This is a genomic window from Chitinophaga sp. H8 (genome assembly GCF_040567655.1).
GTDB classification, from domain to species: Bacteria; Bacteroidota; Bacteroidia; order Chitinophagales; family Chitinophagaceae; genus Chitinophaga; species Chitinophaga defluvii.
This window is the reverse complement of the sequence record NZ_JBEXAC010000002.1, coordinates 2,688,577-2,803,919: the sequence shown is the minus strand read 5'-3', so window position 1 is coordinate 2,803,919 and position 115,343 is coordinate 2,688,577. Positions and strand designations below refer to the sequence as shown.

The window sequence follows — 115,343 nt, the reverse complement described above, 5'->3', positions numbered from 1 at the left end:
ACGGTTCATTGACAGCTCCCCCCTGGAACGCACACCAGTTGTGGAGTTAGTACAACGATCCGGACTGACTGAAAACCTATTGACAAAAGGCTTTAAAAGTGTATTCAAAGAAACACTTTACAATTATCAGCTTCGGCTATGTATGGAGGAAGCAGCTATATTACTGCACAAAGGACTATCCATAAAAGAGGTGGCCTTCGCCTGTGGTTATAAAGCACAAGGAAACTTCACCAGGGCTTTTTTTAAGATCAAGAAGGTTACCCCTTCGCAATATCAAAGTGAAAAAATATCGCAGTAAGTCTACGGTTTCGGATAAGAGATTTCGGTTTTGGATAAGAGAATTTTGTTTGTGGTTTGAATTAAGCGGTGTAATTTGCTTACAGAAACAGCCACCACGATAGTTAGTTGATTACCTTATTTGAATGTAACCTTTAGCCCTGGAGTTATTCTTAGCCAATTAAGACACCAATACCCTCAGACCGGTATGATCATGAGTATTTCTATTTCCGCGTGACTGCGTTTTTGCTTTTTTCATAATGGTTGTAATGACATATTTAAAGGTTTTACTTCAACTGAATTTTAGCCTTTATGTTGGGAATGCTCTGTACTAATAGAGCTGTATTTTAAAATACTGTGTAGGGTAATTCCTTTAAGTTGTCATTGCCTGATCCCTTCTTGTAAGATTGAACTAATACATAAGCAATCCTTATCGTATCATTTCGCTCAATTTAAATGCAGGTCTATAACACCAAGTGAAAAAGCGACTATTAATAAATTAATCGCTTGTATTCGGCGTGTTTTTTATAGTACAATTTTTAATTCTAAAAGACTTAACGTGAAAAGATCAACTCTCATTGACATCATTTGTTACGTTTTTTTCCTTCTGTTTGTTTATACCAGTTTGAGTAAATGGTTTAATTACCCATTATACATTAAAGACTTACATAGATCACCACTCTTGGGGCCATTTGCTGGCTTGATATCCATAATAATTCCCTTATCCGAGCTTATAATTGCCGGAATGTTATTATTCGCTAGAACGCGGAAATGGGGATTATATGGGGCACTTACTTTAATGGTTCTATTCACTGGATATGTAGGTTATGTTTTAGGAATGACAACAGAACGCCCCTGTAGCTGTGGTGGAATCATACGATTGCTTACCTGGCCACAGCATATGGTATTTAACATATTATTGACTGTGCTGTCAATTATGGGAATTATAATTGAAACTAATACTGAAAACGATACAAGAAGTAATAACTCAAATATAAACCTCAAGACAGGTACATGATAGCTTTCATTTTTATCAAAATCATTAATGATTTAAAAAAGATTAACATGAGCAAGATTAAAATTACATGGACTATTCTATTAATGACTATTTCCGCTCTCAGCGCATACGCATCAATTCAAAGGGATTTTACATTTGTGTATTACATAAATGCAAACGAAACAGGTCCCACAGGTGATATTACTATATCAAGTCCGTGCTCAAATCTTGGTAGAGGTTGTATACATCCTATTCCAGCCCTTGGAAATCAATATCGTCAGTTGTTTATTGAACAAGACGGAGTTTTGATTCCAATTAGAGATTAAATTATAAATCCTTTCATAAAAGGGGAAGCCGAAAACCTTTTTCCAGAGTAGGCATTATATTCATTCATAAAATCCTAATAACATGAAAAAGACTAAAATCTTTCTGACTGCCGCATTATTTGTTGCTGCGATCGCTGGCGCTTATGCTTCTAGCCAAAGATCATTCACTTACACTTACTATGTTAGTGCTAGTGAAACCGGCACAACTGGTCAAGTAACCATTAATGATGCTTGTCCTAATTTAGAAAGAGGTTGCATCAAACCTATTCCAGCATTGGGCAACCAGCTTCGTCAGCTGTTCATTGAACAAGACGGAGTTTTGGTACCTGTAAAACCATGAGTTGAATGGGAGCCTTAAAAAAGGCTCCTATTTCTCCCTGTCGCCTTTCCTCTAATCTTCCAAACCCAAATCATAATGAAAAATATAATTACACTAGTATGGTATTATTCCGATATCTATTGATTGTTTAAGTTTTATTAAATTAAAAGTGATGAAACGTCTTTTGTCTGTCTTTATCCTTTTCTCCATCTCTGCCCTTTCTGCCTATTCTTCAGCAAATCGAGGGTTCGTGTATTTGTTTTACCTAAATCCGAATGAAATTGGTTCAACACATTCAATTGAAGTTATTGATCCGTGTTATGAAATTGGTAGGGGGTGCATTAAAAGCATTCCGGAATTAGCTGGCGCTCAACGCCAACTATTTATAGTGGATAGCTATGGGGACATGTATCCAGTCAAACCTTAATAAACGCAGGCTTTAAAATACAAGTTTAAATTATGAATTTGTCAACAGCATTAATTCCAATACTCCTAATTACCGCAGCTTTTTCGGCATTTTTACCAGTTAATAATTTTACATACTACTATTATGTAAATCCTGATGAAACTGGTCCAATCAGAGATACAGTTATAGAATCAGGATGTGCTAATTATGGAAGAGGATGTGAAATTTTTGTTAAGGATATTGGCAGACGACAGTTGTTCATAAAGACAGATGGAATCTTGATTCCTGTAACGGATCGATAACCATCTGTCATTAATCTATAAATCTTTATTTTCTGTCAGAAACTACTATTGCATTGATAAAATCTTCTGCTGGAACAAGATCTAGCCCGAAATTATTTAGAGATTTTCGTACAGAATTCAGATCATACATATTAGCATGCAAATTTAAATCGATATTGAAATTGATACCTGTAGCATTTATTATGATTGGCGTGTAATGATTTGATTGATCGATTGACCTAATTGGTAAGAGTAACAAAGAATTTATCACAATTTGATCAATAGAATAATTTGTTAGTCTATAACCTTCTCCATCGGTAATACCTTTCAGTAACATTTCGGATTGCCCCCCTTTAGAACGAAGATTCTTCGAGAGATTGCTATCAATTATGACCAGTTTCCAGACTTTGACTTTACGTTTTTCAATTTTTGTTTCAATATTGAAATATCCTTCCACATCCTTAAGCATGGATTGTCTTAATTGAGCTTTAGTGGTGCCAGGATTTTTATTGATAATACTATAGCTGAACATGTTAACACCGATTATTTTCCTCTTTTTATTATAATCGATACCTGCTGTATCAATTTGTAAATATTTTCCGTCGAGTAGATTCCTTCGGTTTGTCTCATTGATAACATCCTGAGATAATTGCACGTACAAAGAATCGCCGGGTCCCCAACTAGGCTTACCAGTGTACGCTATTCGGAGCAACCCTCCAAGATCAAAACCTAAGGCTTCAGCTCTACCTTTAAATAAAGCCTTTTTAGAATCATCAAAACCATGACAATTGGCCTCACTAGTATTTTCATTCCAAATAGCCAACAATGACCTAAAAACAAAATTTGTATCTAAATCGCCATTTGCCTGTATTCCGTTGGTCATTAATGGCAACTTATAATTGTATCCTTTTGCAACATGATCAGCACTTGACAATTTATACGTGACTTTTTCTCCCTTAATAATATTTGATAAGGTGAGAGAATCCATTTTATATCCCTTCGTCCTAACCACCCCGGATGGATCTATAACGAAAATAACCGGAACCAAATGATTATTCATATTCATCTGCTTTGCGAATAGACTATCAAATTCAAAAGCGACTGTTAAGTTGTGAGACTTTGACTGTAACTCAAATAATCTCAGATGACTGGCCAAACTACCTTTTCTGATAGGATTAACGTTTGCAGCCATAATAACCTGAACCTGGCCTTTGAATTGTTGTTGCAATTTATCCATAACTGGAAAACCTTGAATACAGCCAGAACAATTCATTGACCAAAAATCTATCACGAGCCATTTACCCCTAAAATCTGAAATAGACTTCACATTATTTGGAAAGTTTCTTACTTCCTTAAAAGAATGGTTCTGGATCGTGTCTCCAACTTTTGGAGTATTGTCTTTATAGTCCTGCGCATTTGCAGTAATCACTGTTATAGATAGTTGAAAAACTATGATTAAAGTGTGTATGAAAAACCTGTTTATTAACAGTATTTTAGAAATGGATCTCATAATTTTAATACCCTGGGTTTTGTTTTAAATTAGGATTATTTAGGATTTCAGTTTGGGGAAATGGCCATAATTGTTGTGCCGTATGCCATGTGCTCCCTTTAATAATTGAATATCCGATCATGACTTGATCAATTTTACCACTCCTTTTAAGATCTAGCCATCGATGTCCTTGTTCGGTAAAAAGCTCAACTTGTCTTTCTTTTAAGATGGCATTCATTAATTCCTCATTACTAATATTGGGATTTAAAATACTGATTGGTGTAAGTCCGGCACGTTTTCGAATAACATCCAGGTCGTCAACCGCGCCAGCTCTGTTACCATTTTTAAGCCTACATTCAGCCCTAATAAGATATTGTTCCCCGACCCTCATTATCATTGAATACTCTGATAAGTCCGATCCGTTCTTTACCTTATATTTATATGGGAAATAGTAATCTACATTAGGCGTTACTGTGATGTCTGTAAATTTGCCTATCCAAGTTTGCTTCCTTAAGTCCCCTGTTTCAAAGGCACTCATTAAACCTGATCCAATTGTTGTACTATTATTAAAATCGCCTGTTGGTTTTGTGGTTAAAATATAACCTCGACCTTCATATGTGTTTATGTTCTGGTTGTTGGGATTTGGCTTCATCATTTGCCAGATGGCTTCTTTACTATTTTTAAGAAATACTTGATTTAGTGGTACTATATCATACATATCCTTTTTGGCAAGAACAGCATCGGCAGCTTTCTCCCCCGCCATGTAATCTTGCTTAAAGAGATAAACTCTTGACATTAATGCGGTAACTGCTGCTTTATTCGGTCGGATTCGTTCCAATGAAGTTGTTACCACATCCGGCCCCACATAATTGTCAGATAATAAATTTTGAGCTGCCTTTAAATCACTAACAATTTGTTCATAAATCAAACTTTTGTTTGAGCGTTGCAATGTGGAATTTTTTGTATAATCTGTAGTTAAAACCAATGGAATATCACCATACAGATTAACCAAGTAGAAATGCCAATACGCTCGAATGAACAATGCCTCGCCTGTCAACGTATTCTTTACGACGGAAGATAAAGTAGAGGATTCCTGACAGCCTTCGATAATTGCATTGGCTTGATAGATACAATTATATGCAAGGCTATAATATGAGTTAGTTATAGCACTGATTGGTTCAAGTACATTATTATACAACTGCCGATATCCAATTTGGTTTGAATAGTTTTTTAATTCATCACCGGACAATCCTGTGTATACCGAAACCCGATATGGATTTCCTCCCTGATCTTCCATCATCCTTATATAGATATTGATCATAGCCGAATTGGCGGTTTCATTATTTTGAAAGACACTTTTTGCAATTGATAAATTTTGCGGAGGACCTATCTCTACAAACTTTTTGCAACTAATTAAAGAAGTAACAATAGTAAATATGAGGAGGTAATGTTTGGTTGTTTTCATAAAATTAGGATTAAGGTTTAATCAAGAGAATCGATGCACAAATGCAGTTCCCTTGTAAAATTTACAACGTCATGTTATTGGATTATAACCATATTATAAATGTTTGTACTCATTTAATAAATTTCAATTGTTAATCGTGATTTGCTAAGATGAAACGAAAGGTATTTTACAATTTCCTTTATAAATTAATATTTAAAAACTGACTAAAGGCTTAACTGCAACCCTACAGTAAATACCCTTAAAGGTGGTAATGTTGGATTTATTCCTATTCTTTGAGTTTCGGGATCAAGTCCTTTAAATCTTGTAATTGTAAATAGGTTTTGTCCTTGAAAATATACCTTTGCGTTATTTGCCCTAATTTTTTGCATCCATTTTTTGGGTATTGACCAGCTTAATTGAACATTCTTTAATCTGATAAATGATGCGTCAGTGATTCTTGCGTTACTTGAATTATATCTATCATTAGAATTATAGGGTTCATCAATTAGAGTACTATATCGTTGATATTTCGCATTATCACCAGATGATTTCCATGAATCTAATAATTCCGTTTGTTGGTTTCCGTTAAAATAGCCGGGAAGCAAGCCCCATGTTAAAAAGTTATACCCGTTTTGCTTTACAAACTGAAAGAATATATCTAATGACAATCCTTTGTAATAAAAAGTATTGCTTACTCCTCCAAAATATTTTTGCCCCACAAAGTATGGCCTTTGATCAGTTGGTGAGTTTATAGACCCATCGTTATTTAAATCTTCAAATGTATAGAGTCCTGTTTTATTATCTATACCGGTACTAGTGTACAAATAATATATAGATAATGGCATTCCGATTACATAACGATTTTTGTAGGCTGAGCCTTCTAAATTCGGATATGAAACAAGTTTATTTTGCGGTATTGTTAAATTTATGGAACTCGTCCAAATCAAATTACCCCTATCAATATTGGTTGTGGTAAGTGCAAATTCCCAGCCCTTATTTTGAATTACTGCTGGTAAATTCGCGATGATATTATCAAACCCGGTTGAAAAAGGTAATGAATATCCTACTAATTGATTGCTTGTCCGGTTTCTATACCAACTTACATCCAACTGTATCCTGTTCTTCAAAAAACCTAACTCTGTGGCAACTTCAATTTTGTTAATCGTCTCCCAACCAAAATTTGGATTCGTTAACTTCGTAGGATTTAAAGCGGAAACTCCGAAATAGGAGGCTGATGAAGGTGTATAGGTACTCAAAAACTTGTAATCTCCTAATTGATCATTACCGGTTTTGCCAATGCTTGCACGTAGTTTTCCCCGAGAGAGAAAGGGTAATGAATTTTCTATAAAATCTTCTTTGTTAAATATCCAAGCTGCACCAATTGCTCCGAAATTCCCGAACTGCTTCCCAGGTCCGAATCTACTGCTACCATCACGTCTTCCAGTTAAATTTAACACGTACTTATCCAAATAATTGTAACCAATACGGGCATAAATAGCATTGTAACGATATAAAGTATTTATGGTTTTTGTATTGCTGAATGTTGTTGCGGCTGAAATATTATTAATTAAGGCATCATTTGAAAATCCACTTGCTGTTTGATTAAAGCCGTTTTGCCTAGTTTGTTGAAATGTAGTCCCTAGCAATGATTCAATATGATGATTTTTAAACGATAAAGAATAGGTAATCTGAGGTTCTATAATCCAGGATTTTATCTGATTGTTTGCATAAATATGAACTCTGTTACTTGCTGGATCAGGCGTGGCAGGATCAATCGAACTAAATGGGTAGATATTGTTTTCGTCAATCCGATTGCTGTTATATCCTAAGTTTGTTTTTATTTGAAGATTTTTCATTACGTTATAACTCAGAATCACATTGCCAATTAAATTTTCTGATATAGCTGTTGAACTTTGCTTCAATTGCCCAAATGGATTATCAAAAGTTGAATTTTCCCAATTCACACTTCCATCAGGATTATATATTTTGGGCGTATTAGGTGCAAGGAAAATATATGAGGTAAAATCTGTTTGAGGTAAACGGTTATTATTATTTGAAAAATTTATACTCGCTTCAGCATTAAATTTATTATTTTCTGAACTATGACGAACATTCAGATTAGCTGATCCGATCTCATTATTGTAATCCCCTGGGAAGACTGATGTTTCTCTTCTGTAACTGCTTCCCAATAAAAATTGCGTTTGCGCACTCCCTCCTGATAATGTTGCTGTTGCATTGGTGAAATTTGCAGTACCACCTATCATTTCCTTTTGCCAGTCGGTAAAACGGTTGGAATCCCACGTTGTTAGATCGTAATTACTAAAATCTGCGGGGGTAGAACTTGTTGGCACTGGTAGTCCATCATTTATATAAGCCTGTCTTCGCATGTTCAAATATTGATCAGTATTCATCAAATCAAGTCTGCGTGTGACCTTTCCAATTCCATGATTTAGATTAATATCTACTTTAGTTTTACCAACAGAGCCTTTTTTGGTTGTGATAAGTATAACACCATTTGCACCACGAGAACCATATATTGCGGTCGCATCAGCATCTTTTAAAACGTCAATACTTTCAATATCTTCAGGTCGGATACTTGCAAGCGGGCTAAGATTTGCTAGCGCTGCATTCTTATTTTGGGAAAGGTTATTGGAATTAAATGGGATACCATCCACCACGTAAAATGGACCGTTGCCATTATTAATACTGTTTTGTCCTCTAAGCATTACCGATATCCCTGCACCGGTAATCCCGGAAGTCTGAGCAACATATAAACCTGGAATTCGACCTTCCAACGCCATAAGAGGATCACTCACTGGTTGTTTCGCGATATCATCTGCCTTTATTGAACTGACACTTCCAGTATTCAGAATCTTAGTGGTGTTATAATATCCTTTAACGACGGTTTCATCCAGTTGACTTTGAAATTCAACTAGTTTTGCATTGACTGTAACCTGATTCTTGACTGGTATTTCAAGGGTAACATAGCCAATGTAACTAAATACGAGTATATCAGTTGGGTCTAATGAAATTGAATAATGGCCCTCATTGTTAGTAATTGTACCAATAGTTTTTCCCTTAACCCTGACATTTACACCTATTAATGGTTCGTTTTTACTATCCGTAACCGTTCCTTGAACAGTTTTTTGTTCCATGTCACGGAAAGACAACGGTGCAGGTGTCAGTTCTTTTTTTTTATCTGCCTTTGGCTTGATGGTAATGAATTTATTGTCGATGCTGTACGTGAGATTTTGCGTTTCAAAGATTTTCTTTAAGGCGTCCTCCACCGAATACAGATGTAGAGTAATGGTGACCGGCTTTGCTTCTTTCAGCACCGAGGAGCCGAGCAGAAAGCCGTAGCCGCTCTGTTTTTTGATGCTCCGCAATACACTGCGTAAAGATTCTTCCTTTGCATTTAGGGAAATTTGCTGGGAGAAAACCTTCGCTGAAAGGTGAAAACTCAGGGCCAGAAGTAATAAAAATAGTTTCATGGCAACTATATATTTGAAACGGTTTTTCCATTTGACCGGCCTGGATTCCTTTAAATAAGGACATAGGCCGTCATTGGTATGAATAATTTTATCCATATCTTTGGTTGTGTTAAGTTTAGTAAAATGTTGATTCGATCGGCATTGCACAAGCCTAACAATGACCGGGAGTGTTAGAGGCACTTCCGGTTTCGTTCTTTAAGGCTTATGGGTTGTGTGGTTAATGGTTAACTGGGGTTTACTTGATCCTGATCCTCCTTCCTTCTATGACAATCTTAATATTGCTTGTTTCCTGTATCTTTTGTAACAGTTCTGGTAGCTTAACGCTTCGAGGAAAATCACCATCAAAATATTCATCCGGTAAATTGCTGTAATCTACATCAACATCGTACCATCGGCTAATCTGCTGTAACACTTGCCTGATTGGGGTTTGGTCAAAAACGAATGAGCCATCTTTCCATGCGATGAAATCTTCAGGGTTAACCTCATTTACGCGGATACCATCTTTACTTAGGATAGTCTGTTGTCCTGGTTTAAGCTTTTGGGTTTTCTTTGTGCCCGGTTGAAATACCTGGACACTGCCTTCAGCGAGAGTAGTGATTTGCGGTTCATTTAAATAACAGCTCACATGAAAATGTGTGCCGGTTACCGTAATAATTTGATCTGTACTTTTAACAATAAAGGGGTGCATTTTATCTTTTGCCACCTCGAAATAGGCTTCGCCGCCCAAAACAACTTCCCGCGTCCCACGCCCCGTGAAGGATACAGGATAGGTTAATTTTGTGGCGGCATTGAGCCAAACTTTCGTACCATCGGGAAGTACCACCTGATATTGTCCCCCCCGTGGCGTGGTAATTGTATTAAGAGCATTCGTTAATTCATTAGCTGCCCCGGACTTTCTGCTGTACCGGATTGTCCCGTCCTGCGTTTTTTCAATGGTCATTTCTCCTTCCTGCCGCATTGAACCTGCCACCAGATCATCAAGCCTAATGGCCGTGCCATTACTCAACGTCAGGATAGCCTTATTGCCTCCCGGTAAAATCTGGGCACTCTCGTTCATCTGCATCGGCCTACGGATCAAAAGATAATAATAGGCCGCGGAGGACACACTTAAAAGCGCTAAAACGGCAGCGGCAATCGCCCAGGTTTTAATAGAATAGCCACTCCTTTTCCGACTGAGCCTATTCATAATCCGCTGGCTGGCTTCGGGAAAATCGGCAAGGGTACTATAGTCAACCTCCTCAGCATCCTCCAAATACCACCTTTGCACACGCTGCTTTTCCTCCTCCGAACAAGTACCTTGCTCAAAGCGTTCCAATAAATCTTTCAATTCTTGCGTAGTCATCGCCATAGTCCAATTTGGGTAATAATGATGCTAATACCCGCAAGTCCTGCTTTGGTGGTAGACCGAAACTGCTTTTTTTGAAAATATTTTATAAATGGCCTCAATTTATCATTTTAGGGAGGTTCTGACCATGAAAGCTGGTTAAAAAGCGGGCAAACCCTTAATTAATCATGGGGGGGGGTGACAGCTTAAAGGGGTTAAGGTTCCACTATATGGTTTTTTAAAATTGATTTTGATAGAGTAAAATCAAGGAATATGGTTGGATCGCCGTAATTTAGTTTTTAAAAAATGTACATGGAAAAAATGCTGCTCTGGAAAGGAATAGGTGTCGTTGCTGACAACACCCCCGAAGAAGAGGGAACCTTTTATGCCTATTCGGAGGATTTGCTGAAAAAGAACGTCCTTCTTAAATTCTATAGCTGCGAGCTGGCAGAGGATGAAATTGAAACCGTTGTACACGCTTTGGCTCTTTACAAAGGGGTAGCTTATACCTTTTACCTTTACCATCATTTAGATGGCCTACCTCCTTTTCCAATTCAGCTATTTAGGATCATTACCGACCTGGTTGAATACCTTACCTTTTGCCAGGCCAATACCCTAATTGATGATCTAAATGCCCTATGTTCAGCCAATATTTCCTCTGACGACAAGGATATGGAGCCTGATTATAGATTGAGTTATGAAAATGAAGAAGACGAATTTGTGCGTATTTTGGGACTGATCGAGCAGAAAAGATTAAATCTCTCCTAAATTTATCCTTCTTGTATCAAGGTAATTAGAATAAACAGGTAATCAATATTAATACCGCTTGCAAAAAGACAGATCATTTCTTATCTTTAAATGAGAGTCACTTTCGGGGTTGGATCGTTATGGTCCAGCCTCGTCTTTTTTACACCCTGTGACAATTATTATCCATCCTTTTAAGGGAATTGTTTTATCATAGCTTTTAGTGTAAAGAATGTATCTAGCAAAAACTATTGGCTTACCATTCGATATATTTCACACAACCCTTTGGTAATATTATGATATTTTCTATATTTGGATAGAGAGCGTTAATTTCGGGGCTGGACCAGTAGGTTTAGCCCCGATTCTTTTTAGCACTGGTCATCCTGCAGAACGACAAACTCAAAATCACCCTCATTTATTTTGATTAGCCTTGATACTGGCCTCGTGCTTTTAGACCTTTCAATATGCCGGAAAAGGGCGCCTATAAAATACAGGTAACCACCTATCCTGGTATTGCTATCATGTAAAGCAATTTCTAACTGTATATCTCCATCCGGATGAACCACGCCCTCCTCAAAACCTAAAAATGTGGCGTTCTTAAAGTAACCAATCTTAAAATAAACCGTCGAAGCATCCCGGTTGCCCCCATGATCTGGAAGGCTGGCGATACGGTATACGTAATGAAAACCCTTTTCCAAATCCGTCATTACCATCCCCCCATACCACTGGTGATCTCTGGCCAGATAACGAATAAAGTTGGAAAAACTTAACCGCTGTATAGTATGAATGCTTTCGGTTAGATTTTCACAAACCACATAATTCAATAATTTGGAATTTTTATCTTTTTCTTCCAATGACCATTCGGGTGAAAAGGACTGGAAAAGTTCCACAAATTCTCGTGATTTTTTAATGAAGGCGTGCCGCTCTTTGTTCTTACTGGAAAATGGCAGTGATTTTCGATTAACCTGCTTTGGATTATATATAAGTCCTAAAGCCGGAAATCTTTCGTTTGATACGATCATAGTTGCTTTTTCTATATGAAGTTATTGATAGGCTTACTGCATGACTTGCCAGTGAGCTTCATTACGGATATACCAAATGAAACTTAAGGAGTCAAAAGGCCGTTGAGGTAGCCGCTAGTGATTCACCAGGAATAGTAAAATGAAAATGGTAGTCAGTCTTGTTCTCAACACATGTAAAGCATAATAGATCTGCTTTTTCACCGTTCCCTCTGTCGTTCCGGTTTGCCTGGAAATTTCTTTGTGACTCATCTGATGCTTCCGGCTGAGTTCAAAAGTATGTCGCATTTTCTCCGGTAATAATTGTAATTCATGCTCCAGCCATTCCTGGAGTTGTTTTTCAATCAGCTTTTCATCCGGCGGGGGATAATCCGTCATATGGCATTGCAGCCGTTTAAGGTGGTTACCGCGCACTTTATCATTTCTGATGGCGTTGATCACCCTATTGACTACGCAGGAAAACAAGTACCTGTCAATGGGTCTTTGCGGATCTACCTGATCCACATTTTTCCAGATCGCATAAAATACCTCCTGGACAATATCCATTCCCAGATCAACATCCCTGGTCATTCTATAGGCATGGCAACACAGTATCTTCTGATAGCGGTTGTAGATTTCAGAAAACGCCTTACGATCCTGGGTGACCAGTCGTTCGCTTAATTCTGCATCGGTCATTTCTTGATACCTCATGCCTGATGGTGTTGAATGCACTGGAAATAATTTACCCCTTTTTCCCCTTACCTGGAATGTTCACTTACCGTTGATCCGGATTTCAGGCGAATAGTAACGTCCAAAATTCCGATATGCACCATCATGGCCGGTTAACAGATCGTTAAGTATGCCTGCTTAACCAAAGAATAACATTTAAGGCAATCAGCGAGGTCATCCCGGTGACCTTTCCACGGATTAATTTCAAGGCGTAAAAGATCTGTTTTTTCACCGTGCCCTCGCTGGTGCCCAGTTGCTCAGAGATTTCCCTATGGCTCAACTGCTGCTTACGGCTTAATATAAAAATCTCCCTCATCTTTGCAGGCATCCGGTCTATGTGCCAGTCTATCAGCGCCGACAGCTCTCTTTCTAAAACCAGCGAATCGGTTGAAGCGCTCGCCTGGGGTAGTGCCCTGGCCATTTCTTCCAGATACCGGCCCTTAACCTTTTCGTTGCGAAACAGGTTTAAAATGCGGTTACTTACCGAGCGGTATAAATACGCGCTGATGGTATCCTGCAACTGGAAAGTCTCCTTTTTCTCTAGTAATGCCGCAAAGGTATCGTGTACCACATCTTCTGCCTGTTGCTGGTCCCTCAGCATTCCACGGGCGTGCAGGTAAAGCTTAAAAGCATAACGCGCATAAAGCTCCTCAAAGGCTTTTGGGGTGCCCTTGTTAAATTCATCGGCAAGTTCTGCATCAGATAATGCAGCATAAGGGGTTTTCATTGTATTCACTCTATTTAATCATGCTCTTCCATGCAGTTTGGGGCGTGCTTGTCAGGGGTTGATGGTCATTCGAGCTAACGTAAATATACCGAATAATTCTTATACGTAGGTAGCCATTACAATCAAATGTTTTCACATTTCGTCATATACCAGTCTCACCGCCCCTTTTGTAAAAGATTCCTCCCAGGCATATTTGCGCACCTTCAGTTTAAATTTTGCTGCCCTGGTGAGCCAAACAATGGCCACAACTTTGCATTGGTCATCCGCACGTACTGCAAAAATTCCGTACTCAGTTCCCTACGCAGCCGGCACAGATCAGATTCCCATAAGTGAACACCCTTTGCATTCTTTAAGCAATAAAAATCGCAATGGCTGGGTAGCCTGGCAATAAAGCCGTATGCACTTTCCATATCCTCAAAGTCCCTAACGGTTACATCCAGGGTGTTCTTAATGTTTTCAAGCTTTTCTTTTTCAACAGGATCTACGATCTCGTTAATTTTTGTGATTCCTACACGCACTGCAATAGTGCCATAATCATAATAATGGACAAAGTACATACAGATCAAATTAAGTTGTAACCAATTCAAGGACGGCTGTAGACACAGCCACCCGTCATATCATCCGATAAGCAGGTAGACCCCTCTATCTGATTGTCGGATGAATCGCATGAGATCATGCGCAAAAATTAGTTTTTATTTTTGTTTTTGTACAGCTTTGAAAGTAAGACCGCGACAGATCTTGCGGCTAGGCAAAAGATAAGATATTTAATACCAAAAAAATAATGTGTGGTGAAAAATTAAACGTTCTTCAACAATAAATAACTTCTGTTATTCATTTTTTAATAATCTTGCGCAAACCTTCAGCAATGGCCGATCCGCAGGCAGTAGATTAAATAACAAAGCACTTCATCTAAAAAATTTTCTTTGCTTCGCATACCCCGCCGGCTCCCTTTTTCTGTTTTAAGGTTGTTCGATAGAATGTAATTTGATCTGATGTACTTTAAAATTATTCAACATGATTCCTTTTTATGAAAAAGGTTGCCGAAGGCGTATTGTAGCCAACTGGTCACAGTTAACTTATCTTAATCCAAAATTTAAAATTTCTGTATTCTAAAATTTGATCCTGTATAAGGTGGTCACTTCGCTAAGCCTGTAGCGGAGTTTCGCCATTTACGCAAACCCATTTTTAATGCGATTTGTACTTTTTTCAGCACTGCTGTGGGGCGTTGCGTGCCCTGCCTTTTCCCAAATTTCAGGCATAGTGGTCGATTGGAAGACCAGAAAGCCCGTTATTCATGCACAACTGTACCTGGACGACGGCGTTTATCGTACCAGGGAGGAAGTAACAGATAGCTTAGGTCAATTTGTTTTTACCTGGCCTGCATCCACAGCATATGAGCTTACACTGAAACATATCGGTTATGAAGACAAAAAAATCTTTTTCAAGGTTCCTCAGTCGTATAAAATTCATCTGGATACCATCTATATGTTTCCAGTGCCTACTCTGCTACAAAAAGTCGGATTGGCTAATAAAACAATTGACCTTCCACCGGTGATCGTAAAAGCCTTTAAACCCACGATTTCCCTGCGTGGGGACACACTGGAATTTAATGCCGCAAATTTTCACACCACAGAAAATGCTTCTATATTAAATCTCTTTCAAAAGCTGCCGGGCCTGTCCATGGATGTGGATGGAAATTTTTATTTTCAGGGTGTACCTATCCATGAGCTGTACATTGATGGTCGCCCTGTTTTCCAAAATGCAAATGACGAAATTGTAGATTTTAAAATGATCTCCAGGTTGTTGCCGGCCAGTATAGTGGATAAGGTCCAGGTGACCAGCAAAAAACAAATGACCGGTATCCGGCCACCTGACCCGGTAAAAATCATCAACATTACCACCAAAGCTAAAATCAGAAAACGCATCAACGGTGAAGTCGGCGCCGGATATGCCACTCAAAACGGTTATAAGGTTGCCGCAACGGCCTCACGTTTCGCCGATCATAGTCAGCTCATGGCCACCTCCACCTTCGACAATGTAAGCAGCATGACCCCGCCCTCTTCCACAGATGAAAGCATGGACATGAACACCCGCTTTCCAGGAACCACCCGTGACGGGAAAGTTGCCCTCAGCGCAGGATTCGATGCCGGAAAAAAAGCCAAGTTCAACTTCACCTATACCAGGATGGAAAGGGAGGGCGACTTACAGGAACAACAGCTCCGTCAAAACTTTCTACCCGACAGCAGCTATTTTTATAAAGCCCTTAGCCGCAAGAAAAACTACATACGCACAGGAATGTTGGGCAGCAATTTTAAATATAATTTTAATGAAAAAAATACCCTCTCCTTCCGGGCTGATTTCTTTCAGACCCAATCCGATATCAGCAGTGGCAACCAGTATTATACCTTTCCAGGGAATAAACCCGATACACTCTCTTTTGGTAATTTCTCCAACCAGGACCATCGGGACAACCAGCGTTTATTCTTGAATACCGAATATAACCACCAATTTATATCCGGCGGAGAATTACGCCTGAACATCAATTATGATTTTGACCACACCAATTCCCGTCAGCATAACTATTCGATGAATTTTATTCCCGGTGCCCCACTTCAGGATACCATCAACCAGATGATCCGTCCGGTTTCTTCTAACTACAACCTGGCTTTTGGCGTTCAGTTGTTTAAGCCTGTGGGTAAACAGTTTTACTTTCAACTAGCTTATAACTACTACAGCAGCCATATCGGTAATAACCAACTGACCTGTAATTTCAATCAGCCGACCGGCAAGTATGAACTTGTAGATACCTCACTGACTTACCGCTTCCATAACCGTTCCTTACAGCAGACATTTAACGCCTCGCTGAACTACCACCTGGGAAAATTCAGCGCTTCAATGGGTGCTACCTACGGATTAAATAGTTTTGAAAGTTCAGGAACCTTTTCCACCTTTAATATCAGTCAGCAATATCATTTCCTTTCACCGGTGCTCAATATGAGCTGGACGTTTACACCAATGTCCAATCTCCGAGCAGACTTGTCTACCTCTCCGCTGATGCCCATCAATGATTATCTCCTTCCGGTAATTTCCCTCCAAAACCCTTTGCTGGTCCAACTGGGCAATCCCGCTGTAAAACCAGGTTACAGCCGAAGGTTTTCGCTGGACTATTTTTTCAGCGATACAACAGGCACCACCTTTTCAGTCGGGAGCTTTGCCAATTTTGAATACAATAGTGTTTCCACATCTGTATATACTGAATCTGTCGGCAGACAAATTTCCAAACCGATTAACGTAGATGGTACCCGTTCACTGTCTCCGACGCTCAGCTTCGGCAAGAGATTTTCCAAAATTGGGCTGACCTTGAACTACCGAGCCTTTGCAGATCTGCGCCGGACATTATCCTTGACAGAAGGCTTGAAAAACATCAACCATAGCTTTTTTTTAAATCACGACCTCACCTTGTCGTGGAACTATAAAAAATGGTTAGAACTCAGTGCGGCAGCACAGCTCAATTTAAGGGGCAATAAATATAGTTTGCAAAATAATGCGTTTTATAATTTCACTAACAACAGGATATTTTTAAAAGCGGCTGTTTTCTTACCCGCCGGGCTTGAAGTAGGGACTGCCGGTATGTATACGCGCAATAGCGGTGTACCGGGATCTATGACCCTGGTCAATGGCTGGATCAGTAAATTGCTGTCTAAAGAAAAAAAATGGTTGATCAAATGGTATGGGTTTGACCTTTTGAACCAAAGTAAAACGCAGATGGCAGTTGCAACACCCAACTTTGTAGACCGGACACAAAGCAATTCCCAGCAGCAATATTTTATGTGTAGCCTGACACGCTACTTTAAATAACCTGCCACAGGAAAATTTACCCATCAGGAAGATAGGTTTATTAATTTTGGTGTATTGAGGCCGGACCTTTCCAGGTCCGGTATATTCTAAAACAATTTGATAGATATTTGCTGCCGCCCGGCATCCCTCCGGGATAGTTAGCCTAAACTTTGGATATGTGCCCAACACCGATTAACGAAGATCATTTAAAATTCCTGGTCAGAAAAGTCCTTCATAAGTGGGCATATGAGTCCTCAGAGGAACTCACGACCAAAGAACTTTGCACAATGGTCAAACAAGAAATTGCCCTTAGCGGCGCCCATCCCTATGACCTGGATACAAAGGTTACCAAAATTTTTCACAGCATAGCTACCCTAAATGGCAATCATCCGGATTCCTTTGATCCGCAGATCGGGCCAATTATTAAAGGCAAAGTTCAATCTACCCCCAAAGACTGGGGAAGACCACTAAACCATAAAACTTAAAACAGATCCCCTTATGCACTGGATTAATACAGAAAAACTAGTTACTGAAAGTTCCATCATCCGTGTAGAACGCGATTTTAAGATCAATTTTCCAATTGCTTTTAAGTCCCTGATCAGACAACACAATCACGGGGCACCGCTTCCAAACCTGCTGCATACCCCTGATCAACAGCCCATCTTATTTGGCCGACTGCTAAATTTTAACCTCAACCGCAAAAACGATGTTCTGGAGCATTATGCTTTTATTCAATACAGGATTCCTCCCGGAGTTTTTCCAATTGCGGTAAACCCAGCGGTAGACTACCTTTGTTTTGATTTTCGTCATCAAGACACCGCACCTTCCATAATTATTCTACCTCATCTCACCCAGGGACCTCAAAAGGCACCAGTATGGATGCCCTTAGCCAGTGATCTGAACGAACTCTTAAACCTTTTAAAAACAAGGCCCCAAATGCAGCCATAAAAAGCATATTTCTTATGCGATTTCATGTTGTTCAATATGCCACCATAAATGAACAAAAAAAGCGTGCCCGTAGGAATTATATTTTCTAATTAGAGTAAGTTGTTTTTATTTTCAGGAAAGTTTTACCTATCTTGTCTAAACAGCACCCGCGTACACCCCTAATGTACCTAAGCGGCTGCCGGTTTTCCTGGCCTTGTTCTTTTCCGTTACTAAGCATGATCCCTACATGCTGCTCTATCTTTTGCCGCTTGCTTTCCGGTTTAATTTTTCATTTACCCTTTGACGCTCGCCCCATGAACTCACCCTTCTCACTTCAATTTCCGCCCGGTACTATGATCCGGGAAATTTCACCCGAAAATGTCAAAAAACAAATTCCTGCCCCGGTGGTATACGCGCCAGGCCGCATTTATGAAAATCAGGATTTTACCATCTATCAGCAATATTATCATAACCTTTTGACCTATATTGAATTCTATCATGGCCAGGTGAAGGACGATCACCTGCAAGTATGTCTATCCTGCCCCAATGATACCCTGTTCTTTATCTACCTGTTGGAAGGCTCTGTTGTAATGAAGGACCACAAAGGAGAAAATGTTATCGAAGCTACCCAAGGGCAGTATTATGCACATTATATTCCCCAAGGTCAATACAATGTGATATTGCCCAGCGGCAGATATAGCCTGTTTTACTTTGTGCTCCGGGTAGAATGGTTCGCCGGAACTATGGAAGATTCCATGATCTATTCTCAGGTTCAGGGATGCCTGAAACAGTATCCAGGTCAACATTGCCCCTTGCCCGTTGCCGATATCACCACCGAGGTTAAACGCCTGCTGCTCCGCCTGAAACAATGTCATCCAGTCCTGTCTATGAAGCTGGATATTCAGGTGCTGCTGATCCTGGAAAAACTGTTAAGTCTGTACGACCGTCACCTTCGTCATGGCAGAAATCTGCCCAAATCCCAACAAGTACTTGCCAATATTTTACGTATGTACATTCACCAGGGTATTTTAAGCGGAAGACCACTCAACATTGCCGAACTTGCTGACCAGTTATTTACGACACCCAAAACCTTGCAGCGCTACTTTAAACTCGCTTTTGATCTCAGCCCGCAGGCATACATCACCCAGCAAAAAATGGAAAAGGCCCATGACCTGATTTTAAATACAGGACATACCCTACAGGAGATTTCTGATATGTTAGGGTATAATCTCTATTCCTCCTTTAGCCGGAAGTTTTCCTCCCATTTTGGACATTCCCCTGAACAGTTGAGGACGGGTTCGGTTACTGACCAGAAAGCTTGACCTCCCGGATCTTATGGGCTTTCAACCAGATCACAAAACTTTCAACATCGTCTGGCTGAAACCGGGGCATCTGACCATTTTTTAGCGAAAGAATATAAATCGTTTCAACGCCCAGCATATAGGCGGAAATTTCATTTGCCGCATACGGCAAACCAGGGAAGGTTTCTAAAGGTTGTTTCATTCGAGCGTGTTTAAAACCTGCGGGAACAGGCGGTTAACTTTAAATCTTAAGGGTTAAGTACAGCATCAAAGATAGGAGTTTCTTCTAATCCTTTTCACCTTCCTCCCCCTCAGCAAGACGTGCAGATGTATCCCTCCTCGCTTTAATTGTTTACCACAGGCCGTAAACACATTTGTTGTCCGATTTGGCGAAGTGATTTTGTCCGATCCGGCTAACAGGTTTGTTAAATCATATGCTGAAATTTAATCATGCGATAAACACTAACCAATGGTTATCGTCAGGGCTTTAGAAACGGCCCTGATAGAGTTGAAAATTTAATGATCAGGCTATGAAAAATAAAACCCTTTTTGTGGAAACGGCATGGCGCTTACTGCTAATGTTATTCCTATACACCGCTTTGGATAAGCTTTTCAATTTTGCAGATTTTACAATTAAGATCAACAACCAACCATTCGATAACCGGTATACTACGCTGTTGAGCTTTGGAATACCGCTGGTTGAACTGCTCATCTGTGGTTTTTTGCTTTTGCACGGCACCAGACGCCTGGGCCTGATCCTATCAGCCGGGTTAATGCTGGTCTTTACCATTTATGTTGCGCTGGTCACTTTCCACTTTTATGGCCGCCTGCCATGTAGCTGCTCAGCTATCCATGAAAAATTTACCTGGCCGCAGCATTTGGCCATTAATGTTGTCTTTCTGCTTATGGCGATACTGGGCGCCTGTTTCTTTAAATCCTCTTCAGCAAAGGAAACAGGTCATCAAACCAGCGTTCATCATAGTACGGCTTAAAGCAGCCTAAAATATTAATATGCGCGTATTAACAGGGTACCGCCGCGAAGGTGGTAGAGGGATGCAACCTGTAAAAGACAACAGCCCTCAGAGATTAATTTATTTTTTAACTTAAACTTTAAGACTATGAAAACTTTGAGAAGTTTCATCACCGTTATGGTGATCATGATCGCTGTAGCAGGGGCCTACGCCAGCAAAAAATCTAATCCAAACGCCGGAAAACGCTTTGCCACCTCCTGGTATACCTATAATGGTGGACCGGTAAACAATGTAGCCAGTTATGACCTGTTCAGTGGAACGCCAAGCTGCCCAGGCACTGGGGCTTTGTGTGCCATCAATGCCACTACCGGCGCAGCAAACCATCCGGATGCCACTGCCTTTGCTGCTGATGCCCCATTGCAGGCACAAATCGTTACCGTAAATAGTGGCGGAGCAGATCAGCCAAGAGCTTTAGCAGTAAACCCTTAAACCTGATCCGCAATACGTTAAATGAAAAACCCCTTATCAAGCGATAAGGGGTTTGTATAAACCATTGTTTCAACTCAACCATAAAAGTTTTATTGCTCCTGCATGGAAACCTCTTTCATTACCAGCATATCCAACCTTCTTGTCTCTTGAATTATTCTCAAATTATATCTGGCCAGATGCTGATTGTATACTTTCAGTTTCTCTGCCGAAGGCTGGTTTTTTATCCTGCTATAATCTTCAAATACATCCATATCTACATTACCTGTGATCCCTGTTTCGTCTATAAATGGGCGGGCATCTTTGTTGAACTCTGACTTAATGCCCATTAATACAAGTGGAAAAGGAACATTTCTATAATGACCTTCTGCAGTAGGATCAGAATGCGGGCTTTGCTTAAATTTCCCCTTTGTTTTCAAAACCAAACATTGTACACTTCGCTGTTCTATCTGCCCGCCAATGCCCAACACTTTACCAAAGTAACTGTTTAAATTGCGCTTCATCAACTCAAAGCGGTTTGCCTCTTCTGAAAACGGAACAATCTGCTCATAATTGAATTGGTATTTGGCTTTCCACTGATCTGCCAGTTGGTGATCAGAAGGCGCAGCAATACAACTACTGTCCTTAATTTCCCAAATCACCCGATTAATGGCAAGCATTTCTCGTCCGTTTCGATAACCATTGAATGCCTTTAAATAAAGATTCAATACATTACCATTGATATAGTCCGTCCTGATTTGACCACGGCTAGAATCGAAAACCTCCAGATCAGTTCCTTTCGTGGTATTACTTTTTAGAAACCTGGTGAAAAGAAAACTATACGTGACCGCCGCTGCACTGTCTAATTTAACAATGTCCCAAAGCGTATGGGTCTGGAAGTAATCTAAAGGAATATCTTTCTTGTTTTCGGAACTCACAGTAAGGCCATTGAGCAGTTTTGAGATACTTTCTTCGTTAGTATTATAGCCGTCAGTGATCGCCTGTACAACCCCGTCTTTATCGATCCATACGTGGTGTGGAACGAATATATGCGGAAACAACTGCCCCAGCAGGGTATCCGAGGTGACCGAAGGTACATTGGGCATACTCACCTTTGTTTTAGTGAAACTGGATAAGTATTTGTCCAGCGTGGCTTTATCATCTGAACTCACCACCAGAATTTGAATTTTATCACCAAATTTCCTTTGTAGCGCCTCGACCTTTGGAAAAGCTTCAACACAGGCTTTACAGCCCCTGGACCAAAAGTCTAAAATAACCACCTTTCCTTTAAAATCGCTCCATTGAATTTCTGGTTTGATATAATTATATACATTATTGATCGTCACTTCCGGCATTTTGTCCCCGACTTTTAGCCCCTGCGCGAATCCGCTGAACCAACAGCAGAAAACTAAAACCATGCTAAACAGGCTTTTCAATTTCTTCATGGTCTACTATTTTGTGGTATTTGAGATAACCCTATCACTGAGGATGGGATCAGCATTGCATACCGTGAATCATTTGGTGCCAGGGTATACACCTGGTCACCGATTACCCTGGTCAACGTGGTGGCAAACCGCGCTTCTTTATTTAACCTTTTTAAATCCTGCCATCTTCGGCTACGGAATATCAGTTCCTTACGGCGCTCATTTAGTATCAGCAGTAAAGCATCATCTGCGCTGCTAACCACAGGAGTGGTATAGGTTCCCCGCTTGAACCTTAGATCCATTAGGGTTTTAAGGGTACTTAGTGCCTGATCACCCTGACCGAGCCTGGCCAGGCATTCCGATTTAACAAGCAGCATTTCCCCGGAAGTTAGGCCGGTAAAACAAGCGCTTTTTCCTGGCGTAAAAGTTCCGTCAAAAGTCCCCTTAAAGGCGTGTGTTCCATCACTGTTGGTCTTAAAGAAGATGCTTTTCCTGAGATCATTTTCCTCATAGGAATCATAAAGCACTGAATCAACCCTTGCCGCATTTTGTGCCAGGGCGGTAACCCCTCCTGTGGTGGTATGAAAGATCACCTCCGCATTAAAAGAGGGAACAGGCCCTGCCAGCGCAGGATTTAAGTCGTTGAAATCTAAAACCGCAGGATGCAGCATTAAGCAGGAATCTGCATACAACAAGGCACTCTGATAATCCCCCATGACCAGATATGTTCTGGCCAAATCGCCATATGCCGCAGCTTTATCCGGTCTGGTCAGATAAGCCGTGGTAAGTGGTAACAAACTGGCCGCTTGTTTTAAATCTTCGATGATCCGTGCATAACTCTCCGCCATCGACGAGCGCACCGATGGCGCATTTACATCTGAGCTTAACCGGAGTACAATACCTAAGTCCTCAGCGGCAGTTGTAGGGGTGTAAGCTTTGCAAAATTGCCCGGCAACATTGTAAAAAGCATGTGCCCTGAAGAATAAAGCACTCCCCTTGATCGTGTTCCAACGGGTCGTATTTGCCGCGTCTTTCTGTATACGGTCAATATTATCCAGGATTACATTTCCATAAAGTACAACCGTGTAGGCCCCAGTCCAATCATATAAATATTCCGCTTTTGGCGCCCAGGCATAGTTGTTCCTCACGTTGATGTTTAAATTGCTATAATTGGCCGCCTTTAAATAATAATTATCAGAGGCCACCTCAGACATCACAGGTTCAATTGTATTGAGAATACTGTTATAATCCAGCATCGCCTGCATATCATCCAATGTGGTAGGCACAACCAGCGACTTATCAGACGGTGCTTCCAGGTATTTCTTACAGGCAGACAAACCCAGTAATAAAGGAAGCAGGACTAAGAAATAAAGCGTTATATAGTTACATTTCGTTGTTTGCATAAATGTGTTTTTATTGGCTTAAAAAGTTCCGCTCAGCCCGATGGTAAAGGACTTTGCAGGTGGATACACGGAGGTGGCATAATCCGGGTCTATTCCCGCTTTGTTGGCCTTCCACAGTATCCCCAGGTTACTTACATAAGCATAGATGTTCAACCGCGTGAAAGCCCCTCTTTCTCTTTTAATGTTCCAGTCGTAAGCCAAGCGGATGTCCTGAAGCCTGATGTTATCCCCTTTGTATACCGTAGCCTCTGAGCCTGCATAAAATGCGTCCCGGTTGGCATCCGCCGGGTAATTCATCGAAGGGACACTTGTATGCTTCTCATCACCGGGGTTCTGCCAGCGGGCACTGTAATCACTATGTCCGACCCATTGGTTAAACAAGCGGCTGTAACTGATCGTACTTTTACGGAAATAAAAATCAAACTCATATTTGATGTTCACCGAAAGCGACCAGTTTTGAAAGCTAAAGGTGTTGCGTAAAGCTCCAAAATAAAGCGGAACGGCTGACCCGTGGTATTTTGCATGTGCAATGGAATCATTTAAAATTGAACTGTAATCTTTACTCACCTCACCATTGAGGTAACCTTGCGGATCACCTGTTTTAGGATCAAGCCCCGCCCACCGGTAACTATAGATCGCATAGGGTGCCTTGCCGGGTACCGGATTTAACCTCAGTCCATCCCCAACATATTCACTCGCATTGGGTAGCTGGTTGTAATACTCTGTGACGGTATTTTGAACATAACTGAACAAATAACTGGTTTCCCATTTGAGTTTTGAAAATTGGAGATTTTTGCTCGTCAGCTGCACATCCACGCCCGCGGCCTTTAACCTTGCTGTATTTAATAAGGTAAGTCCAAAGCCCGTCGTAGGATCAATGGGAATATAACTGAGAATATCTTTGCTCTTTTTACGGTAATACTCCACGCTTCCAGAGACTATTCCCCCTTTGCCGGAAAAGTCAAGGCCCAAATTCAACTGACTTACTTTTTCCCATCGCAACGAAGGGTTGGGAGGCGTATTGATCGGCGCGTAATTCAAATGTGTAAAGTCTATGCCTGAAAAATATTGTATAGTGGTATAGGCAGTAGCGTTATTATTCACATTGCCCTGAAAACCATAGGTTCCCCTTAAACGCAATACCGGCAATGCTTCAACATGATAAAATTCTTCCTTGCTCACGTTCCATGCCGCCCCCGCTGACCATAAAGGGACACCCTTTTGGTTGGTCTTCACCCCAAACAAATTCGACGCATCCTTCCGCACACTTGCAGTTAATGTATACCGGTCAGCATAGCTATAGGAGATGTTGCCGTAGACCGATACAAAACGGTTCAACACATCGCTAAAGCTGTTGAATGTCGGGATCTGCTGGTCGCCGTCAAGCCCTGCCCATATGGGATAGGGATGTACCAGGTCAACATTGCTGAAGGTCAGGTTATCCCCGCTATATCCATAAGTGGCACCCGTATGCCCTGTTGTATGGACTTCATTGAGTTCTGCACCAGCAAGGGCAGCAATGGTATGCACGCCCTTCCAGGTTTGATTGAAATTCATCTGCCCCCGTAATTTCTGACTGTTCATTTCCCCGTCACTCAAAATCAAAATCCCACCGTTTGGAACCATGTAACTTAAATCTGAGCCATCCATCTGCGTATACCTGTTGATCAGGTTACGCGAGAAATAGGTTTGAGGGTTATTATAGTTCCTGTTGTTGATGCCTTGATGCTCGTACTGGTATTTTATTTCCAGCGATAAAAAAGGTCTGTATTGATATTTGGCTCCCAAATTTAGGAGCAGGTCCTGCGAACTAATATGGTTATCAGCTTCTCTGATTTCCTGAAGGGGAACATAATTCCAGCTTAATAACTTGCCCCCTCCGGCTGTATCGGTAAAAGCACTTCTATAGTTTTTGGGAACCGCCAGCGCACGCCCCTGATCATCCGCCAGGCGCACGTAGGGTGGTAAACCTGATTTTCCGCCACCAACACTGCTGAATGGATAATTAAAGATGTTGTTTTGGTCCGAAGCATTCTGCGTATAGGTAACCCCGGCCTCAAACTCCAGGTTTTTTACCGGCATGTACGTATTTATTGACCGAAGGGTATAGCGTTGGGTATTGTTGCCCACCAGATTAGAAGTGTTGCGGTCATATCCTGCCGAGAATAAATAATTTAACCTTTCCCCACCACCATTAAGGTTAATGGCATACTGCTGTTTAAAGGCATTTTGATAAATATATTTTTTAAAATCCTGCCTGGAATCATAGCCGCGCAATTTGTCAATTTGGGCTTTGGCCTGCGCCGCATCCAGCTTACCTTCGGCCTGTTGTTGCAAAATTTCAATGACCGGGGATACCAGCGGACGGTCGGTACCGTTGCTGAGGTCATTTTCGTAAAAGCCCTGCCCGAACAGGTACTGTTCCACGTTAATGAAATCCGTGGAAGCCATCTGCGGATAGTAAAATAAATCTGGTTTTTGCTGCAAGCTCAGATTGCTGTTGAAAGAGGTTTTAAGGGGCTGATTGTACCTCCCTTTTTTTGTCGAGATCACAATCACGCCATTTCCTGCCCTTGCCCCCCAAATGCTGGTTGCAGCCGCATCGCGTAACACGCTGACATCCTGTATGTCATTTGGATTAATATCCGCAATATCCCCTGAATAGGGAAAGTGATCTAATATCACCAGTGGTGAGGTAAGCCCACTATTCAAAGTACTTAGCCCCCTAACCCGAAGGGTAGTGGCCCCATTCCTTTGATCCATCTGAAGCGCGTTTACGATCCCGTCAAGATGTTCCACTACGGTGCTGCCCGTATTCCTGTTAAACAATTTTTCCCCCACCACAACAAAACTGCCTGTAGACCTTTCCACAGGTATTTTCTGGTATCCGTTAGATACGACATCCACAGAACGCAAGGCAGTTTCACCCGCACGGAGTACAAGGTCTATCTCTTTCTTGCCAGAAAGCGGCAGCTTAATCCTTAGCGGGTGAAAACCCACATAGGATACCAATAAATAACCATTAAGAACACTGCCGCTTATAATTTTAAATTGTCCCTTTTCATCCGTAGTAGCCCCAATTAAAGTGCCTTCGACCTTTAACGTTGCCCCCACCAGCGGCATCCCTTCCGTTGAAGTCACCCGGCCAGATACCACGGAGGTATCCTTGCCGGGATTTTCTTCACCGGAGGTTTTTATAGATGGCGTAAAAGGCCGGATTAATATAGACTGCTCTTCAATAGTATAGGTAATTGGCTGGTCTTTCAATGCCTTGTCCAAAACCTGCACCAATGTCGCATCCTTTAACTTTAGGGTGACCAGTCCCAAATTATTGAGGTGCTTTTCCAGGTACATCACCCGGTAACTGCTCTGCTGCTCGATCAATTCAAACACCTTTTCCAGTCGGACAGCCTGGACATGGATGGTGAACACTGTAGGGGATTGTCCCTGGCCCCTATGGAATGATAAAACCAATAACGCTAATACGATGATGGTTTTGCTTAAAAATAGGCATAGCAGCCCCTGTCCCGAACTTTTCGTGATTTTTTTGTGCATACGTAATGTTTCTGATTTGCGGATTTACCGCAAGACTTGAAATTGGCTGTGCTGTTGTATTTATCTCTGAGTAGATACCGGCCCTGCCAGCAGTTTACGGCCCTGAATCTGCAAATGTGCCGCCCCGGTAGTTTCTAACATGGAACACAACTTATTTAAGGACACCTCCCGGCTGATTTCCCCGTGGTAGCGTTCCTCACCATTGAAACCCTGCTCATAGACTACCTCTACATCATACCACCGCGCGATCTCTTCTAAAACTTCCCTGACTTTAGTCCCTTTAAATATAAAGCGCTGTGATCTCCATCCGCTTACCTGCCTTAATTCACCTGCATCAAGGGTAAGCTTTTGCGGTACTTGTTCCCCTGAACTAACAGCCTGCTCCCCGGCGGAAAGGCGGATAAATTGCTTACCTGCCAAAGGACCGACCTGCACCGCCCCCCGAAGAAGTGTTGTGGTCACCAGTGACTGCGGAGCGTAAGCCCGAAGGTTAAATGCCGTGCCCAGCACCTGAACCTGCGTCCCCCCGGCTGTTACCACAAACGGCCTGCCCGGCTCAGAGGCTACCTCAAAATAGACCTCTCCACTCACCTCAACAAGCCGCTGTGACTTCGAAAACTTCGCCGGGAACTTTACCCAGGAACCTGCATTTAACCAAACCTGCGTGCCATCGCTCAACGCCATTTTAAACGTCGTTCCATTAGGCGTGAACACTTTTTGAATCACCTTTTCCAGGTCTGTTTGCCCCAGGTAACTCATAGCATCGCCGGAAACTTTAACGTTCGCCCCCCCGCGGTTAAAAGCACTATCCCGCGAAGGCACCAAAGGCAGAATAGCGCCACCGGGAAGTATCAATTGTGCCCTGCGCACTGCCGGCCCTATTTCTGCTGTGGATGCGATCATTTTCTGCTGTGTTGTAGATTTCCGCGATAACCTGATTACTCCCGTTAACCCCATGATCAGCACGGTAGCCGCCGCTACGGCTGTACTATAGGCAATAATGCGCCTCACTTTGTTTCTTCTGATCAACGCTGTTTTTTGATGAACACGGCTCAGGGCAGCTTCAGTCTGAAAGCCAGCAATGCTCTGAAAGATTGCAGTAGCATCCTTTTTCGCCTTTAGCTCCAGGTACAATTTTTTATTGTTAGGGTCTAAATGAAGCCATTTTTCAATCATCAGATGGTCCTGCCCACTGGCAACACCTTCTAAATCCCGTACCAAAGCGTCTGCAAGGGCACCAAAATCGAATTGATCAGACATATTAGACTGGCTGTTTACTATTAAGACGTAAAAAGGGGGCAAAATCTTTACAGGAACTCAAAAATATTTTTTTCGGGTAGATTAACCCGCCATGAGGGACATCAATAATTGGAGTGCCCCATTGGATAGCAGCTTACGCAAGCGCTGAAGTCCGCGGAACTTTTGGCTGTCCACCGTACCGATACTAATGTTCATTTGGGCGCCAATATCTTTTGAAGGCAGACCTTCCAGGTAAGAGAGGGTAATGATCTTTCCGCAACGCTCTGGCAACTGGGCAATGGCCTCCAGCAGTTGCCGATACACTTCGGTTTTGAGCATTTCGATTTCAGGATGTTCGCTCTGTAAGGTATCTTCATCCGGCTCCCCAGTGATCATGATCCGGTTTACCGCCGAACGAAGATGATCCAGACAAGCATTACGTGTCGAGGTGTATAAATATGACCGGATATTATTGATAGGGATCTTCCGATGTTGCCAAATCTTAACGAACATTTCTTCCACAACATCTTCGGCAACGGTATCGTTGCCCACTATGGTTTGGGCATAGCGGCACAAAGCCCCGAAATAGGTACGGAAAACCTGATCAAATTCTGTTTGCTCCATCCTCAATTTTTAATATGAAAGATCAGGGGATCTTAGAATAGTATAGGCATTTTCTCCCCAAGCTGAAATTTGTGGATCAACCTAAAGATACACCATTCTTTTATAAGGCCCGCACTGATCATCCGGTATAGGAAGTGCGGATGTTAAGATCAATACATCCCACCTCCGGTAAAACCTTCCTTAAGTTTTGGGAACGGTTCAGTAATCATCATAATTAGAGTAGCTGTCATGGTTCAATTTATCAATGGCACGGGTTTTTGGAAAATACTGGGCTATGATCCGCTGAATATGCAGGAAAACCGTGGGAAGCAGCGCGCTACCCTCCAGGAAAATCAGCTCCTCATCTTCATCGGAAATACCGTACTGGCTTAACTGCCCGTTGACAACCACCTCAAATCGTCTTTCCCGTGGCTTTTTTCGAACGACAACCTTAGTCGGCACACCATCCAGATTTAGGGTGGCAGAAATATTACGCATAGATTGTGGGTTTACTTAAATACAGATCAAATTATTAAAACTTCCTTCTATACCTGGGTACATGCTTCCAGTACCTTCCCTAAAGCGCTTTTTCGATACTACAATATACGAAAATAACCATAAATACTATACATCACCGATAATTCAAGGACATTTCCGATATTTTATAACCAATTTCCGATTATAATTAAACATCAACGATAAATTGTAGCATCTCAGGGCGATCAGACCTATTTTGCAGAACGAATAACTAAGAATGCCCAATAGCACAAGCAGATACGACTTTATAAGGCCACTGGTAGAAATAGGGAACGTTACCTCCCTTCAGGAAATATTCATGCGCAAGCTGATCCCGATCACTCAATTCATTAACGATACCGGCAGCCGATATGCCACCATGCACGATAAGATTTACAATCCTGGAAATCTTAAATTAGAAGACTTTATCATCATCGGCAACTTATTTGACCTCACTCCTGAACAGGTCGTGACCCTGGCCTTAAAGGACATGAAAAAACACTCTAAAACCAGCAAACCAGCCGTTAAAAAAACGGCTGCAAAACCGTCAACCAGGAAAACCTGACCCACGGAATTATTATATGGTATACAAACATGAAGTGGAGCAACCTGTATTTTATTACTTATGCTTGCTCTATGAAGTAGAGAAGCTGAACAAAGTAAATTTTGGCTTTATCTTTAACTTTGAAGTTACAAGTATAAATAATGAACTATTGAACTTCCTGTTCATCCTCATTATGATGCAGAAAGGCATCTGCCTGGGCTTTTAATTCTTCCAGTTTTTGTTTGATCAAATTACTTTTTTCCCTTAGTTCTCTGCTTTTCTCAACCAGTTCCTTGGTAACCGTTTTTTCCTTTTGAGCTGGATTCTCTTGTGGGTTTAGGTTTTCCATAGCAATTTAAGTTGATTTACATCAAAGCTAAGAATTTATAACTAAAAGATCAATGAGTTGCAAATGAGAATAAAAAGCCAGCCTGAGAAGAATCAAAGGCCGGTCTTTTCATCCATTGTTGCTTGTTAACCCCAAATTTTTTAATCAGCAAATTCTTCAAAAGGAAATATCATACTTGCTTAAAGGTAAAGCGAACTCACAGAAAGTTGTACATTTTTTGTGACAATAACCAGAACTATACCTTTTAGGGACCAACAAAAAGCAACATCACTGTATTGCTTGTACGATTGATTGCTATTTCCCTTTCAATTCCATAATAATTTTGTGCCGGTCATTGCCAACTTTTTGAATGGCTTTTATCACCTGCTCTGGTGAAACGTTAAGCTCTTTTGCAATGTAATCCACTTCATACTTTTCGTTTGCGGCCACCTGATTGCGATCACGGGCATCCTTTTTAGTTTTGTTGTCTGACATGATATTTAAGTTTATGTGAATAATGGCTTTACCTATTTCGATCTACTATAGCTGGAAATGATTTGCTTCAAATCAATCCCCTTCCCTAAAACTGGTTTAAAAATATCGCCCATTTCCTGTACCCTCGCTACCGCGTTTTTAATCGTAAAATCCGTCATCTTTAGTCCCTTTTTCACCTCCGACCAGTCTAATGGCATGGACACTGTGGCACCAGGCTTTGGGCGCAATGAATAAGCAGAAGCGATGGTGGCATGTGGCCGGTTTTGCAGAAAATCAAGATACATCTTTCCTTTACGGTCACTGATCGTTCTCTCCAGGCTTGTATATTTAGGTATCTGCCGGTGGACCAAAGTCACAATGATGCGCGCAAATTCCTTGCTTTGCTCATAGGTATATTTATTGCCCAGAGGGATGTAAATGTGCATTCCGGTGGAACCGCTGGTTTTAGGGTAACTCTTGACGCCCATATCGTCTAATATGCCTTTAGTTACCTGTGCCGCCTGGATCACCTGCTCAAATGTATTTTTATCCGGATCAAGATCAATGATGCAGTAGGTTGGATGGTTCGGTTTTTTAACCGTAGAATTCCAAGGGTTCATTTCAATGCAACCCAGCCCAGCCATATATAATAGCGTTGCTTCATCTTTACCCACCAGATAATGTTTATCAGAATGATCCGCATCACTATGGTACAAATAGGTATCCATCCAGCCTTGCACCTGGTCCGAAATGTTTTTGAAATAGAAGCTCTTACCCTCAATCCCGTTTGGGTAACGGTTCATACTTTGGGGTCTTTCCTTCAGATAAGGGAGAATAAATGGCGCCATTTGATGGTAGTAATTGATCAGATCCCTTTTCGTGTATTTTTCTTTAGGCCAGAAAACCTTGCTCAAATTGGTAAACTTCAGTTCCTGCCCGTTGACCTTTTTCACCTGTGTTTCCTCGTTGGGGTTCAGCAGGGTTTTGCCGGTATTCTTACCCTCAAACTGCGTCAGGCCATTGTTTTTCTTTTTTGTCCCGCGAACCACCTCAACGGTATCCGCTTCCTTCTCCAGCACCACCTTACCGGCAGACTTATCCTCACGCATCCCCTGGAAGGAAGGGTGCCTCATCACTCCATCGCTGGTCATTTCCGCAAAGCTTACTTCACATACCAGTTTCGGCTTGAGCCAGGTGGCCGTGGCCTTTGGCGGGTTAGGCCGAAAGCGAGAAGGCTTATTCACATCAGGCTCTTCGGTGAACGGAGGCTTTGAGGTCACCAGGGGAGCAAACTGCGCCATCATCTCTTTTTGCTGCTCGTCGTTAAAACCTGTGCCGATCTTTCCGGTATACTTCAACTTCCCCTTTTCATAAACACCCACCAACAGCGAGCTGAAAGGCTTACTAGTATCTACATTGCGCGTATACCCGCCAATCACCACTTCCTGCCTTTTGTTCGCCTTGATCTTTAACCAACTCCGGGAACGGTCACCGGGGACATAGGTACTATCAGCACGTTTGGCCATGATCCCTTCCAAGCCCAGTCGCTTAGCCTCAGCTAAAAACGCCGTCCCGCCTGTATTAAAATCCATACTGTAGCGCAAGACCCCACCAACAGGTAAAATCGACTTCAGTATCTCGCGCCTTTCAGTCAAAGGAAGTTCACTCAACTCCCTTCCCTTATACCAAAGCAGGTCGAACACATAATACAGCAGCCGTCCGTCGGCTTCACTGCGCCAGTTTTGCAAAGCCCCGAAATTCGCCGTACCGTCCTCATTCACCACCACAATCTCCCCATCAATCACAGCACTAACTTTCCACGCCTTCAAAGCATCAAACACAGGGTAATATTTTTCTGAGAAAGACTTGTCATTGCGAGACTTAATCGATACTTCGCCCTGATGTATAAAACTCACCGCACGATAGCCATCCCACTTGATCTCATACAACCAGCCCTCACTATCGAAAGGTTCATCGACAAGGGTAGCCAGCATAGGCTTTAATTTGCTATAGAAAGGTTTCTCCGGTGCCTGCTTTAGCCATTGGTTAATTTGCCTGGCCGTAATGCCCTTGTTGGAACTTTCTTGCCGCCCTTTAGGCTTGCCGCCTGCGGCCATTTCTTTTTCTTTAGTGATCTCTGCGTTTAAGTCCTTAGCGGCCAGGGTCTGTGCTTTTGCTTTGCTCATGGTTCAGCGCATTTAGGTGAATTAGGGGTGTTCTTAGATGCTAACACGGTAAAAAACAAATTGTTTCCTCCAATACCAGTGATATACTAACCTATCAAACCTTAAGCCCGAATATTCCCATGAAAATATGGGCATAAACAAGTGCTGTTTCCCCATTAGCCAGATGCTGCTTTAACAGATTAAAGCCCCTCCGATTTGCAGCATGACCAACCCATATCCGCCAGCAAGCTGGCGAGGGTTTTTACCCCACCACTTATTTTTTGAGCCGTGGATAAAGGACAAATGAAGGTACGGTAAGCGATCAAAAAAAACAATGGGAATGGCTGCCAGGGGGCAGCCACCCTTCGGGACTTGCCCATTGTTTTTGTTTGCCTGCTTCCCGTTGCACCTTATTTGTCTTTCCCAGGTCCAAAAAATAAGAGGCGGGGCAAAAAAAAAAGACAAACAAAAAATCATTAACAAATAAAATTAAAAAATTATGAAAAAGTTAGAGCAAAAAGCAACACCAGCAAACCAAAACGGCGAAGAAAATGCAAAACCAACTTTAACCGTTGTTACCGGTGCAAACGACCAAGACACCACAAGCGAACAAACCCAAAACCCACAGCCAACCGTAAAAAACGAGGCTAAGATTATCCCCTTAACCTATGAACAGCGTAAGGATGCCATAGAGGCGCTCCACCGTAAAAACGTGAAGCTGGACAGGGTGAAAGAGGACTTTTTGAAACTAAAGGAGTTCGAGATCGAACTCAAAGAAGAACCCGAAAACACCGAAACCGAATATTTCACCGGTTGCTCCATCTCTGTATCAGATGATAAAGGCCACCGCTACGGTGTTAAAAATCCCCGTCTGGTACATGCCGTTGTTGCCCTTTTAAAAAGCATGTACGAAGCCAAAATCGTAGAACTCGAAGGAGAAATCGTGTGGCCGTTCCCGGTAGCAGCCTAAACCATCCAGCCCCCCCCAACCGGGGGGCTAATTAACCCCTAAATTTTTTCACCCTTTAATCTTATCTATCATGGCACATAATTTAAATTATAATGATTCATTAGGTCGGCATAGCTTTTTTTCTGTTAAAGAAAAGGCATGGCATGGCCTTGGCGCAATCGTAAAGGATTACCCAACCAGCGCCGAAGCCATAAGGCTGGCGGGTTTAGATTTTACGGTAGCCAAAGACCGCCACAAACAGGAATTTCCTAGCGGAAGAACGAAAAAAGCAAACAACAGCTTTTTCACTTTTCGTACCGACACCGAGCAGGTTTTAGGAGAAAACCTAACTAAAGATTATCATATTGTACAGAATGCCGAAGCCTTCGCCTTTTTCGATTCCATCGTAGGCAGTGGCGAGGGGATTAAATACGAAACCGCCGGCGCATTGGGAGACGGCGAACGGATATTTATCACCGCCAAATTAGCCGATTACATCAGGGTTGGACATAGTAATGATGTGATAGAAAAATATTTGTTCCTCACCACCTCGCACAACGGACAATCCGGCATCCGGGCAGCTTTCACGCCCACCCGCATTGTTTGTCAAAATACCTTAAACGCAGCGATGGCAAATTGTGAAATGTCCGTTTCCTTTAATCATACTGCCGATGTACACCTGCGTTTAAAACAACTCGCCAAAGTAATGAACCTCGTAGATTCACGAACCAATGATTTGCAGGAACTGTTTACCGGCTGGTCAAAAATTAAAATCACTGATGAACATGTTTTGAAGCTGGTTCAAATGGCAATGGCACCGGATAACGAAACCATGTCGATGCTGGAAAAAGGATTGTATAAAGAAACTTCAACCCGATACCGCAACACCGTAGACAAGGTATATGAATATGCCATGAGCAGCGAAACCCAACAGATGGAAACCACCAAAGGGACAGTGTTCGGGGCGTACAATGCCGTTACCGGCTACTATCAGAACGTCTGTGGTTTTAAAACCAACGAATCCAAAGTAAAATCTATCGTTTACGGGGGATTGGCGCAGCAGCGCACTCAAAAAGCCTTCGACCTCTGCACAGGTTACGTAAAAGACGGCGCGGATATTTTCCAGTTCAATTAAATCTATTTACCGCAGCCCCCTAGTGGGGCTGCATAAAATATTCACCATGAATACTTTAAAATTTTCAGTTCAATCCTTGCTTTCTTTTGGTGCTGATCAAAGTATCACCGGGCCAATGTCCCCCGTACTTTTTGCCAAAGAAGTGGCCGAAAAAACCGGGCACAAATTCAATCGTCTCGCACGGATATGGTTTAGAAACGAAAAGATATTACAAAACCACGAAGCAGACGGGTTAACAGGTCATGATTTGTTAATCATTGCCCACCAGTACGATGACGATCTGTGGATAAGCCTATGGATAGATAACGGTATAAGCGGAACACCGGTTGCTATGGCCTTTAACAGTGATAGGGAAATTGTATTGACCCCCATTTACCAAAGGAAAGAATATGTTAAAAAATTAGATCAGCAGCAGTTAAAAAATGTATTTGATTACCTGTTTGACCACCCGGAAGAACTGGACATTGTTCCTTTTGAGCGGTACAGCAAAAGAGCATAAACCGAATCCATATTTAAAAATTTTCACCTTAATACTAATATTATGACTACGATTATAAAAAAAATATCTGCAAATAAAAACAACACTCCGCTTTCAGAGCAACAGACCGTGCAAAAAAATATCTCCCTTGATCTGGTGGACTTATCGCCGGACAATTACCGTATTTACTTTTGTCCGGTAGCCTTAAATGAACTGGCAACAGATATGACCTTGCACGGTATGATTTCACCGGTGACCGTTCGGCCAATGCCAACCGGACGCTATGAGCTTGTTGTAGGTGAAAGGCGCATCCGTGCCGCCCGTATCGCCACACTGGAAATCATACCAGCCGTTATTAAAGAGTTAACCGATGAACAGGCCGAAGAAATGAGGCTTTCTGAAAACCTCCAACGGGAAAACCCGCACCCGATGGACGAGGCCAACCGCATAGGAAAAATGCAACGCGAAGGAAAAACCATTGCACAGATTGCCGAACGGTTATCAAAATCCAAAACATTTATTTATGCAAGGCTGAAACTCTCCGCCTTAATCCTTCCCTTACAGGAATTATTTTTTGCGGAAAAACTTTCCCTTTCCGAAGCTATGGAAATAGCTGCACTTGCACCAAGTTCACAGGAGGAAATTTTTGAACGTCATTGCATTGACTGGCAAGAGGAAAATTTTACCACCCATAGTTTTAAGTACATTATTGGAAGGTATAAATATGATTTGAGTGATGCGCCGTTTGATGTTCAGGACAGCCAATTGATCCCCCAAGCTGGTGCATGCTCTACCTGTCCGTTTAATTCGGCTACCCTAATTAGTTTATTTCCCGAAATGGCCGAAGATGCCATCTGTACAAATAAAGCCTGCTATCATTCCAAATGTTTAACAGCTACAAAAAATGAAGTTTTACAGGTCGTTGAAAACTTTGCACCGCTGGCAATTATCTATAGCGGAAGCCTATCGGAAGAAAATCAGATCATTGTCGATTCCCTAGACCAAACCGCAGGGCTACCCCAATATTCGACCTGTGAGGTAATGGTATTGCCCCCGCCCACTATGCCCGATCAGCAGGACTACACCGATGAGGACGACGGGGAATCGTTTGATCAAATCGGGTACGATCTTGCCATGCAGGAATACAATGAAGATTTAAGCGCATTTAACGAACGCACCGCGTCCGGTGAATTTAGTAAAGGTTTATATTTTCATTCCTTTGGGGCTATAGCTGTTTTATTTACCGAACGGCACAGCAACACCAAACAAGCACCCCAAAAGGCCACCGCAAAACAGGTGCAGGAGGCCATTAAACAAGGTACCCAAACTACAGAACTTTTACAGGGTGAGGTTTCAAGGCTCCATACACGCGAAAATAGGGCAAAACAAATCGACCGTGAAAAAGTACAACTCAACCTACACCAGCATTTTTGCGATGCAACCAGCACCGTTGAAATCTCCAACCCCGCCAATAGCGCCGATCTTGCAGCCGCGCGTTTACTGGTCTATCAGTCGTTAAAGTATGAGGCCAAAAGCCGGATCGACAAAAGTTTGCTCGTTGATGAAAACCTGACCCGGATCACTGACCCGGAAAAAGTATACCAAAAACTGGCCTCCCTAACCGAAAGCGAATATGCCTTAATGATCCGTTTAGCCGTATGCGGGCAAGGAGAAAGTAAAATCCCGACCAATATCAGTGGTATAGCCCTTTATCAATTGGCAGTTGAATCTAGCCTTGATGTACAGCAGATTGAAAATAAGCAAGCCAAAATTGCAAAGCAGCGCATGAAAAAATTAAAGCCGCGCTTAAAAGATCTGGAAACCCGCATCAAAAGAATGGATGCCCAAAATAAGCATAAAGAGGCCGCATAACAGCCTCGATTAAGATGATAACACAAACCCTTATCCGGGGTAAAATCTTCCTTTTTTGGGCTTAAAACGACTATTTATGCACGTTAAAGATTTAAACAACAACCTTATCGAGGTCACCGACCTCGATAAGGCTATTGAACAGGCAGGGGACTTTAAACAATACCAGCATCAAGACCCTCATTGTATAGATACCGATCAGCAAAGACAAAGGTATTGGGCTGACCTGCACCAAAAATTATCGAATTTAAAAAACCTTAAAACTTAAAACCATGAATCCATATATTCCAAGTGTACATACCATCGCGCTTACTTCTATAGCACTGGGCGTATTCCTTTTTTTCTGCTCCGCTAAAAAACAGTATAACCGCGCTGTCGGTATGACCCCTTATCACCCCTTGCCCTTTTGGCAGTTTTTAATTGTGCGGACATTTGAATTTTTCTGGCAATGGCTATATAGGCTATTGATCGTTTTCGGTCTGCTTTTTCTGCTCATCGATTGGTACATCAGTCCCAAGTAATTGCAATGGGATGAAATCTTAAAAAAACCGACCGCCGTTGATCCCTTCCTGGGATCAACGGCGGTCGCCAGAAGCGGTGCTGCCCTATAGGCAGCGTCGCATTTTTTGAACCCTACGGGTTCCAGCTTTTCTCACTTAAAAATATGGTTCATGCAAAAGAAATATTATATCCGAATTTACACCAGAAAGATCACCCCTAAAAATCTTTATGCCCTTCTAGTGGTATACTATGATCCCGATGAAGGTGGAACATGGCGTCGGAGGTTCAAAAGATTAAGTGTAAATACCTTTGATTATTTGCAACGCGACATGGTTTGTTCTGAGGTCACCTTGATGGAAAAATTATGGCGTTTGTACCATGTTGCTTACACCAACTGGGAGGGATTAATTTCAGATGAATATGGTATGACTGAAGATATGGAGTGGTGCAGAAAGATCCACTCTTTTGCCAAACTGTCCATACCATTGGAAGAAATTTTGAAAAAGAAATGACGCGCATTTCATTCCTAAAAAAGGGCTACACAAAAATTGTAGCCCTTTTTACATCCTTCCAGCTTTTAAGTTCAGTGTTACTTAAAGGCTTTGAGTTTTTCATAAAACATTTCCAAACCCGCCTTTTCCAAACATTCTTTAATAAAAGCATCCAGTTCCTTGGATAAACCTTCGGGAAACAAATCGAATAGTTCCGACCCGGATTTAAGTTCTTTTTCCACTACCAGCGCAAACAGCAAAACTATTTTACGGTTCGCCATTGGCGGCAACTTCACATTGCCTGCCCATTCATTGGTACTTAACATGGCGTCGAACACCTGTTTTTTTTCATTAATCGTCATCATACCTCACATTTTTGTTTTCAACCTCACGTAAGGCAAAAGTATCCTGTAAAATTAAAATTTACCTATATCAAAAATCCATTAGGTTCCCAGTTAGGTGGATTTACTGTCATCGCTAATGCCAAAGACAAAGTATGCGGGATGGTAATATATCTACAAGTCAAACGTTTAAATATTTAATAAAATTCTACCATTCTAGTCAATAATATCGATATTAGAGATTCTCAACGCTGCTCAAAATGAATGCTAAAATCCTCCAAATCCTCCAAAACTTCCTATCCAATACTTCCTCTACGGAAGAAATCCAGCTCATTACTGAAATACTTCAACAAGGTACATATTGGGAAGAGTGGGAATATGTGCTATTTGAAAGGCAAAATAGTGCAACAGAAAAAGAACCCGCTCTCAAAAATCCTCCTGACTTCCAGAAACTCTTTGACCAAATCAAATCAAAGACTTCAACCTAATACGCACCGGTTACTCCGTAACGCACTTGTTACTGGACCTCATTAATTTTTAGTGCCTTGACATACAGAACTACTAACCATATTGTTTAAATTGCAGTAAATATCACCAAAAATAAGATTGCCTATGATGACACTACAAATGTAAAGTTCAAATTCAGTTTATTTTTTAACGTTAACCCTCAATTATGAAAACTCAATTAAATTACACCCTCGCTTTATGCGCTTTCATTCTTCTCTGCTCATTTACTTTTTCTTCCAAAACCTCAGAGCAAAATATTTCAATAACCAACAAATCTGTTTCAAGAAGTTCAGTCAATCCCTGGTTCCATTCTTCAACAGCAGAAGTCTTAAATTTGACTTCTATGGTGGCTCCAGGAGATGAAGATGAAGATGGAGTGCCAGATAGTTTAGACAAATGCCCGCATACGCCTCCTTTGACATTTGTGGACGCTAACGGCTGCCCGATTTTCTAGTAAACTATTTTATACCCTCTAGGTTCATTAGGGGGTATAATGTTTTATAATTAACTGTTAATTCAGCAGTATAATGCTCGATTAACGTATCTCCAAAAACCTATGAAAAATTATTTAAAAATCCTGCTTATAAGCGTTTGCTTTTTTGCAGTAGTGCCTTCCTGTAAAAAAGATGGCAAAAACATGGTCAGCACACAAGATCCTATTGCTAAGGATGCGGTGACCCTAGCCGAAGCAAAGGCCGAATATTCCAAAGCGCTTAATCAGGGGCTGTCTGATAATTTCCCTGATAAGCCCCTTACACCTAATTGGGAAAAGATCTATCGCTACCGTCTTTCAGATAATCATAATGCACTTTACATTACCTTATACTATAAAAAACAAACAGGCGAGGTGATTCAAATGATCGTCATGAAGGACAATGGTAAAATCCAGAGTAAGGTTGTCCAGGCAATTCCAAATCATAGTACATTAAAAGCTGTTAAAAAAATTGATTATGCTCATCTTGATGGCAGGTTAATTTTCTTCAACTCTTATGGAAAACTACATGGTGTGCTCGCCGTTCAAAACGGCAAACGATTAAGTTCAAATCTGTCAGGAGTTAATCTACAAAGTTCATCTTTAGGTGACCCTGACAAAGATGATGATCAGGATGGGGTAGTTAATAAAGATGATAAATGCCCGAACACGCCTGCTGGTGACATGGTAGACGGACAAGGGTGTAGCTTAGATATCCCCTTAGATCCTGTGATCATTACTCCAGATCCCGGTCCGGGTACTGGTTTACCCCCAATTGATACCGGCGGAGGGTATCCTCCAATAGGTGGTGATCCTGGTGATGGTGGCCCTACCGGTCCGGGAGGAGGCGCTGGCGACCCAGGTTACACAGATGATAGCCAAACAACAGGTACAGTTGAGGTCGATGGTAACAGTGATCCTGATTTCCCGTCCAATTGCGCATCATGGGCATATGAACCCGCTGCGATAGAAACGTACCAATCCTGTGGAGTATCAGATTTACGCATTGACTATATCACAACCTATCAGATAGGAAATATAATTCACATAGAGTATGTACGAATGCACTATGACAAAATTCTCTATTTCGAATTCCCAAGAACACGCGCAGATGGAACATTTATCAGCGCTGGGGATGCAGCAAGACTGACAGCTCAAGCAAAAGATGCGGCCGAAGATATATTTGAATCACAGGTAGAATCTTCGCCACCTCCAAGCGGACCAGGCGTTGAAATATATTTAAATCGTTACCTTAATCTTTTAAAGGATGCAATGGAAAGATTGGGTGGACGTGCAACTTATAGAAACAATTATGGCACTTATTCTATTAAGCCATATACAAAAGGAATTGGAGGTTGTTAAAAATGCAAGATTTGCCGTTATTCAATCAGTTGGTTTACGATAACAAAATTATTGCCACCGTTGTTAAAGATCTGAATTTTTCAAGGGTCGATTTCTCAGGTTATGAGTATAAAAAGGATTGGGAAGATAATTATACGATCAAGAATTTTAATCTAGGGAATTTTATTTTTAGGTCAGTGACGATTAATTTAATTGCCCAGGATGTCTTTGTAAACCTGTATTCAGATGATCAAAACTTCTTTGATAACCCCTTGAAGTATTTTGAAGATGATGGTGTTGCCTTTGAATTAGACCCCATTACCAATGGTGACAAAAAGATTAAAGACTACCGCAGAAAACTACATTCATTTAGATTATTTGATCGAACCGCTAGGCTTTCTATTTACAAATCTGATGCCTACGGTTGCAGGATAAATCTCACTTTTATCGGTTAAGAACCCTTAAATTCTTATATAAGCTGCCTGTCAATATTTTCGGGCAGCTTTTTTTTATGCCACGCGGATTTCCCGTCCCAGTTAACCTATATCAAAAAACCAACAGGTCAAGGTTTTCGGCATCACACATACTAAGTTTGTATCACTGAACTGTATTGTGAACCCGAAAACGTGTAGAATGGAAAACAGTAACGAAAAGGCAAGGTACCAACGCGCAAATCAATTGGACCTGGTGGATTACCTTGCAAAACTGGGCTTCGAGCCTAAAAGAAAAGTTGGTGACAAATTTTATTATCTCTCACCGCTACGTGAGGAGAAAACCCCATCTTTCAAAGTTGAACGCAAAAAGAATATATGGGCTGACTTTGGTGAAACGCCACAGCCTGGAAAAAAGGTCTGCGGAGGAACTGTAATAGATTTTGGAATGCTCTATTTCAAATGTTCAGCCGCTGAATTTTTAAACCGGCTGGAACAGTCCTTAGATCTACCCATTGAAACGCCTGTAAGGCCAAAATCTAAAAACATATCGCCGGATGCTCACCAACAAGACGAAAACAAAATTACCATCATTAAAAGTATTCCACTTCAACATCCGGCCTTGCTGTCTTATCTAAAGGAAAGACGGATTCCATTTTCTATTGCAAATGAGTACTGTAAGGAAGTCCATTTTATGCTTTACGGCAAACAAAATTTTGCCATTGGCTTTCAAAACAAAGATGGGGGTTATGAACTCCGTAATAAATACTTCAAGGGAAGCAGCTCTCCAAAGAACTATACCCACTTTCAATTTGGTCCAGATCCTGGTCAAAAGGTCGCCATCATTGAGGGATTTTTTAGCTTCCTCTCTTACATGACTCTGGTGCCGCCGGAAGACCGACAGGGGGAAGATGTGGTTGTACTGAACAGTCTTGTTTTTTTTGAATCGGCAAGGCCACTCTTTGAAAAATATAAAGTCAATGACCTTTATCTCGACAATAACAGGCAAGGAAAAAAAGTGACAGCCTATGCGCGGTCTTTAGATAAGAAACTCTACAAAGATAAAAGTTATGTTTTTCGTGGCTATGATGACTTTAACCATCTGCATTGCAACTTTGGTCTGACCCCAAAAAAGAACAGAAAATTATCGCCCTGATTTTCTTGCCTGCAAAAATCATCTTCCCGTTATCAGCACATCAACCCTGAGCGTACCTGAGTTTGGCCATCCCCCGCCTGGTCAGGGGATGGCGTCCCACGCGATGCTGGAACCCGCAAGATGTTCGGTTGTATCACAACCGGAATTTTTTTGCCGCCCCCTCCTAAGTCGGGGGCGGTTAAGAGTGAACAAATTTGATCCGTGAAAAAGAAAAGTGAACATGAAAAAATCAGAAACCAAATCCAAATGGCTGCATTTGCGCCTTTCAGAAGTAGAGTATAAACAGTTGCACACCGAGTTTTCCCGTACCACAGACCGCAAAATATCCTCCTACGCCAGAAAGATCCTGTTAGGAAAGCCCATGATTGCCGGGTATAGAAACCACACTGCCGATGCGCTCATGATTGAGTTCTCTAAGCTGATTAAGGATTTAAACGGAGTAGCAAATAACTTCAATCAGGCCGTACATGTGCTTCATACCCTCAAGCAACCTGCCCAGTTTGGTAAATGGCTGGTCACCTACCAATCAGAACAAAAAAACATGCTGGAAGACATCCGCGCTATCCGTGAATTCATTCATAAAACTGCCGCAGTATGGTTGCAATCATAAATAGCGGCAAACATATCCGCAAGAGCTTTTTCTATAATGACAAGAAGCTGGAAACCGGTTCTGCAAAGCTTTTGATGGCGGAAAATTACCCTATGGAACTCCAGCGAATGAACCGTGAACAGCGCCTCCAGGTACTTTTAAAAACTGCACAAAAACGTCCTATACTACGGCCTTCGCTGCATATTTCCCTAAACTTTGCCCCTGGAGAAGTCATTTCTGATGCCAAGATTTCTCAGATTACCAACGAATATATGCAGGCCATAGGATTAGCAGAGCAACCCTATCTGGTCTACCGTCATTACGATGCTTCCCACCCGCATGTGCATATAGTCACTCACCGAATTGCCCCTAACGGCGGGTTGGTGGATACCTATATGATTGGAAAAAGGAAGTCTGATCCGGCGCGTAAAGAACTGGAGAAAAAGTATGGCCTGGTTCCCGCAGCTAAACATGAATCCGGTCTATATGAACTCGCACCGGTCAACGTAAGCAAAGTCATTTACAGTAAATCTCAGACCAAAAAGGCTATTGAAGACCGGCTTAATTACATCCTGAAAACCTATAAGTTCAGCTCACTTTCTGCCCTGAACGCAGTGTTGAAAGGTTACAATATTGGTGCAGACAGAGGCAAAAAAGGTTCCAGGATGTACCAAAAAATGGGGTTAATCTATCACCTGATCGGTCCAGCCGGGACACCTGTTGGTAAGCCCCTGCGCTCCAGTTTATTGAATGTTGAGGCGACTTTAAAAGACCTGCATAAGCACTTTGTGGCAAAGAAAGATTTCTCCCCGCAACACCTCAGCAGGATAAAAAATGCGGTTGATCTTGCCCTAAAAACCCAGCCACCACCTTCCCTGTCAGCGTTATCTGCTCAGTTGAATAAACAAAACATCAAGATCGTGCTGCTTAAAAATCAGGCCCGGCAGATCTATGGAATCAGCTATGTGGACAATAAAACCAGGTGTGCGCTCAATGGCAGCGACCTGGGGCCAGCCTATAGTGCAGGTGCAATACAACAGCGCTGCGCGGCAGACAACGGGCAACTTTCTTTATTATCAGATGGCTTAAAAATCATCTCTGCTCACAACCAGGTGATCGAAGATAATAAGGCCCCAATTCCACCAAAAAATCCCGGACTGCAAACCGCAGAAGACCTTCCAATCTCCAGCTCTTCTGATTACTCAGATGGCGAAAAAGGATTACTGGAAATTCTCATTTCTCCGGAGGAAGTCTATGAGTTTCTTCCTTATCAGCTTCGCAGAAAGAAGAAAAAAAAGAAAAAATAAATCTGATAACCCTAAATACAATTGTGATGGCGAGTGGCGAGAACGAACAAGCTTTGAGAAAGATACTGGATATGACAAGGTTCATCAGTATCGTTCTGTTAATACTTCATGTATACTATTATTTTTATGCTGCCTTTTTACATTGGCAATTAGTAACCCAATTTACGGACCGTTTAATGGGCAATATTGCCCGCACCGGCCTGTTTACTTTCTTTCATAAATCAAAACTCTTTGCCCTTTGTTTCCTTGCCATTTCCCTGGTTGGTGCTAAGGGACGCAAGAGCGAAACGATGACCTTAAAAAAGGCTCTTGTCCATATCGGCTGGGGTCTGGCCATTTATTTTGGCGCTTATTTTTTACTGTTCCTTCCCTGGGACAACCAACTGATCGCCGCAGCCTACATGGGCATGATCTTCATCGGTTTTATTCTTATGCTCACCGGGGGCACCTGGCTTTCACGAATCATCAAAGCCAATCTTGCAGATGATATCTTCAATCAGGAGAATGAAACTTTCCCGCAGGAAACCCGGCTTATCGAAAACGAATTTTCTGTTAACCTGCCTACGCGATTCAAGTATAAAGGGAAAGTCCATCAGGGCTTTCTAAACATAATCTCCCCACAGAGAGCATGTATTTGTCAGGGCAGTGCTGGTTCGGGTAAGACAGCATACTTTTTACGTCACGTGATTTCCCAAAGTCTAAGTAAGCCAGAGCCATTTTCCGCGCTGATATATGATTTCAAGTTCCCCGATCTGAGCATCATCGCTTATAACTATTGGCTTAAAAACAAGCATAAATACGGCGCAAAAAGCGACTGCTATTTTATCAACTTCGATGACCTAAGCAGGACCCATAGAGGTAACGTTTTTGACCCCATTGGCATGACCGATATTACTGATGCCAGCGAGTCCGCTCGCACGATTCTGCTGGGTCTTAATAAAGAGTGGAAAAAAAAAGAAGGCGAATTTTTCACCGAAAGTGCAATCAACTTCGTGACTGCGATCATCTGGTATCTAAGAAGATACCAGGATGGAAAATACTGTACGCTACCGCATGTGCTGGAATTTATTCAGGTTGCTTACGATGAGATGTTCTCCATTATGCGGCTGGAATCCACCATATCAGCCCTTTTGTCACCCTTCCTGAAAGCCTACGAGGCGGACGTGATGGAACAATTGGAAGGTCAGATCGCGAGCGCGAAAATTGCATTGGCAAGACTCACCAGCCCTCAACTTTATTACGTTTTGAGCGGTAATGATTTTGGTCTTGATATTAACAATCCTGAGCATCCTGTGGTATTGTGTATGGGTAATAATCCTCAAAAAATTATGACCTACGGAGCGGTACTCTCACTTTACGGCAACCGCATTCTAAAGATCATCAATCAAAAAAACAAAGTCAAATGCGCGCTGGTATTCGATGAATGGCCCACCTTGAACCTTGAACTAAATATGGTCGTCAGTACCGGTCGCCAAAATAAAATATGCACTTACATAGGGTTACAGGAGCTGAATCAGGTACGCAAAGAATATGGAAAGGATAGTGCTGAGGTGATCATCAACATGGCCGGAACTATTGTTTCCGGACAGGTTTCAGGTGATTCTGCTAAACAACTTTCCGAACGAATCGGAAAGATCAACCAGGACAGGACCAGTTTATCCATCAACGCTTCAGATACTTCCGTTTCCAAAAGTAAACAGTTGGAATACGCAGTACCGGCTTCAAAAATTGCAGCACTCAGTAGTGGTGAATTCGTTGGAATGATTGCCGATACTCCGCAACAGCCCTGCCATTTGAAAGCTTTCCATTGTCAAATCGTCAATGATTTTGATGCAATCAATGTCGAGGAAAAAAACTATAAACCTATCCCCGTTATACGCCAGGTCACCCAGGAGGATGTTGAGGACAATTACAACCGCATCCGGCAGGACATCCAGGATTTAGTAGCTTCAGAAATTGAAAGAATGCTTTCTGATCCTGAACTGGAAGCGTTAGTGATCAGAAAATAGTACCATCAAAAAAATAAACCTTTGCTTACCGGCCGTCCTTTTTGCCTGTAAAAGTAGACCGGGGCAAAGGTTTTGTTTATGCTTACTTTGGCTAAAGTCTATTTAAGCAGCAGCAGATGCCGACACCTTTCCTCGTTATTGAAAAATATTTCTTCTGCTTTTTTCCAGTAATGAGATTTTAAACGTTCTATTTGCTTACAGTTCTCCGCCTTAACCTCCTCCCATATGTCAAACCAAATAAAGTCATAAAAACTCCGGTCTACATAGGTTAATGCCTCTGCATGGATACACTTTACTTTTAGTGAAACTGATTCCAGATATTTGCCTACCAATTCAATTAGTTCAACATCCTTTTCTATTATCGTTATTGTTTCGACTTCGTTTTTTTCGATCAGAGCTTTCACCATCTGGCCAAGCCCAAGTCCGGCAACAAATACATCCCCATAAGCCTGTTGAATAAATTTAATACTGTCTTCACTTATAGGTTCATCTGTTTTTGCAATCAGCTTTGAAGCATCATTTTGATGGCGATACAAGTATTTTTCTTCACCAACACTCTTTACTTCCCATTCTCCAAGCATTCTATCAGGTACATTAACTTTGATAATCATAAGTAATATTTACAGCTTATTTAATATGGAATTCAGTCTTTGAAACAAAATAATCAAGGGTGGTTAACCCCTGAATGAAACAGGTATAGTCTCCTGGGAGATCGCCGGTATAAAAACTGAATTCTGCCTTGCCCTGTTCATCTGTGGTGAGTTGGTAATTCCAGTATAAAGTTGTGCCGATATTCAAACCAGCAATCGTATCGGTAGAATAATCCGCCACTGGGAAGGCTACAGGTAGGTACGCCGGTTTAATCTTTTTTAAATATTCCTGCTCAGTAGATGCAGATACAGGTAAATTTGCAGGTGGCCGGGAAGTATCACCCTGATGCAAAAGCGTGCCGATATTTTCCAGTTCCTTAGCTGTAAAAACTAAACTGTCTACAACCATTTCCTGGCTATATGGGTAATCCACCAGTGCCAGCTTGTTCACAATCCGCTGCTGATCGTCCCAGACAACGATCCTAAAATTCATGCTGTTGTTTCCTTTGGCAATACTTAAATAGGCATCTGTATTCCAGGGAGCAATCACTTGATCCGCCTTCAGTTTAAAGGTCCCCTTTTTGCTGGTTTGAAATGGAACTGCATTGCTGCTGGTCATCAGCAGCATCGGAATAGCCTTCCCGCTTTCTTTTTTACCCCTTAAAACATACCCGCTAACCGGATATACATCATGTGGCCCGGTATTGATCTGCTGCTGATTTGCAAAGGTGTGCTGGTCTATATAATAGAACCTTCGGATATTCCAATTACTGTTTTCACGGAGCCTGTTACTTAACACACAGGATACGGTAAAAGTACCCCGCACAGCCTTTCCATCCTGGTCCTTTATTTGTACCGCCCACTTCGTCTGGCTGCGCTGGTGATATTCCGAGGAATCTGCGCTCAGGCTCACAATGGGTTTACATTCGTCAATCTTCTGCTGAGTCGCAGGGCTTTTAAAGCCCTCTACATGGGACGGTATAAACGGACGCTCCCCAGGACGCCGCACGGAAACCCACTGGTGAAATTCCTGCTCAATGCTGTCCAAAAGATAATTATTAGTGAATGCAATTAGCGGATAATCCCCACTGCGCAAGCTATCGGGAAGGTCCAGCATACCATAACAAACCCCGGAACTTAAAATGAATTTCTCCAGCAAAACAGGTTTGTGAGCGATCGGATCAAGCAACGAAACATACATGGTATGATAGTCAACACTTGTATCCAGGTTAAGCATGTAGCCTGTAAACCATACCCTTTCTGAAGGAGTATAAATGTGTTTATCGGTTTGCAAATACAGACTGGTCGAATTGTGTATATACTGCCTGGCCGGGGCATTAATGCTCCACAGCATCAATGCCCATAACATAATCCTATTCATTCTTAGGAGTTAAATAGTACAGATCAAATTAAATTCCTTCACTTAGGCATAGTAAATAGGTCCCCTTGCGAATCTTTGGTCCGCCTCAACGTTTGCCAAGTAATATTCAATTTAGTACTCCAGGTACGCTTGTTCCGTTAACCTGGCCCCCGATTTTTTTGAATAACAAATGAATAACATTTGTCCAACTAATTAATCTACCGACTTGATGCCTATCTTTTGCATAGTTTCCACGACAATTGTGATCACCCCAAATTCCATAACCACTTTGCCCGTAAATTGATAAAAACCACGGCCCTTAAATGGATACATCGCATTGCTGTCTGGAAAGTGAACCGTATCCAACCAGGCCCCGGAAGCGTCCAACCAACTCCCGAATTTCATTGTTCGCTTGTCTTTTTTAGTTACTGCATATTTTGTACAGATCAAATAGCCCAGGCAGGTCACCTGCTGATTGATATGGCCTTCAAGGTCCCGAGCCAATGGAAATTGCTTTACGTCAGCATCCACGATCTCAAAGATATTGCCTAGTGGAAATTCCAATATCTCCAGTTCCTGGATACGGTCTTCGATCATGGTTTGTTCTAAAGACGGCAACTTAAAGGTCTTTTTCTGTTCCCCGAAAAGATTGTCCATGCCGCTAAAACGCTTATCAACTGGACGGCAAACAAAACTTCCCTGAATTAAAAGTTCCCTTTTTGGAATACCTGTAAAGCCCAGCCCACCCACTTTGACCAGCAAGTACAACTGTTCTTCAGTAATGTGCGTACGGTCTACAAAATCCTGTAGGTCTATATATCTACCATTCTTTGCCCGGTTATCAAGCAAGGAATCTATGGTCTTTTTTTCCAGTCCCTTCACATGGATAAATCCAACATACACTTCTCCGCGCACAATACTGGTCAGGTGTACCGAATGGTTTATACAAGGCCCATGAACCTTGACTCCTGTTTTGGCGAGTTCATGAAAATACAGTTCGCGGGAATAAAAACCACCAAAATTGTTAATGACAGCGACCATAAATTCTACCGGGTAGTATGATTTTAAGAATAAACTCTGATAGCTTTCCACCGCATAACTTGCCGAATGCGCTTTACTAAAAGAATACCCCGCAAAGCTGGAGATTTGACGCCACACCTCAGTGATGATCGGCTCCGGCCTGCATAAAGACCTCGCACCCTGGTGAAAGCTCTCCGACACACGTTCCATCTCTTGCTTTGACCTGAATTTACCTGACATTCCTCTTCGCAAAATGTCAGCATCTTCACCACTCATGCCTGCAAAATGAATACATACTTTGATCACATCTTCCTGATAGACCATGATCCCATAGGTTTCCTGTAACAACTCTTCCATCACCGGGTGCAGGTATTCAAATTTTCCTGGATTGTTGAACCGGTAGATATATTGCTGCATCATTCCAGATTGCCCAACTCCCGGACGGATAATAGAACTCGCGGCCACCAGACGTAAATAATCCTCACAGCGCAGTTTTTTTAGCAATTGCCGCATGGCAGGAGATTCAATATAGAAACACCCGATCGTATTGCCTGATCTGATATTCTCTGCCAGTTTGGGATCTTTTTTAAATTTCTCTATTGCATGAATGTCCACGTCAATGCCCCTGGTTTGTTTGACAATATCAATAGCCTCACGGATATGTCCTAACCCCCGCTGAGAGAGAATATCAAATTTATACAAGCCGATATCTTCGGCAACAACCATATCTATCTGCGTAATCCGAAAGCCCTTTGGTGGTAGATCCAGCGCGGTGTACCCGAAAATCGGCTCTTCACAGATGAGCATCCCCCCAGGGTGAATCGAAAGATGATTTGGAAAGTCCAGCATTAAAGGGGCGAGCATTTTGATCTTCTCATGGTTTTTGTCCCCCGAATGAAATTGTCCTTCAACCAACCCGTCAATTTCCATTTTAGGAAGCCCCAATACTTTTCCCAATTCCCTTATTGCAGAACTACCCTGAAAAGTAGAAAACATCCCCAACAGTGCTACATGCTCCTTCCCATAACGCTTGAACACATAATCAATCATATCATCTCTGTCCTGCCAGGAAAAATCCAAGTCAAAATCTGGCGGGGAGGTTCGGCTGCTGTTGAGAAACCGTTCAAAATATAGATCCAGTTCAATCGGGTCCACATCTGTAATCCGCAAACAATAAGCCACAATAGAATTAGCGCCGCTCCCCCTGCCGACATGATAGTATCCACGATAACTGGCCTCCTGAACGATATTTTGGGCAATCAGAAAATAGGTGACAAAATTAAGATCCGAGATCACTTTCAATTCCTGGGCAACCCTCAAACCAGCCTTCACATTGTTCTTCCCATACCGCTTTTCCATTCCTTCATAGGTCAATTTCACCAACAGCTCATAATCATCTTCTTTACTAGCGGTAAAAATTTTCTTGTTCTTATCTATTTTAAAATCCATCTGAATACTGCACGCATCCAACAATTGAAAGGTATTGCTCACCAATAGCGGGTAGTCTTTAAATGCTGCAATCAGACGGCCCGCGGCCACAAAAAATTCGTGCTTACCGGCGATATCCCCCGGTTGAAGTTTGCTGATGATTTCATTCTTATCAATAGCCCTTAAGAATTGGTGCAATTCATAATAGGTTTTATTTTGAAAGGTGACCGGTTGAAGAATCACCATCTTCTGACCATATCGTTTCATGTCCACCCCAAAGAGCTTATTAATTTCAGTGGCCTGTATGCCAATGAAAGCATTAGCCTCAAGGTGATCCGGCAAACCATGAGCAAAGGGATAGATGATATACACGTCCTGGTCCATTTCAGGGAGGTCAGGAAATGCTTGTTTATTTACCAAATGCTGAGATAAAAACCGGTTGATCTTCGCAAAGCCTTCATTATTTTTAGCCAGCATCACGTAACACAGTTTATCCTGGTTGCGAAATTCAACGCCCGCGACTGGTTTTATCCCTGCCTGTTGTGCCAGCTTTACAAAGCTCCAGATGTCACTTGTATTATTGATATTGGTTAAAGCCAGTGAAGTGGCCCCCGCCTGCCCGGCAGCCTCGACCAACTGGGAGGTACTGAAGGTGCCCCAGCGATATGAAAAATATGTTTTGCAATTCAGGTACATGGCTATTTCTTCTTTTCTACCCCAATGGCACGCATCACCGCACCTGCCCCAAATTTCTTCCTGATTTCATCCAATGTTTGATAGAGCCTGACTGTTTCCTGGGTTTGCTCAAAAAGACTGATCTGAGGATGCCCGGCCACCAGATCAGAATAGCGTATACCGACCAGCCGGACTAATATCCTTCTGTCATATAACCGGTCAAACAGGTCTTTGGCCGTGCTGATCAATACATCATCTGATGCTGTATAGCCTATAGAACATTGTTTGGTTACCGTTGTAAAATCTGCATATTTGATCTTAACAGTCACGCACCCGGTCAGTTTGGCCTGTTGCCGTAGTTCAAAGCTGATTTTTTCGGTCATGCGGATCAACTGTCCGCGCAGAAATTGTACGTCAATGGTATCATTGTCATAGGTTGCCTCAGTGGAAATGCTTTTCTGTTCACTAAATGGAATTACCGGCGACTCATCAATTCCGTTGGCCTTGCGGGACATATCACTACCGGCCTTTCCAAATTTATGTGTTAGGATCTCTACCGGGGTTTCCGAGAGCAGTTTAATGGTTTTAATTCCCCAATCCTTTAAGACCAGCGAAGTCTTTTCCCCTATGCCGGGCATTTTTTCGACCCGCAGAGGTGCCAGATAGCTTTTTTCCTCCCCAAAAAAAATCTCTGCTTTTCCATTGGGCTTAACTTCATTGGTTGCTACTTTACTCACCAATTTATTGGAAGCCAGGGCATAGGTGATCGGAAGTCCGGTATGTTGATGGATCTTTCCTTTTAACTCCGTCAGAAATTTTCTGGCACTCGAACAATACGTCCCCATTCCGGAAACATCCATATAGAACTCATCAATGCTTGCTTTTTCATAAAGTGGTGCGCTATCGGCAATTACCTGGGTCACAAGCCTGGATTCTTTGCTATAAAGTTCATGGTCACCGCTGACTACAATAGCATCGGGACAAAGCACCCGCGCCTGCCTCATACTCATGCCCGAGCGTACCCCGAACACACGGGCCTCATAACTACAGGAGGCAACCACGCCCCTGGTTCCCCCGCCAACAATCACCGGGACGCCATTTAGACGGCGATCATGCTTTCTCTCCACCGATACGAAAAAGGTGTCCAGATCAAAGTGCGCTATACGTCTTTCTCCCGCTGTCATGTCTCTCTATATTCAAGACTGCAAGAATACTAATAATTTTAGTATTTAAACTAACATTTTTAGCTTATTTATTAAGATGCAGAAGGCTCACCAACCGCTAAAACAGCAATCAACTGATTTCTAAAAGGTAACACATGTTAAGTACATTGAGGGAATCTCTATACCTCAAAAACAGTCGATCACCTAATTCGTAAGCGGAAAAAACCCCTTTAGAAGAGGGTTTTTCCCTAAAAAATATAGGCTTTATACGTAAAAATGGGGCTTTTACTCCGTGTATTATCTTCTAATTTCATAAAAAACAATTCCATATGAATCAACAAAAAATGACGTTCTTATTTGAAATCGGAACAGAAAAATCCGAACAGGCTTACCAGGCCACGAAGTTGTTTACTTTATGCGCAATGATGGTCAGCAAAGGTATGGACCTCACACTGATCATTCCTTTTATGGAAGGGATGGCTTATAGCTGGGAAGAATAATTTCTCTCAGGCAAAGTATTACCGACACAAAGAATCCGTCAAATTTGGTGGATTCTTTGTTTTTTCAGGTGGCAAATAGTTCTGCCTCTAAAACCAGGCTCACGCTATGCTTTTTGTTAAACATGATCCGTTTGACAGCCATTACCGGATCAAGCACAAAACGGGTACGGCGGCGCAAAACAAGTAGACAAATACATGATAGGTAAAATCATCGGCTTTGGGGTTGCGAAAAAACCAAATCCGGTAGGCAATTAGCCAATGAATAGCTAGCTGAACCAGTAATATCAGCATCACAAGCGGCGCCCGCCTAAGTTCTGAAATCGAGGTTTGGGTCAGAATCGCCGCCGTAAATATTAAAGGTGAAAAGATCAGATATTGGAAAACCATCACAAGTCGTCCGCGTATATTGCCCATCGAGATCGTCAGCGTTTTTCTTCCCATTTTTCGGTCCCCCTCTTCATCCCTGAAATCCTGAATTGCCAGCGAAAAACCAGCCCACAGACTTAATAAGCCAAAATAAAGATAACTGCTCATGCTCATCGCCACCTGTGGGGTAGCAATCGTCCATTGCCCGCTGAACAACAAAAATGTGCCTACCGACATGCAAACATGGTTTTTTGAAATCCAATGGTTTGACCATCCCCAGTAGTTTAATGCAGCAGTGACCAACTGCCAACCGACACTGATCCAAAAGATGTGCAACAGATAAGCGGCAGCCAGAAAGAGAACATTATAGACAATGATCCGTTGAACAGTTTCTCTCCTGGTCACAAGGCCGCTGGGAAGGGGCCTTTCCGGCTTATTGATCTGATCCTCGTCAACAGAATTTACCTGGTTGGCAAGACAAAACGTATAAATATACAAAGCTGCATAGCCCAGCGAGAATAACAGCCTTAAGGGAAAAGATTTCCAGGCATGCTCATCATAAAGCCATGCTGTTAAAAATGAGATCAGCGAAGGTACAATCGTATCCTTGATGTCATTCTTAATAAACCTCCACAGAATGTTGGCTTCACGAATAGTGAAATGCCCAAACAATTGGCAATAGAAAATCATAGGTGCCCAGCTTGTACACCTAAGTTACTCCATCCAGCCGCATTCTCATAACAGTAAACTTATCTAGCTGGGCCGTTTACAAAAGGCGGCACATCACAGACTTAATATCGCTAAAGTCAAGCGGCTTACTTAAAAAATCCGATGCGCCAGCGGTCATGTATAGCTGATTGGTTTCCTTATACGCGTCGGCAGAAACCAAAACCACCGGTACAGATCTCAAATTATCATCTTCACGAATGTGCTGCAATGTCTGTAGGCCGCTCATCTTTGGCATATTAGAATCCAGAAATATAATATCTGGCCTAATTAATTTGGCTTCCTGCAATCCCGATAAACCATCCTCCGCATTATACAACAGATTGCTGTCTTTATACAAAGCCTTCAGTGCGATAAGGGTAGTCTCACTGTCATCAATGACCAAAATCTTTTTGCCAATAAAGGATCTGTCACGTTCTTCCTTTATCTGATCGGAAGGACGAAGCCCGGCACCTTCACTGGCAATACCCTGGAATTGTACAATAAACTCTGTCCCAACATCCGCCCGACTGATAAAGCTGATGTTCCCATCCAGCCTTTTGATCAGCGAATCTACAATATGCAGCCCCAGACCATTACCGGTCTGGTCCAGATTTTCTCCCCGAACATAGGCATCGAAAAGCCTGGGTTGCAATTCTAATGGGATCATTCCGTGATTATGTACCGAGATGGCAAAAATGGGATTGATATATTCTAAGCTGATCACTACTTCGGTATCCTGGGGCGCATACTTTATCGCATTAATCACCAGGTTAACAACAAGCTTTGTCAACTTTAGCCGATCAGTATGAATAAATGCCGGAATACCAATACGGTCAACCCTCAGCGTTAATTTAATGCCTTTTTGGGTCGCCAGCGGCGCCAGAATTTCCATAAAGTTGTGAACCCATGAAATGGTATGAAAGCTTTCTTTTTTTATCTCCGCTGGGATTCCTGCTTCGATTTTTGAAAGGTCTAGTATGTCATTGATAATACCTTTTGAATAAATACTGGCTGGTAGGATCGTTTTTAACGCGCTTTCGATCGCATTTAAATCCAATGAACGGTGTGAGTCTTTCAAATGCAGCTTTAGTGCCTGGGCAGCGGTGTAAATGGCATCCATTGGCGTGCGCAGGTCATGACTTGTTGAACTTAAGAAATTCCGCCTTGCCACATCGGCGTTTTTCATCTCTTGTATCAAAAGCATATTACTTCTGACCATAAGCCATATACCCACCGAGAGCAATACCAGCATTCCCCCTACGCTAAACCACCGAAAATAATAGAAATTAACATGGCTAAGTTCAAGTGGACGGATTACTTGGTAATAATTATTGGCCTCAATAATGACCATCAAAAAGGCCACTATCCCCATGCAAATCGCCCTTTCTTTCTTTCCTGGGAAGATCAAACAGGCGCCGCCCAATAAAAAGGCAATCAAAAATGCCGCAATCAATTCCACGCACAACACCATTCCAAGTAACGCCCCAAAGTACACGGCAGAAAAGCTGTGGACAGCGATTAACCCGAATTTTGCGGCCTTATGTTTCCCTATGGAATTGAGGTATAACAAACTATAAAAGGCTGAAGATTCGAAGAGAACCCCATACAGCAACATTTTGGAATGAATTAATCCGTAAAAGAACAAACCAATGCTTAAGACCATTGACCCTGTGATAAAGGCAAGTGAGTTTACAATCACCACAGATTGGCGATCCACGTCAGCCACCTTATCGGTGCCCAGAGTAGCGATCTTGTTGTACAGGTTTGCGATCAGGTGTAACTTTTGTAGGAACTGCTTAATGATTTCCATTAGGAGCTTAGTTTTGAGGGTTAGCGGTATGGGTACAGTAAAACCTTAGAACCGACAGGTCTTAGATTTGTCCAGATCAAATTATTAATGATTAAAAAAAATTTAGCTAATTCCGGGCTTCAGGATTCTTATGGTTATGAATCTACTTCGAAATGTCCTTTAAAGTGTTAACCAGATGTTAATATAAACAATATTAATCAACCGAACTAAATTTTGACAGATGATCAAAAAAGGGCAATAATTGATACCATAGAACAAACCCGGTCGATTGCTTGAATTTATCATGGTAGATAGCTGCTTTAAAAACTTAATATATCAAAACCATGTTTATCGGCTAAGTTCATCAAAATCTTATGCCGCAAACTATAAAGATACCAGGAGAAACAGGTGTGGCATGGATTTACTCTATGTTTAAGTAAATTGCAGTCGTTTCAAACCTATTTAGGATATGAGTATTGTCATAGCGATTTTAGAGCCTGAGAAAGGAATAACCCTTTATGCGGATAGAAAATGGGTACTTGCAGGACCAAAAGGGAAAATTTACGCAGAAGGAGAAGTGGAGAAATTACATCATATTACACCAACTATTGCCTGCGGCTATACCGGCAGTAAAGATTGGTGCGAAGCATTAACACTTGTATTGTCTCAATCGGCAAAGCACAAAGCGTCCGAGCTAATAGAACTGATCAAAACTTATCCCTACAACGGTAAAGTTGAAGGCAGTACGTACATACTAGCTGGAATATATGATAATGGCCGGCCTTTCCTCTTTGGATACAAATCCACCGGTGAATTCACATTGGTTCAAGATCAAGAGGCAGATGTATTTGCGACATCTCCAACTGAATACTTACATAATTGTCAGGAGTTTTTTTACCAGGATCTTGATCTGCACAACGATTTAGACCTGGCAAGTATACACACAATAGAGTTTGCGGCAACCCAAAACCCGACTTATATAGGCAGCAACTACAATAGTATTAAAATACCAGCAATCCACCATTAGCCCGCTTACGCATATTTGAATACTTAGCAATCTTGAATTATAAAACTATTTTGAAATCCTCTTAACGTATCGGTCCACCTCATACAAAGTTGTCTCAGGGCTAATTCCTTTAAAGTTTTCTTTTATGTGCCGGACAAATAATTCTCGCGTATCCTTTTGCTCCCATTCTATTACCGGAAGGATAACAGGCCATTTTTTTATCGTCCGGGCAAAATTATGCAACACCAGGTAAGGCGGCGCCAAGTTGTAAGCATTCTCTAATAGTTTAGAGTAACTTTCAGCCTTAAAGCATATTTTTAAATCATCCACCACCTGATAGATGTCTACAGTTTTGTTACCCTCAAACAAGCTTCTGGCAAAAGATGGAAGCCCTTCATCCGTAAGATAAATTCTTAGAAATTCATTGAACAATCCTTCGGTAAACTCAATCAGATCGGTCGTATAGTAACCATATTCAGCCTTAAAAAGGGGCAATGAAAAAGAATCTCCAAGTTTATCGATTATAAAATTAATGACCTGCTGCTCTTTTTTAAAAAGCTGATCAATCGTAGGAACCTTTCTCGCCGCTCCAACATGAATCGCATGTTTGGGTTTAGTAAGCTGATTAAAAAATGCGCTTTTAAAAGTTGAGGACTTTCTTGCATACACAAGTTTAAAATACAAGGGTCTGACCATCTTACCGTGGTAATCCACATCCTGTAGTCTTTGTTCGTCAATGATTTTATAGCTTACTTTCGACATCACCCAACTTTTTTTTTGATCAAAAATCTCATCAATTCCCACGTCCAGCACCACCAAATTTATACAAATCACAACACTGTTTTCCTCAAAGCATAAAATAAATATGTGATACAACAGCCCTAAATGTTGGTGTATAATAATTTTTACACCAACATTTTTGTAAATTTGGTGGTGATTAGCCTTTGATGCTAAAGGATTTGTGGACTTGATAAGTGAGAGAGATGGAAAAATTAACCCCAAGCAAGGTACAGGAGTACTTGCGCAAGAAAGAAATAATTGTAACTGAAGAAATGGCGGCCAGAGTATTGAAGCTATTATGCTTGTTCGCCAACATCACCATAGACCATTACTTAAAATCAAATGAAAATGAAAGTAGCTGACTTATTGATCCGTGCAAGATGTGCAGATCATCATGAGCAAGACCAGTTGTTAAAAACACAGGAAATCCTGCTCCAGAAATTTTGTTTAAAGAAGGAAATAAAAATCCGCAGAACAATTGTAGTGCATGGCCCGGCAGACGCCTTTCACCTTCCGCCCTGGCGTAATTACCTTAAAAACCTGCGCAGATCAAAAACTCAACCGGATTATTTACTATTTACTAATTGGGACAGGTTTTCCCGGAGGCTAAATAAGTCATTGCCATTTATTGCAGAATTAGCCACTATCGGTGTCAAACCAATGTCAACTGGCGAGTGTGAAAATGGCGTAGATCTCTTTACCCACCTGCTTTCCCACAGCATCTTAGAAGACCTTCAAAACGGAATATCCAACAGATCAACACGGATTAAAGAAGGTATTCAACTTGCCCGAAAATATAAACAATAATTTAAAACAGATGACAGATGAAAGAAACAATAGCAGACCTATATATCAGGGTATCAACCGACGAACAAGCTGAAAAAGGTTACTCACAACGAAGCCAGGAAGACTTCTTGCGGAAGTTCTGTGAGTTAAAAGGATATACCATCAGGCATGTGATTTTCGAAGATCATTCCGCCAAAACCTTCAATAGGCCCAAATGGAAAGCCTACTTGCTCGATCTTAAAAGGCATCGCGGTAAAACTGATTACGTGTTGTTCCTAAAGTGGGACCGTTTTAGCCGAAATGCGGGGGATGCCTACCAAATGATCAGTATTTTAAGAAGATTGGGCGTAGAGCCACAGGCCATTGAACAGCCTCTGGATATGGAGATACCCGAATCTAAAATGATGCTGGCTTTTTATCTCGCCGCACCTGAGGTTGAAAACGATAGGCGTTCGTTAAATGTGATTCATGGTATGCGCCGGGCAATGAAAGAAGGAAGGCACATGAACCGCGCACCTGTCGGCTATAAAAATGTCCGGGATGAGAACGAAAATAAAATTATTGTTCCTATTGAACCTATGGCCAGTATGATGATTTGGGCCTTTGAAGAAGTAGCAAGAAAAGTTTACAATACCGAGCAAATTTTCAAAATCATCAAGCAAAAAGGGTTTACACGAAGCAGGGCGCAATTTTGGCTGGCGCTGAGAAACCCAGCCTATTGCGGGAAGTTATTCATACCCAAGTACAAAAAAGAAGAAAGTGTATTTGTCAAAGGCAAACATAAGCCCCTGATTAGTGAAGAACTGTTTAATGAAGTTCAAGAGGTTTTAGACGGTCGGGGACGAACTTATAAACCAAAAGTAATGGCCAATCTGTTTCTACCTTTAAGAGGTTTGATCGTTTGTCCAAATTGCGGTAAACTGGTTACGGGAAGTGGTAGCGTTAACCGTTATAAAAAGGCATACCCCTACTATCATTGTACCAAAGGCTGCCGCTTCCGTGAACGGGCTGAAGATGTAAACGAACAGTTTTACAGGCTACTTAAAAGGTATGTTCCCAAACCAGAAATGATTGAGTTATATCAGGTCGTATTGGAACAAGCCTGGAAGGAACAATCCTCTGAAGAGACGATCAACCGGGCTAGTTTGGGAAAACGAATAAAAGAACTTGAAGGAAAAATCACGGTCATTAGGGACTTACTTGCAAGCAGGAATTTAGATCCGAAGGAATTTGCAATTATGAAAGCCAACTACACGCAAGAAATTGAAAAGATTGAATTGCAACTGAGCGGACCGGGTGCCGATAAACCAAATATTAAAAACCTTTTAAAAATTGGTGTGGGTAAACTTCTTTCATTGGATTATGTATATGAAAACTCTGAAAGCGATAAAAAAATAGAGATAATAAGTTCGTGCTTTCCGGATAAACTCTATTTTGAAAATCGAGCATTACGAACTTTTAGAGTAAATGAAGTTTTAAATTATATTTATCAAATTACCAACGACTTAGGCCCTAAAAACAAAAGAGAGAATGGAACTAATTCCATTCTCTCTAGTTTGGTTGCCCGACCTGGATTCGAACCAAGACAAACAGTACCAAAAACTGTCGTACTACCTTTATACTATCGGGCACCGTAAAGTGGATTGCAAAAGTAGACCTTTTTTTATTTATACAAAAAAAACGAAGCGTTTTTTTTCAAATTCTTTTGCATGGCTTGCTATGGGCAGTTTATGACTTTTATGACCGGATATATTTAGCTGTTTTTTCCAGCAATCTGGCAGGTTCCAGCCACTCCATACAGGCGTGATCACCACGATAACATGGTTTATTACCAAATACGGAGCAGGGCCGGCAGGCTAAATCAGTTATTTGCACTGCATTCTCCATGCTCTGGCCATATCCCATAAATCCGGCAAATGGATGTGTGGCGCCCCAAACAGAGATTACCGGGATGCCAAACAGAGAAGCCAGGTGCATATTGGCAGAATCCATGCTGATCATTACATCCAACTGGCTGATAATAGCCAGTTCTTCCCGCAGGGAAAAACGGCCGGCTACCACTACCATACCAGGATATTCATCTGCCAGCCGGGTGAGTTGAGCTATTTCCCCGGCCCCTCCGCCAAATAACAATACCTTTTGCTGTTCTCCGGCTGCGAGCGCAGCCAGCACCTTAGCCATTTGGGCCAGCGGATAGGTTTTTTCCCTATAGGTGGCAAATGGTGCCACGCCTATCCAGGTTTGCCCGTTTTTGGCCCCTATAACAGCGGTTATTTCACTATTTAATCTCTGAGGGGGAAATACCTGTTTAGCAGGATACAGGTTGCAGGGAAGCCCTAATGCAGTAAAAACGGAGGCATATCTTTCCAGGGTGGTTTTCAATGGATGAAGTAGCTTATCCGCTTTCCGGGTAAGCGCTTTCTTTCCGGCCCTCCCCTTATCTATAGTAGCTACAGGAATGCCGGCAAGCCGGAAAAAAGTGCGGACTATTTTAGAGCGGAGCACATTATGCAGGTCGGCTACAGCAGCTATTTTGTGCGCCTTACGGATGGCCGTAAACAGTTTATAGAGCCCGCCCACTCCTTTATGTATTCCTTTTACATCTGCCGGAAAAAAGGTCAGCCGCGGAATACCTTCACATAAAGCGGCCCAATTTTTATTGGATACGAAAACGATCTGTACATCCGGGTTATCAGCCAGCACCTGCCGCATTACCGGGATAGTCATAGCTACATCACCCAGCGCTGAAAAGCGCGTTACCAGAATTGTTTTTTGCATGTATCTGTTTTTAGCAGCTATGGATGATTATCTTCTTCTGACAGCTGCCTGCCATGAATAAATCCTGGTAATACCAGGCTAGGACTGTTTGTATAATACCGGGTTCAGGGAAGGGTCATTATACATTTTCATTTGCTTATACACCTTCATGTACTTTCTTCCTGCTGCAATATCCTCCAATAGTGTATCAATAGCCATACTTAAATCCTTCCGCTGCTCCAGCAAAATATCCAGTTTACGCTGGCAAGCTGCGCGGTGTTCATCAGAAGCGTCTTTTCTGTCAGCTTCTTCCCGCATATGGTATATTTTCAGTGCCAGAATAGATAAGCGATCTATTGCCCATGCCGGGCTTTCTGTATTAATCGTAGCGCCAGCTGTTAAGGCAACTCCTTTATACTTATCCAGGAAATAACTATCAATATACTCCACCATATCAGTACGCTCCTGGTTAGACCTGTCTATCCACCGTTTAATCTCCAGTGCCTTTACAGGGTCTATTTTGGGGTCCCGGATAATATCTTCCAGGTGCCACTGTACAGTATCTATCCAGTTTTTGGCATATAGTAAATGTGCTATCTCGTTTTTCTCATACGGATTGCTAATTGCCTGATTCACATCATTCTGCTGATGGTAATCCAGTATACTCTGATTAAAAATATTATTGCTCAGCTCGGTAAACATGCAGCAAAAATAAGCAACCGCAGTCAATAAAGTAAGATTCATTGCCATGTGTTGTAAAAAGAATAAAGCGTATGGTAGAGACCATACGCTTATTGTAAAAGATTGTCATGTGAATGTTCGAGAATGCAAATCGTGTAGGCTTTTAATGGTTATCTTGGGGTTGAAATTTCACCAGGCCCCCACCCGGTTATATATCGTAAATGATGCTAACTTTTTAAATGTTATTCATCATGTTTGGCATTAAATATTTTATGATTAGTATTTAGTTTCTATCCTGTTGTGATTTTTCTAACGGCAACGCACAAATTTTATCAGACGACAATTCTAATTTCTTTTCCAACTAACAATCTTTTTCTCATATTCAATTATCATGCATAATAGGGCAAATTATTTCGGGGCAACCCACCTGTTGTTAGTATGAGAAGAAGCCGTCTACACTAATGTTGGCAAACACTAAGACAATTACTCGCTGGCAAGGGTTTTCTTTTCATACGTTATACTCCAGGGTTAAATCGTTTTCTTCGTTCAGGAGTGTACCTGCAAGATAAACGAGCTCACTGTAAGTATTATTGCAGTGAACTGGAATTTTCACGTTTTCGCCTACAACTTTTGTGTGAAATGCAGGCTAAAATTATCCGATTTAGCAATCAACCGATCCTAATCAAATAAAAAAGGCAGGCTGAACAGCCTGCCTTTTGCAAAAAAATATGCTTTATTTTTTTTGCCGGAGCGCGATATAATAAAGGGGGATTCCCAATAAAATAATACCCAGCCCAGGTAAAGTATAGTTTGTTTCAAAAATCAATAACAACAATGCGAGTGAAGCGGCTACCAGAATATAGATGATGGGCAGTACCGGATATCCAAACGCTTTGTAAGGCCGTGGTAAATCAGGTTGTTTCCTGCGTAAAATGAATATGCCCAGTATGGTTAATACATAAAAAATAAGCACCCCAAAAATAACCAATGCCAGCAGGTCATTATACTTACCGGTAAGGCATAGCATACAAGCCCAGAAGCATTGTATCCATAATCCATATGCTGGTACACTATGCTGATTTAACTGTGCCGCTTTTTTAAAGAACAGGCCATCCTGTGCCATTGTATAATATATCCTGGCACCGGATAATATCAGGCCATTATTACAACCAAAAGTAGAGATCATGATCATTACAGCAATGATAATAGATCCGCTGCTGCCGAATATCTTCTCTGCTGCTGCTACCCCTACCCTGTCATTGGCTGCAAATGCTATTTCATGCAACGGCAACACTGCCAGATACATCAGATTGGCACTTACATAAATGATTGTCACTATTAAAGTGCCGAGAAACAGGGCCCGGCCGATATTTTTATATGGGTTCTTAATTTCTGCTGCTATAAAAGTGACATTGTTCCAGGCATCACTGGAGAAAAGAGATCCTTTCATGGATACCGCCACTGCACCTAAAAATGCAAGTCCTGTAATGGCAGTTGTAACCACCTGCCCGTTCATTTGTTTTAAAGCACTCGCATCCCAGGCATTTACCCAATTGGCATCCCATACTTCCTGCTTAGCCCCTATTAACAAACCAAAGATAATAAGACCGAAAAGAGACAGTATTTTAGCAAGTGTGAAGGTGGTTTGAATCAGTTTTCCATTTTTTACGCCTTTGGAATTGATCTGCGTAAGCAGTATGATGGAAATAATGGCTACGATCTGGGCAGCGGATATTTTAATAAACCCGCCATCATACAATATATTCTGTTCACTGAAAGCTGGAATAAGATAAGCCGTAAACTTGGCAAACGCTACAGCTACCGCTGCAATGGTACCGGTTTGAATAATGCCGAACTGGGTCCAGCCAAACAAAAAAGCAATAAAGGGATTATAGGCCTCCCGGAGATATACATATTGTCCGCCAGCTTTTGGATACATACCGGAAAGCTCACCGTAGCTGAGTGCTGCGATCAACGTTACAAGACCTGCCAGCAGCCACATGGCTGTAATCCAGCCAGCTCCTCCCACACTGCGGGCAATCTCTGCTGTAACAATAAAAATTCCTGACCCGATCATAGAACCTGCCACGATCATCGTAGCATCCAGTAAACTCAGGCTGGGTTTAAAAGAATTATTTTGGTTGACTTCCATATGTATCAATTAAAAAATCCCGGCTCTACAGAACCGGGATTTTAAGGTAATTATTTTTTTTAATGTTTGCTACCTGGCGCGGATTATTTTTTATCCGCCCCTATTGCATTCATTCCTTTGATCACATCTGCGGTAACATCCAGCGCAGGGTTTTTGAAAAGAATGTTGGTAGCGCCTGCACGGTAAGATAAGATGTAATCATACTTGCCTTCCGCATTATACGTTTTCAGGAATCCATCCAGTCTTTTTTGCAATTCTTCATTGAATTTGGCTTCCTGTTCTGCATACTGAGAACGCAGCTGCTGTGCTTTTGCTTCCAGCTGCTGATTTTTTTGCATAATGCTCCGTTGTGCGGCTTCTCCCTGCTCCTGAGTAAGGGTAGCTGCCTTACGCTGCAAATCTGCATACTCATTCTGTAAAGCCCGGGCATTCCCTTTCAGTTCATTCTCAATCACCTGTTGTTTTTTCTCCAGCTCGTCTTTCTTTTCTTTAAAATAATCGAAATGCGCTTCCAGTGAATCCAGATCTACATACGCAATTTTATTGCCACCACCATTGGCAGGGGCTGAAGTATTACCAGCTGCAGGTGAATTAGCTGCTGTATTAGCAGTTTTACCCGATTGTTGGCAAGCCACAAATGAACCGGCTATTAACGCCGCTAATAATCCTCTTTTCACAAATTGTTTACAAATGTGCATGTTGATAGGTAGATTTTGAACTCCGTTGAATACGTTTTATAAAATTGACGGGCTAAAATAAGGTCTTTTGTTGGATTTTATACCCCTCCCCCACTATTTTAGAATTGTTTTAACTTTACTAGCAGCAGCGCGGACTTATCTACCCTGCATCTCCATATCCCTGTAAATTTCCGGTGTTGACTTACTTTTTTACTTTCTCCAGTAATATTTCAGGCTCATTGGTGGTAATATAGTCCACACCATCCTTCAGCAGTACATCCATTGCTGCCGGGTCGTTCACTGTCCATACATTTGTAGTGATCCCCTTGCTTTTGGCGTCCTGAATCAGCTGTTTATTCTTTTCGAATTCTCCCATGTGATAATCCAGCCCCCACATTTTATCTGCCTTTAATTGCTCTGGGGATTTATTGCCGCTCAGATAGGCCACTTTGGCCAAAGGATCCAGCTCCAGTACTTTCTTCAGGATATTGTAATCAAAACTGATATAGTATACCCATGCCTGTGCTTTCATCGCATGGATCATCGCTACTGTTTTAGTGGCCAGTAATTCCCCTTTCCCTTTGGCGGAAGGTTTCATTTCTACTACCAAACGGGTAGTATGCTGATCCATCGCTACTTTGATAAATTCTTCTAGGGTAGGCACACGATCTCCATTCTTCAGCTGTACGGTCTGCAATTCTGCCAAAGAAGTTTCTTCCACTGCTTTTCCTCCAATATGCGGATCATGTGAAACAACGATCTCATTATCGGAAGATAACCACAAATCAAATTCAGATCCTTCACAACCAATTTTGATTGCATCTTTTAAGGAGGTGATAGAGTTTTCACTGCCAGCATGGTTTTTCCAGGCACCACGGTGTGCAATTACCTTATTTTTGATAAATGCATCTTTTACCAATACAAAAGCAGCAACATCATCACCCGACTGTACGCTTACTTCGTATTTAAAATCCCCTGCTGCCGGCAAAGCTGCTTTTTTCTTCAGCTGCAGTACACCTTTACGGATAGTAAATAATCCAGCTTCATCCTTCAGGATTTTAGCATTCGTTACCGCACCTTCCTTATTGAAGATCTTTCCAATAGCCGCTCCTTTTTTATTTAACGGAATCGTATACTCGTTCAGGTAAAGTCTGGATGTTTCCTGTGCAAAAGTCATAGTACAAAATAAAACACAAAGGCCAACAGACATTACCACCTGTTTACAATAAGCAAATAAAAGCATCGTACTCTTTTTAGTTAACCTTAAAAATAGTCATAGGAATTGAAAAGTGAAAGTACAAATGCCTGCTTTACTTATTGATAACCTGGAAAAGCTTGATATCATTGGGATCCAGGGCATTACCGCTGGTCACAATTGTATAAATGCCATTTGCTTTTGAGGCAAAAGGCACCTTTTCTTTTCCCAAAACACTTAGTGAAGAATCAGCCCATCTTACATCGATTTTGTAGGTACTATCTCCTTTAATCTCTTTAAATGGTGTAATATTTCCGAATCCTATACGGGGTAGTATTTTTGTAGTATCTGTATAATAATCGAGCAATAACCGTGTGTTGGCAGTACCATACCGGGTATCGCTTAAATTGACCACCCGGAGTTTAGCATTACCGGCTTCTTTAGGGGCATCCAGTTCATCTTCTGCGGCAATGAGCACCAGTGCATTATTGATATCTACTCCTAAAAAAGCAGAATAAAACCGGTTGTTCCGAAGGTTAATCTCTCCACCTGCCAGGGGATTAGTCCGGTTGCCGGCGGGGAATACCATCAGGGTATATTTTCTTGCACGGAATTGTTTGTATCCTGTTTGCTCCCCATATCCCAGATCATTCCCCACAGCAAAAGTATCCAGTACCACATCAAACTTTGCTGGCCCGGGCACTGCCTGGAATACCATTAAACTGGAGGAGGTAACCGGAATAGCACTATCGCTGTCTTTTTTACAGGAGATGATCAGGGCCGCTATTAAGATGCTAAAAAACAATTGCTTCATGAAATCCAATGCATTAATCTGATTCAAAAATACCACACATCAGGCAACATAACGCTATTTCCTTGTAAAATTAAATGCCGGAAATAAGAAAGGCTGCCGGTAAGGGCAGCCTTTCTGTTATAGTACTTGTGAATGACTATTCTTCTTCGTCAAACTGGAACACTTCTTTGGAAGAGGCCAGGATATCGTATTCTTCTTTAGAACCTACGATCATATTTTCAAATTCGCGCAAGCCGGTACCAGCAGGGATCAGATGACCTGTGATTACGTTTTCTTTCAGGCCCGCCATATCATCTCTCTTACCATTGATGGCAGCCTGAGACAATACCTTGGTAGTTTCCTGGAAGGACGCTGCAGAGATCCAGCTGCGTGTACCCAGTGATGCTTTGGTAATACCCAGCAACAGCGGGCTGGAAGTAGCCGGATTTGCATCACGGTATTCTACCAGTGCTTTATCCGCACGACGCAGCAGGGAGTTTTCTTCCCTTACCTGACGCAGGCTTACTATCTGCCCTGCTTTCAGGGTAGCAGATTCGCCAGCTTCGGTTACTACTTTCTTATCGAATATGTTATCGTTCTCTTCAAAGAATTCAAATTTATCCTCGGTATCTCCTTCCAGGAAGCGGGTATCTCCCGGATCCTCGATAGTTACCTTACGCATCATCTGACGTACAATCACCTCAATGTGCTTGTCATTGATCTTCACACCCTGTAAACGGTATACTTCCTGTATCTCATTTACCAGGTATTCCTGTACCGCAAAAGGTCCTTTGATAGACAGGATATCGGCCGGGGTGGTAGAACCATCGGACAATGCAGTTCCTGCTTTTACAAAGTCACCATCCTGTACCAGGATATGACGGGTCAATGGCACCAGGTATTTCTTCACCTGGCTTTCGCGGCTTTCGATGATGATTTCGCGGTTACCACGTTTGATATTACCAAATGCTACCACACCATCAATTTCAGATACAATGGCAGGGTTGCTTGGGTTACGTGCTTCAAACAGCTCCGTTACACGTGGCAAACCACCCGTGATATCTCTCAGTTTACCGATTACACGCGGAATCTTTACGATTACCTGTCCTGCTCTTACATTATCACCTTCGTTGATGATAACATGAGATCCTACCGGTAAGTTATAAGATTTAACTTCCTTGTTACCTTCGATATAAATGGATGGAATCTTGTTTTTATCCTTGGTTTCAATAACCACTTTTTCACGGTGACCGGTTTGTTCATCCGCTTCTTCACGGAAGGTAATACCTTCAAGGATGCTGTCGAAACGAACACTACCAGCGATTTCAGAAACGATAACCGCGTTAAATGGATCCCAGGTACAGATCATATCACCTTTCGATACTTTCTGACCATCTTTCACCAATACAGTAGAACCATAAGGAACGTTGTTGGTAATTAACAGACGGTCATTTTTCACGTCCATGATACGTAATTCACCGGTACGGCCAATTACCACCTGCACTTTTTCACCTTCGTTGTTTTCGTAGGTGGTTGTTCTCAGACCATCAAACTGTACAGTACCATCGAACTTAGCGGTTAAACCAGATTCTACGGAAGTAGAACCGGCCACACCACCCACGTGGAAGGTACGGAGTGTTAACTGTGTACCTGGCTCACCGATTGACTGTGCAGCAATGATACCTACAGCATCTCCGCGTTGTGCAGTATAACCTGTTGCGAGGTTTTTACCATAACATTTTACACACACACCACGTTTGCTTTCGCAAGTCAGTACGGAGCGGATATCTACCGTTTCAATGGAACTTTCTTCTATTCTGTGAGCGATCTCTTCTGTAATTTCAGCACCTGCTGCTACTATCAGCTCTTCATCGTTGAGCGGATCGTATACATCGTGCAGGGAAGTTCTACCCAGGATACGATCGTATAATGGTTCTACCACTTCTTCGTTATCCTTCAGGGCAGCAGTAGCGATACCACGGAGGGTACCACAATCTTCCTCATTGATCACCACATCCTGCGCAACGTCTACCAGACGACGGGTCAGGTAACCCGCATCCGCCGTTTTCAACGCCGTATCCGCAAGACCTTTACGCGCACCGTGTGTAGAGATGAAGTACTCCAATACGTTCAAACCATCTTTAAAGTTTGACAGGATCGGGTTTTCAATGATCTCAGAGCCACTGGAACCACTCTTACGTGGTTTGGCCATCAACCCCCTGATACCTGCCAGCTGTTTAATCTGCTGTTTGGAACCACGCGCACCGGAATCCAGCATCATGTAAACAGAGTTAAACCCTTGTTTATCATTTGCCAGCTCACGGATCAGCGTTTCGGTGATCTTCGTATCCGCACGTGACCAGATGTCAATGATCTGGTTGTAACGTTCGTTATTGGTGATCAGACCCATGTTGTAGTTATCCCAAACTTCATCTACTTCAGAAGAAGCACCATCAATCATTTCCTGTTTAACTTCAGGGATGATCAGGTCATTGATGTTAAAGGACAATCCACCACGGAATGCTGTACGGAAACCTAATTGTTTGATATCATCCAGGAACTTGGCAGTCTTTGGAATGTCTGTTGCCTTAATGATATCACCGATGATTTCACGCAGTGATTTTTTAGTCAGCAATGCATTTACATAACCGGCGGCTTTTGGCACAAACTGGTTAAATAATACACGGCCTACAGTAGTTTCTATCAGTTTTCTTACGAGCTCTCCGTTATCTTTTCTTACATCAGCTTTCACTTTAATCCAGGCATGCAGTTCTACACGACCTTCATTGTGTGCGATGATCACTTCTTCAGCGGAGTAGAAGGTCATCCCTTCTCCTTTCACTTTCTCAGTTTCGGTGCTCTTCTTACCCTTACTGATATAGTACAGCCCCAGTACCATGTCCTGTGAAGGCAGGGTGATAGGCGTACCATTCTGTGGGTTAAGAATGTTATGGGAAGACAGCATCAATAACTGTGCTTCGATGATTGCGGCATTGCTCAAAGGCACGTGTACCGCCATTTGGTCACCATCGAAATCCGCGTTAAACGCAGAACATACGAGCGGGTGTAACTGAATGGCTTTACCTTCTACCAGTTTAGGCTGGAATGCCTGTATGGACAAACGGTGCAGGGTTGGTGCACGGTTTAACATTACCGGATGACCTTTCAGTACATTTTCAAGGATATCCCAAACCACCGCTTCTTTTCTGTCTACCAGTTTCTTGGCCGACTTCACGGTTTTAACGATACCTCTTTCTATCAGCTTACGGATAATAAACGGTTTGAATAACTCTGCCGCCATATCCTTAGGCAAACCACATTCATGCAGTTTTAATTCTGGTCCTACCACGATTACAGAACGACCGGAGTAGTCCACACGTTTACCCAACAGGTTTTGACGGAAACGACCTTGTTTACCTTTCAGTACATCTGAGAGGGATTTCAACGCACGGCCACCTTCTGCTTTTACAGCATTGGATTTACGGGAGTTGTCAAACAGGGAGTCTACCGCTTCCTGCAACATACGTTTTTCATTCCGGAGGATCACCTCTGGCGCCTTGATCTCGATCAGACGTTTCAAACGGTTGTTACGGATAATTACACGGCGGTAAAGGTCGTTCAGGTCAGAAGACGCAAAACGGCCACCATCCAATGGTACTAACGGACGCAGTTCCGGTGGTACTACCGGGATATATTGCATTACCATCCATTCAGGACGGTTTTCCACATGCCCATTGGCTTCACGGAAAGCTTCCACTACGCTCAAACGCTTCAGCGCTTCCGCTTTACGTTGCTGGGAAGTTTCAGTAGCAGCCTGGTTACGCAGCTGGTAGGAAAGGCTGTCCAGATCAATACGGGCGAGCATCATTTCTACTGCTTCCGCTCCCATTTTGGCAATAAACTTGTTGGGATCTTCATCCGGCAACAGCTGATTGTCTTTAGGCAGGGTATCTAAAATGTCGAGATATTCTTCTTCAGTCAGCAGATCACCATAGTTCAGCCCTTTTTCCTGTTTGGCACCTGCCTGGATAACTACATATCTTTCATAATAAACGATGGTTTCCAGTTTTTTGGAAGATGTTCCAAGCAGGTAACCAATTTTATTAGGCAATGATTTGAAGTACCAGATATGTACAACGGGAACCACCAAACGAATGTGTCCCATTCTTTCACGACGTACTTTCTTTTCCGTTACTTCCACACCACAACGGTCGCACACTATACCTTTATAACGGATACGCTTATACTTCCCGCAATAACATTCGTAGTCCTTTACAGGGCCGAATATTCTTTCACAGAATAAACCATCACGTTCCGGCTTGTAAGTACGGTAGTTGATGGTTTCGGGTTTCAGCACTTCACCATATGAACGCTCCAGAATTACATCCGGAGAGGCCAGGCTGATGGTAATGTTGCTAAAATTTGATTTAGGACGATTTTCTTTTTTGATGGCCATCGTGTAATTAGCTTTTAGCTGTTAGCCTTTAGGTGTTAGCTATTGGCATAAAATTTTTTCCTAAGAAATATCAGAAAGCTACCAGCCGCTTGCTAAATGCTAACGGCTAGTAGCTAAAAGCTCTCTATTCAAACTTAAGATCCAGACCTAATCCACGTAATTCATGGATTAACACGTTGAAGGATTCAGGTACACCTGCTTTAGGTATATTGTCACCTTTCACGATAGACTCATAAGCCTTCGCACGACCTACTATATCATCTGATTTAATGGTAAGCAGTTCCTGCAGGATGTTAGACGCACCATATGCTTCCAGTGCCCATACCTCCATTTCACCAAAACGCTGACCACCAAACTGTGCCTTACCACCCAGCGGTTGCTGTGTAATCAAGCTGTATGGCCCGATGGAACGTGCGTGCATTTTATCATCTACCATGTGGCTCAGTTTGAGCATGTAGATAACACCCACGGTCGCTTTCTGGTGGAAACGCTCTCCGGTTTCACCGTCGTGCAGGTAAGTATGACCAAAGCTAGGCAGACCTGCCTCGCTGATAAAGCTGGCAATTTCCTCTGTGGTAGCTCCATCAAAGATCGGCGTAGCAAAACGTACACCCAGTTTCAAACCTGCCCAACCTAATACGGTTTCGTAGATCTGTCCAAGGTTCATACGGGAAGGTACCCCCAGCGGGTTCAGTACGATATCCAGTGGTGTACCGTCTTCCAGGAAAGGCATGTCTTCATCACGCACAATCTTGGCAACGATCCCCTTGTTACCGTGGCGTCCCGCCATCTTATCACCCACTTTCAGCTTACGTTTGCTGGCCAGGTATACCTTCGCCAGTTTCAGTACGCCCGCTGGCAATTCATCACCAATAGAGATGTTGAATTTCTCACGTTTGTAGCGGCCCAACTCCTCATTATACTTAATGCTGTAGTTATGCAGCAGGGTATTTATCTGGTCATTCACCACCTCGTCTGTAGTCCAGCCCAATGGGTTTACATTCTGGAAGTCAATATTACCCAGGTTCTTAGAAGAGAACTTGGATCCTTTTGAAATCAGTACTTCACCATAAGTGTTGGTAATACCCTGTGAAGTTTTATCTTTCAACAGAATCTGCAGTTTGCCCATCAACACTTCCAGCTGATCTTCTTCGTTCTTCTGGTGGATCTTTTCCAGTTTCTCAATCGCCGCTTTTTCACGGGTCTTGGAGTTTTTATCTTTCTTGGCGCGGGAGAACAACTTCTTGTCAATTACCACACCTTCTGTAGATGGGGGCGCTTTCAAAGAAGCATCTTTCGCATCAGAAGCCTTATCTCCAAAGATCGCTCTTAACAGCTTTTCTTCCGGAGAAGGATCAGATTCACCACGTGGGGTGATTTTACCAATCAGGATATCTCCTTCCTTGATATGTGCACCTACACGGATGATACCATTTTGATCCAGGTCTTTCGTAGCATCCTCACTTACGTTAGGAATATCCGGTGTCAGCTCTTCTTCACCCAGTTTAGTATCCCGTACTTCCAGTTCATATTCATCAATATGGATGGAAGTAAACAGGTCTTCACGGGCAACGCGCTCAGAGATTACGATAGCATCCTCAAAGTTGTACCCTTTCCATGGCATGAACGCCACTTTCAGGTTCCTTCCCAATGCCAGTTCACCACCACGGGTAGCGTATCCTTCTGTGAGGAAGTCGCCTTCCTGTATACGCTGGCCTTTCTTAACGCAAGGACGCAGGTTGATACAGGTGCTTTGGTTGGTTTTAACGAACTTGGTCAGGGTGTACACAATCAGGTCATCTTCAAAGCTCACCAGTTTCTGCATTTCATCCCGCTCGTAACGAACATGGATTTCATTTGCATCCACAAATTCAATCACACCTTTACCATCTGCAGTGATCTGTAAACGGGAATCGCGTGCGGCTTTTCCTTCCAGACCAGTACCTACGATAGGCACTTCAGGATTTAATAATGGTACTGCCTGACGTTGCATGTTTGATCCCATCAACGCACGGTTAGCATCATCATGCTCCAGGAATGGGATCAGGGAAGCACTCAAACCTACAATCTGGTTGGGCGCAACGTCCATGAATTCCACATCGCTTCTATCGAGGATCGGGAAATCACCGGTTTCACGGGATTTTACCCTATCGTTTACAAAGTTGCCTTTTTCGTCCAGCGGTGCATTGGCCTGTGCAATCTTCACGCTGTCTTCTTCTTCTGCACTCAGGAATTCCACTTTGTTCATATCCACTTTACCTTCCCGTACTTTACGGTAAGGAGTTTCAATGAAGCCCATTTCATTCACCTTGGCGTGTACACACAGGGTGGAGATCAGACCAATGTTTGGTCCTTCCGGTGTTTCGATCGTACATAAACGGCCGTAGTGGGAGTAGTGTACGTCACGCACCTCAAAACCTGCTCTTTCACGACTCAAACCGCCGGGCCCGAGGGCAGAAATACGGCGTTTGTGAGTGATTTCAGACAGCGGATTCGTTTGATCCAGGAACTGTGATAACTGGGAGGTACCGAAGAAGGAGTTGATCACGGAGGACAGGGTCCTGGCGTTGATCAGATCTACCGGCGTAAACACCTCGTTATCACGCACATTCATCCTTTCACGGATGGTACGTGCCATACGGGCCAAACCAACACCAAACTGAGCATATAACTGCTCACCCACGGTACGTACCCTACGGTTGCTCAGGTGATCGATATCATCGATCTCTGCTTTACCATTGGTTAACTGTACCAGGTATTTGATGATGGAAATGATGTCGTCCTTTGTCAGCACTTTCATGTCTAACGGAGTAGGCAGACCCAGTTTCCGGTTGATTTTATAACGGCCCACATCTCCGAGGTCATAACGTTTATCGGAGAAGAATAATTTATCGATGATACCCCTTGCGGTTTCATCGTCCGGCGCATCTGCACCGCGCAACTGGCGGTAGATGTGCTGTACGGCTTCCAGCTCGGAGTTGGATGTATCCTTGTTTAATGTATTGTAGATGATAGAGAAATCACCGCTCACTTCTTCCTTCTGTACAAAGACGCTTTTCACGCCCATGTCCACAATGGTTTCAATATTGGCTTCATCCAGGATGCTATCGCGTTCCAGCATGATTTCATTACGCTCAATACTTACCACCTCTCCGGTATCTTCATCCACAAAGTCTTCCACCCAGCTTCTTAAAACGCGGGCACCCAGCTTTTTGCCGGCATATTTTTCGAGACTTTTCTTATCTGCTTTTACTTCGTCTGCCATGCCAAACAGCTGCAGGATATCCTTGTCTGTTTCATAGCCAATAGCACGCAGCAGGGTGGTAACCGGGAATTTCTTCTTACGGTCGATGTAAGCGTACATCACATTATTGATGTCCGTTGCAAACTCCATCCATGCGCCCTTGAACGGAATTACCCTTGCAGAGTAAATTTTTGTACCGTTGGGATGTACGGATTGTCCAAAGAATACACCAGGCGAACGGTGAAGCTGGGATACTACAACCCGCTCCGCACCGTTGATCACGAAGGTTCCTCTTGGGGTCATGTAAGGGATGTTGCCTAAAAACACATCCTGCACAATTGTCTGAAAGTCCACATGCTCCTCATCATTACAGCTTAAGCGCAATTTAGCTTTCAGCGGTACAGAGTAAGTAAGCCCACGCTCAATACATTCCTCAATGGTATAACGTGGGGGATCCACGAAATAATCAAGAAACTCCAGATTAAAGATATTGCGAGTATCAGTAATTGGAAAGTTCTCTTTAAATACTTTAAAAAGGCCTTCGTTGTTTCGTTTGTCTGGTGTGGTTTCTAATTGGAAGAAATCCTTGAAAGATTGAATTTGGATAGCCAACAGATCCGGTGTCTCAGTAACTTGTTTGATCTTTCCAAAATTTACTCTTTCGTTTGTTTGGGCTTTTTTTAGAGACATATTCGAAGTTAGCAGTTATATGACTTGTATGAATAAGGGAAATTAAGATTATTTGTCAAATATACCATCTGGTGATAATGCCTCCTGCATATTCTCAAACGTATCTTAAACGACAATTCCCCATTTTCGACTCTCTGAAAAGACGTTTTCCCAAAGGGAATAAGGCCAAAAGTGCAAAACGCACTTTTGACCTTAAAAGATGTATACTAAGCAAAGAATTACTGGATCTCAACTTCAGCACCAGCTTCAGTCAACTTAGCTTTCAGATCTTCTGCTTCAGCTTTGCTTACGCCTTCTTTAACTGATTTAGGAGCACCATCTACCAGTTCTTTAGCTTCTTTCAAGCCTAAGCCGGTCAGGTCTTTAACGATTTTAACAACGTTCAGCTTGCTGGCACCAGCAGCTTTCAGTATTACGTTAAAAGCAGTTTTTTCTTCTGCTGCTGCAGCGCCATCTCCACCACCGGAAACTACTACTGCTGCTGCTGCTGGTTCAATACCGTACTCACTTTTCAGAAAATCTGCCAGTTCTTGTACTTCCTTAACAGTTAAACCAACTAATTGTTCAGCTAATGCTTTTACGTCTGCCATTGTATGATGTTTTTAATAATGTTTGTTAATAGTAGTGTTATATATTGTGACTTGGAAGCCATGTTTGAGCTTTTAGGAGTTAGCATTTAGCTTTTAGTTTCGCTTAGATCCTAACAGCTAACGGCTAATAGCTAACAGCTTATTCTGCAGCCGGTGCTTCAACACCAGCTTCTTCTTTCTTGCCTTTTTCCAGCAATGCAGCGATAACGCGTTTTGCAGGAGATTGCAGCAAGCCAATAACGTCTCCGATGAGTTCGTTCTTGGTTTTGATTTGTGTTAATGTGGTCAGTTGGTTATCGCCCATGTATACTTCGTTGCCAACAAATGCAGCTTTCAGTACGGGTTTTTCCAGTTTGCCGTTTGCTTTGCGGAAAGAAGAGATAATTACCGCTGGTTCCTTAGGACTCTCAGAAAACATCAGGGCAGTTACACCATGCAATGCATCGTAAACACCTGCATACTTTTCGCTATCCAGAGATTCCAGGGCTCTTTTGATCAGGGTATTCTTAGCTACCTTCATTTCCACCTTCTTATCGAAGCACACCCTTCTCAGGTTGTTCACCTGCTCCACGGTTAATGATTCCGTGTTGGTGATGTAAAAGTTGCTATATTGAGAGAACTTACTTTTCAGCAGTTCTACCACTTCATTTTTTTGCTCTTTATTCATGACTTTTTCCGATTTGGATTGATGCTTTCAGATGTTCCATTTGCCAGGGGGCAACTGTTTACACTTTACAGTATCAATTAGTTTTGAACAGATTTAGTGTCAATTGCGATACCAGGACTCATGGTGCTAGCCATAGACAAACCTCTCAGGTAAACGCCTTTTGCTGTAGCTGGTTTCAGTTTAATGATAGCATTGATCAGCTCCAGGGAGTTTTGCTCAATTTTATCGGAAGCGAAAGATACCCGGCCAATAGAAGCGTGGATGATACCAGCTTTATCAACTTTAAAGGTAATTTTACCACCTTTTACTTCATTTACTGCAGCTGCTACATCATTCGTAACAGTTCCTGTTTTCGGGTTCGGCATCAGGTTACGAGGGCCTAATATCTTACCTAACTTACCAATCTTCGGCATTACAGAAGGTGTTGCAACAATCACATCTACATCTGTCCAGCCAGCTTCGATTTTCTGGATAAATTCATCCAGACCCACAAAGTCAGCACCTGCTTCTTTTGCAGCAGCTTCTTTGTCCGGGGTGCAAAGCACCAATACTCTCTTGGTTTTACCAGTACCGTGGGGAAGCGTAACGGAGCCACGGATAGCCTGATCTGCTTTCTTAGGATCAACGCCTAAGCGGATATGTAAATCGACAGAACTGTCGAATTTAGTACAATTAAGGTCCTTTACAAGTGTGGAAGCCTCTTTCAGGCTATAGATCTTGTTTTTGTCCACCTTTGCATCAGCCGCTTTTCTTTGTTTAGTTGCCATTTCTCTTTGTTTTTGAAGTTTACCTGCTTACTACAGGGTGAAACAAATTAGTTTTCCCAGGGAGCTTTACCGTCTACAGTAATACCCATGCTACGTGCAGTACCAGCTACCATTCTCATAGCACTATCTACTGTAAAGCAGTTCAGGTCGGACATTTTGTCTTGCGCAATGGCTTCAACTTGTGCCCAGCTTACTTTTCCAACTTTGTTACGGTTAGGCTCCTTAGAACCATTCTGCAACTTGGCAGCTTCCAGCAACTGAATCGCTGCCGGCGGCGTTTTGATGACGAAGTCAAAGGATTTGTCAGTGTAAACAGTCAGTAACACAGGCAATACCTTACCCATTTTATCCTGGGTACGGGCATTGAATTGCTTACAGAACTCCATGATGTTCACACCTTTAGAACCCAAAGCGGGTCCAATTGGAGGTGCAGGATTGGCCTGGCCGCCTTTTACCTGCAATTTCACGTACGTTGCGATCTCTTTTGCCATAATTATCGTTTTAATTTGGTGAAAACGTACCGCCTGAGCGATACTCCCAAAACTAAAAGGTGCCAAAATAACCTTTTAAAGGGGATGCAAAGGTATATAATTATATGAAAAACTCAAAATGATTTTGGAATTGGGCATCCTTTTTGCTAATATGTCGACTATTTTTGACTTTTTTTACAAATCTATTGCATTTCCCGAAAAAATACCTTACCATCAGTTTTCACCTCCGGCTAAGCTCCAAACTTGTAAAATAACGTTTTCCGGAATAACTTGCCCGTTTTTATATATTTCTGCACAAACAACTCCTCTTCTTCCACTCTTTTCTGTAAATCTGCGACCGACTTCTTCAGGGTGTTGATTTGCTGCTGAATATTCTTATCTGGTGTTTGCAGTCCATCCAACTCCTCCCTGGCCAGGGTTAGTCTGGTTGCCACCTCATCCACCATGGCCTTGATCTCATTATCAGGTTTGCCCGGCCTGAACTGCGCATTCTTGAATTCCACAAACTTATTAAAGAGCCCTACTCCTTCATTAAACAGGCTCCCTCCCTTGTTGTATTTGTCTATCACTACATTCTGCGTGGATACTTCCTTATTTTGCCGGGCTACCTGTTCATTGTACTGCGTAACCTGGATCATGTTCCGCGCATGTACCAGCTCATTCCCTATCAGCTGGTTGGTAACGCCAAAGCTTTCTATCCGCGCTATTTTATGCTGCATCTGCGCCATCAGCGACTGCCGGCTATATGCGTCCAGAGAATCTGTCAGGGAAAAAGCCGGTCTTTTACCGGCCTCGCTCCAGTTACTATCCCGGAATTCATCATGCCGTACCGGATGTGTGGACAACTGCCAGAGCGGGTCAAAAGAGATATGCGTTTTTACAAACACTTCCGGTTTCACCATAAAGTAGCTCCAGTTTAATTTGCGTACAAATTTTCCTGCCTGCAGATAACCTGCGCCCCAGGTGGGGTCCATCATATACCATTTATCTCCAAACTTTACCCCTACCCAGGCATGACTGGCATTACCCAGCTGACCATTTAACTGGGTATATCCTCCTATAAAATAAGCAGGAATGCCCCCTTTCCGGCACACTTCACTAAACAGGGCTGCATATCCCTGGCACACAGCTACTCTGGTCTGCAATGTTTTGGTGACCGCATCGGCCGTGTCTTTATAATAGTCAGGCTTATAGGTATTGATCACGTCATAGGCAATAGTATTAGCCATCCAATTATATAAAGCCCGGGTAAATGCTACAGGTTCCTGCGTATGCGCCAGCAGGTAATTGCTTAATTGGGTGGTATTCCCGGTTACGCTATCCGGGATAACAGGAATAGGCAGCGGTTGGTTGTTAGTGGTGGTAACGGGCCTGGTTCCCTGGGCCTGTACACAATAATTTGCCAGCAAGAGGAGTGGCAACAGGAAATAAATAGTACGCATAACTGATCAAAGCTGTAAAATAAAAAAAACCGGCTCAGCTGAACCGGTTTTCTGTTTTAATATTTTGCTAAACTTAGCTTAATTTTTCTACCTGCATGAAGTTCAGTTCTACAGGAGTAGCACGGCCAAAGATTTTCACGGTTACTTTCAGCTTCTTCTTATCTTCTATTACTTCTTCAATTACACCGTTAAAGTCATTGAACGGACCATCAATAATCTTAATGGTTTCGCCCACAATGAAAGGTTCGCTCATGGTCATGCCCTGATCACTCAGTTCATCCACCTTACCTAACATTTTATTCACTTCTGCCTTGCGGAGTGCAATGGGTTTATCTTTACCAAGAAAGTGAATCACACCGGATACGTTGCGGATAGCCTGAATTACTTCATCTGTCATTTTACCATCCACTGCTTCGATCATCACATAGCCGGGATAGAAGTTCTTTTCGCGCATTACTTTCTTACCAGCCTGCACTTTATACACTTTCTCTACTGGTAAAAAGATCTGGGAAATCACATTTCCCCAATCAGAACGGCGTACTTCAATATCCAGGTACTCCTTTACTTTTTTCTCTTTGCCACTCACTACGCGCAGCACATACCACTTTGTTTCCTGGGCAGGAATATTGGCTGCATCCATTATTTGAACATTTTATAGTATTCCGTTAAGGTTACATTTGAAAGGGCATCCATACCCCAAACAATGGCAGTGATGATGATGGTTGCTATCAAAACTATCATAGTAGAGGACTGGAGCTCCTGCCAGGTAGGCCAGGACACTTTGTGTACCAGTTCATGATAAGACTCGCGGAAGTAGTTTCTGATCTTATTCATTGTAATGAATTAACTGTTATTTGTAAATTGCTAATGGTTAATCGTTAGTAGTGTTTTCCAAATTTATGCAAACATACACTATTAACAATTAACCATTAGCTTTTAACTTAACACTAGCACGGGCGACAGGATTCGAACCCGTATCAAAGGTTTTGGAGACCTCTATTCTACCATTGAACTACGCCCGTGTTTATAAAAGCCATTAGCGGGCATTTATACTGTTAGCAAATCTACAAAGAAAAAAGCTAACTGCTAAAGGCGGATGCTAATGGCTTTTATTATTGCTAATTACTTGATTACTTCAGTAACCTGACCAGCACCTACGGTACGGCCACCTTCGCGGATAGCGAATTTCAGACCTTTTTCCATAGCGATTGGAGCGATCAGTTTTACAACCAGACCTACGTTATCACCAGGCATAACCATTTCAACACCAGCTGGTAATTCAACTTCACCGGTTACGTCAGTAGTACGGAAGTAGAACTGAGGACGGTATTTGTTGAAGAACGGAGTGTGACGGCCACCTTCATCTTTACCCAGTACGTATACTTCAGCTTTGAATTCAGTGTGCGGAGTGATAGTACCTGGCTGACAGATTACCATACCACGGCGAATCTGAGTTTTTTCAATACCGCGCAGTAACAGACCCGCGTTATCACCAGCTTCACCTTCGTCCAGTAATTTTTTGAACATTTCAACACCAGTACAAGTAGATTTCAGTGGTTCTTCGATCAGACCTACGATCTCAACGTTTTCACCTACTTTAATTCTACCGCGCTCGATACGACCTGTAGCAACAGTACCACGACCGGTGATAGAGAATACGTCTTCCACAGACATCAGGAACGGTTGATCAACCGGACGAGGAGGCAATGGAATGAAAGAATCTACAGATTCCATCAGTTGGTCGATTGCAGCCACCCATTTAGCATCACCTGCCAATGCGCCGGTTGCAGAACCCTGAATGATTGGAGTATTATCACCATCGAAACCGTTTTTAGATAACAGTTCGCGGATTTCCAGTTCTACCAGTTCCAGTAATTCTGGATCGTCTACCAGGTCAACTTTGTTCATGAAAACAACGATGCTAGGTACACCTACCTGGCGAGCCAGCAGGATGTGTTCTTTAGTTTGTGGCATAGGACCGTCTGTAGCGGCAACCACGAGGATAGCACCGTCCATCTGAGCAGCACCAGTGATCATGTTTTTCACATAATCCGCGTGACCAGGACAGTCAACGTGCGCATAGTGACGAGTAGCTGTTTGATACTCTACGTGAGCAGTATTGATAGTAATACCTCTTTCTTTTTCTTCCGGAGCCGCATCAATCTCGTCGTACCCTCTCTTCTCTGCAAGGCCCTTGTTTGCCAAGATAGTAGTAATGGCAGCGGTCAAGGTAGTTTTACCGTGATCCACGTGGCCGATGGTACCAATGTTTACGTGGGGTTTATCCCGCTTAAAGGTTTCTTTTGCCATTTTATTTTCTTTTTAGATGGTTTGTAAAGATTGTATTGATAGTTGTTTAAAACACGGTTTTACAAACTTGAACCGTTGATGAGAATTGAACTCATGTCCTTTGACCTGTCTTTCAGACCACTGCTCTCCCATTGAGCTACAACGCCTAGTTGATTTCAAAAATCTATGAGCTGTTGAAGAGAATTGAACTCTCGACCTCTTCCTTACCAAGGAAGTGCTCTACCCCTGAGCTACAACAGCTGATATAAAAATTAATAAACGAGCGGGAGACGAGGCTCGAACCCGCGACCTACAGCTTGGAAGGCTGTCGCTCTACCAACTGAGCTACTCCCGCTTATGAATATTTTTGGTAATTAAACTAAAGAACTGAATAAAAGCTGTTGTTCACAAATTAATAAAGCAACTTCCTGCTACACCTGCTGCTTTCAGCACCTTCTCCACTCAACAACTAAGTTCCGCCTTTGCAAAGGGCAAAAGCGGAACACGCCGTTTTGGTGGGCAGGATAGGATTCGAACCTATGAAGACGTAGTCAGCGGATTTACAGTCCGCCCCATTTGGCCGCTCTGGAACCTGCCCTTACAATCTCTGATTTTCGTTTATAAATCTCAATATTGCATAATGCATAACTGAAACTTCTAAAGCCAAAAATCTACCTGAGCCAGCAGAGGGATTCGAACCCCCGACCCACTGATTACAAATCAGTAGCTCTGGCCAACTGAGCTATGCTGGCATCTTTCAGGAGAATCTTACTCTCTGAATCGGAGCGCAAAAATAGTTGTTTTGATTAAATTTCAAAATGTTTTTTTCGCTTTTCTTCAGATTTATTTCCTCTGATCTAATCTGGCTTAAATGCCCTACAGTAAAGAACTTTACTACCTTCGCCGACCCTCTTTTTGAATCGGGATGGCAAAGGTAGTAAAGAGAAAATTAATTCCAAAATATTTTTAAAGATTTACTGAAAATTCTTCTCTTTTTGTCGTTTGATCTGGGTGACAAGAGAATCAAAAGCAAGGTCGAAGGACTCCTCAAAGGATTTGGACTCATGCTTTACAAAGAGGTCATGGCGGGGGATTCGCACTTTAATCTCGGCAATTTTGTCTTTTACCTGATGCGCTATATTATCCAACTTTAAAAAAACATCCACGCTGACGATGCGGTCATAAAAGGTGTTGAGCTTTTGAATTTTTTTGCTCACATGATCAATCAATTTTGCATCAGCATCGAAATGCACGGTTTGAATCTGAACGTTCATAGCACTATTTTTTAATATTTAACAATCTTAATTCTATCGTGTAACCTTAGAACATAGGCTGCATTTTTATGTGAAAGAACTGTTTTACTAATTTAATCACTTTTACCATCTTTTACCCATATAGGGTCAAAAATTTTGTTAAAGTTGCTATGCCTTGGGATGCGCTTGTTTATATACCTCTTTCAGTTTTTCAATCGTATTATGTGTATACACCTGTGTAGATGCCAGACTGCTATGCCCCAACAACTCCTTCACCGCATTCAGATCCGCTCCCTTGTTCATCAGATGGGTAGCAAAAGTATGCCGCAATATATGCGGACTCTTACGGCTGATCGTTGTGATCTGATGTTCAGTAAGATGATTCCTGACCACATCGTAAACATACTTTGGATACAATACCTTCCCGCTTACCGGATGCACCAGCAACACTCCCGGTGCCAGCTGAGCCAGCTCCCGCCTTTTAAACGCCATATAATCGCTGATACGCGCGCACAAATGCTGACTCACCGGAATGATCCTTTCTTTTCCCCCCTTTCCCAATACCTTGATAGTGAGATTGGCAATATCCACATGCCGCTCCTGCAAGGAAATTAATTCTGCAGAACGGATGCCCGTATTATAAAATATTTCGAATATGAGTTGGTGGGTCTGCCCTTTCAGGTCATCGGCAAAGATCTGCTGCCCGATGCCATCACTTTCTCCGGAGGCCAGTTTAGCATATTTAGGACTGCGGTTATCCCCCAGCGCTTCCATCCCTTTTTCGGCAATAAACTCCGGTAAGCGATGGCTTATCTGAGGTGCCGTCACTTTCGTCATGGGCGTTTGCAGGATCACGCCCTGCCGCACTGCATACTTGAAGAAAGATTTAAGGGTAGAAATTTTTCGGGTTACCGTTCTGGCATTTACCTGCTGTTCCATCAGCTGTGCCAGCCAGGAACGGACATGCTGATGCCGGATATCCTGTACAGATATCGCACCATAAGTGATTGCCAGAAAGTCAATGAATTGCCGGAGATCGTTGCTGTAAGCAATGAAGGTGTGCCCTGAGTACCGCTTTTCAAGCTGGATATAGGATAAGAATCTCCCGGATAATGTAGTTACATCTTCGCTCAACACAAAAAGATTGATGATTGTAAAGTTATTAAAAACCTTACAATCATCAAATATTTTCAGTGAGAATTAATCTAAATTAATCTTCAAATTTACCATTCGCCAATTGCTGACGGTAAACAGCCTTTAACACCTGATTACGGCGTTTAATAGACGGTTTGGTAAATGACTGACGCGTTCTCAGCTGCAACAAGATGCGAGCTTTTTCGAATTTCTTCTTATACTTCTTGAGCGCCTTGTCAATGTTTTCGCAATCTTTAGAATCGATTATTAACATAATGAAATACCTTATTAATTTTTAGGATGGCAAAGATACGGTTATTTTTAAAAAAATCAAATTAATTCACGTCATTAAATCCGAAATTAGCGGGTGAAAAAAGGAATTGCACATGTTTACAGGTATTATTGAAACATTAGGAGAGGTAATTAGTACCAGACAGGAAGGCAGTAACCTGGTGATTACCATCGGTGCCAGCCTGGCACCAGAATTAAAAGTAGATCAGAGTGTGGCACATAACGGAGTATGTCTGACGGTTACCAACATCTCAGCCAACACCTATGAAACGGTGGCCGTAGCGGAAACCCTGCAAAAGTCCAACCTCGGACAACTCACTCCGGGACAATACATTAACCTGGAAAGGGCCATGGTTTTTAACGGACGCATTGATGGCCACCTGGTGCAGGGACACGTGGATGGTGTAGGGGAATGTATCTCCAAAACAGCCCAGGATGGCAGCTGGGTATACCAGTTCAGGTATCCGGCCCAATTTGCAGCCCTGCTGGTGGAAAAAGGCTCTATTTGCCTGAACGGGATCAGCCTGACCATATTTAATGTTACCAACAGCGAATTCTCCGTTGCGATCATTCCATATACTTACCAGTTCACCAATATGCAATATCTGCAACCCGGCCAACAGGTAAACCTTGAATTTGATATCTTAGGGAAATATGTGGCCAGACAATTAGCTGTTAGCCTTTAGCTGTTAGCTTTTAGGGATTACGTTATGTTCCTAAAAGGTATGGCTATAGCGCACAGCTAATAACTGCCACTAAAACACAATGCTAAAAGCTAATAGCTAACAGCTAATAGCTTAAAAAACACAATGCTAACAGCTAATAGCTAAAAGCTTAAAAATATGTCCTTCTCCCAAACTTTCCAGACAGGCTTTCCGGTAATCATGGCGCCCATGTTCCTGGTGAGCAATGAGGCGATGATTAAAGCTGCTATGGACAATGAAATAGCGGGGACATTCCCTTCGCTTAACTTCCGTAAAGACGGCGAACTGAAGGCATTGCTGGAAAGGTTAAATGCCCACCGTGCACAACTGGGCAGCAAGCGGGGTAATTACGGGGTAAACCTGATCGTACAGAAAACCAATCCCTTATATGTAAAACACTTACAGGAATGTGTGCAGGCCCAGGTACCTTTCTATATTACCTCCCTGGGTAATCCCCGGGAAGTAATTGAGGCGGCGCACAGTTATGGGGCTAAGGTATTGTGCGATGTTACCAACCAGCTACATGCCGAAAAGGCGGCACAGGCAGGCTGTGATGGCTTTATTGCAGTGTGCGCAGGTGCTGGCGGCCATGCGGGCCCCTACCCTATGCATGTTTTGGTCCCGGCTTTGCAAAAGGCATATCCGGATAAGGTGGTGGTGGCAGCCGGCGGTATTGCTACTGGACAACAAATGGCCAGCGCCCTGATACTTGGGGCTTCGGGCGTATCTATCGGCACCCGGTTTATCGCCAGCCAGGAAGCTACAGTAAGCCAGGAGTACAAACAAGCCATCCTCGAATATGGAATGGATGATATTGTGCTTACAGAAAGACTTTCCGGTACACCCTGCAACATCATCAATACACCCGTTGCAAAGAAAATAGGGTATAAACAAAACTGGATGGAAAAAATGCTGAGCAAACACCATCGTACCCGTAAGTACTTTAAAATGCTGGTGCAACTGCGGGGCATGAAAAAGCTGGAACAAGCTATCCGCCCCGGGGCCTACCATCAGTTATGGAGCGCCGGACACAGCGTGGAAATGGTAGCGGACATCAGTACCATCCCTCAGATAGTAACCCGCCTGAAAGCTGAACTACAGGCAGAAATAACCAAAGTGCAGCATTGGCACTTCTGAAATTTCCTTTTAAAACAAAATTTAGAACAATATGACCTATACATCCGGCTTTTTAACAGCCCTGCTATTTACTACAGGGTGCTTTTTTACTGCCTGTCAGCCTAAAACCGCTCCTTCTGCTACTGCAAAGGATTGGAAACTGGTCTGGTCAGATGAATTTAACTACCAAGGCGCTCCGGATACCTCCAAATGGAGCTATAATACCGGGGGCCATGGATTTGGGAACAACGAACTGCAGTATTACACCCTTGCACGTCCGGAAAATGCTCGCGTGGAAAACGGCCACCTGATTATTGAAGCCCGCAAGGAAACCTGGGAAAACAGGGCTTATACTTCTGCCAAACTAATCACGAAGGGTAAAGGTGACTGGACCTACGGAAAGATCACCGTAAAAGCCAGATTACCTAAAGGTACCGGCACCTGGCCCGCTATCTGGATGCTGGCTTCTACCCCGGACCTAAAATGGCCCGATGATGGGGAAATTGATATCATGGAACATGTAGGATATGATGAAGGTAAAATTCATGCCTCTGTTCACACCAAAAAGTATAACCATGTGATCGGTACACAAAAAACAGCCACTACCCAGGTGCCCGATGCGACCACCGCCTTCCATGAGTATACTATTGAATGGACGCCGGAACAGCTCACCGCTTTTGTAGATGATAAACTTTACTTTACTTTTAATAACGACCATAGTGGTAAAGATGCCTGGCCATATGACAGCCCTTTTTACCTCATCCTCAACATTGCTGTAGGTGGCAACTGGGGCGGACAAAAAGGAGTAGATGACAGCATTTTCCCCCAGACCATGGAAGTGGATTATGTAAGGATCTACCAGAAGTAAAGTTGGAACGATTTTTTCATCACTACTGAAAACAACCACCATTGAAAGTATCTTTTCTGCTGGCAGCGCTGCTTTACACATTAAGCTCCTTTGGGCAAAAAGCAAGTATTGTACGGGTGCAGGCCTATTACGATTCTGCCTCAGTAGCAGAACTTTACAACCGGATACCGGTGGGTTTTCAGTTGATCTATTCAGATAGTACCACCCGGGAAACTACCGGATTTATGCAAGGTAACTACCGCTGGAGTAATATCCAGGCCAGTTCTCCGGATGGTACTATTCAAAACGGATACCTCACCTTTGACCGCGCCCATCTGCAACGGCAACATTACCAGATAAGGATAAAAGTAATACTCAAAGATGCAGGCCCCGTTCCTTTTGAAACCACACTCGTACTACCGCATGTTACCGGTATACGTTTCAATCATTACGCCGACAGCCTGAAGCGGGGCATCCGCTTTTACCTCAATGTAGAAGCGAAATTCAGCAGTGGCAAGATATTACCCCTGGATACCGCCAATATCTGGTTTGAAACATCTGCCGGAAAACTATTGGGACAAGACCTCCTGCTGGATCTGGGTGATACTACCCGGTTTGTTAAAGTGAGAGCACTGTATAAATATACGCCCCGCCTGGAACTGCAATCTGTAATCCCTGTAAAACAAGGCCCTGAAGATGAATCGAAGATCATCAATGATGTCAATGATCTCTACAATTCACGGCCCAAAAAACCAAAGCGCCGCAATTAAGTACGGCCGGATTATTCCGATTTCAAGCTCTTTACCGGGTTGGCTGTAGCTGCTCTGATAGCCTGAAAACCAATGCTCAACAGCGTAATCAATATAGCCAGTATTGCGGCCAGTAAAAATACCTCCCAATGGATATTGACCCGGTAAGCAAACCCCTCCAGCCATTTATTCATGACAAACCAAGCAATCGGTGAAGCTATCATAAAACCGGCAAGTACCAGTTTTAAAAAATCTTTGGACAACAATAGCACAATACCGGATACTGAAGCACCTAACACCTTCCGGATGCTTATTTCCTTGGTACGCTGCTCAGCAGCATAGGTAATCAATCCAAACACGCCCAGCGAAGCGATAAAGATGGCCAACACTGCTAGGGAAATAAAGATTTGTCCCGTTCTTTGCTCCGCCTGGTATAACCGGTTAAAATCATCATCCAGAAAAGAATACAAAAAGGGTTGTCCCGCCATGCCATCCTGAGCAGCATAAGTGTCTTTGATCTTTGCAATCAATGCCGTAATGTTTGCCGTCTTGACACGGAAAGCCATATTATTGCGATATTCACCTAAGCGGAATACCATAGGGCCGATTTTATTTCGCAGCGAACCGGAATTAAAATCTTTTACAATCCCAATGATTTTCTGCTGCTTATTATCCATGTTATTGTAGAGGTACCTCTCATTCAAATCTGAAACACCCAGCAAACGTGCAGCCGTTTCATTAAGAACCAAGGCATTGGTATCTGTAGGAAACTGTGATGAGAAATTCCTGCCTGCCGCCATTTTCATTCCCAGTGTTGGAAAATAATCTGTATCGATATACCATTCTCCCAGCGCCATTGTCAGGCCGCCACTGAAACTAGCATCTTTGGAATACACCCCGGTATTTTCAAACATCTTCGTAGGCAAAGAATTGGTCATCGTACCTGCTTCTACGCCAGGGAGTTGCAACACCTCCTGCTTAAATGTTTTGGCATGCACCCATAAAGACGCTGTATTTCTGAGGATTAATACCTGCTCCCGGTTATACCCTAACGTTTTATTGCGGATATAATTTAACTGATTGTAAATAACCAATGTACCTACAATCAATAAAATCGCAGCAGTAAACTGAAATACTACCAGACTGTTCCTGATCCATCCACCTTTAAATCCGGTTCTCAATTTGCCCTTTAACACTTTTACCGGTTCAAATGCAGCCAGGAAAAACGCCGGATAGCTCCCTGCCATCAAACCTACCACCAGGGCGGTTATTAATAAAACAGGTAATAACCACAAATCAGAGAATTGATCCAGCTGAATCTGCTTACCTGTTAATTCATTAAAGAATGGAAGTAATAATATGGCCATCATCACCGCAAGTAGCAGTGCGATAAAACTGGTCAGAAGGGATTCTGAGAGAAACTGAAATACCAGTCCGCTGCGTGGTGATCCCAACACCTTTCGCACGCCTACCTCTTTGGCCCGGCCTGCTGAACGGGCAGTAGAAAGATTCATAAAATTCACACAGGCAATCAACAAAATGATCGCCCCTACAGCCAGAAATATATACACATAGGTGATATTGCCCGAAGGCTCTGCTTCAGTGGTCAATGTGGAATGAAGATGAATATCCGTAAGTGGAATAGACCCATACCGGAAATGCCCTCCCTTTGCTTCCAGATCGCTCAGCGTAATACCAGTCACCTTCTTCAATTCACTTGCTATGTATTTTTTAATAGCCGCCTGATAATAACCATTGAGCATCGATACATCAACACCTGGACGTACCAGCAAATAAGTAACAAAATTATTACCCAGCCAGTTGTCTTCCCTGCTTTCTGCCATACTGGCCATTGACCGGATAAAATCAAAATGAATATGCGATTGAGCCGGTACATTCCTGATAACCCCGCTAATCTGATAAGGATAAATATTGTCTGTGAGCAGCGTCTTACCTACTACATCTGTACTGTTAAAATATTTAAGGGCTATCCGCTCGGAGATCACCATGGTGCCAGGACGGGTTAAAGCTGTTTTAGCATTTCCGGCCACCATGGGCAAGGTAAATACATCGAATAAGGAAGAATCCGCAAAACAGGCATTAGGCTCCGCCAATGTTTCATCCCCTTTCCTGATCAAAATATTCTCATGGGTTGACAGTCGTACATAATTTTCCACCTGGGGATTGTCCTGCATTAAAACACGGCCAAATTGTGCCGGTACCTGCCGTTCTTTAAACAGACTGCCATTTACACTAAAGTCCGCATTTATCCGGAAGATACGGTTCGCATGCACATTAAATTTATCATATCGCAGCTCATCCGTTACAAATAAAGCAATCAGCAAACAGGTAGCCAAACCCGTTGCCAACCCCAGTATAGTGATAGTAGAAAAACCTTTGTTCTTCCATAAATTACGAAACGCGATCTTAATATAGTTCTTAAACATAAACGGAACTTTCCAGCTTATCAGGATAATAATTCACGAATGCCCACCAACAAAATGCCAAACAAGCGCGTTACTTACTATCAAATTTATACATATATTATTTAAATTAACGTGTCCGGTTTTGAGCAGGAATCTGTCCAGTTTTACAACATAATTGCGTTCACAATGATCCCCATTAAGTAATATCAACTTTTCACATACATCATTTACATTCCCTCCAAACACTTTACCAACAAGCACTACAGCTTACAACTAATTGTTGTCATCAAAAATATTTACAACAATCCTATTGTAAACGCTTGGATTTATGATCTATTATACTACCTTTGCAGCCGGCAAGTCTTATACGACCAGCTCCTACTGAATCCCCCCAGGACAGGAATGTAGCAAGGGTAGGTGGTTGTAGCGGTGCGATGTAAGTAACTTGCCGATTTTTTTTCTTTTATATTAAGGTCATTAGCCACTCGTCAATAGTCATTTGGTTGCTATTTTCTCTCCTTTTACTAATGACTTGGTGCAATGAAAATCCAGGAACTTAATCTTCTTTTGCATAGTATGAAACAGCCTTACCTTCATCTCAACTCCACATTTAATGGCATTTTTATTGTGGGAAGTATGCAAGGCATGGATGTTCCATCCGGTAAATAACTAAATCAATCTTTTTCAGATGAAATTTTTTATAGATACAGCAAATCTTGCGCAGATACAGGAAGCCAATGATCTCGGTATCCTGGATGGTGTAACCACCAACCCTACTTTGATGGCCAAAGAAGGCATTAAAGGAGAAGCGAATATTATGAAACACTACGAAACTATCTGCGAACTGGTGGAAGGTGACGTAAGTGCGGAAGTGGTAACTACCGAATTCAAAACTATTGTTGAAGAAGGAAAGAAACTGGCAGCTATCCACCCTAATATCGTGGTAAAGGTGCCTATGATCAAAGATGGCGTAAAAGCAATCAAATGGTTTACTGACAATGGTATCAGAACTAACTGTACCCTGGTATTCTCTGCTGGTCAGGCGATCCTGGCTGCCAAAGCCGGAGCTACTTATGTATCTCCTTTCATCGGCCGTATTGACGACAGCAGCTGGGATGGTGTGGAGCTGATTGCACAAATTGCTCAGATCTACAGCATTCAGGGTTTCAAAACTGAAATACTGGCAGCTTCTATCCGGAATGCGCTGCATATCGTAAAATGTGCAGAAGCTGGTGCAGATGTATGTACCTGTCCTTTAGATTCTATACTGGGACTGTTAAAACACCCTTTAACAGATATTGGCCTGGCCAAGTTCCTGGAAGATGCAAAGAAAATGTAATTACAGTCATATTTTTTTAGATGGTGTATCCCCGGTGCAGTAATTGCGCCGGGGATTTTTTTTATAAACGCTTCTTATCAGGGTAACTCAATGACCCGGAGATTACGGAAGTGAATTTCTGCTCCTTCAGACTCCAGACAGAGATATCCTTTTCTAACAGTAGACTGGCTGATGCCGTTTACAAACTTACCATTTACAGAAAGTTTGATGGTACCATCCACACATACCACTTCATAAGTATTCCATTCTCCTTTTCCCTTACAACGATTCTCTATTGATTTACTACGCTCGCCCCTGGGATTATCCGGAATGGTTTTCACACCACCTACTCCGAAAAGTTCTCCATGTACATAAGCAATAGGTGGCTTCTTACCATTATCCATATTCAGGTTCACCCAGTCCAGTTCCAGCATTTGTACTTCTACCCCACCTGGCAGGCGGCCTTTTTCATCCGGCTTGGCATCACTCCATACAAAAACACCTGAATTGCCTCCTGGCTCCATATGCCGCCATTCTACATGCAGAATGAAATTCTCATACAGCTTTTCAGACCGCATTACACCAATAGGCTTACCGGAGCAGATCAACAGGTCTTTATTCTTTTTCCAGGTATCAGGGTCTGTATTCACATTGATCCAGTTAATGGGTGTTCCTTTTAACTTAGAACCAGCATTCACCTGATCTATTTTCAGTTCATTCCCGAATGCAATGGGCTTTGACTGGGCGTACGAAGTGAGCGAACAAATGATGCACACCTGTAGCACCATGACAACTTTTGCTAATGATTTCATGTTCAGTTTTTTGATTAAAAGACGGTCTGTAACACTTTAAAAACAGTCTACAATACTTTGGTTACTCCGGGAATGGCTACAGGTTCTGTTGTCCATTTCAGGTTCCAGTTATAGTCCTCGATTTTAGGTCCCAGTTCTTTGTTGGAATTGAAGGCATCGTCCCAGGTAATGGTTTGTCCACTGTAGCCCACCATGCGCCCAAGGATTGCCAGCATGGAGCTGTTGGCCATCCACTCCCCATCATTCACAGGCTTGCCGTTCCGGATAGATGCAAAAAGCTCGTTATGCTGGGTTTGGTACATGTTGTTCTGTTCTGCTGCGGAGTTCCACTGGTTTTTACCGGTGATTTCATATTTACTGCCAATAGAGAAGAAGGCACTTCCTTCTGCGCCCATCACGTCTACGCTGTTACGGCCGGAGGTGCCATTCTGCTGACGGCAGAAGTGATATCCTTTGGCACCGTTGGCATATTCGTATTCAATGGCAAAGTGATCATATACATTCCCGTAAATAGGATCTACGCGGGCCTGGCGGCCACCGGTACCGGTAGCTTTTATAGGCAGCTTATCACCCATGGCCCACTGCATCATGTCAATACTATGTACGGCCTGCTCCACGATAAAATCGCCGGAAAGCCAGCTGTGATAATACCAGTTGCGCAATTGAAAAGTTACATCTGTCCAGTCCGGCTGCCGTGGTTTTGACCATAATCCGCCACCATTGCGGAAGGTAGAAACAGAACGGATTTCTCCCACATCCCCATTCAGCACTTTGCCAAATGCTTTCCGGTTGGAAGCATCATAGCGGAAGCAGAAGCCGGATACAATAGAGAGTCCTTTTTCCTTTGCTTTTTTGGCGGCCGCCAATACTTTACGTACGCCAGGTGCATCCACAGCTACCGGCTTTTCGCAGAATGCATGCTTACCGGCATTGATAGCAGCTGTCAGGTGATCCGGCCTGAAGTTAGGTGGTGTAGCCAGCAACACAACGTCTACTCCCGAATCCAGCACACGCTGATAGGCGTCAAAGCCGATAAAACGGTGCTTTTTATCCACCTTCACCCTGTCCTTGCTGATTTCCAGCAGTGCGGCATGCGCTTCTTCCAGCCTGTCTTCAAAAATATCTCCCAGGGCGGTGATCACTACACCCGGATCTGCCTCCAGAGCTTGTGAGGCAGCACCGGTTCCCCGGCCCCCACAACCGATCAGACCTACTTTTATTTGCGGCTTGGCTACTCCACTAAGTATATTTGCAGCAAAGCCACTCTGATAGGCCAATGTGCTGCCTAGCATTACCAGCCCTGATGTTTTAAGGAATGAGCGGCGGTCTGTCGCCTCCGGATTTCCATTGTTCTTGTTCATAACGTGGTATTTGTTTATTGATGATTGTTCGGATTATTTGCTAACAACACAGCTAAAAGCACTTTCGTGGGAAAGTGCCTCATAACGTTTCGCCCCAACCTGTTCATTGCCCTCCCAATAACCTCATCATCTACTGAGCAATGGCAGTTGGGCTGCCCCGGAGTATTTTTTGACTGGTTAACTTTTAGTATACGCTTGCTAAAATAGAAATAATTATTTAGCATCAAAAGCATTCTTTTTTTAACTGCCAGGCTCAGGGTAGTGGAGAAGAGCTGTGAGCTGCGAGCCAAAATGCTGATCCAACTATTACGCTATAGTTGAAGCATAGTTAAAGCATAGATAGAGCATAGTTAAAGCATAGATAGAGCATAGTTAAAGCATAGATAACGTATGAAGCGTGCATAAAAACTATAAACAGGTATAAATAAATGCCCGCTGTGTGGCATAATTACCACACAGGCAGCACGACATTAAAACTGATGAGTATGCAAATACCCGCCGCATTTACCCAAAGCTCGCAGCCTTTCTCCGCTGCATTGCACTAATAGCTAAAGTCTAACAGCTAAAAGCTTTTCTCCGCCGCATTTTTGCTCGAAGCTCGTAGCTCAAAGCTCATGGCTCTTCTCCGCTGCATTGGGCTAATAGCTAATGCCTAACAGCTAAAAGCTTTCCCACAACTCTTTATCATCCTTTCTTTCATTTTTTTCTGAAAGTTTTGTACTTTTGATAAATTTTATTGCTGGTACGGCATTTGCCGCCAGTTTACACACCTTTCTGATTCTTTGACTAGTAAAAAATTGTGCTATGATTCAGCCCAACATTCCGGAAACAACGCTACCCCGTGTAGTCATCGTGGGTGGAGGATTTGGAGGCATTAACCTTGCTAAAAAGCTCAAAAATGCACCTGTACAGGTAGTTTTACTCGACAGGAACAACTATCACCTTTTTCAACCGCTATTATACCAGGTATCTACTGCCGGACTGGAGCCGGACAGCATTGCTTTTCCCCTGCGTGGTATCTTCAAAAAACACCGCAACCTCAGTATCCGTATGGCAGAAGTAACAGGCGTACGTGCGGCGGAAAATATACTGGAAACAGGTATTGGTGAAATACACTATGACTACCTGGTATTTGCTACCGGCAGTAATACCAATTTTTTTGGCAATAAAGTGATCGAAGAACATGCCATTGGCATGAAATCCCTGATCGAAGCAGTGCAGATCAGAAACTATGTCATCAAACAATTTGAAGAAAGCCTGCTGCTAAAGGATGAAGCAGAAATTAAGCCCAAACTTAACTTCGTGATGGTAGGCGGCGGCCCTACTGGTGTAGAACTGGCAGGAGCTTTTGCAGAACTGCGTAAATACATCATGCCGAAGGATTATCCGGACCTGCCGGTACATCTCATGAATGTATATCTGATTGAAGGCGGCCCCAGATTACTGGCATCTATGAGTGAAAAATCCTCCAGGAAAACACTGGAAGGCCTGCAACACCTCGGCGTAAAAGTAATGTGTAATACCGTAGTGAAGGAATATGATGGTAAAACCCTCCTATTAAGTACCGGAGAAACCATCCTTACCCAATCCCTCTTATGGTCGGCAGGGGTGAAAGGTGTACCGGTAACCGGCATCCCTAAAGAAATCATTATACCCAACGGACGTATCCTTGTCAACGAATTTAACCAGGTGCAGGGCTTTACGAATATCTATGCCATCGGCGACATTGCCCAGCTGGCTAATGATCCCAGGTTCCCTAAAGGCTACCCCATGGTTGCGCAGGTGGCGATACAACAAGCCAAAAACCTGGCTGAAAACCTGATAAGAGGATGGAAAGGCCAGCCTATGCAGCCCTTCCGCTATAAAGACCTGGGCAGCATGGCTACTATCGGTCGAAACAGAGCTGTGGCTGAGTTTGCCAACATGATCATGAGTGGCTACTTTGCATGGATCGTATGGATGATCGTACACCTGATGAGCCTGCTCGGCTTCCGTAACAAACTCGTCGTGTTTATTAACTGGTTCTACCGTTACTTCACCTATGAAAGGGGTACCCGCATTATTATTAAAAGAGGGGCTGCAAACATTGTGAAGCTACGGCAAAGTGTAAACTGATCCCTTATTTTCTGCTAAGGATAGAATTAAGTGTGGCAGAAGCTACCAACTCGTCAGACCGGCCGCCCAGCGGCCGGTAATATACGAATATGGTATACACATTTTCCGTTTCCCACCAGTCGCCTTCCGTATATTCTGTATTGAATTTACCATTACTGGTACGGTCTATCAATCCATAGATGTAATTATAGTACCCTTGCTTTAAAACAAGGGAACCTTCATAAGCACGCGTGGCTCCATTGAAGGTCAGTTTGTTATTATCATTGCATTCATAATTGGTCAGCTCTCCAAAAATATACATATCATACCCTGCATAAGGCTCCGGTACCGGAAATGAAAAATGCACCGTGGCATAATCACCTTCAAAATTAGGATCATAATTATCCAATGTTGCGGGGGTGAACTTGCCGTTAATGTCTTTTAAGAACTGATATACTTTGTCTGATCTTTCATAGTCCGGCATCGCAAATACATCCGTACCATCCCTACGGTATTCTGAAGTTTTAACACGCTCTGTTTGCAAACGGAAGCTACGCAAATCTATCCAGCGCCATTCCTTTCCTCCCGGCATCACGCAGTCCTGCTCTGTATTATACTCTATGACGTTGCCCTTCAGAAAACGGGGCTTGAGTCCTGTTACTGCATTATCCCAGCGGTAATTCTGTAGTATCACCACTTTAATCTGTTCAAAAGGATTTACAATATTCAGGCTACCGGTATTTACAGTAAAATTTACTTTCTGATGTGTACGGAATAACTTGGGGCTTACCGGCTGCTGTATAAAACCTCCTACCCCTGCTTTATTCTCTATCACCATCATTCGGCGGGTAAGCACCACCTGGGAAGTATCACTGTCCAGGTAAACCTTAAGTATATAATTGCCGGACTTAATAGGGTAGCTGTTACGGTTAGGGATTTCCACACTGTAATGGGTATATCGTTGTAAGGCTACACTGGAAAAGCGGTAATCCTGTATGCGGTTTTCAGAAAATCCCCTGCGGTAATCAAAGGCGCTGATCTGTGCCGGCGACCAGTCGGCATTACATAACACCAGGGAATAGAAATAATTTTTCACATCATTATCCAGATCATCAAAAGAAAGCTCCAGGCGCTCATCACTATTCAGCGTTACTACCGGCATGCTCAGCGGATCTCCCTTCTGATTCAATTTTACTGTCTTAATGTTTTTGCGGTATACATGATCAGGAGTGATGGCATTTTCCTGCGCTTTTACGCCACTAATGGTTAATAGCTGCCCTGCAAATACTATAAAAAACAACGTTATTATCCGCATAATACCAGAATAGTAATTTAAGTTACAACAATAAGCTGAAAGAATCAGCTCAAAACACAAAGCTACCGGAATGGGCTGAATGCTCAAAGCTGAAAGCTATAGAACGTAATCTCCCCTGTATTTTGATATAGACTTTCCATTTTATTCCCTTTGCCGTTTCCTTAAAATCAGGTAGGTTTGAACCGGAATACACGACTCATGCGGTTATCACTCTTTATTGCCAGGCGGATTGCCTTTAACAAAGCATCCACCTTTTCAAGGTTCATCATTAACATTGCCATAGCGGCTACTGCTATCAGCATCGCAGTAATGATACTGGCTACCGCGTTAGTAAATGGCTTCCAGGAAGTAATACAAGACAAGATCTTTACTTTCTGGGGGCATGTGCATGTAAACCGCTATCAGCCCAATGCCGGCCCGCTCACTGAAGAAGCCCCTTTCAAGAGTGATTCCCTCCTTGTAAAACAGCTAAAAGCATTACCGGAAGTAGTGTCCCTGAATAATTATGCTACCAAGTCGGCTATTATCAAGGCGGATAAGGATATAGACGGGGTCATTTTCAAAGGAATAGACAAAGACTATCACTGGCAACAATTACAACCATTTATACGCCAGGGTGGCCCTATCCATTATACAGATAGCAGCTACGCACCGGAGATCATGATTTCCGAACATACTGCCAGTGCATTACAGCTAAAACTACATGATAAGCTGATTGTCTATTTTATCCAGGGTGGCGGGTTACCTCCCCGTGCACGGAAGCTAACGGTAACGGGCATATATAAAACCGGTATTGAAGAATACGATAAAACCTATGTGATCGGCGATCTGGAACTGATCCGCAAACTAAATAACTGGGCGCCCGGAGAAGTAGGCGGATATGAACTTTTCCTGAAAGACTACCAGCAGATGAATGCCTTTAACGAGTATATTGATCAGAATAAACTCCCGGCAGAATTATTCAGCCGCACCATCCGGGATATCTATCCCAACATATTTGACTGGCTTCAGCTGCAAAATAAAAATGAAGTGATCATCGTCTTCATTATGACCATCGTAGCAATTGTGAATATGATTACCGCCATCCTGATTCTCATACTGGAACGCACCAATATGGTGGGAATCTTAAAGGCGCTGGGTATGATAGACTGGGATATTCAGAAAGTATTTGTTTACCAGGCTGGCTACATCGTGCTTACAGGAATGCTGCTGGGTAATATGCTCGGACTGGGACTCGCCTTTCTTCAAAAAGCTACCGGCTTTTTCAAACTGCCGGAAGAATCCTATTATATGTCTGTAGCAGCGATCTCCCTGCACTGGTGGGAAATTGCCCTGATCAATGTTGCCACCTTCGGAATTTGCATATGCGTGCTGGTCATTCCTTCCATGATCATTCAAAAAATAACACCGGTAAAAGCGATACAGTTTAAGTAGCTGTTAGCTTTTAGCCACGTTTTTGAGCAGGCAAAACTTAGCGCATACATATAAGTTACTATAGCTGATGGTTAAGTCGGCTATCATTCGCTACGATCAAAAGCTAACAGCTAATAGCCAACAGCTAAAAGCTATTTTATCATCATCCTGCCGCAGATAATGCCCGTAGCCACGGCAGCATTGAGGGATTCGGCCCCCCCCATACGGGGAATGGTGATCCGGTAAGTGCTTATCCCGATTATTTCATCACGCAATCCTCTGCCCTCATTACCAATCAGGATAACCCCTTCTTCGATAGGAGCAAAGCCCGCAATATTTTCTCCATGCAGGGTAGCGGCATAAGAAGACACGGTAGTCTGTGTTAATAACTGGTGGATATCGCTTTCTGCAATATGTACACGGGCAAGGCTGCCCATAGTGGCCTGTATCGTTTTAGGATTATATACATCCACGCAATCAGGCGAACAAATCACCTGCTGAATGCCGAACCAATCGGCTATACGAATTATAGTCCCCATATTACCGGGGTCTTGTATAGCATCCAATGCGAGGCTCACCTTACCTTTTAGTTCCAGCGGAGCATTGGAAGCAGGCATATTCAGCAAGGCCATAGCCCGGTTGGGAGTAATCAGGGAAGACATTTGTTTCAGCACCTCAGGCATTACCTCCAGCAAACGTACCCTGGAGTGCTCCTGCAGCAAGGGCTGATGTGCGGCGATCCAATCAGCAGTGGCATAGATTTCCTGTACCTGTTGTCCTGCCAGTAGCAGCTCCTGCACGATCTTATCTCCCTCTGCCATGAACTGGCCGGATTTTTGCCTGTATTTTTTGTGCTGTAATGATTGAATATACTTAATTTGCGCCTTTGATAACATGGAACCAAACCTACATATATTCTTTTAATCAGCAAAGCTGCAGGTAAGGTTTCCATCCATGACGCAGTAATGAAAGTAAGGTATTACAAAATATAATTAATCGTTTTGCCAGTGATGCAGCCGCCACATAGTTCCCCTTCCATACTGAACTATTTTGTTATTACCGTTATACTGCTGACGCTGGGAGCTTGTTCCAATACCAGGTACCTGCAAAAAAATCAGGCATTATATGTAAGCAGCAACGTAGACGTTAAAGGAGAGCTCCTGGTAGCTGACAAACAGGATCTGCGCAGCTCACTTTCCTCCAAATCGCTGATGCAGCAACAGGCAAATAAAAAATTGCTGGCTACACGTATCAAAGTGTGGTTGTATAATCAGAAATACAACGAAAAAAAATCAAACTGGTTCTGGAACATTGTACTAGCCAAAAGAAACCTGGAAGAACCTGTAGTTTACGATTCTACCAAAACCATAGAGTCTGTAAGACGCATGACCAGCTACCTGAACAACCAGGGCTTTTTCTATGCTACTGTGGCTTATGACGAGAAAATAAAAAATCAGAAAGCCGCCGTTACCTACAAGGTAAATACCGGCAAAAACTTTGTGATCGATAAAATCTCCTATGATGTACCCGACTCTGCCCTGATGGCTATTGTTAAAAGCTCCCAGGATTTGTCCCTCATCAAAAAAGGAATGGCTTATAAACAGGAAGAACTGGGTCGGGAAAGAGAGCGGCTTACCCGCCTCATGAAAGATGCAGGCTACTATAAATTTAATCGTGATGCCATTGAATTTGAAGTAGACACACTCAATAAAGCATTGTTCCGGAACTCCCTCAACCCTTTTGAAGGCTTTGTAAATATCTTCAATGAACGCAAAGGCCTGGAAAAACCAACCATGGATGTGACGGTGAAGATAAAAAACCCGGAAGATTCCTCCTTCTCTGCGTATGAGCAGTATCGTATCAATAAAATATATGTTTACCCCGACTATTCCTTAAATAGCAGCCCTACTGACAGTACCCTGCATGAAGATATCAGAAAGTATATCACCATCCGTTTTCACCAGGATATCCTGAAGCCAGGGGTATTATCAAGATCAATTTTACTGCGGGAAGGTGAACTTTATTCTCAGAATCAGTACAACAATGCCATTACCAAACTATATGACCTGGGTGTCTGGCAATTTGTAACACTGCAATACAAAGAAAACAATGAAAAGCCCAATACACTGGATGCCTATGTTTTCCTGACGCCCAAACGCCGGCAGGTACTGGGTGCCAACTTTGAAGTAAGTAACAGCTCCGACTACTTTGTGGGTACAGGCGTAAGCCTGAATTACCGCCACCTGAACCTGAACAGGGCTGCCAACCAGTTGGGGGTAAGCCTGAACACCGGCCTGGAGCTGATCAGGAACCAGGGAAGATTCGAATTGCAATCCAAAGAGTTTGGTGGAGAAGTTAACCTGGCCCTGCCCCGCTTTATTACGCCTTTCCGTATCAGAGGTACTAACCGGTCTAATGTAAAAACACGGCTGACTGCGGGTATTAACTACTTATCCCGCATTGAAAAATTTGACATCTCCAATATCAACGCCTCTTTTGGCTATGAATGGAATGAAACTGTTTATAAACGCTGGATAGTACGTCCCTTTTCGCTAAACTATGTAGGGGTTAACCTGAATGATGTATTTCGCGACACTGTGGTAAATAAAAACCCCTACCTCAAACGTAGCTTTGAACCGGCTTTTATCGGTGGTGAGCAGGTAAGCTTTATTTTCAGCAATAACGATATTTTTCACAGACGGCATCACTCCTACCTCAGATTAAGTATCGAAGAATCCGGCTTATGGCTGAATGGGGTAAACAGTATTATGAATGGCATTTCCGGTAAACACACCAATCTGGAAACCTTAACCGGCCTTACCATTTCCAACTTTGTAAAACTGGAAGCAGATTACCGTCATACCTGGCAACTGGGGCTGCACAGTGCTGTGGCTACCAGGGCATATGCAGGTATCGGTATCCCGTATGCACAATCCAGTGTACTCCCCTACATCCGGCAGTTTACCGCAGGAGGTCCCAACAGTATCCGCGGCTGGCGGCTCCGTACGCTCGGTCCCGGCTCCTACAGAGATACTTCCAGTACCGCTCAGATATTCCCCGACCAGACAGGCGATATGAAACTGGAAGGAAATGTAGAATACCGGTTTGATCTGATCCGTATGTTCAGTGGTACCGTCAACCTTAAAGGAGCTACTTTCCTTGACTTCGGAAACATATGGATGGTGAAGAAAGATACCTTGAGAGCAGGGTCTGAATTCCAGTTAAAAAACCTCTATAAGGACCTGGCTATTGGTACCGGCCTGGGATTACGGCTGGACTTCGCTTTTTTCCTGATCCGGCTCGATTGGGGTATCCCGCTTAAAGTACCTTATGATATTGGTAATAGAAATGGATGGTATATGGGCAAATGGGACCTGAAAGACCCGCAATGGCGCCGGGACAATATCATCTGGAACGTTGCCATAGGCTACCCTTTCTAACACCTGCATTGGAACAAGCCTTCCATTACAGCCATCATCAGCCATAACTACTACACTGCCTTAGCCATAAACAACTTATTGCTTAAACTGCGCAATAAAAGCATGTATATCCAGTGCATCTTCCAGCCTGAATTCGCCAATACGGGTGCGGCATAAGCTGCTTAGGTGTGCGCCGCATCCCAGTGCAGCACCAAAATCATTCGCCAGTGAACGTATATACGTTCCGGTAGAACATACCACCCGGAAATACACCAAAGGCAATTCAACTTTAGTGATCTCAAAAGCGGTAATAAACACTTTACGCGGCTCTACCTTCACCTCCACCCCCTGACGTGCCAGGTGATAGATGGGTTTACCATTTTGTTTAATAGCTGAATGTATAGGCGGATACTGCATCTGCTCACCGGTAAACTTTGCTGCAGTGGCTTCCAGGAAAGCCGTATCGATGCCAGTAATCTCTTTAAAATCAGTAGGTTCAGATTCCAGGTCAAAAGTAGGTGTAGTAGCCCCCAACGTAAAACTGCCTGTATACTCTTTTTCCTGAGCCTGATACTCATTTATTTTTTTAGTCATTTTGCCGGTACAGCAAATGAGTAACCCTGTGGCCAGCGGATCTAATGTTCCGGCATGTCCTATTTTAGCTTTGGTCGTATTTCTGATCTTACGTACCACATCAAACGAAGTCCAGGTTAATGGCTTATTAATCAGTAATACCTGTCCTTCCTGGTAAATATTTTTTTCTTCCACCTGCATCATTTGGCAAAGATATAGAATAGCTGTGAGCAACGAGCTGCGAGCTATGCGCTTTCGTTCACAAAACCTGTTTCACGGAGGGCAGCTCCCCACTCATAGCTCATGGCTGATAGCTTCTTCTTATTTTTTCCTATTTTCACACAATTTTTATAATATGTCGTTACTACAACACAGGGATGATAATGTGCGGTACCAGCAACAGGTGGACAACTCCCGCAACTATGTGATCCCCTTTATTGAAAAAGAATTTCCGGATATCGCTGGCCTGAAAGTAATGGAAGTAGGCTGTGGTGAAGGCGGGGTGCTTACTCCCCTCCTGGAAAAGGGCTGTATCTGTGTAGGGGTAGATCTATCTCAACAACGCATTGATCTGGCGGAAGGCTTTTTAAAAGAATATACCGGTACCGGGCAACTGCGCCTGATTGCAAAGAATATTTATGACCTTGATTTTTTAGGGGAATACCGTCACACTTTTGATGTGATCATCCTGAAGGATGCGATTGAACATATCCCAGACCAGGAGAAAATTATCGGACACCTGAAACAATTATTAAGCCCGCGCGGGCAGGTATATTTCGGGTTTCCACCCTGGTATATGCCCCATGGCGGCCATCAGCAGGTATGCACCAGTAAAGTGCTGACCCTGATGCCTTACATACACCTATTGCCCCGCCCTTTGTACAGAGGGCTATTGCGTGCTTTTAAAGAACCGGAACCTATTATACAGGAATTAATGGAAATAAAGGATACGGGGATTTCTATTGAACGTTTTGAGCGGATCGTAAAACGCCAGCAATATAAGATTACCCAGCGCAAATTTTACCTGATCAATCCCATCTATAAATACAAGTTCGGCGTAAGCGCGCGGGAACAATGGAAGCCACTGGCGGCCATTCCTTTTGTACGTAATTTTTTTACTACCTGCGTATACTACCTGATTAAGCCACTATAATAATATGCTGATGCATAAAAATGGCTGCTTTTAAATATTAAAGCAGCCATTTTTTATAGTAGTATCCTGTAAAATCTTATTGATCATTCCATATGTCCCAGGAAGCTTCCGCCTGGAGTATCAGCATTTCATGGCCGTTTTTAACAGCCGCCCCACGTGCAGCTCCTTTTTGCAGGAACAATGTTTTCTCCGGGTTATAGATTAAATCGTACAGCAGATGCTGAGAAGACAAACATTCGTAAGGTAGCGGAGGAGCTTTGTCTACATCCGGATACATCCCCAGCGGAGAAGTATTTACAATAAGTGTATGAGCCGCCATCATTGCAGCATCAAGTGAGGCATAGGTTACCACACCATCCGCAGCAGTACGGCTTACCAGTGTATAAGCTATACCCAGTTCCTCCAGTACATACATCACTGCTTTTGCAGCACCGCCGGTACCTAATACCAGTGCCCGGGTATGATGTGGCTGCAGGAAAGGCAACAGGGACTTTTTAAACCCGATCACGTCCGTATTATAGCCTGTTTTCCTGCCATCATGAAACCGGATACAATTCACCGCTTTAATCTTAGCCGCTGCGGGGCTTAATTCATCCAGAAAAGGTAAAATGGCTTCTTTATAAGGGATGGTTACATTTAGACCGCTCAGCTGGGGCTGTGCCTGTAGTAAACCGGGAAAGTCTGCAATAGTGGGAATAGGGAAATTTTCGTATACACATTGCTGTATACCTTCCCGTTGAAACTTTTCCGCAAAAAAACCTTTGGAAAAAGAATGGCTCAGGGGATAACCGATCAGCCCGTATACTTTCATACTCTTTTAAATTAGAAAGATCATCCGTATTAAATAAACTGTTACAGACAGGTTCCCATAGTTCAAACTATCCGGGTATTACTATCTGTAACAGTCTATTGCTTTATAAGTGTATTATGCTTTGTCAAGGTACAGGTGGAAAGTATCGCCTCTGAGGCCGATACGCATAGCTTCCAGTGCGATTACTTCGTGCGGAGCCAGGTTGCCCAGATTCACATTACAACCTACCAGTTCCAGGAAATACAGTTGTTGTGCCTTTTGAGGAGCTTCCCAGATAATTTTCTCAGCAGGGATCTGGGTCAGGATCTCCTGTACCAGCCCTTCCCGTACCTCACCGGATCCGCGGTAGATACCTACGTTGCCGCTTTCGCGGGCTTCCGCAATCACATAGGTAGCACCGGCAGACAGTTCAGCACGCATTAATTCGATCCATTTATAGGGCGGAATGATATGCTCCGCATCCTTAGAGCCTACTTCACTCAATACTACGCCTACCTTAGCCAGCTTTTCGATATAGCCACATTTTTCAGCGTGGGGGATAGTGATAGAACCATCAGACACTTCCATATAGGTAATGCCATAATCCTTTATCACCTTGATATATTCCTCAAACTGGTTGCGGATAAGAAATGCTTCGAACAGGGTACCGCCAAAATAAACGGGGATATTGGCAGCCTGGTAAAGTTCTATTTTCTGGCGAAGGTTGGGAGTAACGAAAGCTGTACCAAATCCCAGCTTCAGGATATCAACATGGGGTGCCGCGACCGATAAAAAATTCTTTGCTTCTTCCAAACTCAGCCCTTTATCCATTACCATGGTAAGACCATTCGTACGGGGCTGTTGTGTCCTTTCCGGAATCTGTGTCAGATTAAAATTCATTTGAAACATTTTTATCCTCTTAATGGTCAGTTAACCCAACGCTAACCGGCTATTGCTGTTAAATACGTTTTGCAACAGTAAATATGCAACTAATAAATTATAGTAGTACATAAATAACCGTTAGGCGTTAAGAATTAAACAGTTAAACCCATTATTGTCAGTTCGGCCTAATAAAAGTTAATTAGAAAACCGGCGCAAAAATAAGAAGTATACTTTATTGATGAAAGTAATTTAACGCTAATTAACAGGATTAGCGTTTACGACGGTACCGGGAAATGAGTTCGAGCACATTCCCATGTTGGAGGAGGGCAGGATCAAGCTCCACTATTTTCTTCACCAGTCTGGGTGCCATTTGTAGGGCTGTTTCCAGGTGTATGATCCCCTCCTTGGCCTTCCCCATGGCAATTAAGATAGCGGCGCGATAGTATACGAAAATGGGTTTACGACCTGCTTTTTCTTCCGCCTGCGTTAATTGTGTCAGGGCTTCTTCCAGGAACCCTGAAGTATACAGGCCCTTGATGAGTGCCTGCCAGGCGGTGGCGCTTTTAGGCCGTGTTTTTACTGCGTTCATAAAATGCATGAGCGCATCTTTATTTTTGCCCAATTCCAGGAAACATTCTCCCAGGGCAATATTGTACTCTGCTTTTTGCTTATTTATTTTTATAGCGCTGAGCAGTGATTTGGCGGCGTGGTCCCAATTGGCCTCCATCATGTAAGCCACCGCTATTTTATAGTACAGTTTATCGTCTGTAGGGCTGAGATGGGAGGCTTTACGGTAATAATAACGTGCCTGGGTAAACTTTTTCTGCCTTTGATAACAATGGCCGATAGCTTCATAGATCACATCTTCCGGCTTGGCTATTTCCAGGTGTTTCTGCAGCACTTCAATAGCATCGGCATATTTATGTAAACGGATGTACGCATCTCCCATGTTCCGGTAGGCGTAATCAAACTTTTCGTCAATAGCGATGGCGTATTGGTAGGCATCTATGGCTTTTTCATACAATTTAAGCCCCTGGTAGGCAGTTCCCAGGTTAAACCAGGCCAGCTGGTTATAGGGAAATTCGTTGATAATGTCTGTATGCAAGCGGATACTTTCTTCATTCCGGCCGGTAAATTCTGTCCAGAAGCATATTTTATGCAGGGCTTCCTCACTGTTAGGCTCATGCTCCAACGCCATTTTCAGGCAATCGAACACCTTTTCAAATTCTTCCCAGTCGTCATACACATCTGCCAGCTCCAGCAACAGTTCTGTTCTGTCTTCACCCGTAAACTGCTCTATTTGCTCTTCCAGCACAGCTGCCGCTTTCTGGTGCTGGTTCAGCGCCAGGTACACGTCCGTTTGCAGGATATACAGATTGATATCATTACGGTCCAGCAAGGCTGCTTTTTCCAGTAATTCCAATGCTTCCCTGTATTTCTTGGTTTCGATCAGCAGGTTGGCCTTTTTCAGTAAGAGAGTGGAAGAGTAGGGAAACTGGGCGATGCCTATTTCCGCGGCCTGCATAGCAGTTGGCAATTCATCATGCTCGTCATAGTAGTCTATGATCTGCTCAAAAGAATCTTCATCCAGAAAAGAATGAGATTTACCGGACCTGAGGTTTTCAAACTGCTGCAACAACTCTCTCAAATCCTCAAAATCCTCGTTTAAAAATGGAAAGTCCTGATTCATTACTGTAAATATAACAATTTTCCCCATCCACACAAATGCAGTGAGCAATAACCGTTTATGTAATTTTTAACATTTTATTAAGATTATGTAGTAAATTGCGTTAACGATTTGTTATATAATATATCAAAAAGTTTGTACATTTGTGATACAATGAAAACATTTAACAACATATTGCAGGTATTTTCATTGTCTTGCTTATTAGCGGGGGCACTGCTTATAGTGGGTGCATTCGAAGCAAGGGCGAATAACAGCCTTTTACCCGATGATAATAAAGACAAGGTTAATAAAAAGACAGAGAATCGCATTACGCTGACCACTATGCCTAAGGCAAAGTTTGGTCTGGATGCAGGTTACCGCTATAGTGGCAACCTTAATTCTGAGTTCCGGCTCAGTAACAATAGCTCACTGAATTTTAAATCAGTACTTACCTATAAGAAAGGAAATGTAACCTACGTGTTGCCTTATTCTTTCAAAATGGAACAACCTAATGGTATGAACTACCACCGGTTACAAATTGTACTGCCCTTAAAGTAAGGCTAAGAGATGTTCTTCAATAAAAAAGGCCCTGGGGAAACCCGGGGCTTTTTATTAGCTTTTAGCTGTTGGCTATTAGCTTTTAGCTCATCGAAGCGAATCAAATTAATTATCCTGGGATATTCATGTAAACGATAAAAAGCCGGAAGGCTAATAGCTAAAGGCTAAAAGTTAACAGCTTATTTACATATTCTTCAGCTCCTCCTGGCTCACCTCTTTATAGCCTGATTTGGGCACATCAAAATAAGAAGCCGGGATAGGATACAGGTCTATTTTAGTAGCTACTACGCGCATTTTAGCGCCTGTTTTAGTCAGGATTTCGAACTCCAGGGGCAATCCCTTCAGATTCACAAAACGTCTGTTATAATGCTTATTTTCGGGCAATAATTGCGGAGCGTAATACACCTCGAAAGTTTTGCCGTCCGACATGGTACCAATCGCCTTTTTACACGTATATCCCGCTATTTGTTTGGTAGCATTTTCTTCTTTGAACCGGATGCCTTCATATTGCTTCAGGTCCTTTTCATATTGTTCCTTATTACCGCGGATCAGGTATTTATCCCCGTGGCGATCGATCAGGGTAACCATCGTAGATTCCTTACTATTGATCAGGTAAGTATATTTTACGATGTTAAAATTCATATCTATCCGGCTTAAGTGGCCGTGCATATATTGGGTGAGGGAGCTACCTTCCAGCATAGCATCCACTTGAAGCTGCTCCGGAGGTAATTCCATTTTGTAGATGATTTTTGCATCTGAAATTGTTTGCTGGGCCATCAACCTGCCGGTGATACTTACAAATAGCGCTGTCAGTAACAGTGTGTGTGGTAAATACTTTCGCATAATAATGGTCATAGTTTTCATAGGGTATAGTGAAAAATCTGTGCCAGTGTTTCCGGGTGGAAAACAGGAACGGGCTTTTCCCTTTACCATATTGGTTTCTCCTTATTCAAAAAAGCCTGGATACCTTGTTTACAATCAGCATGTTCCCGGGTGGAGGCATTCATTTTAGCCGCCATTTCCAAAGCATTTTCCAAAGGCATATCCAGTACACTGCCTACCAGCAGTTTAGTTACTTTAAGGGAATGTGCAGACGCCTCCGTACATAACCCTTCCGCTACTTTAGCCACATGTGCTGCAATGCTTTCGGCGGGTATTACAGCGGTGATAAGTCCATGTTGTGCTGCTTTTTCAGCAGCCACCAGTTTTCCGGTAAGCAATAACTCTCTGGCCCTCCCTTCTCCTATTTTGCGTACAAGAAATACAGACACCAGGGCTGGTATAAAGCCAATCCTCACTTCAGTATATCCCATCAGCGCTTCCGGCACGGCAAAACTAAGATCGCAGATGGTTACCAGTCCACAGCCACCGGCAATAGCATGACCTTCCACCTGTGCTATCACTACCTTATCATGTTGATAAATCTGCTGCATCAGGGACAATAACGCCTGAGAATCGGCCAGATTATCTTCATAGGTGTTTTTTTGTAATTGCTGCAGGTATTCCAGATCCGCTCCGGCACAAAATGCCTCCCCCTTGCCTTTAAGCACGATTACTTTTACCGCATCATCTGCGCCTGCCAGCGTAAATGCCTGCTGCAGCTCCGCTACCAATGCACCATTAAGTGCATTACGCTTTTCCGGACGGTTCAGTGTAATAGTAGCTACTCTGTTGGCCACTTCGTATATCAGCAATGAAAATTCCATGCAGCGAATTTCGTTTAAAGATAGTGAACTGCTTTTAGATTTGACGATGCCCCAACACAAAATTGACGATGGCCGGCAGACAACCGGGAATCTCCCTGTTACCTGCCGGCCATCGCCTTAAAAATGAATAGCTGCGGGGATTATTTCGTAATCTCTTCAATCACCTTACCTACCGTGCCACTGGGCATCTGTATGTGCAACATAGCTGCCAATGTAGGTGAAATATCCGTCATACCAATCGTCCGGTTGGTTTTACCAGGTTTTACACCCCAACCCATCCATACCAGCGGAATATGTGCATCATAAGGATACCATAATCCATGGGTAGTGCCTGTTTTACCCCCATCTATCCATCCGGGGGATAATATCACCTGGATATCACCACTTCTTTTTGCATGATAGCCATTTGCTAACATACCGCGCATGGGTTCAGGCAAAGGGGTAGTCATCAGATTGCTCAATGAAAAAGCATTGGCAATAGCCGGCATTTTCATCAGCTGGGCAATGATATATTCGCGGATCTCGCTTTCTTTTTTACCTGCATTGGCAATCGCATCATGATTCATCCAGAACTGATAATTATCTGCTGCAGCAATAGCTTTATCCACACCAAACTCTTTACTGATCTGCCCATTCAGGATATTCATGGCATTACGCTCACTCCAGGTTTCACCCGGCAATTTGTTTTCTTCCATGAATCCGGGTACATGCGCTACCCCATGATCGGCAGTAATAAAGAACACATATTGTCCTTTACCTATTTTGGTATCCAGGTAATGGAAAAGTTCACCCAGGTCTTTATCCAGGCGCAGGTAAGTATCTTCTGCTTCAATAGAATTAGGCCCAAACTGATGCCCTACATAATCTGTGGAAGAAAGGCTGATAGCCAGAAAATCTGTCACCGGACCTTTACCCAGGTTATTGGCTTCCAAAGCTTTCTTGGCAAATTCCAGGGTCATCGTATTACCAAAAGGAGTAGAATTGATAACGCCTGTACCATTTTTGCTCAGATCATGCGGAAAAGCACTGTTATTGGCGCCTTTAAACCTGGCTTCATAAGCTTTATCATCAGCTGTGCTTAAAGTATAAGTTTCAATGGGGTATAAAGTAGTCCAGGGTTGTTTCAGGTATTGTTCCGGCCATTTCTGGTTGTTGAATTCCTGTGCCCATACGGGTAACTGCTTCATATAGTAGGTGCTGGATACCCAGTTGCCCGTACCACCATCATACCAGAAGGCAGCATTAGCGCTGTGCCCGGCAGGCAAAATAGCGCCGCGGTCTTTAATAGCCACCCCGATTACTTTGCTCTGAAAATTATTGGACAATCTTAATTCATCTCCTATAGTAGTTACCAGCATATTCCGCGGACTCATTTTTCCTGCATTGGAATTACTACCTACGGTAGTCACAGTAGTATCTTCTGCACAATAAACGCTGCGTCCCAAAGCAGGGTTATACCAGCTATTGCCGATGATCCCATGTATGGCAGGTACAGAACCGGTATACACACAGGTATGTCCACAGGCAGTAATGGTAGGGGTATAGTTTATAAGGGTGTTTTCACAAGTAAATCCTTCGTGCAACAGTCTTTTGAATCCCTGATCAGTATAACGGTTATAAAAGCGGTACAGGTAATCCCACCTCATCTGATCTACTACCATGCCTACTACCAGCTTGGGACGATCTATCTGTTTAGGAATTTTTTTACTGGCAGTAGCTGCCTGAAAGGGTTTTGGAGAGGTGGCTTTCTGCGCCCACAGGGAGGGAGACATCAACACCAGTGCCATTACTACGAGATACATCCGTTTCATTATCGTTGATCCTTTTTGTGAAAAAATGACTACAAAAGTAACTGAACTTTACAGAAACTTTAATTTTAATACCTTTGTGCCGGTTTTACGATGCAATTAATTATTATTTAATATAGCATATGGATATTTTCGAGAAACTGCTGAAGAACATGGGCCCTATCGGGGAACATTCTGACAGAGCACACGGTTATTTTGCCTTTCCCAAGCTGGAAGGTGAAATAGGTCCCCGCATGAATTTCCGGGGCAAAGAAAAAATCGTTTGGAGCCTGAACAACTATCTGGGCCTGGCCAACCACCCGGAAGTACGTGCTACAGATGCGCAGGCAGCTGCAGACTACGGTTTGGCTGCTCCCATGGGCGCCCGTATGATGAGCGGCAATACCAATTTCCACGAGCAGCTGGAAAAGGAATTGTCTGATTATATGGGTAAAGAAGATACCACCTTGCTCAACTATGGCTACCAGGGCTTTATGAGCGCTATTGATGCCATTTGTAACCGCAGGGATATTATTGTGTATGATGCTGAAGCGCATGCCTGCCTGATCGACGGGTTACGCCTGCACCAGGGACATCGTTATGTGTTCAAACACAACGATATAGCCGACCTGGAAAAACAACTGGTACGTGCTACTGAACTGGCCAAAACCTCCGGTGGTGGTATTCTGGTGATTACGGAAGGGGTATTTGGTATGGCCGGAGATCAGGGCAAACTGAAAGAAATTGCTGCCCTGAAAGGTAAATTTGAATTCCGTTTACTGGTAGATGATGCACATGGCTTTGGTACCATGGGTAAAACCGGTGCCGGTACCGGCGAAGAGCAAGGCGTGCAGGATCAGATTGACCTGCTGTTCAACACTTTTGCTAAATCCGGTGCTTCTATTGGTGCTTTCATCAGCGGAGATAAAGCGATCATCAATTACCTGCGCTACAATATGCGCTCCCAGATATTTGCAAAATCAGTTCCGTTACCTATCGTTATCGGGCATTTAAAACGTGTACAGCTGATGCGTAAGCATCCTGAAATGAAAGCCAAACTGTGGGAAAATGTAACTAAACTGCAAAACGGCTTAAGAGCAAGAGGTTTCAACATAGGACACACCAACTCCCCTGTTACACCTATCTACCTGCAAGGTGATATCCCGGAAGCTACGGCGATGTGCCTGGATCTGCGCGAAAACTACAACATCTTCTGCTCTATCGTAGTATACCCTGTAATACCTAAAGGACAGATCATTTACCGTTTAATACCTACTGCCGCACATGGTGATGAGGATATTGAACTGACCCTGAAAGCCTTCAGCGAAACAAAGGAAAAACTCGACAAAAAAATGTACGAAGTGGCAGAAATCCCAATGGTTTAATCCACTTTTACCTGATTATAAAAATGGGGCTGGTCTTTTAACAAGACCAGCCCCATTTTTTGTAGTATAGCCAGGTTTGCTATACCGGTCGTTTATGGTATACTTTATCAAAAGCCCTTCTCTCCTCCTCTCTTTATCCTCTTTAAGACAAGGATATACTACAGATATTCCACTGCTCTTTAGTATGGAACATCAGTGGGACAACAGTGGGACAACAGTGGGACATCAGTGGAACATCCCTAAGCAAACCCAGGCCCATGGCAGGTGATAGTATGATTTTGCGATTGTCAGGTACGCTGGTACTGAATAATCGCCAGATATTTATCACTAAAGAAAGGGAGTTACGGGAAAACAAAAGGGCCGGTGGTTAGCCGGCCCTAGAACAAATCGTTCTTTTCACTAGGTGTAAAAGTCACTTAGCTTTCATCAGGACATGGTAGAGAACAATTGGTATTCATAGAAGATGGAATAACCAAGTGATTCCAAAGAATTTTTATATAATAAATTAAAATGAATCTCGAAAATCACTGTATTGTATGTTTATCAAAAATATGCTACATTCTGAAACAAAATATAACACGATCGTTGTATTTTGTTAATGACTTGTTAAATAAATGTCATTTCTCAGAAATAGTTGACTAATTGATAATCAATATACAAGCAAATGCTTTTTAATCCCAGGGATAGCTCCCTTCTCCTGCTTTTTGTAAATGATAACAATGACACACTGTGCAATCATTTTGCAGTCTTGTAAATGGCGTCACCTTGTTTTCGCTGGAAGATCTTTTTATCTTCGGCACGATTCCACGTAAAATAATTCATGTTTTAAAAGTAAATCATGTACAAAAAACTCTTTCTCGTATGCTCAGTTGCAGCAATATTTGGCTGTGGACAATCACAAAAACAAGAAACAAAGGAAACCCAAAATGAGGACACACCAGTAACTGCCACCGTATGGGATGCCGCGAAAGCCGGTGAATGGTATGCTAAACAAGATTGGCTGGTTGGCGCCAATTACATTACCAGTTCCGCTATTAATCAATTGGAAATGTGGCAGGCCGAAACCTTTGACACTGCCGCTATTGACCGGGAACTTTCACTGGCAGCAGGTATCGGAATGAATACCATGCGGGTGTTCCTGCATGATCTGTTGCACCAGCAGGACCCGCAAGGATTTTTTCAGCGGATGGAACAGTTTCTGGAGATTGCAGACAAACACCACATCCGTATTATGTTCGTGTTATTTGATTCTGTCTGGGATCCTAACCCGGTAGCAGGTAAGCAACGTGCCCCCAAACCGCATGTACACAATTCAGGATGGGTACAAAACCCAGGTATTAAAGCACTGCAGGACAGCACACAATACCCCAGGCTGGAAAAGTATGTTACGGAAACGGTGAAAAAGTTTGCCTCCGATAAAAGAGTAGTATGCTGGGATGTATGGAATGAGCCGGATAACCTGAATCAGAGCGCATATGGCGCCGTAGAGCTTAAAAACAAGGCCGACTTTGTATTGCCACTGATCAGCAAGGTATTTGCCTGGGCCCGCAGCGCTGCCCCGGAACAACCACTTACCAGTGGATTGTGGGCTGGTGATTGGAGTGAGGAAGCTACTTTAAAACCAATTGAAAAGGTGATGATCACCGAATCGGATGTGATCTCATTCCATTCCTATGATGACAGCACCGAAATTGAAAAACGTATTATTCAGCTGGAACGTTACGGGAAACCACTCATTTGTACCGAATACATGGCAAGGCCCCGTAAAAGTACATTTGAATCGATCATGCCTATCCTGAAGAAACATAAAGTAGGCGCTTACAACTGGGGCTTTATCGAAGGTAAATCTCAAACCAATTACCCATGGGACAGCTGGAGCAAACGCTATACCGCAGAACCTCCACTTTGGTTTCATGATATTTTCAGAAAAAATGGTACCCCTTATTTGCAAAAAGAGGTTGATTTTATCAAAAACATCGTAAAGCAATAAACAAGCAGCTATAGTTACTACAAAAGAAGCGGTCGCCCTACTAGGTAAGACGACCGCTTCTTTTAATATATTTCAATCAGCTAATAGCTAACTGCTAATAGCTAATAGCTATTTCAAATGGCTTTCAATAGCAGTATCATAGCCTGTTTTCCAATCAGCTACTTTACCCCAGTCTTCCCCATCTACTACAATAGATTCGCCTTTTACCACACCAATCTTTGTGTAGCGTACAGAATGATCAGAAGCATCTACCAAACCATGCAGTAAAGCTTCGAATTTTTCTTTATCAGCAGGATTAATAGTTACTACTACTCTGCTCTGGCTTTCACCAAACAGGTAAGCATCTTTCCGGAAGTCCTTGTTGGTAGTTAATTCAAAACCCAGTGCACGTGGCATCGCACTTTCAAACAGGGTTACAAATAAACCACCTTCACTCACATCATGCGCAGATTGAATCAAGCCAGCTTTATTCAGCTTGGTAATTGCCTGTTGCAGCTGGAATTCTTCTTCCAGGTTAAAATGTGGTGCAGGGCTATTTTCAATACCTACAATCTTGGTCAGGTATTCTGAACTGTTAATATCATTGCGGCTGCGTCCAACCAGGTATACGAGATCGCCTGCAGCTTTAAAGTCCAGTGTAATGCGTTGGTCCATAGAATC

Annotated in this window: 102 protein-coding genes, 7 tRNA genes, 1 other RNA gene and 1 pseudogene (2 of these 111 only partly in view); 46 read left to right on the top strand and 65 right to left on the bottom strand. The window is 42.8% G+C overall.

Annotated elements, in window-relative coordinates; genetic code table 11:
* From ABR189_RS25175 to ABR189_RS25155, 5 genes are all read left to right on the top strand, one after another.
* Window positions 1–298, top strand: partial view of a helix-turn-helix domain-containing protein gene (locus ABR189_RS25175; RefSeq protein ID WP_354663254.1) — the 3' portion only. 44 nt of this gene lie to the left of the window's left edge; only the last 298 of its 342 coding nucleotides appear in the window; its start codon lies beyond the left edge, outside the window; it ends in the stop codon at window positions 296–298.
* Between the two features lie 537 nt (window positions 299–835).
* Complete coding sequence (locus ABR189_RS25170) at window positions 836–1,294, top strand: MauE/DoxX family redox-associated membrane protein (protein ID WP_354663253.1); 459 nt, start codon at window positions 836–838, stop codon at window positions 1,292–1,294.
* A gap of 47 nt (window positions 1,295–1,341) precedes the next feature.
* A complete protein-coding gene (locus ABR189_RS25165; protein ID WP_354663252.1) occupies window positions 1,342–1,599 on the top strand; it encodes a hypothetical protein in 258 nt (85 codons plus the stop codon).
* Window positions 1,600–1,681: 82 nt separating this feature from the next.
* Window positions 1,682–1,939, top strand: coding sequence for a hypothetical protein (locus ABR189_RS25160; protein ID WP_354663251.1), 258 nt, complete (start codon window positions 1,682–1,684; stop codon window positions 1,937–1,939).
* Between the two features lie 444 nt (window positions 1,940–2,383).
* A complete protein-coding gene (locus tag ABR189_RS25155; protein WP_354663250.1) occupies window positions 2,384–2,626 on the top strand; it encodes a hypothetical protein in 243 nt (80 codons plus the stop codon).
* A gap of 25 nt (window positions 2,627–2,651) precedes the next feature.
* Here ABR189_RS25155 and ABR189_RS25150 read toward each other — a convergent pair whose 3' ends face one another.
* The 4 genes from ABR189_RS25150 to ABR189_RS25135 all read right to left on the bottom strand — a co-directional run bounded on the left by ABR189_RS25150 (window position 2,652) and on the right by ABR189_RS25135 (window position 10,371).
* Window positions 2,652–4,034: a peroxiredoxin family protein gene (locus ABR189_RS25150; protein WP_354663249.1), complete on the bottom strand. Its 1,383-nt coding sequence runs from the start codon at window positions 4,032–4,034 to the stop codon at window positions 2,652–2,654.
* 85 nt (window positions 4,035–4,119) lie between these two features.
* Entirely contained in the window at window positions 4,120–5,559 is a 1,440-nt protein-coding gene (locus tag ABR189_RS25145) for a RagB/SusD family nutrient uptake outer membrane protein (RefSeq protein ID WP_354663248.1), read from the bottom strand.
* A gap of 203 nt (window positions 5,560–5,762) precedes the next feature.
* Window positions 5,763–9,125: a SusC/RagA family TonB-linked outer membrane protein gene (locus ABR189_RS25140; RefSeq protein WP_354663247.1), complete on the bottom strand. Its 3,363-nt coding sequence runs from the start codon at window positions 9,123–9,125 to the stop codon at window positions 5,763–5,765.
* 139 nt (window positions 9,126–9,264) lie between these two features.
* Window positions 9,265–10,371, bottom strand: a complete 1,107-nt coding sequence (locus ABR189_RS25135; protein WP_354663246.1) for a FecR family protein — start codon at window positions 10,369–10,371, stop codon at window positions 9,265–9,267.
* Between the two features lie 294 nt (window positions 10,372–10,665).
* Between ABR189_RS25135 and ABR189_RS25130 the strand changes: the two genes are divergently transcribed.
* Window positions 10,666–11,121 carry a hypothetical protein gene (locus ABR189_RS25130; RefSeq protein ID WP_354663245.1) on the top strand — a complete coding sequence of 152 codons (456 nt, stop codon included), beginning with the start codon at window positions 10,666–10,668 and terminating at the stop codon, window positions 11,119–11,121.
* A gap of 344 nt (window positions 11,122–11,465) precedes the next feature.
* Here ABR189_RS25130 and ABR189_RS25125 read toward each other — a convergent pair whose 3' ends face one another.
* The 4 genes from ABR189_RS25125 to ABR189_RS25110 form a co-directional block, all read right to left on the bottom strand.
* Window positions 11,466–11,987, bottom strand: coding sequence for a hypothetical protein (locus ABR189_RS25125; protein ID WP_354663244.1), 522 nt, complete (start codon window positions 11,985–11,987; stop codon window positions 11,466–11,468).
* Window positions 11,988–12,233: 246 nt separating this feature from the next.
* A complete protein-coding gene (locus tag ABR189_RS25120; protein ID WP_354663243.1) occupies window positions 12,234–12,806 on the bottom strand; it encodes an RNA polymerase sigma factor in 573 nt (190 codons plus the stop codon).
* A 142-nt stretch (window positions 12,807–12,948) separates the two neighbouring features.
* Window positions 12,949–13,551: an RNA polymerase sigma factor gene (locus tag ABR189_RS25115; protein WP_354663242.1), complete on the bottom strand. Its 603-nt coding sequence runs from the start codon at window positions 13,549–13,551 to the stop codon at window positions 12,949–12,951.
* 203 nt (window positions 13,552–13,754) lie between these two features.
* A complete protein-coding gene (locus tag ABR189_RS25110) occupies window positions 13,755–14,108 on the bottom strand; it encodes a hypothetical protein (protein WP_354663241.1) in 354 nt (117 codons plus the stop codon).
* Between the two features lie 631 nt (window positions 14,109–14,739).
* Here ABR189_RS25110 and ABR189_RS25105 point away from each other — a divergent pair.
* The 4 genes from ABR189_RS25105 to ABR189_RS25090 all read left to right on the top strand — a co-directional run bounded on the left by ABR189_RS25105 (window position 14,740) and on the right by ABR189_RS25090 (window position 19,637).
* A complete protein-coding gene (locus ABR189_RS25105) occupies window positions 14,740–17,409 on the top strand; it encodes an outer membrane beta-barrel protein (RefSeq protein ID WP_354663240.1) in 2,670 nt (889 codons plus the stop codon).
* A gap of 155 nt (window positions 17,410–17,564) precedes the next feature.
* The gene (locus ABR189_RS25100; protein ID WP_354663239.1) at window positions 17,565–17,873 is read left to right on the top strand and encodes a hypothetical protein; all 309 of its coding nucleotides are present in this window, start codon (window positions 17,565–17,567) and stop codon (window positions 17,871–17,873) included.
* Window positions 17,874–17,886: 13 nt separating this feature from the next.
* Window positions 17,887–18,336 carry an SMI1/KNR4 family protein gene (locus ABR189_RS25095; RefSeq protein WP_354663238.1) on the top strand — a complete coding sequence of 150 codons (450 nt, stop codon included), beginning with the start codon at window positions 17,887–17,889 and terminating at the stop codon, window positions 18,334–18,336.
* A 293-nt stretch (window positions 18,337–18,629) separates the two neighbouring features.
* A complete protein-coding gene (locus ABR189_RS25090) occupies window positions 18,630–19,637 on the top strand; it encodes a helix-turn-helix domain-containing protein (protein ID WP_354663237.1) in 1,008 nt (335 codons plus the stop codon).
* Here ABR189_RS25090 and ABR189_RS25085 read toward each other — a convergent pair.
* Window positions 19,618–19,818 (bottom strand): hypothetical protein, encoded by a 201-nt coding sequence (locus tag ABR189_RS25085; protein ID WP_354663236.1) that lies wholly within the window; start codon window positions 19,816–19,818, stop codon window positions 19,618–19,620. The genes ABR189_RS25090 and ABR189_RS25085 overlap by 20 nt on opposite strands.
* Window positions 19,819–20,146: 328 nt before the next feature.
* Here ABR189_RS25085 and ABR189_RS25080 point away from each other — a divergent pair, with 328 nt between their 5' ends.
* Window positions 20,147–20,608 (top strand): MauE/DoxX family redox-associated membrane protein, encoded by a 462-nt coding sequence (locus tag ABR189_RS25080; protein WP_354663235.1) that lies wholly within the window; start codon window positions 20,147–20,149, stop codon window positions 20,606–20,608.
* Window positions 20,609–20,734: 126 nt separating this feature from the next.
* Window positions 20,735–21,076, top strand: coding sequence for a hypothetical protein (locus tag ABR189_RS25075; RefSeq protein ID WP_354663234.1), 342 nt, complete (start codon window positions 20,735–20,737; stop codon window positions 21,074–21,076).
* Between the two features lie 89 nt (window positions 21,077–21,165).
* Here the strand turns inward: ABR189_RS25075 and ABR189_RS25070 are convergent, their stop codons facing one another.
* From ABR189_RS25070 to ABR189_RS25045, 6 genes are all read right to left on the bottom strand, one after another.
* Window positions 21,166–22,497 carry a TlpA family protein disulfide reductase gene (locus ABR189_RS25070; RefSeq protein ID WP_354663233.1) on the bottom strand — a complete coding sequence of 444 codons (1,332 nt, stop codon included), beginning with the start codon at window positions 22,495–22,497 and terminating at the stop codon, window positions 21,166–21,168.
* The gene (locus ABR189_RS25065) at window positions 22,494–23,879 is read right to left on the bottom strand and encodes a RagB/SusD family nutrient uptake outer membrane protein (protein ID WP_354663232.1); all 1,386 of its coding nucleotides are present in this window, start codon (window positions 23,877–23,879) and stop codon (window positions 22,494–22,496) included. The genes ABR189_RS25070 and ABR189_RS25065 overlap by 4 nt, the downstream gene beginning before the upstream one ends.
* Window positions 23,880–23,897: 18 nt before the next feature.
* A complete protein-coding gene (locus ABR189_RS25060) occupies window positions 23,898–27,311 on the bottom strand; it encodes a SusC/RagA family TonB-linked outer membrane protein (protein WP_354663231.1) in 3,414 nt (1,137 codons plus the stop codon).
* 183 nt (window positions 27,312–27,494) lie between these two features.
* On the bottom strand, window positions 27,495–28,694 hold the full coding sequence (locus tag ABR189_RS25055; RefSeq protein WP_354663230.1) for a FecR family protein: 1,200 nt from the start codon (window positions 28,692–28,694) through the stop codon (window positions 27,495–27,497).
* An 81-nt stretch (window positions 28,695–28,775) separates the two neighbouring features.
* The gene (locus ABR189_RS25050) at window positions 28,776–29,297 is read right to left on the bottom strand and encodes an RNA polymerase sigma-70 factor (protein WP_354663610.1); all 522 of its coding nucleotides are present in this window, start codon (window positions 29,295–29,297) and stop codon (window positions 28,776–28,778) included.
* A 198-nt stretch (window positions 29,298–29,495) separates the two neighbouring features.
* Window positions 29,496–29,774: a hypothetical protein gene (locus ABR189_RS25045; RefSeq protein ID WP_354663229.1), complete on the bottom strand. Its 279-nt coding sequence runs from the start codon at window positions 29,772–29,774 to the stop codon at window positions 29,496–29,498.
* Window positions 29,775–30,030: 256 nt separating this feature from the next.
* Between ABR189_RS25045 and ABR189_RS25040 the strand changes: the two genes are divergently transcribed.
* Window positions 30,031–30,357, top strand: coding sequence for a hypothetical protein (locus ABR189_RS25040; RefSeq protein WP_354663228.1), 327 nt, complete (start codon window positions 30,031–30,033; stop codon window positions 30,355–30,357).
* Window positions 30,358–30,502: 145 nt separating this feature from the next.
* Here ABR189_RS25040 and ABR189_RS25035 read toward each other — a convergent pair whose 3' ends face one another.
* The 3 genes from ABR189_RS25035 to ligD form a co-directional block, all read right to left on the bottom strand.
* Window positions 30,503–30,685: a hypothetical protein gene (locus ABR189_RS25035; RefSeq protein ID WP_354663227.1), complete on the bottom strand. Its 183-nt coding sequence runs from the start codon at window positions 30,683–30,685 to the stop codon at window positions 30,503–30,505.
* A gap of 294 nt (window positions 30,686–30,979) precedes the next feature.
* Window positions 30,980–31,159 (bottom strand): DUF3606 domain-containing protein, encoded by a 180-nt coding sequence (locus ABR189_RS25030; protein WP_354663226.1) that lies wholly within the window; start codon window positions 31,157–31,159, stop codon window positions 30,980–30,982.
* A 32-nt stretch (window positions 31,160–31,191) separates the two neighbouring features.
* The gene (gene ligD / locus ABR189_RS25025) at window positions 31,192–33,324 is read right to left on the bottom strand and encodes a DNA ligase D (protein ID WP_354663225.1); all 2,133 of its coding nucleotides are present in this window, start codon (window positions 33,322–33,324) and stop codon (window positions 31,192–31,194) included.
* A 478-nt stretch (window positions 33,325–33,802) separates the two neighbouring features.
* On the opposite strand from ligD, the gene ABR189_RS25020 reads away from it, so the two are divergent.
* From ABR189_RS25020 to ABR189_RS24990, 7 genes are all read left to right on the top strand, one after another.
* Entirely contained in the window at window positions 33,803–34,273 is a 471-nt protein-coding gene (locus ABR189_RS25020) for a hypothetical protein (RefSeq protein ID WP_354663224.1), read from the top strand.
* Window positions 34,274–34,343: 70 nt separating this feature from the next.
* The gene (locus tag ABR189_RS25015) at window positions 34,344–35,387 is read left to right on the top strand and encodes a DUF932 domain-containing protein (protein WP_354663223.1); all 1,044 of its coding nucleotides are present in this window, start codon (window positions 34,344–34,346) and stop codon (window positions 35,385–35,387) included.
* A 46-nt stretch (window positions 35,388–35,433) separates the two neighbouring features.
* On the top strand, window positions 35,434–35,886 hold the full coding sequence (locus ABR189_RS25010) for a hypothetical protein (RefSeq protein ID WP_354663222.1): 453 nt from the start codon (window positions 35,434–35,436) through the stop codon (window positions 35,884–35,886).
* A 42-nt stretch (window positions 35,887–35,928) separates the two neighbouring features.
* Complete coding sequence (locus ABR189_RS25005) at window positions 35,929–37,737, top strand: ParB/RepB/Spo0J family partition protein (RefSeq protein ID WP_354663221.1); 1,809 nt, start codon at window positions 35,929–35,931, stop codon at window positions 37,735–37,737.
* Between the two features lie 76 nt (window positions 37,738–37,813).
* Entirely contained in the window at window positions 37,814–38,002 is a 189-nt protein-coding gene (locus ABR189_RS25000; protein ID WP_354663220.1) for a 3-isopropylmalate dehydratase, read from the top strand.
* Window positions 38,003–38,006: 4 nt separating this feature from the next.
* Window positions 38,007–38,255, top strand: a complete 249-nt coding sequence (locus ABR189_RS24995; protein ID WP_354663219.1) for a hypothetical protein — start codon at window positions 38,007–38,009, stop codon at window positions 38,253–38,255.
* 150 nt (window positions 38,256–38,405) lie between these two features.
* Window positions 38,406–38,747, top strand: a complete 342-nt coding sequence (locus tag ABR189_RS24990; protein ID WP_354663218.1) for a hypothetical protein — start codon at window positions 38,406–38,408, stop codon at window positions 38,745–38,747.
* Between the two features lie 77 nt (window positions 38,748–38,824).
* Here the strand turns inward: ABR189_RS24990 and ABR189_RS24985 are convergent, their stop codons facing one another.
* A complete protein-coding gene (locus tag ABR189_RS24985; RefSeq protein WP_354663217.1) occupies window positions 38,825–39,091 on the bottom strand; it encodes a hypothetical protein in 267 nt (88 codons plus the stop codon).
* Between the two features lie 236 nt (window positions 39,092–39,327).
* Here ABR189_RS24985 and ABR189_RS24980 point away from each other — a divergent pair, with 236 nt between their 5' ends.
* From ABR189_RS24980 to mobC, 8 genes are all read left to right on the top strand, one after another.
* The gene (locus tag ABR189_RS24980) at window positions 39,328–39,555 is read left to right on the top strand and encodes a hypothetical protein (RefSeq protein WP_354663216.1); all 228 of its coding nucleotides are present in this window, start codon (window positions 39,328–39,330) and stop codon (window positions 39,553–39,555) included.
* Between the two features lie 185 nt (window positions 39,556–39,740).
* Window positions 39,741–40,028 carry a thrombospondin type 3 repeat-containing protein gene (locus ABR189_RS24975; RefSeq protein WP_354663215.1) on the top strand — a complete coding sequence of 96 codons (288 nt, stop codon included), beginning with the start codon at window positions 39,741–39,743 and terminating at the stop codon, window positions 40,026–40,028.
* A 102-nt stretch (window positions 40,029–40,130) separates the two neighbouring features.
* The gene (locus tag ABR189_RS24970) at window positions 40,131–41,408 is read left to right on the top strand and encodes a hypothetical protein (RefSeq protein ID WP_354663214.1); all 1,278 of its coding nucleotides are present in this window, start codon (window positions 40,131–40,133) and stop codon (window positions 41,406–41,408) included.
* Entirely contained in the window at window positions 41,402–41,842 is a 441-nt protein-coding gene (locus ABR189_RS24965; protein ID WP_354663213.1) for a hypothetical protein, read from the top strand. Before ABR189_RS24970 ends, ABR189_RS24965 begins: the two co-directional genes overlap by 7 nt.
* Window positions 41,843–42,020: 178 nt before the next feature.
* The gene (locus tag ABR189_RS24960) at window positions 42,021–42,974 is read left to right on the top strand and encodes a DUF8464 domain-containing protein (RefSeq protein WP_354663212.1); all 954 of its coding nucleotides are present in this window, start codon (window positions 42,021–42,023) and stop codon (window positions 42,972–42,974) included.
* A gap of 220 nt (window positions 42,975–43,194) precedes the next feature.
* Entirely contained in the window at window positions 43,195–43,584 is a 390-nt protein-coding gene (locus ABR189_RS24955; RefSeq protein WP_354663211.1) for a plasmid mobilization protein, read from the top strand.
* Window positions 43,569–44,870 (top strand): relaxase/mobilization nuclease domain-containing protein, encoded by a 1,302-nt coding sequence (locus ABR189_RS24950; protein ID WP_354663210.1) that lies wholly within the window; start codon window positions 43,569–43,571, stop codon window positions 44,868–44,870. The genes ABR189_RS24955 and ABR189_RS24950 overlap by 16 nt, the downstream gene beginning before the upstream one ends.
* Before the next feature lie 26 nt (window positions 44,871–44,896).
* Window positions 44,897–46,879: a conjugal transfer protein MobC gene (gene mobC, locus ABR189_RS24945; RefSeq protein WP_354663209.1), complete on the top strand. Its 1,983-nt coding sequence runs from the start codon at window positions 44,897–44,899 to the stop codon at window positions 46,877–46,879.
* 98 nt (window positions 46,880–46,977) lie between these two features.
* Here mobC and ABR189_RS24940 read toward each other — a convergent pair whose 3' ends face one another.
* From ABR189_RS24940 to dinB, 4 genes are all read right to left on the bottom strand, one after another.
* Window positions 46,978–47,490, bottom strand: coding sequence for a response regulator (locus ABR189_RS24940; RefSeq protein ID WP_354663208.1), 513 nt, complete (start codon window positions 47,488–47,490; stop codon window positions 46,978–46,980).
* A 16-nt stretch (window positions 47,491–47,506) separates the two neighbouring features.
* Window positions 47,507–48,850 carry a hypothetical protein gene (locus tag ABR189_RS24935; RefSeq protein ID WP_354663207.1) on the bottom strand — a complete coding sequence of 448 codons (1,344 nt, stop codon included), beginning with the start codon at window positions 48,848–48,850 and terminating at the stop codon, window positions 47,507–47,509.
* A 192-nt stretch (window positions 48,851–49,042) separates the two neighbouring features.
* A complete protein-coding gene (locus ABR189_RS24930; RefSeq protein ID WP_354663206.1) occupies window positions 49,043–51,973 on the bottom strand; it encodes a DNA polymerase III subunit alpha in 2,931 nt (976 codons plus the stop codon).
* 2 nt (window positions 51,974–51,975) lie between these two features.
* A complete protein-coding gene (gene dinB, locus ABR189_RS24925) occupies window positions 51,976–53,136 on the bottom strand; it encodes a DNA polymerase IV (RefSeq protein ID WP_354663205.1) in 1,161 nt (386 codons plus the stop codon).
* A gap of 308 nt (window positions 53,137–53,444) precedes the next feature.
* On the opposite strand from dinB, the gene ABR189_RS24920 reads away from it, so the two are divergent.
* Window positions 53,445–53,615, top strand: a complete 171-nt coding sequence (locus ABR189_RS24920; protein WP_354663204.1) for a hypothetical protein — start codon at window positions 53,445–53,447, stop codon at window positions 53,613–53,615.
* 141 nt (window positions 53,616–53,756) lie between these two features.
* On the opposite strand, the gene ABR189_RS24915 is transcribed toward ABR189_RS24920, so the two are convergent.
* The gene (locus ABR189_RS24915; RefSeq protein WP_354663203.1) at window positions 53,757–54,671 is read right to left on the bottom strand and encodes a UbiA family prenyltransferase; all 915 of its coding nucleotides are present in this window, start codon (window positions 54,669–54,671) and stop codon (window positions 53,757–53,759) included.
* A gap of 76 nt (window positions 54,672–54,747) precedes the next feature.
* Entirely contained in the window at window positions 54,748–56,499 is a 1,752-nt protein-coding gene (locus ABR189_RS24910) for an ATP-binding response regulator (protein WP_354663202.1), read from the bottom strand.
* 448 nt (window positions 56,500–56,947) lie between these two features.
* Here ABR189_RS24910 and ABR189_RS24905 point away from each other — a divergent pair, with 448 nt between their 5' ends.
* Window positions 56,948–57,505, top strand: coding sequence for a hypothetical protein (locus ABR189_RS24905; RefSeq protein ID WP_354663201.1), 558 nt, complete (start codon window positions 56,948–56,950; stop codon window positions 57,503–57,505).
* Window positions 57,506–57,550: 45 nt separating this feature from the next.
* Here ABR189_RS24905 and ABR189_RS24900 read toward each other — a convergent pair whose 3' ends face one another.
* Window positions 57,551–58,288, bottom strand: a complete 738-nt coding sequence (locus ABR189_RS24900) for a hypothetical protein (protein WP_354663200.1) — start codon at window positions 58,286–58,288, stop codon at window positions 57,551–57,553.
* Between the two features lie 318 nt (window positions 58,289–58,606).
* On the opposite strand from ABR189_RS24900, the gene ABR189_RS24895 reads away from it, so the two are divergent.
* Together ABR189_RS24895 and ABR189_RS24890 are read left to right on the top strand one after the other, a co-directional pair.
* Window positions 58,607–59,071 carry a recombinase family protein gene (locus tag ABR189_RS24895; protein ID WP_354663199.1) on the top strand — a complete coding sequence of 155 codons (465 nt, stop codon included), beginning with the start codon at window positions 58,607–58,609 and terminating at the stop codon, window positions 59,069–59,071.
* 17 nt (window positions 59,072–59,088) lie between these two features.
* A pseudogene (locus ABR189_RS24890) lies at window positions 59,089–59,877 on the top strand (recombinase family protein); the annotation flags it as partial.
* A gap of 730 nt (window positions 59,878–60,607) precedes the next feature.
* On the opposite strand, the gene ABR189_RS24885 reads toward ABR189_RS24890, so the two are convergent.
* From ABR189_RS24885 to rpsU, 26 genes are all read right to left on the bottom strand, one after another.
* Window positions 60,608–60,681: transfer RNA gene (locus ABR189_RS24885), tRNA-Gln, on the bottom strand.
* Between the two features lie 106 nt (window positions 60,682–60,787).
* Window positions 60,788–61,828: a glycosyltransferase family 9 protein gene (locus ABR189_RS24880; protein WP_354663198.1), complete on the bottom strand. Its 1,041-nt coding sequence runs from the start codon at window positions 61,826–61,828 to the stop codon at window positions 60,788–60,790.
* A gap of 78 nt (window positions 61,829–61,906) precedes the next feature.
* Entirely contained in the window at window positions 61,907–62,557 is a 651-nt protein-coding gene (locus ABR189_RS24875; protein WP_354663197.1) for a DUF4254 domain-containing protein, read from the bottom strand.
* Window positions 62,558–63,221: 664 nt separating this feature from the next.
* Window positions 63,222–64,640 (bottom strand): APC family permease, encoded by a 1,419-nt coding sequence (locus ABR189_RS24870; protein ID WP_354663196.1) that lies wholly within the window; start codon window positions 64,638–64,640, stop codon window positions 63,222–63,224.
* Between the two features lie 83 nt (window positions 64,641–64,723).
* Window positions 64,724–65,338, bottom strand: a complete 615-nt coding sequence (locus ABR189_RS24865; protein WP_354663195.1) for an OmpH/Skp family outer membrane protein — start codon at window positions 65,336–65,338, stop codon at window positions 64,724–64,726.
* A gap of 181 nt (window positions 65,339–65,519) precedes the next feature.
* Window positions 65,520–66,494: a glycerophosphodiester phosphodiesterase gene (locus ABR189_RS24860; RefSeq protein WP_354663194.1), complete on the bottom strand. Its 975-nt coding sequence runs from the start codon at window positions 66,492–66,494 to the stop codon at window positions 65,520–65,522.
* 133 nt (window positions 66,495–66,627) lie between these two features.
* On the bottom strand, window positions 66,628–67,326 hold the full coding sequence (locus ABR189_RS24855; protein WP_354663193.1) for a DUF4397 domain-containing protein: 699 nt from the start codon (window positions 67,324–67,326) through the stop codon (window positions 66,628–66,630).
* A gap of 136 nt (window positions 67,327–67,462) precedes the next feature.
* On the bottom strand, window positions 67,463–71,761 hold the full coding sequence (gene rpoC / locus ABR189_RS24850) for a DNA-directed RNA polymerase subunit beta' (protein ID WP_354663192.1): 4,299 nt from the start codon (window positions 71,759–71,761) through the stop codon (window positions 67,463–67,465).
* Between the two features lie 124 nt (window positions 71,762–71,885).
* The gene (gene rpoB / locus ABR189_RS24845; protein ID WP_354663191.1) at window positions 71,886–75,695 is read right to left on the bottom strand and encodes a DNA-directed RNA polymerase subunit beta; all 3,810 of its coding nucleotides are present in this window, start codon (window positions 75,693–75,695) and stop codon (window positions 71,886–71,888) included.
* A gap of 218 nt (window positions 75,696–75,913) precedes the next feature.
* Complete coding sequence (gene rplL, locus ABR189_RS24840; RefSeq protein WP_354663190.1) at window positions 75,914–76,285, bottom strand: 50S ribosomal protein L7/L12; 372 nt, start codon at window positions 76,283–76,285, stop codon at window positions 75,914–75,916.
* A 139-nt stretch (window positions 76,286–76,424) separates the two neighbouring features.
* Window positions 76,425–76,952 (bottom strand): 50S ribosomal protein L10, encoded by a 528-nt coding sequence (gene rplJ / locus ABR189_RS24835; RefSeq protein WP_354663189.1) that lies wholly within the window; start codon window positions 76,950–76,952, stop codon window positions 76,425–76,427.
* A 77-nt stretch (window positions 76,953–77,029) separates the two neighbouring features.
* Window positions 77,030–77,719 (bottom strand): 50S ribosomal protein L1, encoded by a 690-nt coding sequence (rplA, locus tag ABR189_RS24830; RefSeq protein WP_354663188.1) that lies wholly within the window; start codon window positions 77,717–77,719, stop codon window positions 77,030–77,032.
* A gap of 47 nt (window positions 77,720–77,766) precedes the next feature.
* On the bottom strand, window positions 77,767–78,210 hold the full coding sequence (gene rplK, locus ABR189_RS24825) for a 50S ribosomal protein L11 (RefSeq protein WP_354663187.1): 444 nt from the start codon (window positions 78,208–78,210) through the stop codon (window positions 77,767–77,769).
* Between the two features lie 230 nt (window positions 78,211–78,440).
* On the bottom strand, window positions 78,441–79,652 hold the full coding sequence (locus ABR189_RS24820) for a transglutaminase domain-containing protein (RefSeq protein ID WP_354663186.1): 1,212 nt from the start codon (window positions 79,650–79,652) through the stop codon (window positions 78,441–78,443).
* A gap of 73 nt (window positions 79,653–79,725) precedes the next feature.
* A complete protein-coding gene (nusG, locus tag ABR189_RS24815; protein ID WP_354663185.1) occupies window positions 79,726–80,292 on the bottom strand; it encodes a transcription termination/antitermination protein NusG in 567 nt (188 codons plus the stop codon).
* Window positions 80,292–80,486 (bottom strand): preprotein translocase subunit SecE, encoded by a 195-nt coding sequence (gene secE / locus ABR189_RS24810; protein ID WP_354663184.1) that lies wholly within the window; start codon window positions 80,484–80,486, stop codon window positions 80,292–80,294. Before secE ends, nusG begins: the two co-directional genes overlap by 1 nt.
* 117 nt (window positions 80,487–80,603) lie before the next feature.
* Window positions 80,604–80,674 (bottom strand) — tRNA-Trp (locus ABR189_RS24805).
* Window positions 80,675–80,774: 100 nt separating this feature from the next.
* Window positions 80,775–81,962 carry an elongation factor Tu gene (gene tuf, locus ABR189_RS24800; RefSeq protein WP_354663183.1) on the bottom strand — a complete coding sequence of 396 codons (1,188 nt, stop codon included), beginning with the start codon at window positions 81,960–81,962 and terminating at the stop codon, window positions 80,775–80,777.
* Window positions 81,963–82,032: 70 nt separating this feature from the next.
* Window positions 82,033–82,108 (bottom strand) — tRNA-Phe (locus tag ABR189_RS24795).
* A gap of 22 nt (window positions 82,109–82,130) precedes the next feature.
* A tRNA-Thr gene (locus ABR189_RS24790) sits at window positions 82,131–82,202 on the bottom strand.
* Window positions 82,203–82,223: 21 nt separating this feature from the next.
* A tRNA-Gly gene (locus ABR189_RS24785) sits at window positions 82,224–82,296 on the bottom strand.
* A gap of 158 nt (window positions 82,297–82,454) precedes the next feature.
* A tRNA-Tyr gene (locus ABR189_RS24780) sits at window positions 82,455–82,539 on the bottom strand.
* An 80-nt stretch (window positions 82,540–82,619) separates the two neighbouring features.
* Window positions 82,620–82,693 (bottom strand) — tRNA-Thr (locus ABR189_RS24775).
* Window positions 82,694–82,915: 222 nt separating this feature from the next.
* The gene (locus tag ABR189_RS24770; RefSeq protein WP_354663182.1) at window positions 82,916–83,215 is read right to left on the bottom strand and encodes an HPF/RaiA family ribosome-associated protein; all 300 of its coding nucleotides are present in this window, start codon (window positions 83,213–83,215) and stop codon (window positions 82,916–82,918) included.
* Between the two features lie 147 nt (window positions 83,216–83,362).
* Window positions 83,363–84,328 (bottom strand): tyrosine-type recombinase/integrase, encoded by a 966-nt coding sequence (locus ABR189_RS24765; RefSeq protein ID WP_354663181.1) that lies wholly within the window; start codon window positions 84,326–84,328, stop codon window positions 83,363–83,365.
* A 76-nt stretch (window positions 84,329–84,404) separates the two neighbouring features.
* Complete coding sequence (gene rpsU / locus ABR189_RS24760; RefSeq protein WP_354663180.1) at window positions 84,405–84,602, bottom strand: 30S ribosomal protein S21; 198 nt, start codon at window positions 84,600–84,602, stop codon at window positions 84,405–84,407.
* 112 nt (window positions 84,603–84,714) lie between these two features.
* On the opposite strand from rpsU, the gene ABR189_RS24755 reads away from it, so the two are divergent.
* From ABR189_RS24755 to ABR189_RS24740, 4 genes are all read left to right on the top strand, one after another.
* Window positions 84,715–85,305 carry a riboflavin synthase gene (locus ABR189_RS24755; RefSeq protein WP_354663179.1) on the top strand — a complete coding sequence of 197 codons (591 nt, stop codon included), beginning with the start codon at window positions 84,715–84,717 and terminating at the stop codon, window positions 85,303–85,305.
* A 156-nt stretch (window positions 85,306–85,461) separates the two neighbouring features.
* Window positions 85,462–86,460, top strand: a complete 999-nt coding sequence (locus ABR189_RS24750; protein ID WP_354663178.1) for an NAD(P)H-dependent flavin oxidoreductase — start codon at window positions 85,462–85,464, stop codon at window positions 86,458–86,460.
* 31 nt (window positions 86,461–86,491) lie between these two features.
* Window positions 86,492–87,307: a glycoside hydrolase family 16 protein gene (locus ABR189_RS24745; protein ID WP_354663177.1), complete on the top strand. Its 816-nt coding sequence runs from the start codon at window positions 86,492–86,494 to the stop codon at window positions 87,305–87,307.
* Window positions 87,308–87,348: 41 nt separating this feature from the next.
* Window positions 87,349–88,056 carry a hypothetical protein gene (locus ABR189_RS24740; protein WP_354663176.1) on the top strand — a complete coding sequence of 236 codons (708 nt, stop codon included), beginning with the start codon at window positions 87,349–87,351 and terminating at the stop codon, window positions 88,054–88,056.
* Window positions 88,057–88,067: 11 nt separating this feature from the next.
* Here the strand turns inward: ABR189_RS24740 and ABR189_RS24735 are convergent, their stop codons facing one another.
* The gene (locus tag ABR189_RS24735; RefSeq protein WP_354663175.1) at window positions 88,068–90,482 is read right to left on the bottom strand and encodes an ABC transporter permease; all 2,415 of its coding nucleotides are present in this window, start codon (window positions 90,480–90,482) and stop codon (window positions 88,068–88,070) included.
* Between the two features lie 333 nt (window positions 90,483–90,815).
* Between ABR189_RS24735 and ffs the strand changes: the two genes are divergently transcribed.
* Window positions 90,816–90,915: signal recognition particle sRNA small type (gene ffs / locus ABR189_RS24730), an RNA gene on the top strand.
* Window positions 90,916–91,149: 234 nt separating this feature from the next.
* Window positions 91,150–91,800 carry a fructose-6-phosphate aldolase gene (fsa, locus tag ABR189_RS24725; RefSeq protein ID WP_354663174.1) on the top strand — a complete coding sequence of 217 codons (651 nt, stop codon included), beginning with the start codon at window positions 91,150–91,152 and terminating at the stop codon, window positions 91,798–91,800.
* Window positions 91,801–91,877: 77 nt separating this feature from the next.
* Here the strand turns inward: fsa and ABR189_RS24720 are convergent, their stop codons facing one another.
* Both ABR189_RS24720 and ABR189_RS24715 read right to left on the bottom strand, forming a co-directional pair.
* A complete protein-coding gene (locus ABR189_RS24720) occupies window positions 91,878–92,591 on the bottom strand; it encodes a 3-keto-disaccharide hydrolase (protein WP_354663173.1) in 714 nt (237 codons plus the stop codon).
* A 47-nt stretch (window positions 92,592–92,638) separates the two neighbouring features.
* The gene (locus ABR189_RS24715; RefSeq protein WP_354663172.1) at window positions 92,639–93,952 is read right to left on the bottom strand and encodes a Gfo/Idh/MocA family protein; all 1,314 of its coding nucleotides are present in this window, start codon (window positions 93,950–93,952) and stop codon (window positions 92,639–92,641) included.
* 804 nt (window positions 93,953–94,756) lie between these two features.
* Here ABR189_RS24715 and ABR189_RS24710 point away from each other — a divergent pair.
* Entirely contained in the window at window positions 94,757–96,067 is a 1,311-nt protein-coding gene (locus tag ABR189_RS24710) for an NAD(P)/FAD-dependent oxidoreductase (protein ID WP_354663171.1), read from the top strand.
* Window positions 96,068–96,071: 4 nt separating this feature from the next.
* Here the strand turns inward: ABR189_RS24710 and ABR189_RS24705 are convergent, their stop codons facing one another.
* Window positions 96,072–97,361 (bottom strand): type IX secretion system plug protein, encoded by a 1,290-nt coding sequence (locus ABR189_RS24705; protein ID WP_354663170.1) that lies wholly within the window; start codon window positions 97,359–97,361, stop codon window positions 96,072–96,074.
* A 177-nt stretch (window positions 97,362–97,538) separates the two neighbouring features.
* On the opposite strand from ABR189_RS24705, the gene ABR189_RS24700 reads away from it, so the two are divergent.
* On the top strand, window positions 97,539–98,795 hold the full coding sequence (locus ABR189_RS24700) for an ABC transporter permease (RefSeq protein WP_354663169.1): 1,257 nt from the start codon (window positions 97,539–97,541) through the stop codon (window positions 98,793–98,795).
* A 131-nt stretch (window positions 98,796–98,926) separates the two neighbouring features.
* Here the strand turns inward: ABR189_RS24700 and ABR189_RS24695 are convergent, their stop codons facing one another.
* Window positions 98,927–99,670 carry a TrmH family RNA methyltransferase gene (locus ABR189_RS24695; protein ID WP_435575336.1) on the bottom strand — a complete coding sequence of 248 codons (744 nt, stop codon included), beginning with the start codon at window positions 99,668–99,670 and terminating at the stop codon, window positions 98,927–98,929.
* Between the two features lie 114 nt (window positions 99,671–99,784).
* Between ABR189_RS24695 and tamL the strand changes: the two genes are divergently transcribed.
* Window positions 99,785–102,214: a translocation and assembly module lipoprotein TamL gene (gene tamL / locus ABR189_RS24690; protein WP_354663167.1), complete on the top strand. Its 2,430-nt coding sequence runs from the start codon at window positions 99,785–99,787 to the stop codon at window positions 102,212–102,214.
* A 75-nt stretch (window positions 102,215–102,289) separates the two neighbouring features.
* Here tamL and truB read toward each other — a convergent pair whose 3' ends face one another.
* The gene (truB, locus tag ABR189_RS24685) at window positions 102,290–102,970 is read right to left on the bottom strand and encodes a tRNA pseudouridine(55) synthase TruB (RefSeq protein WP_354663166.1); all 681 of its coding nucleotides are present in this window, start codon (window positions 102,968–102,970) and stop codon (window positions 102,290–102,292) included.
* A 151-nt stretch (window positions 102,971–103,121) separates the two neighbouring features.
* Here truB and ABR189_RS24680 point away from each other — a divergent pair, with 151 nt between their 5' ends.
* Window positions 103,122–103,919 carry a class I SAM-dependent methyltransferase gene (locus ABR189_RS24680; RefSeq protein WP_354663165.1) on the top strand — a complete coding sequence of 266 codons (798 nt, stop codon included), beginning with the start codon at window positions 103,122–103,124 and terminating at the stop codon, window positions 103,917–103,919.
* A 76-nt stretch (window positions 103,920–103,995) separates the two neighbouring features.
* On the opposite strand, the gene ABR189_RS24675 is transcribed toward ABR189_RS24680, so the two are convergent.
* From ABR189_RS24675 to ABR189_RS24665, 3 genes are all read right to left on the bottom strand, one after another.
* Window positions 103,996–104,730, bottom strand: a complete 735-nt coding sequence (locus tag ABR189_RS24675; RefSeq protein ID WP_354663164.1) for a shikimate dehydrogenase family protein — start codon at window positions 104,728–104,730, stop codon at window positions 103,996–103,998.
* A gap of 114 nt (window positions 104,731–104,844) precedes the next feature.
* Window positions 104,845–105,609, bottom strand: a complete 765-nt coding sequence (locus ABR189_RS24670) for a phosphosulfolactate synthase (RefSeq protein ID WP_354663163.1) — start codon at window positions 105,607–105,609, stop codon at window positions 104,845–104,847.
* 250 nt (window positions 105,610–105,859) lie between these two features.
* The gene (locus ABR189_RS24665; protein WP_354663162.1) at window positions 105,860–107,281 is read right to left on the bottom strand and encodes a tetratricopeptide repeat protein; all 1,422 of its coding nucleotides are present in this window, start codon (window positions 107,279–107,281) and stop codon (window positions 105,860–105,862) included.
* A 150-nt stretch (window positions 107,282–107,431) separates the two neighbouring features.
* Between ABR189_RS24665 and ABR189_RS24660 the strand changes: the two genes are divergently transcribed.
* On the top strand, window positions 107,432–107,815 hold the full coding sequence (locus tag ABR189_RS24660; RefSeq protein ID WP_354663161.1) for a hypothetical protein: 384 nt from the start codon (window positions 107,432–107,434) through the stop codon (window positions 107,813–107,815).
* A gap of 183 nt (window positions 107,816–107,998) precedes the next feature.
* On the opposite strand, the gene ABR189_RS24655 is transcribed toward ABR189_RS24660, so the two are convergent.
* From ABR189_RS24655 to pafA, 3 genes are all read right to left on the bottom strand, one after another.
* Window positions 107,999–108,658: a hypothetical protein gene (locus ABR189_RS24655; protein ID WP_354663160.1), complete on the bottom strand. Its 660-nt coding sequence runs from the start codon at window positions 108,656–108,658 to the stop codon at window positions 107,999–108,001.
* Window positions 108,659–108,741: 83 nt separating this feature from the next.
* Window positions 108,742–109,521 (bottom strand): enoyl-CoA hydratase/isomerase family protein, encoded by a 780-nt coding sequence (locus ABR189_RS24650; protein ID WP_354663159.1) that lies wholly within the window; start codon window positions 109,519–109,521, stop codon window positions 108,742–108,744.
* A gap of 140 nt (window positions 109,522–109,661) precedes the next feature.
* The gene (gene pafA / locus ABR189_RS24645) at window positions 109,662–111,332 is read right to left on the bottom strand and encodes an alkaline phosphatase PafA (protein WP_354663158.1); all 1,671 of its coding nucleotides are present in this window, start codon (window positions 111,330–111,332) and stop codon (window positions 109,662–109,664) included.
* A gap of 119 nt (window positions 111,333–111,451) precedes the next feature.
* Between pafA and ABR189_RS24640 the strand changes: the two genes are divergently transcribed.
* The 3 genes from ABR189_RS24640 (at window position 111,452) to ABR189_RS24630 (ending at window position 114,683) form a co-directional block, all read left to right on the top strand.
* Window positions 111,452–112,693 carry an aminotransferase class I/II-fold pyridoxal phosphate-dependent enzyme gene (locus ABR189_RS24640; protein WP_354663157.1) on the top strand — a complete coding sequence of 414 codons (1,242 nt, stop codon included), beginning with the start codon at window positions 111,452–111,454 and terminating at the stop codon, window positions 112,691–112,693.
* A 94-nt stretch (window positions 112,694–112,787) separates the two neighbouring features.
* Window positions 112,788–112,961 carry a hypothetical protein gene (locus tag ABR189_RS24635; RefSeq protein WP_354663156.1) on the top strand — a complete coding sequence of 58 codons (174 nt, stop codon included), beginning with the start codon at window positions 112,788–112,790 and terminating at the stop codon, window positions 112,959–112,961.
* 570 nt (window positions 112,962–113,531) lie between these two features.
* The gene (locus ABR189_RS24630; RefSeq protein ID WP_354663155.1) at window positions 113,532–114,683 is read left to right on the top strand and encodes a cellulase family glycosylhydrolase; all 1,152 of its coding nucleotides are present in this window, start codon (window positions 113,532–113,534) and stop codon (window positions 114,681–114,683) included.
* 108 nt (window positions 114,684–114,791) lie between these two features.
* On the opposite strand, the gene purL is transcribed toward ABR189_RS24630, so the two are convergent.
* Window positions 114,792–115,343: the final stretch of a phosphoribosylformylglycinamidine synthase subunit PurL gene (gene purL, locus ABR189_RS24625; RefSeq protein WP_354663154.1), read on the bottom strand. The gene runs 1,671 nt beyond the window's last position; 552 of the gene's 2,223 nt are visible here — the last part of the coding sequence; its start codon lies beyond the right edge, outside the window; it ends in the stop codon at window positions 114,792–114,794.

Excerpts from the sequence above, each read along its gene's own strand:
- ABR189_RS25165 (WP_354663252.1), top strand. The coding sequence starts at position 1,342 with ATGAGCAAGATTAAAATTACATGGACTATTCTATTAATGACTATTTCC.
- ABR189_RS25160 (WP_354663251.1), top strand. The coding sequence starts at position 1,682 with ATGAAAAAGACTAAAATCTTTCTGACTGCCGCATTATTTGTTGCTGCG.
- ABR189_RS25145 (WP_354663248.1), bottom strand. The coding sequence starts at position 5,559 with ATGAAAACAACCAAACATTACCTCCTCATATTTACTATTGTTACTTCT.
- ABR189_RS25140 (WP_354663247.1), bottom strand. The coding sequence starts at position 9,125 with ATGGATAAAATTATTCATACCAATGACGGCCTATGTCCTTATTTAAAG.
- ABR189_RS25135 (WP_354663246.1), bottom strand. The coding sequence starts at position 10,371 with ATGACTACGCAAGAATTGAAAGATTTATTGGAACGCTTTGAGCAAGGT.
- ABR189_RS25130 (WP_354663245.1), top strand. The coding sequence starts at position 10,666 with ATGGAAAAAATGCTGCTCTGGAAAGGAATAGGTGTCGTTGCTGACAAC.
- ABR189_RS25120 (WP_354663243.1), bottom strand. The coding sequence starts at position 12,806 with ATGAGGTATCAAGAAATGACCGATGCAGAATTAAGCGAACGACTGGTC.
- ABR189_RS25115 (WP_354663242.1), bottom strand. The coding sequence starts at position 13,551 with ATGAAAACCCCTTATGCTGCATTATCTGATGCAGAACTTGCCGATGAA.
- ABR189_RS25110 (WP_354663241.1), bottom strand. The coding sequence starts at position 14,108 with ATGTACTTTGTCCATTATTATGATTATGGCACTATTGCAGTGCGTGTA.
- ABR189_RS25105 (WP_354663240.1), top strand. The coding sequence starts at position 14,740 with ATGCGATTTGTACTTTTTTCAGCACTGCTGTGGGGCGTTGCGTGCCCT.
- ABR189_RS25100 (WP_354663239.1), top strand. The coding sequence starts at position 17,565 with ATGTGCCCAACACCGATTAACGAAGATCATTTAAAATTCCTGGTCAGA.
- ABR189_RS25095 (WP_354663238.1), top strand. The coding sequence starts at position 17,887 with ATGCACTGGATTAATACAGAAAAACTAGTTACTGAAAGTTCCATCATC.
- ABR189_RS25090 (WP_354663237.1), top strand. The coding sequence starts at position 18,630 with ATGAACTCACCCTTCTCACTTCAATTTCCGCCCGGTACTATGATCCGG.
- ABR189_RS25085 (WP_354663236.1), bottom strand. The coding sequence starts at position 19,818 with ATGAAACAACCTTTAGAAACCTTCCCTGGTTTGCCGTATGCGGCAAAT.
- ABR189_RS25080 (WP_354663235.1), top strand. The coding sequence starts at position 20,147 with ATGAAAAATAAAACCCTTTTTGTGGAAACGGCATGGCGCTTACTGCTA.
- ABR189_RS25075 (WP_354663234.1), top strand. The coding sequence starts at position 20,735 with ATGAAAACTTTGAGAAGTTTCATCACCGTTATGGTGATCATGATCGCT.
- ABR189_RS25070 (WP_354663233.1), bottom strand. The coding sequence starts at position 22,497 with ATGAAGAAATTGAAAAGCCTGTTTAGCATGGTTTTAGTTTTCTGCTGT.
- ABR189_RS25065 (WP_354663232.1), bottom strand. The coding sequence starts at position 23,879 with ATGCAAACAACGAAATGTAACTATATAACGCTTTATTTCTTAGTCCTG.
- ABR189_RS25055 (WP_354663230.1), bottom strand. The coding sequence starts at position 28,694 with ATGTCTGATCAATTCGATTTTGGTGCCCTTGCAGACGCTTTGGTACGG.
- ABR189_RS25050 (WP_354663610.1), bottom strand. The coding sequence starts at position 29,297 with ATGGAGCAAACAGAATTTGATCAGGTTTTCCGTACCTATTTCGGGGCT.
- ABR189_RS25045 (WP_354663229.1), bottom strand. The coding sequence starts at position 29,774 with ATGCGTAATATTTCTGCCACCCTAAATCTGGATGGTGTGCCGACTAAG.
- ABR189_RS25040 (WP_354663228.1), top strand. The coding sequence starts at position 30,031 with ATGCCCAATAGCACAAGCAGATACGACTTTATAAGGCCACTGGTAGAA.
- ABR189_RS25035 (WP_354663227.1), bottom strand. The coding sequence starts at position 30,685 with ATGGAAAACCTAAACCCACAAGAGAATCCAGCTCAAAAGGAAAAAACG.
- ABR189_RS25030 (WP_354663226.1), bottom strand. The coding sequence starts at position 31,159 with ATGTCAGACAACAAAACTAAAAAGGATGCCCGTGATCGCAATCAGGTG.
- ligD (WP_354663225.1), bottom strand. The coding sequence starts at position 33,324 with ATGAGCAAAGCAAAAGCACAGACCCTGGCCGCTAAGGACTTAAACGCA.
- ABR189_RS25020 (WP_354663224.1), top strand. The coding sequence starts at position 33,803 with ATGAAAAAGTTAGAGCAAAAAGCAACACCAGCAAACCAAAACGGCGAA.
- ABR189_RS25015 (WP_354663223.1), top strand. The coding sequence starts at position 34,344 with ATGGCACATAATTTAAATTATAATGATTCATTAGGTCGGCATAGCTTT.
- ABR189_RS25010 (WP_354663222.1), top strand. The coding sequence starts at position 35,434 with ATGAATACTTTAAAATTTTCAGTTCAATCCTTGCTTTCTTTTGGTGCT.
- ABR189_RS25005 (WP_354663221.1), top strand. The coding sequence starts at position 35,929 with ATGACTACGATTATAAAAAAAATATCTGCAAATAAAAACAACACTCCG.
- ABR189_RS25000 (WP_354663220.1), top strand. The coding sequence starts at position 37,814 with ATGCACGTTAAAGATTTAAACAACAACCTTATCGAGGTCACCGACCTC.
- ABR189_RS24995 (WP_354663219.1), top strand. The coding sequence starts at position 38,007 with ATGAATCCATATATTCCAAGTGTACATACCATCGCGCTTACTTCTATA.
- ABR189_RS24990 (WP_354663218.1), top strand. The coding sequence starts at position 38,406 with ATGCAAAAGAAATATTATATCCGAATTTACACCAGAAAGATCACCCCT.
- ABR189_RS24985 (WP_354663217.1), bottom strand. The coding sequence starts at position 39,091 with ATGATGACGATTAATGAAAAAAAACAGGTGTTCGACGCCATGTTAAGT.
- ABR189_RS24980 (WP_354663216.1), top strand. The coding sequence starts at position 39,328 with ATGAATGCTAAAATCCTCCAAATCCTCCAAAACTTCCTATCCAATACT.
- ABR189_RS24975 (WP_354663215.1), top strand. The coding sequence starts at position 39,741 with ATGAAAACTCAATTAAATTACACCCTCGCTTTATGCGCTTTCATTCTT.
- ABR189_RS24970 (WP_354663214.1), top strand. The coding sequence starts at position 40,131 with ATGAAAAATTATTTAAAAATCCTGCTTATAAGCGTTTGCTTTTTTGCA.
- ABR189_RS24960 (WP_354663212.1), top strand. The coding sequence starts at position 42,021 with ATGGAAAACAGTAACGAAAAGGCAAGGTACCAACGCGCAAATCAATTG.
- ABR189_RS24955 (WP_354663211.1), top strand. The coding sequence starts at position 43,195 with ATGAAAAAATCAGAAACCAAATCCAAATGGCTGCATTTGCGCCTTTCA.
- ABR189_RS24950 (WP_354663210.1), top strand. The coding sequence starts at position 43,569 with ATGGTTGCAATCATAAATAGCGGCAAACATATCCGCAAGAGCTTTTTC.
- mobC (WP_354663209.1), top strand. The coding sequence starts at position 44,897 with ATGGCGAGTGGCGAGAACGAACAAGCTTTGAGAAAGATACTGGATATG.
- ABR189_RS24940 (WP_354663208.1), bottom strand. The coding sequence starts at position 47,490 with ATGATTATCAAAGTTAATGTACCTGATAGAATGCTTGGAGAATGGGAA.
- ABR189_RS24935 (WP_354663207.1), bottom strand. The coding sequence starts at position 48,850 with ATGAATAGGATTATGTTATGGGCATTGATGCTGTGGAGCATTAATGCC.
- ABR189_RS24930 (WP_354663206.1), bottom strand. The coding sequence starts at position 51,973 with ATGTACCTGAATTGCAAAACATATTTTTCATATCGCTGGGGCACCTTC.
- dinB (WP_354663205.1), bottom strand. The coding sequence starts at position 53,136 with ATGACAGCGGGAGAAAGACGTATAGCGCACTTTGATCTGGACACCTTT.
- ABR189_RS24920 (WP_354663204.1), top strand. The coding sequence starts at position 53,445 with ATGAATCAACAAAAAATGACGTTCTTATTTGAAATCGGAACAGAAAAA.
- ABR189_RS24915 (WP_354663203.1), bottom strand. The coding sequence starts at position 54,671 with ATGATTTTCTATTGCCAATTGTTTGGGCATTTCACTATTCGTGAAGCC.
- ABR189_RS24910 (WP_354663202.1), bottom strand. The coding sequence starts at position 56,499 with ATGGAAATCATTAAGCAGTTCCTACAAAAGTTACACCTGATCGCAAAC.
- ABR189_RS24905 (WP_354663201.1), top strand. The coding sequence starts at position 56,948 with ATGAGTATTGTCATAGCGATTTTAGAGCCTGAGAAAGGAATAACCCTT.
- ABR189_RS24895 (WP_354663199.1), top strand. The coding sequence starts at position 58,607 with ATGAAAATGAAAGTAGCTGACTTATTGATCCGTGCAAGATGTGCAGAT.
- ABR189_RS24880 (WP_354663198.1), bottom strand. The coding sequence starts at position 61,828 with ATGCAAAAAACAATTCTGGTAACGCGCTTTTCAGCGCTGGGTGATGTA.
- ABR189_RS24875 (WP_354663197.1), bottom strand. The coding sequence starts at position 62,557 with ATGGCAATGAATCTTACTTTATTGACTGCGGTTGCTTATTTTTGCTGC.
- ABR189_RS24870 (WP_354663196.1), bottom strand. The coding sequence starts at position 64,640 with ATGGAAGTCAACCAAAATAATTCTTTTAAACCCAGCCTGAGTTTACTG.
- ABR189_RS24865 (WP_354663195.1), bottom strand. The coding sequence starts at position 65,338 with ATGCACATTTGTAAACAATTTGTGAAAAGAGGATTATTAGCGGCGTTA.
- ABR189_RS24860 (WP_354663194.1), bottom strand. The coding sequence starts at position 66,494 with ATGACTTTTGCACAGGAAACATCCAGACTTTACCTGAACGAGTATACG.
- ABR189_RS24855 (WP_354663193.1), bottom strand. The coding sequence starts at position 67,326 with ATGAAGCAATTGTTTTTTAGCATCTTAATAGCGGCCCTGATCATCTCC.
- rpoC (WP_354663192.1), bottom strand. The coding sequence starts at position 71,761 with ATGGCCATCAAAAAAGAAAATCGTCCTAAATCAAATTTTAGCAACATT.
- rpoB (WP_354663191.1), bottom strand. The coding sequence starts at position 75,695 with ATGTCTCTAAAAAAAGCCCAAACAAACGAAAGAGTAAATTTTGGAAAG.
- rplL (WP_354663190.1), bottom strand. The coding sequence starts at position 76,285 with ATGGCAGACGTAAAAGCATTAGCTGAACAATTAGTTGGTTTAACTGTT.
- rplJ (WP_354663189.1), bottom strand. The coding sequence starts at position 76,952 with ATGAATAAAGAGCAAAAAAATGAAGTGGTAGAACTGCTGAAAAGTAAG.
- rplA (WP_354663188.1), bottom strand. The coding sequence starts at position 77,719 with ATGGCAACTAAACAAAGAAAAGCGGCTGATGCAAAGGTGGACAAAAAC.
- rplK (WP_354663187.1), bottom strand. The coding sequence starts at position 78,210 with ATGGCAAAAGAGATCGCAACGTACGTGAAATTGCAGGTAAAAGGCGGC.
- ABR189_RS24820 (WP_354663186.1), bottom strand. The coding sequence starts at position 79,652 with ATGCGTACTATTTATTTCCTGTTGCCACTCCTCTTGCTGGCAAATTAT.
- nusG (WP_354663185.1), bottom strand. The coding sequence starts at position 80,292 with ATGGATGCAGCCAATATTCCTGCCCAGGAAACAAAGTGGTATGTGCTG.
- secE (WP_354663184.1), bottom strand. The coding sequence starts at position 80,486 with ATGAATAAGATCAGAAACTACTTCCGCGAGTCTTATCATGAACTGGTA.
- tuf (WP_354663183.1), bottom strand. The coding sequence starts at position 81,962 with ATGGCAAAAGAAACCTTTAAGCGGGATAAACCCCACGTAAACATTGGT.
- ABR189_RS24770 (WP_354663182.1), bottom strand. The coding sequence starts at position 83,215 with ATGAACGTTCAGATTCAAACCGTGCATTTCGATGCTGATGCAAAATTG.
- rpsU (WP_354663180.1), bottom strand. The coding sequence starts at position 84,602 with ATGTTAATAATCGATTCTAAAGATTGCGAAAACATTGACAAGGCGCTC.
- ABR189_RS24755 (WP_354663179.1), top strand. The coding sequence starts at position 84,715 with ATGTTTACAGGTATTATTGAAACATTAGGAGAGGTAATTAGTACCAGA.
- ABR189_RS24750 (WP_354663178.1), top strand. The coding sequence starts at position 85,462 with ATGTCCTTCTCCCAAACTTTCCAGACAGGCTTTCCGGTAATCATGGCG.
- ABR189_RS24745 (WP_354663177.1), top strand. The coding sequence starts at position 86,492 with ATGACCTATACATCCGGCTTTTTAACAGCCCTGCTATTTACTACAGGG.
- ABR189_RS24735 (WP_354663175.1), bottom strand. The coding sequence starts at position 90,482 with ATGTTTAAGAACTATATTAAGATCGCGTTTCGTAATTTATGGAAGAAC.
- fsa (WP_354663174.1), top strand. The coding sequence starts at position 91,150 with ATGAAATTTTTTATAGATACAGCAAATCTTGCGCAGATACAGGAAGCC.
- ABR189_RS24720 (WP_354663173.1), bottom strand. The coding sequence starts at position 92,591 with ATGAAATCATTAGCAAAAGTTGTCATGGTGCTACAGGTGTGCATCATT.
- ABR189_RS24715 (WP_354663172.1), bottom strand. The coding sequence starts at position 93,952 with ATGAACAAGAACAATGGAAATCCGGAGGCGACAGACCGCCGCTCATTC.
- ABR189_RS24710 (WP_354663171.1), top strand. The coding sequence starts at position 94,757 with ATGATTCAGCCCAACATTCCGGAAACAACGCTACCCCGTGTAGTCATC.
- ABR189_RS24705 (WP_354663170.1), bottom strand. The coding sequence starts at position 97,361 with ATGCGGATAATAACGTTGTTTTTTATAGTATTTGCAGGGCAGCTATTA.
- ABR189_RS24695 (WP_435575336.1), bottom strand. The coding sequence starts at position 99,670 with ATGTTATCAAAGGCGCAAATTAAGTATATTCAATCATTACAGCACAAA.
- tamL (WP_354663167.1), top strand. The coding sequence starts at position 99,785 with ATGCAGCCGCCACATAGTTCCCCTTCCATACTGAACTATTTTGTTATT.
- truB (WP_354663166.1), bottom strand. The coding sequence starts at position 102,970 with ATGATGCAGGTGGAAGAAAAAAATATTTACCAGGAAGGACAGGTATTA.
- ABR189_RS24680 (WP_354663165.1), top strand. The coding sequence starts at position 103,122 with ATGTCGTTACTACAACACAGGGATGATAATGTGCGGTACCAGCAACAG.
- ABR189_RS24675 (WP_354663164.1), bottom strand. The coding sequence starts at position 104,730 with ATGAAAGTATACGGGCTGATCGGTTATCCCCTGAGCCATTCTTTTTCC.
- ABR189_RS24670 (WP_354663163.1), bottom strand. The coding sequence starts at position 105,609 with ATGAATTTTAATCTGACACAGATTCCGGAAAGGACACAACAGCCCCGT.
- ABR189_RS24665 (WP_354663162.1), bottom strand. The coding sequence starts at position 107,281 with ATGAATCAGGACTTTCCATTTTTAAACGAGGATTTTGAGGATTTGAGA.
- ABR189_RS24660 (WP_354663161.1), top strand. The coding sequence starts at position 107,432 with ATGAAAACATTTAACAACATATTGCAGGTATTTTCATTGTCTTGCTTA.
- ABR189_RS24655 (WP_354663160.1), bottom strand. The coding sequence starts at position 108,658 with ATGCGAAAGTATTTACCACACACACTGTTACTGACAGCGCTATTTGTA.
- ABR189_RS24650 (WP_354663159.1), bottom strand. The coding sequence starts at position 109,521 with ATGGAATTTTCATTGCTGATATACGAAGTGGCCAACAGAGTAGCTACT.
- pafA (WP_354663158.1), bottom strand. The coding sequence starts at position 111,332 with ATGAAACGGATGTATCTCGTAGTAATGGCACTGGTGTTGATGTCTCCC.
- ABR189_RS24640 (WP_354663157.1), top strand. The coding sequence starts at position 111,452 with ATGGATATTTTCGAGAAACTGCTGAAGAACATGGGCCCTATCGGGGAA.
- ABR189_RS24635 (WP_354663156.1), top strand. The coding sequence starts at position 112,788 with ATGGTATACTTTATCAAAAGCCCTTCTCTCCTCCTCTCTTTATCCTCT.
- ABR189_RS24630 (WP_354663155.1), top strand. The coding sequence starts at position 113,532 with ATGTACAAAAAACTCTTTCTCGTATGCTCAGTTGCAGCAATATTTGGC.